The 112,142-nt window shown below is 71.6% G+C and carries 103 protein-coding genes and 1 riboswitch (1 of these 104 running past the window's edge); of the genes, 52 read left to right on the forward strand and 51 right to left on the reverse strand.

The features are described 5' to 3' along the window. Positions 1 to 317 precede the first annotated feature (317 nt). A complete protein-coding gene (locus ACIBAF_RS14880; protein WP_399463604.1) occupies positions 318 to 1,520 on the reverse strand; it encodes an MFS transporter in 1,203 nt (400 codons plus the stop codon). Positions 1,521 to 1,715: 195 nt separating this feature from the next. Here ACIBAF_RS14880 and ACIBAF_RS14885 point away from each other — a divergent pair, with 195 nt between their 5' ends. After that, positions 1,716 to 3,182, forward strand: a complete 1,467-nt coding sequence (locus tag ACIBAF_RS14885) for an acyltransferase (RefSeq protein WP_399463605.1) — start codon at positions 1,716 to 1,718, stop codon at positions 3,180 to 3,182. A gap of 254 nt (positions 3,183 to 3,436) precedes the next feature. On the opposite strand, the gene ACIBAF_RS14890 is transcribed toward ACIBAF_RS14885, so the two are convergent. Further along, complete coding sequence (locus ACIBAF_RS14890) at positions 3,437 to 4,537, reverse strand: Ku protein (protein WP_399463606.1); 1,101 nt, start codon at positions 4,535 to 4,537, stop codon at positions 3,437 to 3,439. Positions 4,538 to 4,583: 46 nt separating this feature from the next. Between ACIBAF_RS14890 and ligD the strand changes: the two genes are divergently transcribed. Next, positions 4,584 to 5,471, forward strand: a complete 888-nt coding sequence (gene ligD / locus ACIBAF_RS14895) for a non-homologous end-joining DNA ligase (protein ID WP_399463607.1) — start codon at positions 4,584 to 4,586, stop codon at positions 5,469 to 5,471. Between the two features lie 244 nt (positions 5,472 to 5,715). Here the strand turns inward: ligD and ACIBAF_RS14900 are convergent, their stop codons facing one another. Next, positions 5,716 to 6,519: a nuclease-related domain-containing protein gene (locus ACIBAF_RS14900; protein WP_399463608.1), complete on the reverse strand. Its 804-nt coding sequence runs from the start codon at positions 6,517 to 6,519 to the stop codon at positions 5,716 to 5,718. Positions 6,520 to 6,631: 112 nt separating this feature from the next. Between ACIBAF_RS14900 and ACIBAF_RS14905 the strand changes: the two genes are divergently transcribed. The 7 genes from ACIBAF_RS14905 (at position 6,632) to ACIBAF_RS14935 (ending at position 14,058) form a co-directional block, all read left to right on the forward strand. Continuing rightward, positions 6,632 to 7,141, forward strand: coding sequence for a dual specificity protein phosphatase family protein (locus ACIBAF_RS14905; RefSeq protein WP_399463610.1), 510 nt, complete (start codon positions 6,632 to 6,634; stop codon positions 7,139 to 7,141). 252 nt (positions 7,142 to 7,393) lie between these two features. Further along, positions 7,394 to 8,200 carry a hypothetical protein gene (locus ACIBAF_RS14910; RefSeq protein WP_399463611.1) on the forward strand — a complete coding sequence of 269 codons (807 nt, stop codon included), beginning with the start codon at positions 7,394 to 7,396 and terminating at the stop codon, positions 8,198 to 8,200. Continuing rightward, a complete protein-coding gene (locus ACIBAF_RS14915; protein ID WP_399463612.1) occupies positions 8,197 to 9,537 on the forward strand; it encodes an ATP-binding protein in 1,341 nt (446 codons plus the stop codon). Before ACIBAF_RS14910 ends, ACIBAF_RS14915 begins: the two co-directional genes overlap by 4 nt. 84 nt (positions 9,538 to 9,621) lie before the next feature. After that, positions 9,622 to 10,518 (forward strand): SH3 domain-containing protein, encoded by an 897-nt coding sequence (locus ACIBAF_RS14920; protein ID WP_399463613.1) that lies wholly within the window; start codon positions 9,622 to 9,624, stop codon positions 10,516 to 10,518. Between the two features lie 94 nt (positions 10,519 to 10,612). Continuing rightward, positions 10,613 to 12,052 carry an FtsW/RodA/SpoVE family cell cycle protein gene (locus ACIBAF_RS14925; protein WP_399463614.1) on the forward strand — a complete coding sequence of 480 codons (1,440 nt, stop codon included), beginning with the start codon at positions 10,613 to 10,615 and terminating at the stop codon, positions 12,050 to 12,052. Continuing rightward, a complete protein-coding gene (locus ACIBAF_RS14930; protein WP_399463615.1) occupies positions 12,049 to 13,506 on the forward strand; it encodes a penicillin-binding transpeptidase domain-containing protein in 1,458 nt (485 codons plus the stop codon). Before ACIBAF_RS14925 ends, ACIBAF_RS14930 begins: the two co-directional genes overlap by 4 nt. A gap of 45 nt (positions 13,507 to 13,551) precedes the next feature. Next, positions 13,552 to 14,058, forward strand: coding sequence for a DUF3291 domain-containing protein (locus ACIBAF_RS14935; RefSeq protein WP_399463616.1), 507 nt, complete (start codon positions 13,552 to 13,554; stop codon positions 14,056 to 14,058). Positions 14,059 to 14,081: 23 nt separating this feature from the next. Here ACIBAF_RS14935 and ACIBAF_RS14940 read toward each other — a convergent pair whose 3' ends face one another. After that, positions 14,082 to 14,684 (reverse strand): Uma2 family endonuclease, encoded by a 603-nt coding sequence (locus ACIBAF_RS14940; RefSeq protein ID WP_399463617.1) that lies wholly within the window; start codon positions 14,682 to 14,684, stop codon positions 14,082 to 14,084. Positions 14,685 to 14,815: 131 nt separating this feature from the next. Between ACIBAF_RS14940 and ACIBAF_RS14945 the strand changes: the two genes are divergently transcribed. From ACIBAF_RS14945 to ACIBAF_RS14960, 4 genes are all read left to right on the forward strand, one after another. After that, complete coding sequence (locus tag ACIBAF_RS14945) at positions 14,816 to 15,757, forward strand: diiron oxygenase (protein WP_399463618.1); 942 nt, start codon at positions 14,816 to 14,818, stop codon at positions 15,755 to 15,757. A 56-nt stretch (positions 15,758 to 15,813) separates the two neighbouring features. After that, a complete protein-coding gene (locus ACIBAF_RS14950) occupies positions 15,814 to 16,464 on the forward strand; it encodes a TetR/AcrR family transcriptional regulator (RefSeq protein WP_079659667.1) in 651 nt (216 codons plus the stop codon). A 14-nt stretch (positions 16,465 to 16,478) separates the two neighbouring features. Next, complete coding sequence (locus tag ACIBAF_RS14955) at positions 16,479 to 16,781, forward strand: hypothetical protein (protein WP_399463619.1); 303 nt, start codon at positions 16,479 to 16,481, stop codon at positions 16,779 to 16,781. Between the two features lie 1,339 nt (positions 16,782 to 18,120). After that, entirely contained in the window at positions 18,121 to 19,182 is a 1,062-nt protein-coding gene (locus ACIBAF_RS14960; protein WP_399463804.1) for an NlpC/P60 family protein, read from the forward strand. On the opposite strand, the gene ACIBAF_RS14965 is transcribed toward ACIBAF_RS14960, so the two are convergent. Genes ACIBAF_RS14965 through ACIBAF_RS14985 form a run of 5 tightly spaced genes read right to left on the reverse strand, consistent with a single transcriptional unit; the run spans position 19,155 to position 24,817 of the window. Next, positions 19,155 to 20,408: a styrene monooxygenase/indole monooxygenase family protein gene (locus ACIBAF_RS14965; RefSeq protein WP_399463620.1), complete on the reverse strand. Its 1,254-nt coding sequence runs from the start codon at positions 20,406 to 20,408 to the stop codon at positions 19,155 to 19,157. The genes ACIBAF_RS14960 and ACIBAF_RS14965 overlap by 28 nt on opposite strands. Before the next feature lie 24 nt (positions 20,409 to 20,432). After that, positions 20,433 to 21,077 carry a GTP-binding protein gene (locus ACIBAF_RS14970; RefSeq protein WP_399463621.1) on the reverse strand — a complete coding sequence of 215 codons (645 nt, stop codon included), beginning with the start codon at positions 21,075 to 21,077 and terminating at the stop codon, positions 20,433 to 20,435. Then, positions 21,058 to 21,528, reverse strand: a complete 471-nt coding sequence (locus ACIBAF_RS14975) for a DUF742 domain-containing protein (protein ID WP_399463623.1) — start codon at positions 21,526 to 21,528, stop codon at positions 21,058 to 21,060. The genes ACIBAF_RS14970 and ACIBAF_RS14975 overlap by 20 nt, the downstream gene beginning before the upstream one ends. After that, positions 21,525 to 22,028, reverse strand: a complete 504-nt coding sequence (locus ACIBAF_RS14980) for a roadblock/LC7 domain-containing protein (protein WP_399463624.1) — start codon at positions 22,026 to 22,028, stop codon at positions 21,525 to 21,527. The genes ACIBAF_RS14975 and ACIBAF_RS14980 overlap by 4 nt, the downstream gene beginning before the upstream one ends. Then, positions 22,025 to 24,817: a nitrate- and nitrite sensing domain-containing protein gene (locus ACIBAF_RS14985; RefSeq protein WP_399463625.1), complete on the reverse strand. Its 2,793-nt coding sequence runs from the start codon at positions 24,815 to 24,817 to the stop codon at positions 22,025 to 22,027. The genes ACIBAF_RS14980 and ACIBAF_RS14985 overlap by 4 nt, the downstream gene beginning before the upstream one ends. Before the next feature lie 368 nt (positions 24,818 to 25,185). On the opposite strand from ACIBAF_RS14985, the gene ACIBAF_RS14990 reads away from it, so the two are divergent. Then, positions 25,186 to 25,977, forward strand: a complete 792-nt coding sequence (locus ACIBAF_RS14990; RefSeq protein ID WP_399463626.1) for a hypothetical protein — start codon at positions 25,186 to 25,188, stop codon at positions 25,975 to 25,977. 106 nt (positions 25,978 to 26,083) lie between these two features. On the opposite strand, the gene ACIBAF_RS14995 is transcribed toward ACIBAF_RS14990, so the two are convergent. Both ACIBAF_RS14995 and lon read right to left on the reverse strand, forming a co-directional pair. After that, positions 26,084 to 26,524 (reverse strand): MarR family winged helix-turn-helix transcriptional regulator, encoded by a 441-nt coding sequence (locus ACIBAF_RS14995; RefSeq protein ID WP_399463806.1) that lies wholly within the window; start codon positions 26,522 to 26,524, stop codon positions 26,084 to 26,086. A 249-nt stretch (positions 26,525 to 26,773) separates the two neighbouring features. After that, positions 26,774 to 29,188, reverse strand: a complete 2,415-nt coding sequence (lon, locus tag ACIBAF_RS15000; protein ID WP_399463627.1) for an endopeptidase La — start codon at positions 29,186 to 29,188, stop codon at positions 26,774 to 26,776. Positions 29,189 to 29,367: 179 nt separating this feature from the next. Here lon and ACIBAF_RS15005 point away from each other — a divergent pair, with 179 nt between their 5' ends. Together ACIBAF_RS15005 and ACIBAF_RS15010 are read left to right on the forward strand one after the other, a co-directional pair. Continuing rightward, a complete protein-coding gene (locus tag ACIBAF_RS15005; RefSeq protein ID WP_399463628.1) occupies positions 29,368 to 30,033 on the forward strand; it encodes a GNAT family N-acetyltransferase in 666 nt (221 codons plus the stop codon). 131 nt (positions 30,034 to 30,164) lie between these two features. Next, positions 30,165 to 31,184, forward strand: coding sequence for a DUF5954 family protein (locus ACIBAF_RS15010; RefSeq protein ID WP_399463629.1), 1,020 nt, complete (start codon positions 30,165 to 30,167; stop codon positions 31,182 to 31,184). Between the two features lie 24 nt (positions 31,185 to 31,208). Here the strand turns inward: ACIBAF_RS15010 and ACIBAF_RS15015 are convergent, their stop codons facing one another. After that, on the reverse strand, positions 31,209 to 31,964 hold the full coding sequence (locus tag ACIBAF_RS15015; protein WP_399463630.1) for a rhomboid-like protein: 756 nt from the start codon (positions 31,962 to 31,964) through the stop codon (positions 31,209 to 31,211). 241 nt (positions 31,965 to 32,205) lie between these two features. Here ACIBAF_RS15015 and ACIBAF_RS15020 point away from each other — a divergent pair, with 241 nt between their 5' ends. The 4 genes from ACIBAF_RS15020 to ACIBAF_RS15035 all read left to right on the forward strand — a co-directional run bounded on the left by ACIBAF_RS15020 (position 32,206) and on the right by ACIBAF_RS15035 (position 38,973). After that, complete coding sequence (locus ACIBAF_RS15020) at positions 32,206 to 32,904, forward strand: spermidine synthase (protein ID WP_399463631.1); 699 nt, start codon at positions 32,206 to 32,208, stop codon at positions 32,902 to 32,904. A gap of 122 nt (positions 32,905 to 33,026) precedes the next feature. After that, positions 33,027 to 33,767, forward strand: coding sequence for a response regulator transcription factor (locus tag ACIBAF_RS15025; protein WP_399463632.1), 741 nt, complete (start codon positions 33,027 to 33,029; stop codon positions 33,765 to 33,767). Beyond that, a complete protein-coding gene (locus ACIBAF_RS15030; RefSeq protein ID WP_334577317.1) occupies positions 33,764 to 34,864 on the forward strand; it encodes an ATP-binding protein in 1,101 nt (366 codons plus the stop codon). The genes ACIBAF_RS15025 and ACIBAF_RS15030 overlap by 4 nt, the downstream gene beginning before the upstream one ends. A gap of 317 nt (positions 34,865 to 35,181) precedes the next feature. Then, positions 35,182 to 38,973: a multifunctional oxoglutarate decarboxylase/oxoglutarate dehydrogenase thiamine pyrophosphate-binding subunit/dihydrolipoyllysine-residue succinyltransferase subunit gene (locus ACIBAF_RS15035; protein WP_399463633.1), complete on the forward strand. Its 3,792-nt coding sequence runs from the start codon at positions 35,182 to 35,184 to the stop codon at positions 38,971 to 38,973. 100 nt (positions 38,974 to 39,073) lie between these two features. Here the strand turns inward: ACIBAF_RS15035 and fxsT are convergent, their stop codons facing one another. From fxsT to ACIBAF_RS15075, 8 genes are all read right to left on the reverse strand, one after another. Beyond that, positions 39,074 to 42,115, reverse strand: a complete 3,042-nt coding sequence (gene fxsT / locus ACIBAF_RS15040) for an FxSxx-COOH system tetratricopeptide repeat protein (protein WP_399463634.1) — start codon at positions 42,113 to 42,115, stop codon at positions 39,074 to 39,076. 130 nt (positions 42,116 to 42,245) lie between these two features. Further along, positions 42,246 to 43,772: an aKG-HExxH-type peptide beta-hydroxylase gene (locus ACIBAF_RS15045; protein WP_399463635.1), complete on the reverse strand. Its 1,527-nt coding sequence runs from the start codon at positions 43,770 to 43,772 to the stop codon at positions 42,246 to 42,248. After that, on the reverse strand, positions 43,769 to 44,884 hold the full coding sequence (locus tag ACIBAF_RS15050; RefSeq protein ID WP_399463807.1) for an FxsB family cyclophane-forming radical SAM/SPASM peptide maturase: 1,116 nt from the start codon (positions 44,882 to 44,884) through the stop codon (positions 43,769 to 43,771). Before ACIBAF_RS15050 ends, ACIBAF_RS15045 begins: the two co-directional genes overlap by 4 nt. 274 nt (positions 44,885 to 45,158) lie before the next feature. Further along, positions 45,159 to 45,365 (reverse strand): FxSxx-COOH cyclophane-containing RiPP peptide, encoded by a 207-nt coding sequence (gene fxsA / locus ACIBAF_RS15055; protein WP_399463636.1) that lies wholly within the window; start codon positions 45,363 to 45,365, stop codon positions 45,159 to 45,161. Positions 45,366 to 45,392: 27 nt separating this feature from the next. Then, positions 45,393 to 48,779 carry an SAV_2336 N-terminal domain-related protein gene (locus tag ACIBAF_RS15060; protein ID WP_399463637.1) on the reverse strand — a complete coding sequence of 1,129 codons (3,387 nt, stop codon included), beginning with the start codon at positions 48,777 to 48,779 and terminating at the stop codon, positions 45,393 to 45,395. Positions 48,780 to 48,786: 7 nt separating this feature from the next. Then, positions 48,787 to 49,809 (reverse strand): AAA family ATPase, encoded by a 1,023-nt coding sequence (locus tag ACIBAF_RS15065; protein ID WP_399463638.1) that lies wholly within the window; start codon positions 49,807 to 49,809, stop codon positions 48,787 to 48,789. Between the two features lie 109 nt (positions 49,810 to 49,918). Continuing rightward, positions 49,919 to 52,159 carry a trypsin-like peptidase domain-containing protein gene (locus ACIBAF_RS15070; protein WP_399463639.1) on the reverse strand — a complete coding sequence of 747 codons (2,241 nt, stop codon included), beginning with the start codon at positions 52,157 to 52,159 and terminating at the stop codon, positions 49,919 to 49,921. Continuing rightward, the gene (locus tag ACIBAF_RS15075; protein WP_399463640.1) at positions 52,156 to 52,698 is read right to left on the reverse strand and encodes a CU044_2847 family protein; all 543 of its coding nucleotides are present in this window, start codon (positions 52,696 to 52,698) and stop codon (positions 52,156 to 52,158) included. Before ACIBAF_RS15075 ends, ACIBAF_RS15070 begins: the two co-directional genes overlap by 4 nt. Before the next feature lie 514 nt (positions 52,699 to 53,212). On the opposite strand from ACIBAF_RS15075, the gene ACIBAF_RS15080 reads away from it, so the two are divergent. The 4 genes from ACIBAF_RS15080 to ACIBAF_RS15095 all read left to right on the forward strand — a co-directional run bounded on the left by ACIBAF_RS15080 (position 53,213) and on the right by ACIBAF_RS15095 (position 56,535). Continuing rightward, positions 53,213 to 53,998, forward strand: coding sequence for an RNA-guided endonuclease TnpB family protein (locus ACIBAF_RS15080; RefSeq protein ID WP_399463808.1), 786 nt, complete (start codon positions 53,213 to 53,215; stop codon positions 53,996 to 53,998). 104 nt (positions 53,999 to 54,102) lie between these two features. After that, a complete protein-coding gene (locus ACIBAF_RS15085) occupies positions 54,103 to 54,285 on the forward strand; it encodes a DUF6104 family protein (protein ID WP_019058231.1) in 183 nt (60 codons plus the stop codon). Positions 54,286 to 54,476: 191 nt separating this feature from the next. Further along, positions 54,477 to 55,373 (forward strand): DUF4097 family beta strand repeat-containing protein, encoded by an 897-nt coding sequence (locus ACIBAF_RS15090; protein ID WP_399463641.1) that lies wholly within the window; start codon positions 54,477 to 54,479, stop codon positions 55,371 to 55,373. Position 55,374: 1 nt separating this feature from the next. Next, positions 55,375 to 56,535, forward strand: a complete 1,161-nt coding sequence (locus ACIBAF_RS15095; protein ID WP_399463642.1) for a helix-turn-helix transcriptional regulator — start codon at positions 55,375 to 55,377, stop codon at positions 56,533 to 56,535. Between the two features lie 68 nt (positions 56,536 to 56,603). On the opposite strand, the gene ACIBAF_RS15100 is transcribed toward ACIBAF_RS15095, so the two are convergent. From ACIBAF_RS15100 to ACIBAF_RS15115, 4 genes are all read right to left on the reverse strand, one after another. Further along, the gene (locus ACIBAF_RS15100) at positions 56,604 to 57,197 is read right to left on the reverse strand and encodes a Clp protease N-terminal domain-containing protein (protein WP_399463643.1); all 594 of its coding nucleotides are present in this window, start codon (positions 57,195 to 57,197) and stop codon (positions 56,604 to 56,606) included. Continuing rightward, the gene (locus ACIBAF_RS15105; RefSeq protein ID WP_399463644.1) at positions 57,197 to 57,406 is read right to left on the reverse strand and encodes a helix-turn-helix domain-containing protein; all 210 of its coding nucleotides are present in this window, start codon (positions 57,404 to 57,406) and stop codon (positions 57,197 to 57,199) included. Before ACIBAF_RS15105 ends, ACIBAF_RS15100 begins: the two co-directional genes overlap by 1 nt. Before the next feature lie 122 nt (positions 57,407 to 57,528). Then, positions 57,529 to 58,494 (reverse strand): zinc-binding dehydrogenase, encoded by a 966-nt coding sequence (locus ACIBAF_RS15110; RefSeq protein WP_399463645.1) that lies wholly within the window; start codon positions 58,492 to 58,494, stop codon positions 57,529 to 57,531. 229 nt (positions 58,495 to 58,723) lie between these two features. After that, a complete protein-coding gene (locus ACIBAF_RS15115) occupies positions 58,724 to 59,953 on the reverse strand; it encodes an NADP-dependent malic enzyme (protein WP_399463646.1) in 1,230 nt (409 codons plus the stop codon). Positions 59,954 to 60,551: 598 nt separating this feature from the next. On the opposite strand from ACIBAF_RS15115, the gene ACIBAF_RS15120 reads away from it, so the two are divergent. The 3 genes from ACIBAF_RS15120 to ACIBAF_RS15130 are packed head-to-tail and all read left to right on the forward strand — an operon-like array spanning position 60,552 to position 63,274. Further along, on the forward strand, positions 60,552 to 61,514 hold the full coding sequence (locus ACIBAF_RS15120) for an ABC transporter substrate-binding protein (RefSeq protein ID WP_399463648.1): 963 nt from the start codon (positions 60,552 to 60,554) through the stop codon (positions 61,512 to 61,514). 39 nt (positions 61,515 to 61,553) lie between these two features. Further along, positions 61,554 to 62,516, forward strand: coding sequence for an amino acid ABC transporter permease (locus ACIBAF_RS15125; protein ID WP_399463649.1), 963 nt, complete (start codon positions 61,554 to 61,556; stop codon positions 62,514 to 62,516). Then, positions 62,513 to 63,274 carry an amino acid ABC transporter ATP-binding protein gene (locus ACIBAF_RS15130; RefSeq protein WP_399463650.1) on the forward strand — a complete coding sequence of 254 codons (762 nt, stop codon included), beginning with the start codon at positions 62,513 to 62,515 and terminating at the stop codon, positions 63,272 to 63,274. Before ACIBAF_RS15125 ends, ACIBAF_RS15130 begins: the two co-directional genes overlap by 4 nt. A 142-nt stretch (positions 63,275 to 63,416) precedes the next feature. Here the strand turns inward: ACIBAF_RS15130 and ACIBAF_RS15135 are convergent, their stop codons facing one another. Then, positions 63,417 to 64,187 (reverse strand): class I SAM-dependent methyltransferase, encoded by a 771-nt coding sequence (locus tag ACIBAF_RS15135; protein WP_399463651.1) that lies wholly within the window; start codon positions 64,185 to 64,187, stop codon positions 63,417 to 63,419. A gap of 98 nt (positions 64,188 to 64,285) precedes the next feature. Between ACIBAF_RS15135 and ACIBAF_RS15140 the strand changes: the two genes are divergently transcribed. Continuing rightward, positions 64,286 to 64,915 carry a CGNR zinc finger domain-containing protein gene (locus tag ACIBAF_RS15140; RefSeq protein WP_399463652.1) on the forward strand — a complete coding sequence of 210 codons (630 nt, stop codon included), beginning with the start codon at positions 64,286 to 64,288 and terminating at the stop codon, positions 64,913 to 64,915. Here ACIBAF_RS15140 and sodX read toward each other — a convergent pair. Then, the gene (gene sodX / locus ACIBAF_RS15145; protein WP_399463809.1) at positions 64,819 to 65,253 is read right to left on the reverse strand and encodes a nickel-type superoxide dismutase maturation protease; all 435 of its coding nucleotides are present in this window, start codon (positions 65,251 to 65,253) and stop codon (positions 64,819 to 64,821) included. The two genes, ACIBAF_RS15140 and sodX, sit on opposite strands and share 97 nt — an antisense overlap. A gap of 145 nt (positions 65,254 to 65,398) precedes the next feature. On the opposite strand from sodX, the gene sodN reads away from it, so the two are divergent. From sodN to ACIBAF_RS15165, 4 genes are all read left to right on the forward strand, one after another. Continuing rightward, positions 65,399 to 65,794, forward strand: coding sequence for a superoxide dismutase, Ni (gene sodN, locus ACIBAF_RS15150; protein ID WP_399463653.1), 396 nt, complete (start codon positions 65,399 to 65,401; stop codon positions 65,792 to 65,794). A 152-nt stretch (positions 65,795 to 65,946) separates the two neighbouring features. Continuing rightward, on the forward strand, positions 65,947 to 66,912 hold the full coding sequence (locus ACIBAF_RS15155) for a MerR family transcriptional regulator (protein WP_399463655.1): 966 nt from the start codon (positions 65,947 to 65,949) through the stop codon (positions 66,910 to 66,912). A gap of 227 nt (positions 66,913 to 67,139) precedes the next feature. Continuing rightward, positions 67,140 to 67,523: a DoxX family protein gene (locus ACIBAF_RS15160; RefSeq protein ID WP_399463656.1), complete on the forward strand. Its 384-nt coding sequence runs from the start codon at positions 67,140 to 67,142 to the stop codon at positions 67,521 to 67,523. Between the two features lie 44 nt (positions 67,524 to 67,567). After that, a complete protein-coding gene (locus ACIBAF_RS15165; protein WP_399463657.1) occupies positions 67,568 to 68,488 on the forward strand; it encodes an RNA polymerase sigma-70 factor in 921 nt (306 codons plus the stop codon). Between the two features lie 78 nt (positions 68,489 to 68,566). Here ACIBAF_RS15165 and ppk2 read toward each other — a convergent pair whose 3' ends face one another. Genes ppk2 through ACIBAF_RS15180 form a run of 3 tightly spaced genes read right to left on the reverse strand, consistent with a single transcriptional unit; the run spans position 68,567 to position 70,919 of the window. Next, positions 68,567 to 69,496 (reverse strand): polyphosphate kinase 2, encoded by a 930-nt coding sequence (gene ppk2 / locus ACIBAF_RS15170; protein WP_399463658.1) that lies wholly within the window; start codon positions 69,494 to 69,496, stop codon positions 68,567 to 68,569. A 17-nt stretch (positions 69,497 to 69,513) separates the two neighbouring features. Next, positions 69,514 to 69,747 (reverse strand): hypothetical protein, encoded by a 234-nt coding sequence (locus tag ACIBAF_RS15175; protein ID WP_399463659.1) that lies wholly within the window; start codon positions 69,745 to 69,747, stop codon positions 69,514 to 69,516. 17 nt (positions 69,748 to 69,764) lie between these two features. Further along, a complete protein-coding gene (locus tag ACIBAF_RS15180; protein WP_399463660.1) occupies positions 69,765 to 70,919 on the reverse strand; it encodes an anion permease in 1,155 nt (384 codons plus the stop codon). Between the two features lie 102 nt (positions 70,920 to 71,021). Here ACIBAF_RS15180 and ACIBAF_RS15185 point away from each other — a divergent pair, with 102 nt between their 5' ends. The 3 genes from ACIBAF_RS15185 to ACIBAF_RS15195 are packed head-to-tail and all read left to right on the forward strand — an operon-like array spanning position 71,022 to position 72,654. After that, entirely contained in the window at positions 71,022 to 71,414 is a 393-nt protein-coding gene (locus ACIBAF_RS15185) for a helix-turn-helix transcriptional regulator (protein ID WP_099937135.1), read from the forward strand. 35 nt (positions 71,415 to 71,449) lie between these two features. After that, positions 71,450 to 71,866 carry a VOC family protein gene (locus tag ACIBAF_RS15190; RefSeq protein WP_399463661.1) on the forward strand — a complete coding sequence of 139 codons (417 nt, stop codon included), beginning with the start codon at positions 71,450 to 71,452 and terminating at the stop codon, positions 71,864 to 71,866. Then, a complete protein-coding gene (locus ACIBAF_RS15195; protein WP_399463662.1) occupies positions 71,863 to 72,654 on the forward strand; it encodes a VOC family protein in 792 nt (263 codons plus the stop codon). The genes ACIBAF_RS15190 and ACIBAF_RS15195 overlap by 4 nt, the downstream gene beginning before the upstream one ends. On the opposite strand, the gene ACIBAF_RS15200 is transcribed toward ACIBAF_RS15195, so the two are convergent. From ACIBAF_RS15200 to ACIBAF_RS15210, 3 genes are read right to left on the reverse strand one after another with little or no spacing between them, the layout of a single operon-like run. After that, on the reverse strand, positions 72,651 to 72,983 hold the full coding sequence (locus ACIBAF_RS15200; RefSeq protein ID WP_399463663.1) for a hypothetical protein: 333 nt from the start codon (positions 72,981 to 72,983) through the stop codon (positions 72,651 to 72,653). The genes ACIBAF_RS15195 and ACIBAF_RS15200 overlap by 4 nt on opposite strands. Positions 72,984 to 73,034: 51 nt before the next feature. Further along, positions 73,035 to 73,289 (reverse strand): hypothetical protein, encoded by a 255-nt coding sequence (locus ACIBAF_RS15205; protein WP_399463664.1) that lies wholly within the window; start codon positions 73,287 to 73,289, stop codon positions 73,035 to 73,037. A gap of 46 nt (positions 73,290 to 73,335) precedes the next feature. Next, complete coding sequence (locus ACIBAF_RS15210; RefSeq protein ID WP_399463666.1) at positions 73,336 to 73,920, reverse strand: dihydrofolate reductase family protein; 585 nt, start codon at positions 73,918 to 73,920, stop codon at positions 73,336 to 73,338. A gap of 122 nt (positions 73,921 to 74,042) precedes the next feature. Between ACIBAF_RS15210 and ACIBAF_RS15215 the strand changes: the two genes are divergently transcribed. Then, complete coding sequence (locus tag ACIBAF_RS15215; RefSeq protein ID WP_399463667.1) at positions 74,043 to 74,648, forward strand: TetR/AcrR family transcriptional regulator; 606 nt, start codon at positions 74,043 to 74,045, stop codon at positions 74,646 to 74,648. Between the two features lie 159 nt (positions 74,649 to 74,807). On the opposite strand, the gene ACIBAF_RS15220 is transcribed toward ACIBAF_RS15215, so the two are convergent. After that, on the reverse strand, positions 74,808 to 75,875 hold the full coding sequence (locus ACIBAF_RS15220) for a family 2 encapsulin nanocompartment cargo protein polyprenyl transferase (RefSeq protein ID WP_399463810.1): 1,068 nt from the start codon (positions 75,873 to 75,875) through the stop codon (positions 74,808 to 74,810). A gap of 50 nt (positions 75,876 to 75,925) precedes the next feature. After that, positions 75,926 to 77,332, reverse strand: coding sequence for a family 2B encapsulin nanocompartment shell protein (locus ACIBAF_RS15225; RefSeq protein WP_399463668.1), 1,407 nt, complete (start codon positions 77,330 to 77,332; stop codon positions 75,926 to 75,928). 171 nt (positions 77,333 to 77,503) lie between these two features. On the opposite strand from ACIBAF_RS15225, the gene ACIBAF_RS15230 reads away from it, so the two are divergent. Further along, positions 77,504 to 78,397, forward strand: coding sequence for a 1-aminocyclopropane-1-carboxylate deaminase/D-cysteine desulfhydrase (locus ACIBAF_RS15230; RefSeq protein ID WP_399463669.1), 894 nt, complete (start codon positions 77,504 to 77,506; stop codon positions 78,395 to 78,397). 7 nt (positions 78,398 to 78,404) lie between these two features. On the opposite strand, the gene ACIBAF_RS15235 is transcribed toward ACIBAF_RS15230, so the two are convergent. Beyond that, positions 78,405 to 80,003, reverse strand: a complete 1,599-nt coding sequence (locus ACIBAF_RS15235; protein ID WP_399463670.1) for a Na+/H+ antiporter — start codon at positions 80,001 to 80,003, stop codon at positions 78,405 to 78,407. A gap of 60 nt (positions 80,004 to 80,063) precedes the next feature. Between ACIBAF_RS15235 and ACIBAF_RS15240 the strand changes: the two genes are divergently transcribed. The 3 genes from ACIBAF_RS15240 to ACIBAF_RS15250 all read left to right on the forward strand — a co-directional run bounded on the left by ACIBAF_RS15240 (position 80,064) and on the right by ACIBAF_RS15250 (position 82,160). After that, positions 80,064 to 80,324 carry a UBP-type zinc finger domain-containing protein gene (locus ACIBAF_RS15240; protein WP_399463671.1) on the forward strand — a complete coding sequence of 87 codons (261 nt, stop codon included), beginning with the start codon at positions 80,064 to 80,066 and terminating at the stop codon, positions 80,322 to 80,324. 292 nt (positions 80,325 to 80,616) lie between these two features. After that, a complete protein-coding gene (locus ACIBAF_RS15245) occupies positions 80,617 to 81,030 on the forward strand; it encodes an anti-sigma regulatory factor (RefSeq protein WP_004925829.1) in 414 nt (137 codons plus the stop codon). Next, on the forward strand, positions 81,027 to 82,160 hold the full coding sequence (locus tag ACIBAF_RS15250) for an RNA polymerase sigma factor SigF (RefSeq protein WP_399463672.1): 1,134 nt from the start codon (positions 81,027 to 81,029) through the stop codon (positions 82,158 to 82,160). The genes ACIBAF_RS15245 and ACIBAF_RS15250 overlap by 4 nt, the downstream gene beginning before the upstream one ends. A gap of 39 nt (positions 82,161 to 82,199) precedes the next feature. Here the strand turns inward: ACIBAF_RS15250 and ACIBAF_RS15255 are convergent, their stop codons facing one another. Next, positions 82,200 to 82,640: a hypothetical protein gene (locus ACIBAF_RS15255; protein WP_399463673.1), complete on the reverse strand. Its 441-nt coding sequence runs from the start codon at positions 82,638 to 82,640 to the stop codon at positions 82,200 to 82,202. Positions 82,641 to 82,786: 146 nt separating this feature from the next. Here ACIBAF_RS15255 and ACIBAF_RS15260 point away from each other — a divergent pair, with 146 nt between their 5' ends. Together ACIBAF_RS15260 and ACIBAF_RS15265 are read left to right on the forward strand one after the other, a co-directional pair. After that, on the forward strand, positions 82,787 to 83,755 hold the full coding sequence (locus tag ACIBAF_RS15260) for a diacylglycerol/lipid kinase family protein (RefSeq protein WP_399463674.1): 969 nt from the start codon (positions 82,787 to 82,789) through the stop codon (positions 83,753 to 83,755). A 319-nt stretch (positions 83,756 to 84,074) separates the two neighbouring features. Next, positions 84,075 to 84,332, forward strand: a complete 258-nt coding sequence (locus ACIBAF_RS15265; protein WP_006380970.1) for a WhiB family transcriptional regulator — start codon at positions 84,075 to 84,077, stop codon at positions 84,330 to 84,332. Positions 84,333 to 84,546: 214 nt separating this feature from the next. Here the strand turns inward: ACIBAF_RS15265 and ACIBAF_RS15270 are convergent, their stop codons facing one another. Together ACIBAF_RS15270 and ACIBAF_RS15275 are read right to left on the reverse strand one after the other, a co-directional pair. Continuing rightward, the gene (locus ACIBAF_RS15270; protein ID WP_399463811.1) at positions 84,547 to 86,013 is read right to left on the reverse strand and encodes a sensor histidine kinase; all 1,467 of its coding nucleotides are present in this window, start codon (positions 86,011 to 86,013) and stop codon (positions 84,547 to 84,549) included. Between the two features lie 337 nt (positions 86,014 to 86,350). Next, positions 86,351 to 86,992, reverse strand: a complete 642-nt coding sequence (locus ACIBAF_RS15275) for a TetR/AcrR family transcriptional regulator (protein WP_399463675.1) — start codon at positions 86,990 to 86,992, stop codon at positions 86,351 to 86,353. Between the two features lie 108 nt (positions 86,993 to 87,100). On the opposite strand from ACIBAF_RS15275, the gene nagB reads away from it, so the two are divergent. Beyond that, a complete protein-coding gene (gene nagB / locus ACIBAF_RS15280; RefSeq protein WP_399463676.1) occupies positions 87,101 to 87,886 on the forward strand; it encodes a glucosamine-6-phosphate deaminase in 786 nt (261 codons plus the stop codon). Positions 87,887 to 87,968: 82 nt separating this feature from the next. Here nagB and ACIBAF_RS15285 read toward each other — a convergent pair whose 3' ends face one another. From ACIBAF_RS15285 to ACIBAF_RS15300, 4 genes are all read right to left on the reverse strand, one after another. Continuing rightward, on the reverse strand, positions 87,969 to 89,492 hold the full coding sequence (locus tag ACIBAF_RS15285) for a glycoside hydrolase family 3 protein (protein ID WP_399463677.1): 1,524 nt from the start codon (positions 89,490 to 89,492) through the stop codon (positions 87,969 to 87,971). A gap of 8 nt (positions 89,493 to 89,500) precedes the next feature. Then, positions 89,501 to 90,337, reverse strand: coding sequence for a carbohydrate ABC transporter permease (locus ACIBAF_RS15290; protein ID WP_399463678.1), 837 nt, complete (start codon positions 90,335 to 90,337; stop codon positions 89,501 to 89,503). After that, the gene (locus tag ACIBAF_RS15295) at positions 90,334 to 91,332 is read right to left on the reverse strand and encodes a carbohydrate ABC transporter permease (protein WP_399463679.1); all 999 of its coding nucleotides are present in this window, start codon (positions 91,330 to 91,332) and stop codon (positions 90,334 to 90,336) included. The genes ACIBAF_RS15290 and ACIBAF_RS15295 overlap by 4 nt, the downstream gene beginning before the upstream one ends. A gap of 134 nt (positions 91,333 to 91,466) precedes the next feature. Then, positions 91,467 to 92,747, reverse strand: coding sequence for an extracellular solute-binding protein (locus ACIBAF_RS15300; protein WP_399463680.1), 1,281 nt, complete (start codon positions 92,745 to 92,747; stop codon positions 91,467 to 91,469). 356 nt (positions 92,748 to 93,103) lie between these two features. On the opposite strand from ACIBAF_RS15300, the gene ACIBAF_RS15305 reads away from it, so the two are divergent. The 4 genes from ACIBAF_RS15305 to ACIBAF_RS15320 all read left to right on the forward strand — a co-directional run bounded on the left by ACIBAF_RS15305 (position 93,104) and on the right by ACIBAF_RS15320 (position 96,707). Further along, positions 93,104 to 93,868, forward strand: a complete 765-nt coding sequence (locus ACIBAF_RS15305) for a GntR family transcriptional regulator (RefSeq protein WP_399463681.1) — start codon at positions 93,104 to 93,106, stop codon at positions 93,866 to 93,868. Between the two features lie 127 nt (positions 93,869 to 93,995). After that, the gene (locus ACIBAF_RS15310) at positions 93,996 to 94,256 is read left to right on the forward strand and encodes a DUF3311 domain-containing protein (RefSeq protein WP_399463682.1); all 261 of its coding nucleotides are present in this window, start codon (positions 93,996 to 93,998) and stop codon (positions 94,254 to 94,256) included. Further along, on the forward strand, positions 94,253 to 95,881 hold the full coding sequence (gene mctP, locus ACIBAF_RS15315) for a monocarboxylate uptake permease MctP (RefSeq protein WP_399463683.1): 1,629 nt from the start codon (positions 94,253 to 94,255) through the stop codon (positions 95,879 to 95,881). Before ACIBAF_RS15310 ends, mctP begins: the two co-directional genes overlap by 4 nt. A gap of 301 nt (positions 95,882 to 96,182) precedes the next feature. Then, on the forward strand, positions 96,183 to 96,707 hold the full coding sequence (locus ACIBAF_RS15320; protein WP_399463684.1) for a GNAT family N-acetyltransferase: 525 nt from the start codon (positions 96,183 to 96,185) through the stop codon (positions 96,705 to 96,707). Here ACIBAF_RS15320 and ACIBAF_RS15325 read toward each other — a convergent pair. After that, complete coding sequence (locus ACIBAF_RS15325) at positions 96,674 to 97,942, reverse strand: RNA-guided endonuclease InsQ/TnpB family protein (RefSeq protein WP_399463685.1); 1,269 nt, start codon at positions 97,940 to 97,942, stop codon at positions 96,674 to 96,676. The genes ACIBAF_RS15320 and ACIBAF_RS15325 overlap by 34 nt on opposite strands. Positions 97,943 to 98,220: 278 nt before the next feature. Beyond that, positions 98,221 to 98,378: riboswitch (cobalamin riboswitch) on the forward strand. A gap of 123 nt (positions 98,379 to 98,501) precedes the next feature. Between ACIBAF_RS15325 and ACIBAF_RS15330 the strand changes: the two genes are divergently transcribed. The 3 genes from ACIBAF_RS15330 to ACIBAF_RS15340 all read left to right on the forward strand — a co-directional run bounded on the left by ACIBAF_RS15330 (position 98,502) and on the right by ACIBAF_RS15340 (position 103,154). Beyond that, positions 98,502 to 100,886, forward strand: a complete 2,385-nt coding sequence (locus tag ACIBAF_RS15330; RefSeq protein WP_399463686.1) for a ribonucleoside-diphosphate reductase subunit alpha — start codon at positions 98,502 to 98,504, stop codon at positions 100,884 to 100,886. Between the two features lie 56 nt (positions 100,887 to 100,942). Next, positions 100,943 to 101,953 (forward strand): ribonucleotide-diphosphate reductase subunit beta, encoded by a 1,011-nt coding sequence (locus tag ACIBAF_RS15335; RefSeq protein WP_399463687.1) that lies wholly within the window; start codon positions 100,943 to 100,945, stop codon positions 101,951 to 101,953. A gap of 226 nt (positions 101,954 to 102,179) precedes the next feature. Then, complete coding sequence (locus ACIBAF_RS15340) at positions 102,180 to 103,154, forward strand: GlxA family transcriptional regulator (protein ID WP_399463688.1); 975 nt, start codon at positions 102,180 to 102,182, stop codon at positions 103,152 to 103,154. Here ACIBAF_RS15340 and def read toward each other — a convergent pair. From def to ACIBAF_RS15380, 8 genes are all read right to left on the reverse strand, one after another. Then, positions 103,130 to 103,780 (reverse strand): peptide deformylase, encoded by a 651-nt coding sequence (gene def, locus ACIBAF_RS15345; RefSeq protein ID WP_399463689.1) that lies wholly within the window; start codon positions 103,778 to 103,780, stop codon positions 103,130 to 103,132. The genes ACIBAF_RS15340 and def overlap by 25 nt on opposite strands. A gap of 152 nt (positions 103,781 to 103,932) precedes the next feature. Beyond that, positions 103,933 to 104,913, reverse strand: coding sequence for a tetratricopeptide repeat protein (locus ACIBAF_RS15350; protein WP_399463690.1), 981 nt, complete (start codon positions 104,911 to 104,913; stop codon positions 103,933 to 103,935). A 105-nt stretch (positions 104,914 to 105,018) separates the two neighbouring features. After that, positions 105,019 to 106,257, reverse strand: coding sequence for an HD-GYP domain-containing protein (locus ACIBAF_RS15355; RefSeq protein ID WP_399463691.1), 1,239 nt, complete (start codon positions 106,255 to 106,257; stop codon positions 105,019 to 105,021). Continuing rightward, positions 106,254 to 107,567, reverse strand: coding sequence for an HD-GYP domain-containing protein (locus tag ACIBAF_RS15360; RefSeq protein WP_399463692.1), 1,314 nt, complete (start codon positions 107,565 to 107,567; stop codon positions 106,254 to 106,256). The genes ACIBAF_RS15355 and ACIBAF_RS15360 overlap by 4 nt, the downstream gene beginning before the upstream one ends. Before the next feature lie 123 nt (positions 107,568 to 107,690). Next, the gene (gene rsrA, locus ACIBAF_RS15365) at positions 107,691 to 107,993 is read right to left on the reverse strand and encodes a mycothiol system anti-sigma-R factor (RefSeq protein ID WP_399463693.1); all 303 of its coding nucleotides are present in this window, start codon (positions 107,991 to 107,993) and stop codon (positions 107,691 to 107,693) included. Next, positions 107,990 to 108,685 (reverse strand): RNA polymerase sigma factor SigR, encoded by a 696-nt coding sequence (gene sigR, locus ACIBAF_RS15370; protein ID WP_399463812.1) that lies wholly within the window; start codon positions 108,683 to 108,685, stop codon positions 107,990 to 107,992. Before sigR ends, rsrA begins: the two co-directional genes overlap by 4 nt. A gap of 270 nt (positions 108,686 to 108,955) precedes the next feature. Further along, on the reverse strand, positions 108,956 to 109,585 hold the full coding sequence (locus ACIBAF_RS15375; RefSeq protein WP_399463694.1) for an alpha/beta family hydrolase: 630 nt from the start codon (positions 109,583 to 109,585) through the stop codon (positions 108,956 to 108,958). A 1-nt stretch (position 109,586) separates the two neighbouring features. Further along, the gene (locus ACIBAF_RS15380) at positions 109,587 to 110,402 is read right to left on the reverse strand and encodes an SOS response-associated peptidase (RefSeq protein WP_399463695.1); all 816 of its coding nucleotides are present in this window, start codon (positions 110,400 to 110,402) and stop codon (positions 109,587 to 109,589) included. 104 nt (positions 110,403 to 110,506) lie between these two features. Between ACIBAF_RS15380 and ACIBAF_RS15385 the strand changes: the two genes are divergently transcribed. Both ACIBAF_RS15385 and aroA read left to right on the forward strand, forming a co-directional pair. Beyond that, positions 110,507 to 111,229, forward strand: a complete 723-nt coding sequence (locus ACIBAF_RS15385) for a M50 family metallopeptidase (RefSeq protein WP_399463696.1) — start codon at positions 110,507 to 110,509, stop codon at positions 111,227 to 111,229. A 48-nt stretch (positions 111,230 to 111,277) separates the two neighbouring features. After that, a protein-coding gene (gene aroA / locus ACIBAF_RS15390) for a 3-phosphoshikimate 1-carboxyvinyltransferase (protein WP_399463697.1) crosses the window boundary here: on the forward strand, positions 111,278 to 112,142 show its 5' portion. Its footprint extends 485 nt past the window's final position; 865 of the gene's 1,350 nt are visible here — the first part of the coding sequence; it begins with the start codon at positions 111,278 to 111,280; the stop codon falls past the right edge of the window.

Raw genomic sequence — 112,142 nt, forward strand, 5'->3', positions numbered from 1 at the left:
GGTCGGAGGCAGGGGTTGGCTTGAGGCGGCGCGGCGGGTGGTGGGTGGGGTCGGGGGGGTGGGGGGGGGGGGGGGGGGGGGGGGGGGGGGGGGGGGGGGGGGGGGGGGGGGGGGGGGGGCGGGGGGGGGGGGGGGCGGGGGGCGGGGGGGCGGGGCGGGCCGGGGGGGCGCGCCGCCGCGCCCCCCCCCCCCGCCCCCCCCCCCCCCCCCCCCCCCCCCCCCCCCCCCCCCCCCCCCCCCCCCCCCCCCCCCCCCCCCCCCCCGCTCCCGGCCGTCGGCGGCCGCGGGTGCGTCGGGGTTCGCCTCCGGGGGGCTGCTCAGAGGGGTGTCTTGCGTGTTGCTCTGATCAGCCAGAGGGTGGCTGCCAGACAGGCGGCTGAGGCCGTGGCCAGCAGGATGGGGACGATTCTTACGCCGGACCACTCGATGGCCTTGCCCAGTGCCGGGCCCGCCGTGACGCCGCCCAGCATGGACGCGGCGATCACCAGGGCGCCGGCTCGGCGGGCGTGGGGGGTGGTCCGGTTGAGCCAGGGCAGGCCGGTGGGGAAGATCGGGGCGATGAAGAGGCCCACGCCGGCGTAGGCGTAGGGGGCCAGGTTCGGTACGGCGGCCAGCAGGAGGCAGGCGGTCATGCCGGCGCAGGAGACGGTGATGATGGCCTGCGGGGAGAAGCGGAGGGCGATCGGGGCGACCAGGAAGCGGCCGACGGTCATCATCAGCCAGTAGACGCTGGTGGCGGTGGCGGCCGTGCCCGCGGCGTAGCCGACGGTCTCCAGGTGGGTGGGTTCCCAGCCGCCCACGCCTGCCTCGATGCCTACGTGCAGGACGTAGAGGGTGACGAAGACCGCGAGGACGGTGGTGAGGCTGCGCTGGAGGGGGGCGCGGTGGGTCGTGGGGTGCGCGTCGTGGGGTGGAGGGGTGTGGGCGCGTATGCCTCTCAGGCAGAGGAGAAGGGGGAGGTTGGCGAGGGCGAAGGCCAGGAAGAGGGTGGGGTAGTGCTCGGCGCCGACCACGCCGATCAGGGCCGGGCCGAGGATCGCGCCGATGCCGAAGTGGGCGTTGAGGATGTTCAGCATCGCGGTGGAACGGTGGCCGAAGCCGATGGAGAAGAGCTGGTTGAGGCCGTAGTCGATGCCGCCGAAGCCCAGGCCCGCGAGGAGGGCCGCGGTGAGGGCGAGGGGCCAGTTCGGCGCGAGTGCGAAGCCTGCGGCGCCAGCCGCCATCAGGAGGTAGGAGGTGGCGAGGATCCGTCGGTTGCTCGTACGGCCGTAGCGGCGGTCGAAGAGGAGGACTCCGGCCACTCCGCCCACGAAGTGGGCGCTCAGGCCGAGGCCTGCTGCGGAGGGTGAGAGGCCGAACTCCTGGCGCAGGGCCGGGATCGCCGGGCCGTAGAGGGCCTGGAGTACGCCGATGAGGACGAAGCCGGCGCAGGAGGCTGCCACGGCCGGGGTGGTGAAGAGGGGGGTGGTGTCGGGTGGGGTCGCCGCCGGGGCGCGCTGTGCCGTGGGGTGGTCGCTCACGCGGACTCCAGAAGCGGACGGCCCACTGCGGTGTGGGTGCGGTGTGATGCTCCGACGGGCATCGATGTTACCGGTAACATTCGGCGCGTCAAGATGTTTCACAGCGGACTGGCCCGGTGTCGTCTCGGGCACGGCTTGGTTGCGGCAAGAGTTCTTCGACGTAAGGGAGTTGGGGGACACGGCAGCATGCGGCACATGGGGAGAGACCGGTACGTCGACTTTCTGCGGTCCTGGGCGATTCTGCTCGTGGTGCTCGGGCACTGGGTGATCACCGGGCTGGTCCGGCGTCCGGACGGTGAGATCGGTGCGCCGGAGTTGCTGGCGACGGTGCCGTGGACGCAGTGGCTGACCCTTGGTTTTCAGATCATGCCGTTGTTCTTCCTGGCCGGCGGGTACGCGGCCGGAGGCTCCTGGGCTCGGGCGCGGGCCGGTGGGGCGTCCGTCGCGGGGTGGGTGGGGCAGCGGGCCGTGCGGCTGCTGCTGCCTACGGCCGTGTACAGCGGGCTCGTGCTGCTCGCCGTCGGGGTGTGCGCCGGGCTCGGCGTGGATCCCGGCACCCTCGCGCTCGTGGGGTGGGCGCTGGCCATGCAGTTCTGGTTCCTGCCGGTGTATCTGCTGCTCAGCGCCCTGACACCGGCGCTGTACGCCCTTCACGAGCGGTGGGGGGTCCGGGTGCCGGTGGGAATGGGGCTCGTCGGGGTGGCAGTCAGTGCGCTTGTCGCGGCCGCCGGGGCTTCATCCCGCGCGGGGGTCGTGGAGGCAGTTGGCGCGCTCAACTATCTGCTGGTGTGGGGGGTGGTGTATCAGCTCGGGTTCTGCTGGCGGGACGGGGTGTGGGGCGGCGGGACGCCGGCGCGGACGCGGGCGCGGACGCCGACGCGGACGCCGACGCGGGCGCGGACGCGGACGCCGACGCGGGCGCGGGCGCGGACTGTGGCGGTCGCCATGGCGGTGGGGGGCGGGGGCGCGTTCGCCGCGCTGGTCGGGGTCGGGCCGTTTCCCGTCAGTCTGATCCTGGTGACCAGGCAGGAGCTGAGCAACACCAACCCGCCGTCGGCCGCGATGCTGGCGTGGGCCGTGGCTCAGGTCGGGGTGGCTCTGGTGGTCGCGCCCGCGGCGCGGCCGGTGTTGGAGCGGGCACGGGTGGCGGGGGCGGTGCGGGTGGTGGGGGCCGGCAGCATGGCGCTCTACCTGTGGCACATGGTGCCCGTGCTGATCGTCGCCGCCGCCTTCTACCTGACGGGCCTTGCTCCCGAACCCGGTTACGGGTCCGCCGGCTGGTGGGCGCTGCGGGTGCCGTGGGTGGTGGTGCTGGGCGTCGTGCTGGTGGGGGTACTGCGGGCTTTGCGGCCGTTGGAGCGAGGGGTGGCTGCCGTGGGGGGCCGGGTGCTGCCCGACGTGGGGCTTCGGGGGGCGGCGGCCTGGCGGATGTGGGTCGGTCTCGGGGTGAGCGTCTGGGCGCTGGCCTATGTCGCCGGGCACGGGTTCGCTTATGGCGGCGAGTTTCCCGTGTGGCCGGCGGTGGGGCTGGGGGTGGGCGTGGGCCTGGTGCTCGTGGGGCCGTCTCGGCGGGGCGGGGAAGGCGGGGGCCCGGATGACGGGGGTCGTCGGGCGGGGGCTGGGGTTCGCGGAACGGGCGGGGGGTTGCGGGAGGCTGCCTGACGTCTGGGGTCAGTCGTGGACCGGTGAGCCGGTGATCCGGGGAGCTGGTGATCCGGGGAGCGGGGGAGCTGGTGATCCGGGGAGCTGGTGATCCGGGGAGCGGGGGAGCTGGTGATCCGGGGAGCTGGTGATCCGGGGAGCGGGGGAGCTGGTGATCCGGGGATCCGGGGAGCGGGGAGCTGGTGATCCGGGGAGCTGGTGACGGTGGTGAGGGTGGTGACGATGGTGAGGGTGGTGAGGGGTGGGCTGGTCGGTCACGCTGTGCGTTTGCCGGACGTCGTCTTTTTCGTCGGCCTCTTGGTCGCCGGTGTCTCCTTCGCCGTTGTCTTGCGTGCCGTCGTCTTGTGTGCCGTCGTCTTCTTCGCTGCGGTCTTCTTGGCCGTGCTCTTCGACGCTGTCGTCTTCTTCGCTGTCGATTTCCTCGGCGCCGCTGTCGTCTTCTTCGCCGTCGACGTCGACTTCTTGCCGCCCGTCTGCTTGGGGGCCGTGCGGGTCGACTTGCGTTGCGGTAGGCGGCTCACCTCTGCTTCTTCTGCCTCGGTCGGCTCTTCCGCGGGGTGCGGTTCCTCGCCGCGCGATTCCTTCGCCGCTCTGACGCTCTTCTCCAGGGCGGCCATCAGGTCCAGCACCTTGCCGCTGGACGGCGCGGCCGGGGCCTCGCGGGGGGTCTCGCCGGCCGCCTTCGCCGCCACGACCTCCTCCACCGCCTCGCGGTACTCGTCGTGCAGGTCATCCAGGTCGACCTCGCCGAGGGTGTCCATGAGGGCGTCCGCGAGGTCGAGTTCCTTGTCGCGGACGGTGATGGAGGTCTCCGGGGCGACGCCCTCCGGCGCACGGACCTCGTCCGGCCAGAGCAGGCCGTGCATGGCGATCGCGTCGCCGACCACACGGAGCATCCCGAGACGCTCGCGGCCGCGCAGGGCGTACTTCGCGATCGCCACCTTGTTGCTGCGTTTCAGGGCCTCCCTGAGCAGCGCGTACGGCTTCGCGGCGGGAGCGCCGCCCGCCTGGAGGTAGTACGCGGCGTCCATCTGGAGCGGGTCGATCCGGTCGGCCGGGACGAAGGCCACGATCTCGATCGTCTTCGCGGTCGGGATCGGCAGGTGGGCCAGGTCGTCGTCGGTGATCGGGATGATCGTGCCGTCCGCGTCCTCGTACCCCTTGCCGATCTCCGTCGAGCTCACCTCGCGCTCGTCCAGTTCGCAGACCTTGCGGTAGCGGATGCGGCCGCCGTCCTCCAGATGGATCTGGCGGAAGGAGATCGAGTGGCTCTCGGTGGCGTTCACCAGCTTGATCGGGATGCTGACCAGGCCGAAGGAGATGGCGCCGTTCCATATGGATCTCACGTGCAGCATCCTCCCGAGAGAGCGTTATGTGCCGGTTTCATGTGATTCTCATGGTATGACGCCGATCACTGAGGTGGAGGGACGGCGGCTCGCGCTCAGCAATCTGGAGAAGGTGCTGTATCCGGCGACCGGCTTCACCAAGGGTGAGGTGCTGCACTACTACGCGACCGTCGCCGACGTCCTGCTCCCCCATCTGCGCGACCGGCCGCTGTCCTTCCTGCGCTACCCCGACGGGCCCGACGGGCAGGTCTTCTTCGCCAAGAACGTGCCGCCGGGGACGCCCGAGTGGGTCACCACCGCCGAGGTGCCGCGGTCGGAGGGGCCGGCCCGGATGGTCGTCGTGCAGGACCTGGCGAGTCTGGTGTGGGCGGCGAACCTCGTCACCGAGTTCCATACGCCTCAGTGGGTGATTCAGGAGCCGGCGGTCGCCGACCGGCTCGTCTTCGACCTCGACCCGGGGGCGCCCGCGACCGTCGTCGAGTGCTGCGAGGTCGCGGTGTGGCTGCGGGAGCGGTTGGCGGCGGACGGGATCGAGGCGCACGCGAAGACGTCCGGCGCGAAGGGGCTGCATCTGCTGGCGGCGGTGCGGGGGGCGTCGTCCGAACAGGTTTCGGAGTATGCGAAGCGGCTGGCCGTGGAGGCGGAGCGGGGGATGCCGCGGCTGGTTCTGCATCGGATGACGCGGAGTCTGCGGCCGGGGAAGGTGTTCGTGGACTGGAGTCAGAACGCGGCGCGGAAGACGACGGCTGCGCCGTACACGTTGCGGGCTCGGGCCGCGCCGACTGTTTCGGCGCCGGTCACGTGGGAGGAGGTGGAGGGGTGTGGGGCTGCGGAGACGCTCACGTTCCTCGCCTCGGATGTCGCTCCGCGGGTGCAGGACTACGGGGATCTGCTGGCGCCGCTGCTTGATGGGGGGCGGGCGGGGGTGGTGCCCGTGCAATGAGGGGGGCGGTCTTGGGGGGCGCGGTCTTGGGGGGCGCGGTCTTGGGGGGCGCGGTCTTGGGGGGCGGTCTTTTCGCCCCCGCCGCCCCTGCCCCTGCCCCTGTCCCTCCCCCGCTCTCGGCTTCGCTCCGTCCCTGGGGGCTGCCGCCCCCAGACCCCCGCTTTCGGCCCCTGAGGGCCTCGTCCTCAAGCGCCGGACGGGCTGGATGGGCTGGATGGGCTGGATGGGCGGGCTGGACGGGGCTTCATACCCTCGACCACGTTCCCCTGTCTCTCGCCATCGCGTGGAGGGCCTCCACGTCTGCCGGTTTGAGGATTCCGCCCAGGCGGGACAGGTCGGTGAGGGCCGTGTCGGTCAGGATGCGGACCTCGCGTGGGGGGAGGGGGACCGAGACGTCCGCGGGGGCCACGAGGGCCAGGATCGGGCGGACCTCGGCCGTCAGGGCGTAGGAGGCTCGGTCCGCGTCTGCGCGCAGGCGGCGGAGCAGGGGTTCCGGGGTCCGGCGGCCCAGGGCGACCATGGGGTCGGCGATGCGGACCCGCTGTTTGCGGGCGTACAGGGCGTGGATCGCGAACAGGCCGGCGGGGCCGATCGCCAGGTGGTGGACCCGGTCCCCGCCGGGCAGCGGGACGGAGTGCAGGGTGCGCCAGCCTGCGCCGTCGAGGCGGTCCAGGGCCACGCCGACGGTCTGTTCGGCCGCCAGGGCGTGGCGGCGCGGGTCGGTGCGGAGGCGGTGGGCGGGGCCCGGGTCGCGGTCCAGGGCGATGAGGAGGGCCTCGCCGGGGCGGTTGGGGGCCAGGTCGTCGTCGGGGTGGAGGGCCAGGCGGGCCAGTTCCGCGGGGGTCGGCACCGGGGGCGGGCCGACTGTGACGGGGCCCGTGATGAAGGGGCCCAGGGCCTCCAGGACGTCCTCTCGGCGGGCGTCGCCGAGCAGGTTGACGCGGCCCGCCTCACGGTCGTACCAGGCGATGTTCCTGCCGTCCGTGAGACAGACGTAGAGCCGCTCCTGGCCATGTCGCCAGGTCGGTATGACGCGCAGTCCGTTCATGCACCATCACCCCACCGACCATGGGAACAGGAGGGGTGCTCCCGGGGCAAGAAGGCGGTTACCTTCGAAGGGAGCTGGGCAGGCACTGGGCAGCGCGTTTGGGGAGGCGCCGTTGCGGACCCGCAGGAAGCAACCCGACGTACCGGTTCCGGACCGTCCGTGGAGCGAGATCGTGCCCGGCCTGTGGATGGGCGGACACGAGTTCCGGGGGTCCGGTGGTGAGCTGGAGCTCGCCGTGGTGCGGGGCGAGTTCGATCTCGTCCAGACGTTGACCCGGGCCCGGCAGGGGCACGGGCCCGATCCCGGTGTGCGGCACCATGTGTGGCCGATTCCGGACGGGCCGCTGGACGGTACCCAGCTCGCCGGGGTGATCCGGCTGGCGCAGGCCGCGGGCGACGCGATGGACGAGGGGCGTACGGTTCTCGTCCGCTGTTACAGCGGCTACAACCGCTCCGGGCTGGTCGTGGCGCACACACTGGTGCACCGGGGGCACTCGGCCGAGGAGGCGATCCGGCTGATACGGTCACGGCGCTCGCCGTGGGCCCTGCACAACGAGTTGTTCGTGGAGTACCTGCGGGCGGGGCTGCCGACGGCCAGACTTCTGGAGGAGCTGGCCGAGTAATCGTTTCAGCTGGTGCTTCAGCTGGTTCTTCAGCTGGTTCTTCAGCTGGTTCTTCACCCGTTGCATCACTCGATGCTTCACCTGACGCTTCACCTGGTCAGCATCTGCGGCCCGACCGGTACGCAAAACAGACTTCCTCATGAATAAGGTGTACGGGGCCTGACGTCGTCGTAGCCCAAGAGGAGTCACAGGAGTCCCGTGCCTCGCAGTCGCCCCGTCCGTCGCTCCCGTTCCGCAGGTTCCTCCGGTTCCATGCGCCCCGGTCGTACCGGGCGCGCCTACCGTGCCGGCCGTCCCGCGTTCGTCGGTCTCGCCGTCGTTCTGCTGGCCTCGGCCGCCGTGGGCTGCGGTGACGCCGGTGAGCTGAAGGGCGCGGGAGCGACGCCGACCGCGATCAGCCCGGACAAGCTCTGGCCGGATCTGACGCCCGCCGCGAGTCCGGCCTTCGACATCGGCGAGGTGGAGACCGAGGTGATCAAGGGCATCACGGTGCCCGGGGGCGACATCCGCAAGGTGGATCCGGTCGCCATCGTCCGCAGGGAGATCGCCGCGAGCCCGGGCGACTACAGCGAGGGGGCCTACGACGAGACGGCCCGCAGGATGGCCGACTGCGGCAAGAGCGGCGCGCAGGGTCGCAGATGTCCCGTCCTCAAGGCGTACTACCGCGATCTCACCGGCGACGGCCGTGCCGACATGACGCTGGGCTTCAGGCAGCTGCCCGGCAACCTGACGGCCGTCCGCGTCTACACCGTCCGCAAGGACCGGCTCGTGCAGGTCATGGGCTACGAGGACGCCGTCAGCGCGGTCGAGCTGGCCGGGCGATCCGTGATCATCCGGGCTCCTTCGGAGGTCGCCGGCTACGAGTACCGCCTGCAGTGGACCTGGGACCAGCAGCAGCAGGCGATGCTGCTCACCAACGACGAGATGCTGCGCACCGGCGGCGCCGACCACAAGCACTCCCCGCACGCCCCGCGCTCCGCACGGCCCTCCGTCTCCCCTTCCCCCACGACATCGGCCTCCCCCTCGGCCTCTTCCTCCGTCCCCGCGAGTGGCCGATGAGGCTCGCGCTGCCCTCGTGGGCCGGCACCCTCGCCGTCAAGGCCGCCGTCTTCATCACGGTGATGTGCTGCGCGCTGGCCGCCCTGCTCGGCGTCCTGGTGCACGTGTCGGTGACGAACCAGACGGTCGGCCAGTCCCGCGATCTCGCACTGTCCCGACTGAAGGACGCGACGACCGCGTTCGAGGCCGGGGACTCGCTCGGGCGGGGTGCGAGCCTCGATCCGCCGGGGCTGCCCACCTCGCTGCGGACGCTGGCGGTGGCCGGGGAGCGCGGCACGATGGTCACCGACTACCGGGGGCGCCCCACGATGTGGGCGGCGGGGCCCGCCGACGGCGAGCGGGCCCTCGCGGTCGCCGTCGACTACTCGCAGAGCGCCCACACCATCGAGGCGCTCGACACCGCGATCCTGTGGTCGTCGGTGCTGGCGATCGGAGCGACGCTGCTGGTCGGCGCCGTCGCGGTGACCCGGGTGACCCGGCGGCTGCACACCACCGCGCAGGTGGCGCGGCGGATCACCGCCGGCGACCTGGACGCCCGCGTGGACGACCCCCGCGCGAAGGACCCGGGCCGGCCGCAGGACGAGGTGGGCGCCGTCGCCGTCGCGCTGGACTCGATGGCGTCCTCGCTGCAGGGCAAGCTGCTGAGCGAGCAGCGGTTCACCGCCGACGTGGCGCACGAGCTGCGCACCCCGCTGACCGGACTGCACGCGGCGGCCGAACTGCTGCCGGCGGGGCGGCCGACGGAGCTGGTGCGCGACCGGGTGGCGGCGCTGCGCACACTGACCGAGGACCTGTTGGAGATCTCCCGGCTGGACACCGGGCGGGAGCGGCTGGAGCTGGACGCCGAGGAACTGGGCGCGCTGGCGATGCGGGTGGTGCGGACGGCGGAGGCTTCCGACGCCTTCGGGGGTTCGGCCGGCTTCGGGACGTCGGGGACCGGCGCCGAGGCCGCGGTCACTGTCACGGTCGTCATCGTCCGGGACGTGCGCGTGGAGACCGACCGGCGACGCCTCGAACGGGTGCTGGGGAATCTGCTGGCCAACGCGCACCGGCATGGGCGGGCCCCGGTGACGCTGACGGTGGACGGGCCCGTGGTCACCGTCCGGGACCACGGGGACGGCTATCCGGAGTACCTCGTCACGCACGGGCCCCAGCGGTTCCGCACCGAAGGCGGGGCGAAGGGGCACGGGCTCGGGCTGACGATCGCGGTCGGCCAGGCGGAGGTGCTGGGCGCCCGGCTGACGTTCGCCAACGCGCCGGACGGCGGCGCCGTGGCCACGCTGACGCTCCCTCAGACGCCTCCTGCCGGGGACGGCCTCCCCGATGGCGCAGTGTGACGGGCGACGCGCGCGAACCGCTCCTAATGTGGCGATAAGTCAGCTTCACCCTCTTCGCTTCACCCTCTTCATGGAGGTATCGCCATGTCCCTGCGCTCCGCCCTCACCCGTCTCGCCATAGTCACCGCAGCAGGCGCACTCGCCGCCACCGCGACCATCACCCCCGCCCTCGCCGGCGACGGGGACGACGACTGGGGCGACAACAGCAGCAGCTCCAGCGGCAACAACAACGGCAACGGCTTCGGCGGCCAGGAAAACGACCCACAGGACTGGCAGAACCAGGGAGGCGGAGGCGGCCAGGGCGGCGGAGGCGGGGGCAACAACCAAGGCGGCAACAACCAAGGCGGCGGGGGCGGAGGCAACAACCAAGGCGGCAACAACCAAGGCGGCGGGGGCGGAGGCAACAACCAAGGCGGCAACAACCAGGGCGGCGGGGGCGGAGGCAACAACCAAGGCGGCAACAACCAAGGCGGCGGGGGCGGAGGCAACAACCAAGGCGGCGGTCAGAACAACGGCCAGAACAACGGTCAGAACAATGGCCAGAACAACGGTGGGAACGGGAACTGGCAGTCCGGCGGTGGCAACAACTGGCAGTCGGGCGGCGGCGGTGACGGCGGCAACTGGCAGTCCGGCGGTGACGGCGGCGGGGGCGACGGCGGCAACTGGCAGTCCGGCGGTGGTGGAGGCGACGGCGGCGGCGACGGCGGCGACTGGCAGTCCGGGGACCCCGACAACGACAACGACTTCCGCCGCTTCCGCGGGCGCGTCACCGCCGACGAGCTGCTCCTGCGGAGCAAGCCGACCCGCGCCAGCGAGGTGATCCGGGTCGCCCACCGCGGGGAGATCGTCTCGATCTTCTGCAAGACGTCCGGCCAGGAGGTCCAGGGCAACCGCCTCTGGTACCTCCTCACGGACGGCACCTGGGCCTGGGGCACGGCGCGCTTCATCGTCACCATCGGGACGCCGCCGCGCTGGTGCTGACACGGCGCCCGCGCAGCGCGGGCACTGCGCCGACACGGGGCGACTCGAAAGCATCCAAGGCTCACAAGGAGCCCCATTTGGATAAGTTCCGGACATGACGAAAGCCGGAGTCGGAGCGGCGACCACCGTGGTGGCGGCGGCCGACGCACCCGCCCCCGCGGTCGGCCTCCCCCGGCGCCGTGGCGTCGAACTCGCCCTCATCGTCCTGGCCGTCCTGCTCTCCGTGTACGGCTACTGCGCCGTCGGCGTCGCGAAGAGCGGCACCGTCCCGCCCGGCGCCGCCGGTTACGGCGCCGGGCTCGGCGTGCTCGCGCTGCTGGCGCATCTCGCGGTGCGGTGGCGCGCGCCCTGCGCCGACCCGCTCCTGCTGCCCATCGCCGTGCTGCTCAACGGGATCGGCCTGGTGCTGATCTACCGGCTCGACCTGGAGACGCCGGGCGACCGGGCGGCGCCCACGCAACTGGTGTGGTCCACGCTCGGGGTGGCCCTGTTCATCGTGGTCGTGGTCGCGCTGCGCGACCACCGGGTGCTCCAGCGGTACGCGTACGTGTGCGTGGTCGGCGCGCTCGCCCTGCTCGCCCTGCCGATCCTCTTCCCGGCCGTGAACGGCGCCCGCATCTGGATCCGGATCGCCGGGTTCTCCATCCAGCCGGGCGAGTTCGCGAAGGTGCTGCTGGCGGTGTTCTTCGCCGCGTACCTGGCGGCCAACCGCACGGCACTGGCGTACGCGGGTCGGACGATCTGGCGTTTCCGGCGGATGCAACTGCCCACCGGGCGCGTCCTCGGACCGATCGTCGCGATCTGGCTGCTGAGCGTCGGCGTGCTGGTCCTGGAGCGGGACCTCGGCACGTCGCTGCTGTTCTTCGGGCTGTTCGTGGTGATGCTCTACGTCGCCACCGGCCGCACCGGCTGGATCGCGGTCGGGCTGCTGCTCGCCTCGCTCGGCGCGGTCGCCGTCGGCCGGCTGGAGCCGCACGTGCACAGCAGGGTCGAGGACTGGCTGCACCCGTTCGCGTCGATCGAGGCCGGTCAGGGCCCCAACCAGCTTGCGCAGTCGCTGTTCTCGTTCGCGGCCGGCGGGGTGCTCGGCACCGGGCTCGGGCTCGGCCACTCCATCCTCATCGGGTTCGCCGCGAAGTCGGACTTCATCCTGGCGACGGCCGGCGAGGAGCTGGGACTGGCGGGGCTGACGGCGCTCTTCCTGCTCTACGGCCTGCTGGTGGAGCGCGGCTACCGGGCGGGCCTGTCCCTGCGCGACCCGTTCGGCCGGCTGCTGGCGGCCGGCCTCGCCTCGATCGTGGCGCTCCAGGTGTTCGTGATCGCGGGCGGCGTGACCGGGCTGATCCCGCTGACCGGCATGGCGATGCCGTTCCTGGCGCAGGGCGGCTCGTCGGTCGTCACCAACTGGGCGATCGTGGCGCTGCTGATCCGCGTGAGCGACTCGGCGCGACGGCCGTACGCGCAACAGTTCGACGAGTCGGTCCACGAAGCCGTCGCCGAACCGGTCGACAAGAGCCCACGGAGGTCCGGGTGACCCGGCACATCCGGCGCGCCGCCGTCTTCTGCGCCCTGCTGCTGGTGGCGCTGCTGGTGAACGCCGCGCGCGTCCAGGTCGTCCGGTCCGGCGTCTACGACGACAACCCGGCCAACCGGCGCGGGTCCATCGCCCGTTACGCCCAGCCGCGCGGCGACATCCTGGTCGGCGGGACCCCCGTCACCGGCTCGCGCGACACCGGGGAGCAGTTGCGCTACGAGCGCACGTACCAGGACGGGCCGCTGTACGCGCCGGTGACCGGCTTCGCCTCGCAGGTGTACGGGACGACGTTCCTGGAGCACACCGGGGACGACGTCCTGTCCGGGTCGGATCCGCTGCTCTCGCCGTTCCCGCTGTGGAACGACGTCACGCGCGGCCGGCCCCCCGGCGGCAACGTGGTGACGACGCTGAACCGCCGTGCCCAGTGGGCCGCCTACGAGGGGCTGGACGGCCGCAAGGGCGCGGTGGCCGCGGTGGAGCCGGCGACGGGGCGGGTGCTGGCGCTGGTGTCGAGTCCGTCGTACGACCCGGGCGTGCTGTCCGGGAACGACGCCGGGGCGCAGCGGGCCTGGGCGCGGCTCAACGGCGACCCGGACAGGCCGATACTGAACCGGGCGGTGCGGCAGACGTATCCGCCGGGGTCGACGTTCAAGGTGGTCACCGCGGCGGCGGCGCTGGACGCGGGCGTGATCACGGACCTGGACGCGGCGACCGGCTCCCCCGACCCCTATCGGCTGCCCGGGACGACGACGGTGCTGACGAACGAGGGCGACGGCTGCGAGGACGCTCCGCTGCGGGACGCCTTCGAGTGGTCGTGCAACACGGTGTTCGCGAAGCTCGGCGTGGACACGGGACTGGCCCGGATGACCCGGACGGCGCAGGCGTTCGGCTTCAACGACGTGGACGTGCGGATCCCGTTCGCGGTCGCGCCGAGCACCTTCGACACCTCGCTCGACCGGGCGCAGCTGGCGCTGTCCTCGATCGGCCAGTACAACACGCGGGCGACCCCGCTGCAGATGGCGATGGTGGCGGCGGCGGTGGCCGACGGGGGGCAGGCGCACACGCCGTATCTGGTGGAGCGGACGACACGCAAGGGCGGGGCGACGGTGGCCACGGCCGGTTCGCGCCCGTCCCGTCAGGTGATGCTCCCCTCGACGGCGCGGCGGCTGCGGGAGTTGATGGAGGACGTGGTGCGGGAGGGCACCGGCACGAACGCCGCGATCCCCGGCGCGATCGTCGGCGGCAAGACCGGCACCGCCCAGCACGGCGTCGGCAACGCCGGGATTCCGTACGCCTGGTTCGTGTCGTGGGCGCAGGGCGAGCGGGACTTGGAGCCGAAGGTCGCGGTCGCGGTGGTGGTGGAGGACGGATCGGCGCGTCGCGGGGACATCACCGGGGGCGGAATGGCGGCGCCGATCGCGCGAGCCGTGATGGAGGCGGTGCTCAACTCGTGAGACGGGGGGTACCGAACGGCACACTCCCGACCTACCGTTCGGTCCATGACTGACGCAGCCGCCTTCGAACTCGCCCAGGTCAACATCGCCCGTCTCAAGTTCCCTTTGGACTCACCGGAGTTGAAGGACTTCGTCGATGCCCTCGACCCGGTCAACGCCGACGCCGACGCGGCCCACGGCTTCGTCTGGCGCCTCCAGTCGGAGGACGGCGACGCGACCGGCATCGAGGTCTTCGGCGACGCCTGGCTGATCGTCAACATGTCGGTGTGGCGGGACGCCGACGCCCTGACCGCGTACATGTACCAGGGCCGGCACCGCGAGATGCTCTCCCGTCGGCGGGACTGGTTCGAGCGGACTGCGGAGGCGATGGCGACCCTGTGGTGGGTGCCTGCCGGTCACCGGCCGACGGTCGCGGAGGCCGAGTCCCGTCTCCTCCACCTGCGCACGAACGGCCCGACCCCGTACGCCTTCACCCTGCGCACGTCGTTCCCGGCCCAGGGGGCGGAACCGATCGCCCTGTCGATCCCGGAGGACCTGGGCTGCTCGGTCTGAGGATCCTGGGGACCGAGGAGCGGTCACCGGCGGCGTCGGTCGGCCGCGGCGAGGTCGATGGTGAGGGGGAACGGTTCGGTCAACTTGAGCTGGCTGTGGTGGATGCCCATGAGCACGTATGTGCTGGTGGCGGGGTCGAGTTCGTAGACGTACACCACGGGCAGGCCGTCGTTCTCCTCGACGCGCCAGTAGTGACGGATGCCCGCAGCCGCGTACTTCAGAGGCTTGACCTGGCGGTCGCGGTCCTGCGAGTCCTCCGAGACGATCTCCGCCGCGAGGACGACGTCGTCGGGGTGGAGCCAGGTCTGCAGGGGTCCGGTGTCCGCGTCCGCGCGGACCACCAGGACGTCGGGCTCCGGGCGGTTGCGCCTGTCCAGCCTGACGGTGAACTCGCGGTAGACGTCGAGCTTGTCCGGCACCTGTTCCAGCAGGGTGTGCTCCAGCAGACGCAGGGTGCGCATGTGGAAACGGGTCTGCGGACTCACGAAGACGAGGCTCCCGTCGATCAGCTCCGTATGCGGAGGCAGGTTCGGGAGCCGATCCAGGTCCTCGGCCGCCCAACCGCCCTCTGGCGGGCGGGCCCACTCGTAGTCCTCATCCAGCCCGTACTCGCGTGCGGCGCCCATGATCACTCCCATGCGGTGGAGCCTGGCAGACACAGTCAGCGTACCCAGCGGATTACGGCGAACCGCCACCCCGAAGAGTGATCATGCCGCAGGGATTGACGCCCTTGCTGACAAGCAGTCTCATAAGAGCCATGACGACGAGCCTCACCGATGCCGATGCGCTGGACGGGCTGCGGGACGCGCTGGGCCTGCTCAAGGGGCGGGAGCAGGTGGCCGAGCGGCTGCTCGCGTCCTCCGCCAGGCACTCCTTCGACCCGGACAAGGAGCTGGACTGGGACGCCCCCTTCGAGGAGGGCAAGTGGTTCTGGCCGCCGGAGCTCGTGTCGCTGTACGACACGCCGATGTGGCGGCGGATGAGCGAGGAGCAGCGGATCCTGCTGTCGCAGCACGAGGCCGCCGCGCTCGCCTCGCTCGGCATCTGGTTCGAGATCATCCTCATGCAGCTGCTCGTCCGGCACATCTACGACAAGGCGGCGACGAGCGCGCACGTCCGGTACGCGCTGACCGAGATCGAGGACGAGTGCCGGCACTCGAAGATGTTCGCCCGGCTGATCTCGGCCGGCGGAACCCCCTGGTACCCGGTGAGCCGCGCCCACCAGAACCTGGGGCGGCTGTTCAAGACGATCTCCACCACCCCCGGCTCCTTCACCGCGACCCTGCTCGGCGAGGAGGTCCTGGACTGGATGCAGCGGCTGACCTTCCCGGACGAGCGGGTCCAGCCGCTGGTCAGGGGCGTCACCCGGATCCACGTCGTGGAGGAGGCCCGGCACGTGCGGTACGCCCGCGAGGAGCTGCGCCGCCAGATGACGACCGCGCCGAGGTGGTCGCAGGAGTTCACCAGGGTCACCTCGGGCGAGTTCGCCCGGGTGTTCTCCGTCGCCTTCGTGAACCCCGAGGTCTATACGAACGTCGGCCTGGACAAGCGTGCGGCGATGGCGCAGGTGCAGGCCAGCGGGCATCGCCGGGAGATCATGCAGACGGGAGCGAAGCGGCTGACGGACTTCCTGGACGACATCGGCGTGCTCCGGGGGGTCGGGCGGCGGCTGTGGAGGTCGTCGGGGCTGCTGGCGTGACCGGAGCGTGACGGACGGCGGGCGCGGGGCCCGGGCGGGCGATTACGCTGCACGTCATGACCCCCGCCGCCCCCGCCTACCGGCGTCTCAGCGTCGAGGAGCGCCGTAGTCAGCTGCTCGACGCCGCGCTCTCGCTCTTCGCGCACCGCGTCCCCGAGGACGTCTCGCTGGACGATGTGGCGGAGGCCGCCGGGGTGTCCCGGCCGCTCGTCTACCGGTACTTCCCGGGCGGAAAGCAGCAGCTCTACGAGGCCGCCCTGCGCTCCGCCGCCGAGGAACTGAACCACTGCTTCGACGAGCCCCGTCAGGGGCCCCTCCTCCCCCGCCTGGCCCGCGCCCTCGACCGCTACCTCACCTTCGTCGCCCGTCACGACGCTGGCTTCAGCGCCCTGCTGCAGGGCGGCAGCGTCGTCGAGACCTCCCGGACGACGGCCATCGTGGACGGCGTACGGCGGGCCGCCGCCGAGCACATCTACAGCCACCTGGGGGTCGCCGATCCCGGGCCGCGGCTCCGGATGACCGTACGGATGTGGATCACCGCGGTGGAGGCGGCCTCCCTCATCTGGCTCGACGAGGACAAGCAGCCGCCCGCCGACGAGCTGCGGGACTGGCTGGTGGACCAGTTCGTCGCCGTCCTCACGGTGACCGCGGCGCGGGACGCGCAGACCGCCGAGCTGATCCGGGGTGCGCTGGCCGCGGAGACCTGATCGACACTGGTGGCGTGAAGAGTGAAGACACCCCCTTCGAGGGCGGGCCCATGGACGGCCGGGTGCTGCCCGTGCTGCTGGGCCCGACCGGGCACCCGCCGAAGACGTACCGCATCCCCGTCCCCGACGCGGCCGGCGGCCCGCCCACCGTCCTGGTCTACCGGCGCGTGCCCCGCGGCCACAGCAAGAAGCTCGGGCTGCCGCAGGGCTGGAAGTACGAGTTCGACCCCGAGGGGAAGAAGAGCGGCCGACCACGGTGGCCCTGGTCCAAGCCCGACGCCACGCCGGACGGCCGACGGGACGACGCCGACGAGTGACGCCGTTGCGCCGAACCGCGCACGCTCGGCGCGCGGGCCGCGCACGCACGCCTGATGCTCGCCCTGCGGGATGGAGGGGCCACCCCGCAGCGGAGGTGATGACGTGTCAGGAAGGCTGCTGCGTCTGGCCTGTACGGTCTCCACGGCGACCCTCGCCGCCCAGACCGTCCTGGCCGCCGGGCTCCCGATGCCCGCATCGGAGCCCCCAAAGCCGAAAGGACTGACGCTGTCCACCCGAAGCCCCCTGAAACCGGGGGGACTGGCGGCGGCGGCCGCCCCGAGCACCCTCAAACCAGGGGGACTGGCGGCGGCCGCCCCGAGCACACTGAAACCGGGGAGACTGGCGGAGTCCGTCCCAAGCACCCTGAAACCGGGAGGACTGGCGGAGTCCGTCCCGAGCACCCTGAAACCGGGGAGACTGGCGGAGTCCGTCCCAAGCACCCTGAAACCGGGAGGACTGGCGGAGTCCGTCCCGAGCGCCCTGAAACCGGGGAGACTGGCGGAGTCCGTCCCGAGCATTTTGAAACCGGGGGGACTGGTGGTGGCCGCCCTGATGGCCCCGAGGCCGGAAGGACGGGCGCTGGCCGCCCGGGAGAGCGCGGAGCGGGCGGGCGGGGCGCCGGCCGCCGCGGGGCGCCCCCAGCCGGGCGGACGGACGAGGGTCGCCTCGGAGAACCTGGACGACGGCGAACCGTCGGCGACCGGAACCGGGACATCAAATGCCGGCAAGCCATCGATGGCCGGAGCCGGAAGACCGGACGCCGGCGAAACCTCAGAGGCCCGAGCCGGGACACCAGACGACGGCCGCCCCTCAGGAACCCGAGCGGGAACACCGGACGACGGCACACCCTCACGAAACCGAGCCGGGACACCAGACGACGGCAAACCCTCACGAAACCGAGCGGGAACACGGGACGACGGCACACCCTCACGAAACCGAGCCGGGACACCAGACGACGGCAAACCCTCACGAAACCGAGCGGGAACAGCGGACGACGGCACACCCTCACGAAACCGAGCCGGAGCACCGGACGACGGTGAAACCCCCGGGGACCGGGGCGGGGACCTCGATGCGGAGCAACCGTCGGGGACCGCAGCCGGGAGCGTCGACCTCGGCGTCGGCGACACCGCCGGGTCCGGTGTGGAGGCCGGGGCGGGGGTCGAAGCCGACGGTGCCGAAGGCGGAGGCGCGGAAGGCCGGGGCGCGGGAGGCGGCGGGGCCGAAGGCGGGGGCGTGGGAGACGGGGGTGCCGAAGGCGGGGGCGCGGGAGACGGCGGTGCCGAAGGCGGAGGCGCGGAAGGCCGGGGCGCGGGAGACGGCGGCGCCGAAAGCGGGGGCGTGGCAGGCGGCGGGGGTGTGGGAGACGGCGGCGCCGAAGGCGGGGGTGGGGAGCGGGCTGTTGGGGTGTTGTTGGGGGAGCTTCAGCGGTTGTATCGGGAGGTCGAGAGGGGCACCGAGGCCTTCAATGCCACTGAGGAGCAGCTCAGGCGGCGGCGGGCCGAGGTCGGGCGGCTGGACGCCGAGCTGGCCAGGGCCCGGCTCTCCCTGCACGACAGCCGAGGCGCGGCCGGACGGCTGGCCCGGCAGCAGTACCAGGGCAGCACCGGCATCTCCCCCTACGTACGGCTGTTGCTCGCCCGTGATCCGCAACACGCCCTCGATCAAGGGCATGTGATCGGCCGGCTGGCGCGCGAGCGGGCGGAGACGGTCGGGCGGCTGGCGAGCGGCGAACGCAAGGCCGACGGGCTGGCCCGCAAGGCCCGCGCCGCCCTCGACGACCAACTCACCCTCGCCGAGCGCGCGAAGAAGGAGCGCGACGACGTCCGCCGACGCCTCGACGACGTCGAGGAACTCCTCGCCTCCCTCACCGCCGAGCAGCTCGCCGCCCTCGCCGAGTTGGAGAAGAAGGGGGTCGCCCAGGCGCAGGAGAAGCTGGTGGCGTCCGGTGCACTCGGTGCGCCCGGGGAGGACCGTAAGCCGTCGAAGGAGGGTGAGCAGGCCGTGCGGTATGCCGTGCGGCAGATCGGCAAGCCGTACGAGTGGGGCGCCGAGGGCCCGAGGTCGTACGACTGCTCGGGCCTGACGTCCGAGGCCTGGGGGCACGCCGGGACGCCGATCCCGCGCACCAGCGAGGAGCAGTGGGCGCGGCTGACGAGGATCCCGTTGACGCGGCTGCGCCCCGGCGACCTGGTGATCTACTTCCCCGAGGCCACCCATGTGGCGATGTACCTGGGCGGGGGCAAGGTGGTCCAGGCGCCGAGGACGGGCGAGAAGGTCAAGGTGACCCCGATCGCGGCCCAGCCGGTGCTCGGAGCGGTACGGCCGGACCCGGAGGGGAAGCCGCTGGGCCGCTACGAGCCGCCGCCGGTTCGTCAGGCTCCGGCGACCGACGTCAGGTAGGCGGCCGTCTTGTCCGGCTCGTAGAAGAAGTGCTCGAAGTCGGCCGGGTCGTTGAAGGCGTTGGCGAAACGATCAGCCACGGGCGGCAGCTGCCCGGCCGCGCCCAGCAGGTTGACGATGTGCTCCGGCGGCGGGGCCAGCATCGCGTTGGTCCACTTGGTGACGTGCTGGGCCGTCTCCCAGTACCGGTCGAAGGTGGCCTGCATCCACTCCTCGTCGAACTCCTTCTCCCCCTGTTCGAGGATCGACGCGAGGTACGCGGCGGCGCACTTGGACGCCGAGTTGGAGCCCTGACCGGTGATCGGGTCGTTCGCGACGACGACGTCGGCGACGCCGAGCACCAGGCCGCCGCCGGGGAGCCGGCCGACGGGGTTGCGGACGGTGGGCGCGTAGCGGCCGGACAGCGTGCCGCCGGCGTCGGTCAGTTCGGCCTTGGTGGCTCGCGCGTGCTCCCAGGGCGTGAACTTCTCCATGAGCTCCAGGGTCAGGGAGAGGTGTTCCGCCGGGTCCTTGACGCCGTTGAAGACGTCCAGCGGGCCGCCGGGTATGCCCTCCCAGAAGAGGATGTCGGCGCGGCCGGAGGTGGTGAGCGTCGGCATGACGAAGAGCTCGCCGACGCCGGGGACGAGGTTGCAGCGGACCGCCTCCAGGTCCGGGTGCTCCGGGCGCGGGCCCAGCCCGTGGACGTAGGAGACGGCGAGGGCGCGCTGCGGCTCTCCGTAGGGGGAGCGCTGCGGGTCGCGGCCGAACATCTGGACGAGCTCGCCCTTGCCGGCCGAGACCAGGACGAGGTCGTAGGCGCGGGAGAAGTAGTCGAGGTCGGAGACCGCCGCGCCGTGGATGACGAGCTGGCCGCCGCGCTGGGCGAACGTCTCCATCCAGCCCGCCATCTTCACCCGCTGGTCGACGGACTGCGCGTACCCGTCGAGGTGTCCCACCCAGTCGATCGCGCGCTGCGTCGGGCCCGGGTCGTGCGAGCCGGGGGCGGCGACCGACACGCCGAGGCCTCCGATCTTCGGGGCCTGCTGCTCCCAGAAGTTCAGCTGGAGGTCGCGCTCGTGCTGCAGGGCGGTGTGGAACATGCACTGTGTCGACATGACCCGGCCGGAGCGGATCTCGTCCGCGGTCCGGTTCGACATCAGGGTGACCTCGTACCCGTGCGACTGGAGGCCGAGGGCGAGCTGGAGACCGGACTGGCCGGCTCCGACGACGAGTATCTTCCGCATGCGGGGAACTCTCCTTGAAGGGCCTTACTCGGGGGTTTCGTCGAGCGCGTGGCCCACCAGGGCCAGCAGAGTCTCGATCACCGAGATCCGGCGCCGCGCGTCCATGATCATGACAGGTATGTGCGCGGGGATCGTCAGCGCCTCCCGCACGTCGTCCGGCTCGAACAGCTCGCTGCCGTCGAAGTGGTTGACGGCGACGATGTACGGCAGTCCGCAGCTCTCGAAGTAGTCCAGTGCGGGGAAGCAGTCCTTCAGGCGGCGGGTGTCGGCCAGGACGACGGCGCCGATCGCGCCGCGCACCAGGTCGTCCCACATGAACCAGAACCGCTGCTGGCCCGGCGTGCCGAACAGGTAGAGCACCAGGTCGTCGTCGAGCGTGAGACGGCCGTAGTCCATGGCGACCGTGGTGGTGGTCTTCTCCGGGGTGCCGGTGAGGTCGTCGGTCTCCTCGCTGGCCTCGGTCATCAGCGCCTCCGTCTGGAGGGGCTCGATCTCCGAGACGGTGCCGACGAGGGTGGTCTTGCCGACGCCGAAGCCGCCCGCCACCACGATCTTGGTGGCTATGGGGGCTCGGGTGCGGTCCGTCTGCCAGGGTTGCAACGTCTCGTCGGGCTCGGGCTCGACGAACGGGGAGACGCCACGAGCGGCGTCAGAGACGACGGAGTCCACTCAGCACCCTTTCCAGCAGAGCGCGGTCGGGACGGCCCGTACCGTGAGCGGTACCGGTGCCGTACACACGGATCTTTCCCTGGTCCGCGAGGTCGCTGAGGAGCACCCGGACCACGCCGAGCGGCATCTTCAGCAGCGCGGCGATCTCGGCCACCGTGCGCATACGGCGGCACAGTTCGACGATGGCCCGCAGTTCCGGCATGACCGTCGACTTGAGGGAACCTCCCCCGCTGCCAATAGCGCGGGCGGTGCCCCCGGTCAGCTCCTTACGCTCCTCGGGCGCTTCGAGGGCCGCTGTGCTCGATACGAACGTCTCCACCAGCAGGACGTGTCCGAAGCGGGTGCGACCGCCGGTGAGCGAGTAGGGGCGCACGCGGGCCGGCTTGCGGTCGCCGCCGCGGACGGGGAGTCGCTGCCTGGCCGGCTGCGGCTGCTGCGGGGCGGCGCTCATCGGACGATCCCCGTCGTCGTGGACTCCAGGGACTGTCGTAGCTCGCTGCGGAGTTCCGGGGTCAGGACGTGGCCGGCGCGGCCCACGAAGAGCGCCATGTGGTACGCCACCACGCTCATGTCGCAGTCCGCGGATCCGTGCACGCCGAGCAGCGAGCCGTCGCTGATCGACATGACGAAGAGGCTGCCCTCGTCCATCGCCACCATGGTGTGCTTGACCCCGCCGAAGGCGATGAGCTTGGCGGCGCCGACGGTGAGGCTGCCGATGCCGGAGACGATGGTGGCGAGGTCGGCGGCGGAGCCGCGTGGGCCGGAGGGTTTGATCTCGCGGGACTGGCGTGCCTCGTCGTTGCGGCCTGGGTCCGAGGAGAGCAGGAGCAGGCCGTCGGAGGAGACGACGGCGACGGACTGGATGCCGGGCACTTCCTCCACGAGGTTGGTCAACAGCCAGTGCAGGTTTCGGGCTTCACTGCTCAGTCCGAAGGTACTGGGCGCGGTCAACTGCTTGCCTCCTCGACTGTGCCCCCCGTGTCTTCTTCGGCGTGTGCGTGTGCTTCTTGAGCTCTTTGCGGTGCGTGCGGCGCCGGAACTGTGTTCTGGCCCGTGCGTTCTGCCATTTCCGCTTCCACGTCGCGGTAGCCGGCCTCCGCACCCCTGCGGAAGCCGCCCAGACGGCGGCGGAGGGCGTCCGCGTCGACGGAGCCGGTCCGCTGACGCGGGGTGTGTGCGGGTGTCGTGATCTTGGGGGTGCGCTTGGGCAGGCCCTTGTCGGTGAGGACGTCCTCCGGGGGGCGCGTGTGTTCCGCCTCGGCTTCGCCATCGGCCGGCTGGTTCCCGCTCGCGCCACCCGTGCCGCTTTCGTTGTCGGGTGCGGGTGGCCCCTGTGGAAGGTCCTGTGGGGGGTCCTCGCCGTCGGCGGCCGCGGGTTCGGGGGCCGCACCGGTCTGCTCCCCCGCCGTTTCCCCCTGGGGGGACGGCAGCAGCAGTTCCATCGTCGTCTCGGCCGGGGTCTCGGCCGGGGCGTCGGCCGGGGCGTCGGCCGGGGTCTCCGACCTGCGTACCGCCTGTTCCGCCAGGGCGACCAGGGGATCCGGCTGCTTCGAACGGCCGGGCAGGACGTTGGAGTTGGCCTCCGCGTCCGCACCGGGAAGAGTGAACGCCTGGGCGGTGGCGGAGGCGGGGGCCGTCGACGGGATCGCGGCGGCGGGGGCGGTGGCGAGGAGCGGGGCCGGCAGGACGACGACGGCCGCCACCCCGCCCTGCTTCTGCTCGCGCAACCGCACCCGCACCCCGTGCCGGTGGGCGAGCCGGGCCACCACGTACAGACCGAGGCCGAGGCCGTCCTCGCCCTCCTGGTCGTACGGCGTCTCCGGGTCGAACTCGGCGAGGCGGGCGTTGAGACGCTCCAGGCGGTCACCCGTGATCCCGATGCCCTCGTCCTGGACGGAGAGCATGACGTCGCCGTTCTCCAGGAGCCAGCCGGAGACCTCGACGGGCAGGTCGGGCGGGGAGAACGAGGTGGCGTTCTCCATGAGTTCGGCCAGGAGGTGGGAGAGGTCGTCGGCGGCGAAGCCCGCCACGTGGGCGTGCGGGGGCAGCGCCGAGATGCGGACCCGCTCGTAGCGCTCGATCTCGCTGACCGCCGCGCGTACCACGTCCACCAGCGGGATCGCGCCCGCGTGCTGCTGGACGTGTTCGGTGCCGGCCAGGACCAGCAGGTTCTCGCTGTGGCGGCGCATGACCGTGGCGAAGTGGTCGAGCTTGAAGAGGGTGGCCAGGCGGTCGGGGTCCTGTTCGCGCTCCTCCAGGCCCTCGATGACGGCGAGTTGGCGCTCCACGAGGCCGAGCGTGCGCAGGGCGAGGTTGACGAAGGTGCCGCTGATGCTGTCGCGCAGGCCGTCCAGCTTGGCCGCGGAGTCGGCGAGTTCGGCGCGCAGTTCCTCGCGGGCGTCGGCCATCCGTTGGCGCTGGCCGACGAGGTGCTTGCGGTCGGACTCCAGGGTGGCGACGCGCTCGTGGACGGCCACGGCGTGCTCGTGCAGCGCGTTGACGGAGCGGACGACCTGGGCGAACTCGTCGTTGCGGCCGGTGAACGCGACGGGTTCCTCGGCCGCGGGGTTCTCGGCCTCGGCCAGCCGCGCCGATCCCCGGCGCAGCACGGACAGCGGGCGGGTGAGGCTGCGGGCCAGGCCCGTGGCGACGACGACCGCCAGCAGCATCAGGGCCCCGAGGAGGGTGACGCGCAGCTCCAGGTCGGTGACGTCGTCGTCCCGGAGCTGGGCGAGGTCCTCGGTGCGGTGGTTGTACAGGGCGGACTCGACGCCGCGCATCAGGTCGACGCGGGCGGAGAGCGCTGCGTCCAGCTTCTTGACGCTGGTGTCGAGTTCGTTGCCGCTCAGCGTCGGCTGGTCGGTGAGGGAGGCGAGGTAGGTCTCGGCCGTGTCGACGTCGCCGCCGGTGACGGTGGAGTCGTAGGAGGACACCGCCTCCTGGGGCGCGCCCTCCCGGAAGTCGGCGAGGGCCGCGTCGGAGCGCAGCCGGGCCTGCTGCGCGGCGGCGGTGAGGGCGTCGCGCTGCTTGGTGTCGGCCTCGGTGGAGACCTTCTCGGTGGTCGTCCGGCCGGTGACGGGGTCGTACTCGGTCTCGTCGGTGGTCGGCACGTTGAGTGCCGCGAGGAGCAGTCCCCGGGCCGCGGAGGCCTGCTGGACGGCCGTGTCGAGCTCGGCGAGGGCGTACGCGCCGGAGCCGGCTCGGGGCGGCATCTGCTCGGCCAGCCGGTCGACGAGGACGTGGAGCGCGGCGACGGCCTCGGAGTACGCCTGGTGCGCCTGCGGCGCCGTGCTCTTGCCGGTGAGGGCCGACTGCCGTACGGACGGGACGGCGGCGAGGGCCTTGCGCAGCGCTTCGGAGACGTCCGTCTCGGCGGTCAGCTCGCGGGCCTGCCGGTCGACGCGGGCGCTGCCCTGCGCGGAGGGCGCCTTGGACTTGGCGCGGCCGGCCGCGACATAGGCGGTGACCTCGTCGCGTTCGTCCGCCAGGGACTGGGCGAGGGCGATGGCGTCCTGGGTCTGTTCGGCGAGGGTGACCAGGTCCTGGGAGTCCTTCAGCTGCCCGGAGGCGGCGAGGATCGAGGGGGCGCCGGCCCCGGCGACGGCGGCGGCCACCACGGCCACCGCGACGATCAGCCGGTTGCGTACGTGGGTGGGGCGGCCCTTGCCGACAGGGGTGCGCTCCGCGCCCCCCTCGGAGGCCGTCTGCCTGCCTGTACGCCGAGGCCGCGTCTTCTGCACCGGTGCTCGCATTCCTGACTCGTGCTCCATGGGCCGGATGTGACGCCCCGTCAACTGGTGCGTACGTCCGGTACGGTTCCCGACCCTCCCAGTGCCGGTGGGCAGGGGTCGCGCATCGGTTGCCCCGCCACCCGAAGGAGTGAACATCGGAGGGGAGTTGGCGGGCAAGTTCCTCTGGCGCGTGCAGCGACCTTGCCCGGCAGGCCGGTTGGACGTGGGCGGCGGGCTTTGACAGTATTCGCCGCCACGCCTTCCCGGAGTGCTTCATTCCCGCCCAAAGCAGGCGTCTGACCTGCGGCGGTACGGCTGTTCGGCGTGCGATGCCAGCCTTTTGCGAAGGCTGTGAAGGGGTCGTGCAGACTGGCCGAATGCGTACGGAACTTGTGTCGGAGGCCGGCGATCGCGCCCGCCCCAACGAGGACTTCGCGAGTATCGGACTTTCCGCCTCCGGACAGGGCGGTTCGCTCGTCCTCCTGGACGGAGTGACGCCGCCGCCGGGCGGCGCGGGCTGTCTGCATTCGGTCCCCTGGTTCACCGCGCGATTGGGCGGCGCGCTGACCGAACTGACCGTTTCACTCCCGGATGTCCCGCTGGCCGAGGCGCTCGCCCTCGCCATCGCACGTACCGCTGGGGCCCATTCCGAAACCTGTGACCTTTCTCACCCACGCACCCCACAGGCCACAGTGGCCCTGGCGCGCTGGTCGCCGGAGACGGTCGAGTGCCTGGTCCTGTGTGACGCGACGCTGCTGCTGGCGTCCCCGGACGGCGCGGTGACCGCCGTCCAGGACGACCGGCTGGCGCGGCTGCCGCGCACGCTGCTGAGCAGCGCCGAGGTCGTCGACGGCACGCTGCGCAACAAGGAGGGCGGGTTCTTCACGGCCGCGGCCGATCCCTCGGTGGCCGCCCGCGCGGTGACCGTGGCCGTGCCGCGCGCCGAGGTGCACGCCCTGGCCGCGCTGTCGGACGGGGCTGCCCAGTGGACGGAGCTCTTCCACCAGGGCGACTGGCCGGAGCTGTTCGCCCTCGTCCGCAAGGAGGGGGCGGGGGCGCTGGTGGAGCGGGTCCGGGAGCTGGAGCGGGCGGACGACGGCGCCGGGCGGGCCTTCCTGGGCCGGGCGAAGACGCACGACGACGCGACGGTGGTGCGCGTGGACCTCTAAGGCGTGGGAGGCGTGGGAGGCGTGGGAGGCCTGGCAGGCGTGGGAGGCGTGGGAGGCGTGGGAGTTCTCGTGAGCCGTCTACGGCCGCCGGTTCACTTCCGCCGGTTCACTTCTCCATGCCCCGGTTCAGCTGGTTCAGCAGGCGGGCCAGTTCGCCGACCTCTCGGCGGTCCCAGTCGGAGAAGTGGCTGACGTACCGCTCGCGGCGGGCGTCGCGGACCCGCCGGACCCGGGTGCGGCCTTCCTCGGTGAGGTCGACCAGCCAGGCGCGGCCGTCCGCCGGGTCGGGCTCGCGGGCGATCAGGCCGAGCTGCTCCAGGGCGCGCAGCTGGCGGGACATGGTGGCCTTGCCGACGCCGATGTAGGCGGCGAGCTCCGTGGCGCGCTGGCGGCCGCACTCCTCCAGCCGGACGAGGAGCCCGTAGGCGGCGGACTCCAGGTCCGGGTGGACCTCGCGGGCCATCTCGCCCTGGTTGGATCGGGCGCGGCGCAGCAGCACCGTGAGCTCCCGCTCCAGGGACAGGAACTCGCGGTCGTCCCGCTCCACGCCGCGCGACGACGCGTCGCCGCCCGTATCCCCGTGGTCCTGGTGATTCCGGTGGTCCTGGTGATCCCCGTGGTCCTCGTGGTCCTCGTGCACGTCAGCACCCCTGATGTTCGCCGGTCGCTGCCTTCGGTGCAGCTCTTAAGTATTTCGCAGGCACAGGCCAGGGGCGGTTCCCAGGCCCGCTTCAGGCACGGCGAAGGCCCGGGTCTCCCTCACGGAACCCGGGCCTCGCCTTTCCCGCAGCGTCCGTCACGCCGCCACGGGAACCTCCGGCGTCGCGCCGTTCGTGGCGGGCGCGAGCGCCAGTTCCAGGACCTGTCGGACGTCCGTGACGGCGTGGACGTCGAGCTTGTCCAGCACCTCCGCGGGGACGTCGTCCAGGTCGGGCTCGTTGCGCTTGGGGATGATCACGGTGGTGACCCCGGCCCGGTGCGCGGCCAGCAGCTTCTGCTTCACGCCGCCGATGGGCAGGACCCGGCCGGTCAGGGAGACCTCGCCGGTCATCGCCACGTCGGTGCGCACGAGCCGGCCGGACAGCAGGGACGCGAGGGCCGTCGTCATGGTGACGCCGGCGCTCGGGCCGTCCTTCGGGACCGCGCCCGCCGGGAAGTGGATGTGCACGCCCCGGTCCTTCAGGTCGCCGACCGGCAGCTCCAGCTCTGCTCCGTGGCTGCGCAGGAAGCTGAGCGCGATCTGCGCCGACTCCTTCATCACGTCGCCGAGCTGACCGGTCAGGGTCAGGCCCGCCGCGCCCGTCTCCGGGTCGGCCAGCGAGGCCTCGACGTACAGGACGTCGCCGCCCGCGCCGGTGACCGCGAGGCCGGTGGCGACGCCGGGCACGGCGGTCCGGCGCTCGGCCGGGTCCTGGGCGGACTCGGGCACGTGGTGCGGCCGGCCGATCAGGGCGCGCAGCTCCTCGTCGGTGACGGTGAACGGCAGCTTCCGCTCGCCCAGTTCGTGCTGGGCCGCGACCTTGCGCAGCAGTCGGGCGATGGACCGCTCCAGGGTGCGCACGCCCGCCTCGCGGGTGTACTCGCCGGCGAGCTTGCGCAGCGCGCTCTCGTCGAGGGTGACCTCGTCCTTGTCCAGGCCCGCCCGCTCCAGCTGGCGCGGGAGCAGGTGGTCGCGGGCGATGACGACCTTCTCGTCCTCGGTGTAGCCGTCGAGGCGGACCAGCTCCATGCGGTCGAGCAAGGCCTCCGGGATGGCTTCGAGCACGTTGGCGGTGGCGAGGAAGACCACGTCGGACAGGTCGAGCTCGACCTCCAGGTAGTGGTCGCGGAAGGTGTGGTTCTGCGCCGGGTCGAGGACCTCCAGCAGGGCGGCCGCCGGGTCGCCCCGGAAGTCGGAGCCGACCTTGTCGATCTCGTCGAGGAGCACCACCGGGTTCATCGACCCGGCCTCCTTGATCGCCCGCACGATCCGGCCGGGCAGCGCGCCGACGTAGGTGCGGCGGTGGCCGCGGATCTCGGCCTCGTCGCGGACGCCGCCGAGGGCGACGCGGACGAACTTGCGACCCATGGCGTGCGCGACGCTCTCGCCCAAACTGGTCTTTCCGACACCTGGCGGCCCTACGAGCGCGAGCACGGCGCCGCCGCGGCGTCCGCCGACGACGCCGAGGCCGCGCTCGCCGCGCCGCTTGCGCACCGCCAGGTACTCGGTGATCCGCTCCTTCACGTCCTGAAGGCCGGCGTGTTCGGCGTCCAGGACCGACTGGGCGCCCTGGATGTCGTAGCGGTCCTCGGTCCGTTCGTTCCACGGGAGTTCGAGGACGGTGTCCAGCCAGGTGCGGATCCACGAGCCCTCGGGCGACTGGTCGCTGGAGCGCTCCAGCTTGTCGACCTCCTTGAGGGCGGCCTCGCGGACCTTCTCGGGCAGGTCGGCGGCCTCGACGCGGGCGCGGTAGTCGTCGGACTCCTCGCCCTCCTGCTCGCCGTTGAGCTCGCGCAGTTCCTTGCGGACGGCTTCGAGCTGGCGGCGGAGCAGGAACTCGCGCTGCTGCTTGTCGACGCCCTCCTGGACGTCCTTGGCGATCGTCTCGGCCACGTCCTGCTCGGCGAGGTGGTCGCGCAGTTGCGAGGTGGCGAGCTTCAGACGGGCCACCGGGTCGGCGGTCTCCAGGAGCTCGACCTTCTGTTCGGTGGTCAGGAACGGCGAGTAGCCGGAGTTGTCGGCGAGCGCGGAGACGTCGTCGATGGCCTGGACGCGGTCGACGACCTGCCAGGCGCCGCGCTTGCGCAGCCAGGCGGTGGCGAGCGCCTTGTACTCCTTGACGAGGTCGGCGACGTGGCCGGGCAGCGGGTCGGGGACGTTCTGGTCGACGCGGGCCCCCTCGACCCACAGGGCGGCGCCCGGTCCGGTGGTGCCGGCGCCGATCCGCACCCGCCCCCGGCCGCGGATCAGCGCGCCCGGGTCGCCGTCGGCCAGCCGGCCGACCTGCTCGATCGTGCCGAGCACACCCGTGCTCGCGTAGGTCCCCTCGATGCGCGGCACCAGGAGTACCTGAGGCTTGCCAGGCGTTGAACGGGCGGCGGCCTGGGCGGCCTCCACGGCGGCGCGCACGTCGGTGTCGTTGAGGTCCAGCGGAACCACCATGCCGGGGAGCACGACCTCGTCGTCGAGGGGCAGCACGGGCAGGGTGAGCGGTGTGGACGTCGAAGCCATGATCTCCCCTTAGGCAGTCAAGTTGAGCTATGCCGACTCAATGCACGGGCCGCTTCGAATGTTCCCCGGGATGTCGCCCGTTCGCTGTGGGCGATCACGACTGTCGGCGCGCGGGGCTGTGTGCCTATCGTCATCGAGTAATAGACGAAGGGCTTGAGCAGGCCTTACGGGAGGGCGTTGTGGAGCGGATCGTGCGGGCCTGGGTGGACGGCTGGGTCGTGTCACGGGGGGCCGCGCCGCCGGTGGACGAGCCGTGGGGCTGCACCGTCGACGTGGGCACGGGGACCCATCACGTCACCCGGCACGTCCTCGGCGCGACGAACGACGGCGTCGAGGAGGCGGACGTCCGCAAGGCGGCGGGCGCGGTGACCGGGGCCGGGGTGTGGCTGAAGGCGTTCGCGGACCCGGCGGTCGTCGGGGGCTGGGTGGGGCCGGGGTGGTGGGTCGATCCCGAGCCCGGCTTCCTGATGACGGCCGCGCTCGCGGACGTCCCGCCCGGCCCGGTCCCCGACGGACACCGGCAGCGCACCTGGTCGATCGGCGGGGTGACCCGCACCATGATCGCCGCCCCGGACGGTTCCCTGGCCGCGCGCGGTCAGATCGCCCCGACCGGTGCGACGGCGGTCTTCGACCAGATCGAGACGTCCCCCGCGCACCGCCGCCGCGGCCTCGGCGCCCTCGTCATGCGCACGCTCCAGCGCGCGGCGGTCGACCAGGGCGCCCGGACCGGCGTGCTGGGCGCGACACCGGAGGGGCGGGCGCTGTACGAGTCGCTGGGGTGGCGCGTCGAATCGCTGTTGACCAGCGCGAAGTTCACCGGGGACACGGGGGACGCACAGGGGTGACGTCCGGCGGCCACAGGGGCGCACCCTTCGACCCTGCACGACCGGGCACGCCCCTTACGCCCCCTCCCCGTACCCCGTCCACTTCCGGCATTCACCCCGAAGCATCCCTTCGCGCCGACCACAATGCGCTTATGACCGATGACTGGAAGCGACGTCTCGACGCCCTCCACGCGGAGCTGGTCCGCCGTGACGACCCCGTCGCCTGGGTGACGGAGGCGGACGCCGTCGAGGCCTCCCGGCGTTATCCGCACATCGCGCTGCGCGGGCCCGTCTTCGGCATCGCCGTGCAGGACCCGGCCGCCGCGGAGCCGGGCTGGCGGCTGCTGAAACCGGTGGTGGACAGCATGCCCCAGCAGGCCCGCGACGGGCTGAACTCGCACCTGTGGTTCAAGGCGAAGGACGGCGCCGACGATCCGGCCGTCCGACGCGAGCTGCTGGCGGCCGTGGCCCTGCTGGAACGGGCCCCGGCCGACGAGGTGGAGGCCCTGGGCGTGCGCTACCGGGTGGTGCGCGGCGACGAGTTCGCCCGGACCGGCGACGACGGCCTGGAGCCGCCCCGGCCCACCGACCTCGAACCCGCCGCGCCCTCCTGGGAGGACCAGGGCGCCGGCCCCTCGCCGGACGTGGGCTACGTCCTGGACCCCGGCCGGGACGAGGGCCCGATGGCGGGCGCGCTGCGGCTGGGCCTGCGCGACTTCACGTACACGGGCGCCCAGTTCCCCGCCGACGTGCGCGCGGACTCGGAGCGGGCGATCAGGACGCACCCGGACGTGGTCCGGCTGCCCGTCGGCTTCTCGGTCGCCGAACGCGACGACTCGGGCTGGACCCCGTGCGGCTCCCTGTCGGCGACCCCGCACGAGGCGCGCCGCACGCTGTACGAGGGGATGGCCCGCGTGTGGGCGATGCTCTACCGCTTCGACGAGCGGAAGAAGACCCTGTACGCGCGGGCCGCGGAGGCCTTCCGGGCCGCCGGCCGCGCCGACGAGGCACGCGTGGAGGGCCGTCTGTTCCGGATCTGCCGCGTCGAGCGGATGATCCGCCTGGGCCCGGACGGCCCCGAGCCGCCCCGCCCGTCGGACGCCGACGAGTACGGCCCCATGAAACTCCACCCGACCCTGCACGAGGACGGCACGGTCAAGTACGACGACTGACGACAGGGACGGGCGGCGGGCGGTTCACGCGGTTCGCACGGCCGCCACGGGCAGGTGCGGGCGGGTGGCCCAGCGGCGGACCCACGGCCATGTCCCCACCCCTATCGCCAGGGCGATCAGGTGGCCCCAGTTCGTCATCGGGTCGGTGAAGGCGATCAGGTCCTGCAGGAGCATCCCGCCGAACGCGGCGAGCAGGGGCCAGCGCAGCCAGGGCCTGAGCAGTCCCGCCAGCGCGCCGACGCTCGCGGCGACGCCGAAGCTGATGCCGTAGTCGAGGCGGTGCAGCGAGCTGTCGGGCAGCCGGCCCCCGAGCACGGCCAGGCCCACCGGGACCTCGGTGGCGAGGGTGGCCAGGACATGCCCGAGCAGGAAGACGACGGCCGTGCGCACACCCCCTATGCGCCGCTCCAGAGCGGTGAGGACGACCAGGAAGCCGAGCGTGAACGGCGAGGCGAAGCCGCCCGCCACCCACAGCGCGCTGGCCACCAGCACCAGCACCGGCGTCTGCCACAGGTGCGCCACATCGGTGCTGGAGCCCTGCTGCAGGGTGCTCACCAGGGAGGGGTCGGCGTGCGCGGCGAAGAACGAGGTGACGGCGAGGACGGCGGCGTACGCGAGGGTGAAGGGGACGGGGACCCGGAGCCGGGGGCGAGGACCGGGGCAGGGGCTCGCCTCGGTCGGCGGCGCGACGGTCCGGGGGGCGCGCTGGCCCGGGATGCCGTCCAGCAGCCCGGACACGTCGGGCAGGGACGGGCTCGTGACCGGTGCCGTGCTGTCCACCTGACGCGCTCCTTCCGTTTCAGCCCACCCTTCGCGGCGCCCCCGCCCGCTGTCTGTGACCGACGCCACGCCTGGGCCGATTCACAGAAACCTCTGAGGGTTCTCTCGGCTGTTTCTCATCCGCTCGCAGCCCGCACCGAACCTGCTCGGATCTTCTTTGGCCGAACTCTCGTACGTCAGCCCCACCCGGCACGCTCACCATTCCCTCAACAAACCGCCAGGAAGGTGCCAGGATGGGCCGATGCCCATCCCGTACGACATCCCCGACGCACCCGAAGTCCTGGACCGTCGCGAGGGCCCCTACGGCGAGGTCGTCCTGCGCAGGCACGGGGAGTTGCTCCAGATCATCGCCAACGGCTGCTTCCTGATGGACACATCGGACGGCCGCTCGGAGCGACTGCTGGTCGACGCCGCGCTGGCCGCGCTCAACCCCCGCCCCGACGACGGCCCTGCGCCCCGGCTGCTCCTCGGCGGCCTGGGCGTCGGCTTCTCCCTGGCGCACGCCGCCGCCGATCCGCGCTGGGGCGGCGTCACGGTCGTGGAGCGCGAACGCGCCGTCATCGACTGGCACCTCGACGGCCCGCTGGCCGCCGTCTCCGGGCCGGCGCTCGCCGATCCCCGGACGGAGATCGTCGAAACGGATCTGCTCGACTACGTCAATGAGACATGCGACACGTTCGACGCGGTATGTCTCGACATCGACAACGGGCCCGGCTGGACCGTCACCGAGGGCAACGACAGCCTGTACTCCGCGACCGGACTCGCAGGCTGCGCACGGGTGTTGAGACCTGGTGGAGTGCTCGCGGTGTGGTCCGCCCGACCCGATCCGGAATTCGAGGGAACCATGGGGAATGCCGGGTTCCAACAGGTGCGTACCGAAGAGATCCCGGTTGCCCGAGGCGTGCCGGACGTCGTGCATCTCGCCGTCCGGCCTGGATAGCAAAGGCGAGGTGACTCCGGGTACGTTGCATCCCTGACGCCGATCATTTACGCGTCAACCGCAGTCATGCGCAGAAAAGGGATCACCCCACTGGTCCCGGAAAGCACACTCAGGGGCGGGCGATGGAGCAGACACACACCTCGCACAACGGCACGACGACGGCGACTCCGGGAGCGCAGCGGCGCGTCCTGGTGGTCGAGGACGACCCGACGATCGTCGACGCCATCGCGGCCCGCCTGCGCGCCGAGGGATTCCTCGTGCAAACGGCGGGCGACGGCCCCGCGGCCGTCGACACGGCAGAGGCCTGGCAGCCCGACCTGCTGATCCTCGACATCATGCTGCCCGGCTTCGACGGTCTGGAAGTCTGCCGTCGTGTGCAGGCGTCCCGTCCGGTGCCGGTGATGATGCTCACCGCGCGCGACGACGAGACCGACATGCTGGTCGGGCTCGGCGTGGGCGCCGACGACTACATGACCAAGCCGTTCTCGATGCGGGAACTGGCGGCACGCGTGCACGTGCTGCTGCGCCGGGTGGAGCGCGCCGCGATCGCGGCGACGACGCCCCGCAGCGGGATCCTGCGGCTCGGCGAGCTGGAGATCGACCACGCGCAGCGCCGGGTGCGGGTCCGCTCGGAGGACGTGCACCTCACGCCCACCGAGTTCGACCTGCTGGTGTGCCTGGCGAACACCCCGCGCGCGGTGCTCTCCCGTGAGCAGCTCCTCGCCGAGGTCTGGGACTGGGCGGACGCCTCCGGCACCCGCACGGTCGACAGCCACATCAAGGCGCTGCGCCGGAAGATCGGCGCCGAGCGGATCCGCACGGTGCACGGCGTGGGCTACGCGTTGGAGACCCCGACGCCATGAGCTCCGGGCCGGACGGACCGAGAAGCCCCGCCCCCGGGTCGGGGGAGCCCTGGGGCGGCGTACGCCCGTTCTCGATCAAGACGAAGCTGGGTGCGCTGGTCGTCATCTCGGTGCTGATCACCACCGGGCTGTCGATGATCGCGGTGCACACCAAGACGGAGCTGCGCTTCATCACGGTCTTCTCGATGATCGCCACACTGTTGATCACGCAGTTCGTGGCGCATTCGCTCACCGCGCCGCTGGACGAGATGAACACGGTGGCCCGGTCGATCTCGCACGGCGACTACACCCGCCGGGTCCGCGAGAACCGCCGTGACGAGCTGGGCGACCTGGCTCAGACGATCAACGTCATGGCGGACGAGCTGGAGGCGCAGGACCGCCAGCGCAAGGAGCTGGTGGCGAACGTCTCGCACGAGCTGCGCACGCCCATCGCGGGCCTGCGCGCCGTTCTGGAGAACGTGGTCGACGGCATCGCCGAGGCCGACACCGAGACGATGCGCACGGCCCTGAAGCAGACGGAGCGGCTCGGGCGGCTGGTGGAGACCCTGCTGGACCTGTCCCGCCTCGACAACGGCGTCGTCCCGCTGCGCAAACGGCGCTTCGAGGTGTGGCCGTACCTGTCCGGGGTGCTGAAGGAGGCCAACATGGTCGCCTCGGCGCGCGCCACGATGGGCTCGGGCGGCAACCACACGCGCACGGACGTCCATCTGCACCTGGACGTCACCCCGCCGGAGCTGACCGCGCACGCCGACCCGGAGCGCATCCACCAGGTCGTCGCCAACCTGATCGACAACGCGGTCAAGCACAGCCCGCCGCACGGACGGGTGACGGTGAAGGCGCGGCGCGGCCCGCTGCCGGAGTCGCTGGAGCTGGAGGTCCTCGACGAGGGCCCCGGCATTCCGCGCTCCGAGTGGCGCCGCGTCTTCGAGCGGTTCAACCGCGGAGCCGTCCGCCGGCCGCACGGCCCGGGCAGCGACGGCGGTACGGGACTGGGGCTCGCGATCGCCCGCTGGGCGGTCGATCTCCACGGCGGCCGGATCGGAGTGGCCGAATCCGAGCGGGGTTGCCGGATTCTTGTCACTCTTCCGGGAGAGTAATCCGCCCCAAGTTGACGTAAAGTTCGAAGCGGAGCCACAAGATCCATCGGCGTTCGCGCAGTCGGACACGTGTGATCAGGCAGCGGACCGCCGCAGGTCGGCACAGGTCCCGCACGCTCGGCGTGCGCGACCGGCAGCAACACACCCATGTGACGCGCAACCGCGCTTGTTTCCCGCCATTTCCACCCCCGAAACACACTTTCCGATGTGACTTACACGACGATGGACCGGCCCGGCCTGACCTTCCCCCTCTCGGGGGCGTAGCCTTTATTCCCGCTGTCCATCACCTTGTGAAGCGGAAGAGGGCGGTTGCCGCCGTGTCGCCACAGTCCCCCAGTAACGCATCGAGCATCTCGACCGACGCAGACCAAGCGGGCAAGAATCCCGCGGCCGCGTTCGGACCGAACGAGTGGCTCGTCGACGAGATCTATCAGCAGTACCTCCAGGACCCGAATTCGGTAGACCGTGCCTGGTGGGACTTCTTCGCCGACTACAAGCCGGGGGCCGCCGCGCCCTCGGCTCCGGCGGGTACTGCGGCCGCGGGGGCCGCAGCGACCACCTCCACGCCCCCGGCGCCCGCCGCCCCGGCCGCTCCGGCTCCGGCGGCCCCCGCCGCTCCCGTGCCGGCCCCGGCCGCCGCCCCGAAGCCCGCGGCCGCCGCCCCGGCTCCGGCGAAGGCGGCCCCCGCTGCCAAGCCGGCCGCCGCCGTGAAGGCCGCGCCCGCGACCGAGGCGCCTGCGGGCCCGGAGTTCGTGACGCTGCGCGGCCCGTCCGCCGCGGTCGCCAAGAACATGAACGCCTCGCTGGAGCTGCCCACGGCCACGTCCGTGCGCGCGGTCCCGGTGAAGCTGCTGTTCGACAACCGCATCGTCATCAACAACCACCTCAAGCGCGCCCGGGGCGGGAAGATCTCCTTCACGCACCTGATCGGCTTCGCGATGGTGCAGGCCATCAAGGCCATGCCGTCGATGAACTGGCACTACGCGGAGAAGGACGGGAAGCCCACCCTCGTCAAGCCGCCGCACGTCAACTTCGGCCTGGCCATCGACCTGGTGAAGCCCAACGGCGACCGCCAGCTCGTCGTCGCCGGCATCAAGAAGGCCGAGACGCTGAACTTCTTCGAGTTCTGGCAGGCCTACGAGGACATCGTCCGCCGCGCCCGCGACGGCAAGCTGACGATGGACGACTTCACCGGCGTCACGGTCTCCCTGACCAACCCCGGCGGCCTCGGCACCGTCCACTCCGTGCCGCGTCTGATGCCCGGCCAGTCGGTCATCATGGGCGTCGGCTCCATGGACTACCCGGCGGAGTTCCAGGGCACCTCCCAGGACACCCTGAACAAGCTCGGCATCGCGAAGGTCATGACGCTCACGTCGACCTACGACCACCGGGTCATCCAGGGCGCCGCCTCCGGCGAGTTCCTGCGGATCGTCGCGAACTACCTGCTCGGCGAGAACGGCTTCTACGACGAGATCTTCGAGGCGCTGCGCATCCCCTACGAGCCGGTCCGCTGGCTCAAGGACATCGACGCCAGCCACGACGACGACGTCACCAAGGCCGCCCGGGTCTTCGAGCTGATCCACTCCTACCGGGTCCGCGGCCACGTCATGGCCGACACCGACCCGCTGGAGTACCGCCAGCGCAAGCACCCCGACCTGGACATCACCGAGCACGGCCTCACCCTGTGGGACCTGGAGCGCGAGTTCGCCGTCGGCGGCTTCTCCGGCAAGTCCCTGATGAAGCTGCGCGACATCCTCGGCGTGCTGCGCGACTCGTACTGCCGCACCACCGGCATCGAGTTCATGCACATCCAGGACCCGAAGCAGCGCCGCTGGATCCAGGACCGCATCGAGCGCCCGCACACCAAGCCGGAGCGCGAGGAGCAGCTGCGCATCCTGCGCCGCCTGAACGCCGCCGAGGCCTTCGAGACGTTCCTGCAGACCAAGTACGTCGGCCAGAAGCGCTTCTCCCTGGAGGGCGGCGAGTCCGTCATCCCGCTGCTGGACGCGGTGCTGGACAGCGCGGCCGAGTCGCGGCTCGACGAGGTCGTCATCGGCATGGCCCACCGCGGCCGCCTGAACGTGCTGGCGAACATCGTCGGCAAGTCGTACGCGCAGATCTTCCGCGAGTTCGAGGGCAACCTCGACCCGAAGTCGATGCACGGCTCCGGCGACGTGAAGTACCACCTGGGCGCCGAGGGGACCTTCACGGGCCTGGACGGCGAGCAGATCAAGGTGTCGCTGGCCGCGAACCCGTCCCACCTGGAGACGGTCGACCCGATCATCGAGGGCATCAGCCGCGCCAAGCAGGACATCATCAACAAGGGCGGCACGGACTTCACCGTCCTGCCGGTCGCCCTGCACGGCGACGCGGCCTTCGCGGGCCAGGGCGTGGTGGCCGAGACCCTGAACATGTCGCAGCTGCGCGGTTACCGCACCGGCGGCACGGTCCACATCGTCATCAACAACCAGGTCGGCTTCACCGCCGCCCCGGAGTCCTCGCGCTCGTCGATGTACGCCACGGACGTGGCCCGCATGATCGAGGCCCCGATCTTCCACGTGAACGGCGACGACCCGGAGGCCGTGGTCCGCGTCGCGCGGCTCGCCTTCGAGTTCCGCCAGGCGTTCAACAAGGACGTGGTGATCGACCTCATCTGCTACCGCCGCCGCGGTCACAACGAGTCGGACAACCCGGCCTTCACCCAGCCGCTGATGTACGACCTGATCGACAAGAAGCGCTCGGTGCGCAAGCTGTACACCGAGTCCCTCATCGGTCGCGGCGACATCACCCTGGAAGAGGCCGAGCAGGCGCTGCAGGACTACCAGGGCCAGCTGGAGAAGGTCTTCACGGAGGTCCGCGAGGCCACCGCGCAGCCCGCCGCCGGCGACGTCCACGAGCCGCAGGACAACTTCCCCGTCGCGGTGAACACCGCCGTCTCCGCGGAGGTCGTCAAGCGCATCGCCGAGTCCCAGGTCAACATCCCCGACTACTTCCACGTCCACCCGCGTCTGCTGCCGCAGCTGCAGCGCCGGGCGTCGATGGTCGAGGACGGCACGATCGACTGGGGCATGGGCGAGACCCTCGCGGTCGGCTCCCTCCTGCTGGAGGGCACCCCGGTCCGGCTCTCCGGCCAGGACTCCCAGCGCGGCACGTTCGGCCAGCGCCACGCGGTCCTCATCGACCGTGAGACGGGCGAGGAGCACACCCCGCTCCAGTACCTCAACGAGGACCAGGCCCGCTACAACGTCTACAACTCCCTGCTGTCCGAGTACGCGGTCATGGGCTTCGAGTACGGCTACTCGCTGGCCCGCCCCGACGCGCTCGTGATGTGGGAGGCGCAGTTCGGCGACTTCGTCAACGGCGCGCAGACGGTGGTCGACGAGTACATCTCGGCAGCCGAGCAGAAGTGGGGCCAGACGAGCGGCGTCACGCTCCTGCTCCCCCACGGCTACGAGGGCCAGGGCCCGGACCACTCCTCGGCCCGTGTCGAGCGGTTCCTGCAGCTCTGCGCCCAGAACAACATGACGGTGGCGATGCCCACGCTCCCGTCGAACTACTTCCACCTCCTGCGGTGGCAGGTGCACAACCCGCACCACAAGCCGCTGGTCGTCTTCACCCCGAAGTCGATGCTGCGTCTGAAGGCCGCCGCGTCGAAGGCGGAGGAGTTCACGAGCGGTCAGTTCCGCCCGGTCATCGGCGACACGACGGTCACCGACCCGGCGGCCGTGAAGAAGGTCGTCTTCTGCGCCGGCAAGGTCTACTACGACCTGGACGCCGAGCGTCAGAAGCGCGGCCTCACGGACACGGCGATCATCCGCCTCGAGCGGCTGTACCCGCTGCCCGGCGCGGAGGTCCAGGCGGAGGTCAACAAGTACCCGAACGCCGAGAAGTACCTGTGGACCCAGGAGGAGCCGGCCAACCAGGGCGCGTGGCCGTTCATCGCCCTGAACCTGATCGACCACCTGGACCTCGCGGTCGGCGCGGACGTGCCGCACGGCGAGCGCCTGCGCCGCATCTCGCGCCCGCACGGCTCGTCGCCGGCCGTGGGCTCGGCGAAGCGCCACCAGGCCGAGCAGGAGCAGCTGGTCCGTGAGGTGTTCGAGGCGTAGTCCTCATCCGCACGAGGCGAAGGGCCCGCCCCCGAGGTTTCGGGGGCGGGCCCTTCGGCTTGCCCGGCGTGCGGGGCGAGCGGCCGCTGCGCGCGGAGCCTCAGATCACCTGGGGCTCGAAGTCCCAGTAGGGGCGGTTGCGGGAGCGGGCCGAGACGGTGTGCGGGTGCTTGCTGCCCAGCGTGGAGTCGAAGTCGGAGAGGGCCTCCTGCTCGACCTTCTCCGCCTGCCGCCGGTCCCGCAGACCGCGCAGGTCCGCCGCGTACGCGACCCGCGCCGACAGGGTCAGCGGGTGGGTGCGGCCGAGCGCCTCGATGGCCCGGGTCACCGTCTCCCGGCTGAGGTCGGCGGCGCTCTCGGGGTCGCCGACGAGGTTGCGCAGGGCGGCGGCGTTCAGGGCGCAGCCCAGCGTCCAGGGGTGGTTCTCCCCCACCGCCTCGGTCATCGACGCCATCGCCTGCTCCAGCAGGACGTGACCGGCGTCCCGCTCGCCGACGTTGCGCAGGATCAGCGCCTGGTTGGCGCGGGCGCCGGCGACGAACGGGTGCGCCTCGTCGAGCATCACCTCGTAGCGCGCGACGACGGCCTCGCTGAGTTCGCGGGCCTGGTCGATGTCGCCGTGCTCGCGGGCGTAGCAGCTCTGGGCCGTCGCGAAGATCAGGGTCAGGGGATGCGTCTCGCCCAGGACCCGCTCGCCGCGCTCCAGCACGCTGGACAGCAGCTCGCCGGGCTCCTCGCGTTCCCCGGCGCGGTCGCGGCCGCGATCGCGTTCGCCGAGCCGGTAGCGGCACAGCGCCAGGTTGTGCTCGGCGCTGAGGGTCTGGGGGTTGTCGCGGCCCATGACGAGACGGCTCTCGCGCACGTTCTTCGCCTGCATCGACTCCGCCTCGGCGTAGCGGCCGAGGAGCCGCAGGTCGATGGCGTAGTAGATCTCGGAGCTGAGCGTCCACGGGTGGCGGGCCCGCAGCAGCACGCGCCGGGACTCCAGGGTCTGCCGGTCGATGTCCAGGGCTTCCTGGTAGCGGCCGAGCAGGCGCAGGGAGACGGCCAGGTTGTTCAGCGAGTTGAGGCTGCGCGAGTCCTGCTCGCCGAGCAGGTCCCGGTATCCCACCAGGACCCACTGGGAGAGTTCCAGCGCCTCGTCGTAGCGGCCGAGGCCGCGCAGGTCGGCGGCAAGGCCGGCCGCGGCCCGCAGGTGCTCCAGGTCCTGGGGGCCGCGCTCGGCCTTGAGGTGCTCGGAGGCGGCGCGGCTGAGGGACTCGGTCCTGGCGTAGTCGCCGACTGCGCGCAGCAGGTTGGTGTAGTGGTAGGTCAGCTCCCAGATCCTGGGGTGGGTCGGGCCGAGCAGCTCGCGCCAGGCCGCCATCGCGCGTTCGCCGAGCTTGATGCCGGCGTTGTACTCGCCGGAGAAGTACATGTAGCGCAGGCAGTTGAAGACCAGCCGCTGGACGCCCGGGTCCTCGGTCTGCAGCACGTCCGCGTACTTCAGGTGGGGCACGATCTGGGCGTATCCGGGCCACAGTTCGGGGTCGGTGGGCCGCCGTGGGTCGGCGGCGGCGAGGGCCTGCCGTACGACGTCGATGAACTCGTTGCGGTCCGCGTCCGGCATGTCCTTGCGGACGATCTGGTGCACCATGCGGTGCAGGTACAGCGACTCCCCGGAGGCCGCCGCCTCGTCGCCGACCGCTTCGTGGGACTCCAGGCGGACCACCGAGTACTGGCGGAGCTGGTTGATCGCCTTGTTCCACAGCAGCGGGTCGTTGAGGAGCCCGGCGAGCTGCTCGGGCAGTTCGTCGCTGGACATCTCGCGCAGCAGGCGGATGGGGATGAAGCCGGGGGCGAAGAAGGTGCACAGCCGTAGCAGGTCGACCGACTCGGGGACCGTCTCGCGGAGTTTGTTCAGCAGTATCGACCAGGCGGTCTGGAAGGCGAGCGGGAAGTCCGCGGACACCTTCACCACGTCGTTGTCGATGCCGCCGTCCAGCAGGGCGATGTACTGCCGGACCGACAGGTCGGAGTCGTTGAGCCAGCCGGCGGTCTGGTCGAGGAGCAGCGGCAGGTCCTCCAGCGCCTCCGCGAGCTGGTCGGCCTCCACCTCGGACAGCCGTGGCGCGCGGCGCCGGATGAACGCCACCGACTCGTCGCGGGCGTAGACGGGCACCTCCAGCAGTTTGCTGTTGTGCTCGGTCCATTCGGGGTTGCGGGAGGTGATGATGACGTGGCCGGGGCCGGTCGGCACGAGGTCCCAGATCTGGTCGGGTTCGTCCGCTCCGTCGAGGATCAGCAGCCATCGTCCGTACGGTTCGCCGCGCCGCAGCGAGTCGCGTACGGCACGCAGCCGTTCGCCGTACTCCTGGCCGGTCTGCAGGCCGAGTTTCGGGGCGAGTTCGGCCAGCAGCCGTCGGTAGGTGACGCGTTTCTCCGCGTTGACCCACCACACGACGTCGTACTCGGAGCCGAACCGGTACACGTACTCGGCGGCCATCTGGGTCTTGCCCACCCCGGACATGCCGTGGAACGTGACCACGCCCGCGCCGGGCTCCGCGCCGCGCAGCACGTGGTAGGCGTCGTTGAGCAGCGACTCGCGGCCGGTGAAGCGGGTGTTGCGGCGGGGCACCCCGCCCCAGACCTCGGGCATCGCCGAAGGGAACCGGGGGCCGCGGCGGGTGACGTCGGCGGTCTCGGGCAGCGGGTCGGTCGGCAGGTCGAGCCGGTCGAGCAGCCGGCGCTCGGCCTCCTCGGCGCCCATGTTGGTCAGGTCGACGGGTGCGAGGACCGCGGTCGCCGACGGCACGGAGGCGGAGGTGACCGAGACGGCGGCGAACCGGGCGGCGTCGGGGGCGACGACCTCGCGCAGCGCGGTGTTCCACTCCTCCTGGGTGCGGGGACCGAGTTGGAAGTACCACTCGCTGACGACGATGAGGATGCGGCCCTCGGCGAGTTCCAGGTCGCGCAGCAGATCCACGAGGGGGACCTCCGCGGGGGAGTCCCAGCGCAGGTAGACGACCCGCAGGCCGCGCCGTTCCAGTCGGTCTCCGATCCAGGCCGCCCAGGCTCGGTTGAAGCCGGCGAAGTGGATCGTGACCGTCTGCCTCGCGGCCCCTCTCCCGGTTGCCCCGACCGGCGTACGAGCTCCAGACATGCAACGGCCTCCAGCGCGTAGTACCAAAATCCTAGGACCTCGGCGCATCGTGCGTAAGTGTGCCGACCTGTCGGACGCGCGCCTCGGCTGGAAGATCTTCGCGCACCGGACCGCTCCGCGCAGGCCATCCTCATTCTTTCGGGCGTGGCAAGGCGGGAGCATGACGTTGCGTCCACAGAGCGCGCGCCGCCTTCACATATGCCTGCGCGCGCGCCGTGTGGGCGCGGGGAGCCGGATGCTCGGCCATGCGTTCGAAGGTGGCGGCCATCTCGTCGACGAACCGGCGTCCTCGTACGGTGAGGTCGGGCGATCCGACCAGCGCAGGGAGGGCGGCTCCGACCTGTGCGCGGTAGCGGGCGTGGCGGGACCAGGCGTACTCGCGGTCGGCCGCGGACGCGTTGAGCGCCCGCTGTTGGAAGTAGTGCGCCACGGCGAGGTGGGCGTAAGCCCCTTGCAGCAGAGCGTCGTACGGGCGGGGGTCCGTTTTCCAGGGGGCGAAGTACCGTGGCTCGGCGGTCGCGTGATGAAGCGTCACGAGACTTCCGAGCGAGGCGAGTTGAGCGTGGTGCAGTTCGTGCACGAGTGTCTCGGCCAGGGCCGGGGCGTCCTGCGGGGTGCTGGCCAGCAGGGCGCCGAAGGCCTCACGCCGGGTCGCGCTGCACGAGTCCCGCCCGTCGGCGCCCGCGCCGGGCGGCCGCTCCAGCGGAACCAGGCAGCGCAGCAGCGCCACCGCCTGGGCCACCCGGTGCTCGCCGCCGGTGCGCAGCGCGGCGGCCGTGCCCGACCAGGCCTGGAGCCACCGCTTGCGCTCCGCGTCGTCGAGCGTCGCCGGTCCGCAGAACGAGCGGTGCCGGGGGCCGGGCGGCGCACGGTAGGGGTCGAGGTCTTCCAGGGGCATGGGGGCGCCGGCGGGCGGCAGCCCGGGCAGCGCGTGCAGCGGCGTCCAGGCCAGCGCCCCGGACCAGGCCCCGACCCCGCTCTCCAACTGCACCACGACGTCCGGGGCGTCGGCCTGGCGCAGCGTCAGGCGGCCGTGGGCGTGCGTGACGTCGACGGGTGCATCGCCGGAGGCGGCGGTGTGCAGCGCGCCGAGCGAGGGCAGAGCCAGCAGCCCGGCGCGTGCGGTCAGCCGCACGGTGAAGGGAATCCCCGCACGGGCGGCGGCAGCGGCGGCCATCGCGCTGAAGTGGGCCAGGTCCTGCCGGAGCCCGCGCATCCCTCGCTCGTCCGGACGCCCGCCCCGGTCGTCGAGCCCCCGCAGACAGCCCAGGGCCAAGGGCCCGGTCAGCGGATGGAAGAGCAACGCCCTCGCCGGCGAGAGCACGGCGCCGGGTGGAGGGATGTCGGGGGAGGCCGGCGGCGGAGGGTGCGGGGCGGGGCCGTGTCCCGGTCCGGCGCAGGCGTACGCCCGGGTGGGTGCGGCCGGCCCGGGCGGGCGGTCGGCCGCTGCGAGCAGCGCCCAGTCCTCCTTCAGCCGGGTCTTCAGCTCCGGCGGGCACAGGGCGGGGTCGGCCGCGTCGGCCGCGTCGAGCACGGCGCGCAGCAGGAGCAGCCGTCGGGTGTCCTGGTCCCGGGTCAGGAGGGCCAGGGTGCCGGGACCGGCCTCGGTGCGGCCGAGTTCCACGAGGGCCCGGTCGGGGACCGTCTGCCGTGTCACGGCGCGTTCCCTTCCCGGCCGGCCGTCGCCGGGGCGGCCCCGTGCGCGGCGAGCCTCGCGGCGACGTGGCGGATCAGACGCTGGAGGTCGGCGCAGTACACGGAGGGGTTGCGGAAACCGTGACCCGCCCGGTAGCGGTGGGCGTACTGGCCGCCTCCGCAGACGGTCAGCAGGGGGCAGGCCCGGCACTGGTCGGAGAGGGCCGCGGCGCCCGCCTGCCGGGCCGCGACCGCCGGATGGCGCAGGGCCTCGTCGAAGGGGTGCCGCAGGACGTGCAGACCGGTCCGCGCGGCGCCGTCGTACGCGGACTTCAGTGAGTCCACCTGCTCGATCGATCCGTCGGTCTCCACCACGACGGCGTCGAAGGGGGCGAGCCCCAGGGACTCGGTGGCCGAGGGCAGGCCCAGCAGCAGCGCGACGCACTCCTCGAAGAGGCGCACCCGGGTCTCCCGTCGGCCGGCCGCCCACCAGCGGTCGAAGACGGCGCAGAGCCACTCTCCGTGCCGGCCGCCCGCCCAGTGGGGCGGCGGGGCGGACCAGTTGCCGTGCGGCAGCAGGAAGTCCAGCGCGGGCGGCCGCAGGGCGAGCAGGGACTCGTAGGTCTCGACCGGGTCCAGCGTGACGTCGACGACGGTGAGGACGCCGAGGTACGCCCGGGGGGCCTGTTCGGCCACCAGCAGGGCCCCGCGCGAGGCGGCGGGCCAGGACGGCCGGCCGGCGTGGTCGACGCGGCGCGCGTTGTGCGCGGCGAGGCCGCCGTCGAGGCTGACGCCGATGCGGATGCCGGCCTCGGCCAGGACGGCCAGCCGTCGCGGGTTCAGCAGGGTGGCGTTGGTCTGGACGACGGCGTGGACCGTGCAGTCGGCCGGCACACGTTCGCGGACCAGCGCGGTGAAGCGGGCCAGCGTTTCGGCGCCCGCGAGCAGGGGTTCTCCGCCGTGCAGGACGAGCGAGACGTCCGTGAGGCCGTGGGCGCGGGCGTGTTCGGCGATCCGGTTCGCGGTGCTGTCGAGGATCTCGGGGGCGACGGTCGCGGGACGGGAGCGCCAGGTGCGGTCGGGGCCCTCGTAGACGTAGCAGTAGGTGCAGGCGAGGTTGCAGCGGCTGTGCATCTTCACGATGAACTGCCGGAAGGCATGTCCAGACGTTCCAGACACTCCAGCACCCCCATGCCGTAGGGCCGCGCTCCTGCGCCCCTCGCGCAACGGCCCGTGCGTCGCACAGGGCGCATTCCCGGGGCTGGGCCGGCCACAAACCCCGCCAGACCGAACTTGTCCGAGTCCTGTGCGACAGACACCCGAATCCGTCCGGAATCCGCCCGGAACCCGGGCGGAATCGGCCGGGAATCGACTGAGAGCGGTCGAACGGCCGGTGACCGGGCGTCCGTCAGAGCGCGGAGGCGAACCCCCACAGCGGCTCGCTCGACTGGCCCGAGCGGTCCCGCAGCTCCGCCACCACCTCACGCAGCACGGGATGCCCGATCGTCGCCAGCTCCGTCAGATCCAGCTCCAGCAGGTCCGGCAACGGCTCCCCGACGGCGTCGGAGCCCCCCGGCGCCGCCGTCACCCCCGCGAACTCGTCCCGTACGGTCATGCCCCGCCCCTCTCGGCTCTGCCCCGTTCACGTCGCCCGCTCCAGCGCTGCCAGCCGCTCCGCCGTCTCGGCGGGCGTCGGCCCCTCGGCGACCAGGCTGCCGTCCGGCAGCCGCGACCACTCCGCGCGGGCGGCGCGGTAGGCGTCCCGGGCCGCGCGTGGCCGCGCGGCCGCCTCATAAGACCTACCCCGCCAGTGGTGCGCCTGCGCGCACAGCACCACGGCCTCCTGGCGTCGACGGTCGGTTTCGGCCAACCCCTCCGCCTCCCGGGCCGCCTCCGCCGCGTCCCGGAACGCGTCGACGGCGAGGTCGAGGCGGGCCGGACGGCGCAGGCTGCGGTAGGCCTCGAACTGGACCTGGCCGAGGTCGAGGCGGCAACGGGCGGCCAGCAGCGGATCGTCCGCCTCCGCCGCCGCGAGGCCGAACAGGTGCTCGGCCTCACGCAGGTCGACGCGGTCCCCGCGGGCCCGGTAGCGCAGCATCAGCGCGCGGCCGAGCAGCAGCAGCCGGTGGGCGACCTGGCGGCTGCCCGCCGGGGTCTCCATCCGGCAGTCCCGCAGGACGCGGATCGCCGGGGACAGCATGCTCTGGGCGCGCGCGTACGGAAGTCCGGCCAGCCGCAGCAGCGCCTCGCCCCACTCGGCGAGGACGTCGGCGTGCGCGGGCGCGTCGCGGGACATGCGCTGGGCGGCCAGCGCGAAGCGCTCCGCCGCCGTCTCCAGGTCCACCGGTTCGCCCGACTCGGCGTAGCGGGCCACGGCGATCCGGCCGGCCCGCACCAGCAACGCCGCCCGCTGGCCCTGTTCGCGGACCAGGGCGAGGGCCTCGTCGACCCGGTCCTGGGCGTCGTCCAGCGGGCCGCCCGCCTGGAGCAGCGCGTCGACCAGGTCGAGGAGGATGCGTACCCGCGCGCGGGCCGACTCGGCGGTGTACGGCTCGACGGCGGTGTCCAGGGCGTTGCGCAGCGACTGCGCGCCCTGCTCGGCGTAGAGGCGGGCCTGGACGGGGTCGACGGTGGCGCCGGAGAGGCGCAGCAGGATCCGGCCGTGTTCCAGGGGGAGTTCGGGCGGGCGCAGCCGCCGGTCGGGCCAGACGTCGGCGAAGGCCTCCAGCATGCCGACGGCGCCCTGGAGCAGCGCGCTGTCCCCGCCGAGCCGCCACTGCGCCTCCAGAGCGCGGACCCGCTCCAGGGTGAGTTTCAGCGCCTCGTTCTCGTCGAGGTCGGGGGCCGCGCAGGCCACGGCGTACTCGCGGTCGGCGCGACGCAGCAGGTCGAGGGCGCCGGTCCGGTCGCCGCGTCGCCTGCGGTCGGTCGCGGCGGCGTGCAGCACCCGGGCCAGGACGGCCCGTTCGTGCAGCCGGCGCGGGTGGGCGGCCGCCCGTTCCGCGGCCGCCTCGGCCTCCTGGAGCAGGTCGTCGCCGCCCTGTACCTCCCACAGGCGCAGGGTGCAGTGCGCGTACTCGGCCCACAGTTCGGGGTCCGCGCCGACCGGCCGCTCGTGTTCGGTGGCGCCGCGCAGCAGCTGCACCGCGTCGATGACGTCCTGGACCATGCCCTCGCTGTCGAAGCGCTCGATCAGCCGGCGGGCCCGGCGGACCGCCTGGTGCGTCGGCCGGTCCGCGGCCTGTCCCGCCTCCGGCTGCCCGTCGTACGTCGCGAACTGGTCGGGCAGCGGCATGAACCGGCGCAGGACGCGGGCCGCGACCTCGGCGAACGGCTGCGGCACGGAGGCATCGTCGCCGTGGCCGCCGTTGTCGCCGTGGTCCGCGGGGCGGGCGGTGGGGGCGTACGGGCGGCCCGCGCCGGCGTCGCCGAGCTGGGCCAGGGCGAGAGCCGGGAAGTTGGGGCCGCCCTTGCCGAAGCGCTGCTCGATGTACTCCGAGCAGTGCTTGAGCACCAGCATGGCCTCGTCGCGGCCGAGCCGGGACAGCAGGGCGTCACGGACGTCCGGCTCGATGCGGTACCACTGGGCGCCGTCGCCCGAGTACTCCTCCGAGGCGCGGGTGACGAGCCCGCCGACCAGCACCTCGGCGAGTTCGGAGGGACCCGAGTCGGGCAGCATGGTGCGCTGCACGAGCTGCATCACGGGCAGGCACAGGGGTGCGGCGGCCAGGTAGACGGCGAGGCGACCGGCGGCCGGGGAGGCGCTGGAGCTGAACCGGCTGACCCGCTCGAACGGCGTGCGCCGCCGGTCCGCGCGCGCGGCCGGGGCGGGCGGCTGGTCCGCGCGCACCCAGCCCACGGCGCCCGGCACCGGCCCGGCGCCGGCCCCGGACAGCAGCCTGGCCCAGGCGCCGAGGGCCACCGGCTCCGGCGGCAGCACCGGCACGGGCAGCGCTCCCCGCCGGGCCTCCGGGGGGACGCCGGCCGGGGTCCGCACGCGCAGGGCGGCGGCTCCGCCGAGTGACTCGCCGCGGCTCAACTCGCCGAAGACGACGGGGAGTCGGGTGCGGTGCCACAGGCGCTGCGGCAGCGGCTGGAGCACGGCGACGGGGCCCTGCCGGGAGAGGTGGTGCAGCAGCCGGTGCGCGTGACCGCTGTGCCACAGGGGGCCCGCGCAGTCGCTGACGACCAGGACGATCCGGCGACCGGTGGGATCGCTGAGCCGGTCCGTGGAGTGCAGCGGCGCCGCGTAGGCGTCGGCGCTGCGGCTGACGGCCGGCTCGCCGTCGGGGCCCTGGTGCAGATGGCTGACCTGGATGTCGGAGAAGGCGCCCAACTGGCAGAAAACCTGCTGCAGTTCGACGAAGAGCCGGTCCCACACGCGCATCGACGACGAGGCGTCCAGGACCAGTTGCAGCCGGGCGTCGGCCCGGGTGACGGCACGGTGGACGGGCAGGATCAGGCCGCCCGCCTGCGCGCTGCGCTCGGCCGTAGCCGTCTCGTCCAGCTCCGTGCGCAGCGGCGGGGCGGGGCTCCGGTAGCGCTGCAACCGCCGTAATGCGCGCTGGAGTTCGAGCGGGGAGGGCAGTGCGGGGGCGGCGGGTACGCCGACCGGCAGCGCGGCGGCCCGGCCCGTGCCACGGGCCCGCGGCACGCCGTCCTGCGGCACCGGGTACAGGCTCACCCGCCCGTCGGCCCCCACGTCCTGCGCCGGCCGCTCGGGCCGCTCGGGGCGGTCCTCGGGCGACCGTCCGTCCCCGTCCCGGTCGCGTCGGCCGTCGGGCCGGGGCTTGGGCCGCCCGTCGGTCCCGGTGGGCGGGTCCTCCTGGTCGGGGGTCTCCACGGGCCGGGTCCAGCGCGCCAGCCACAGCGCGTCGCACAGCTGCCGCACATCGGGATCGAGCCCGATCTCACGCAGCCGCGTGACGAGTTCGGCGAGCGGATCACCGCCGTGCGCCGTGGCGGACGGGGTGTCGGGACGGCGCCCGTCGGGCGGGACGGGGCCGTGACGGGCCGCTGCGTCGGGCATCAGGCCCTCACCTCGGGCGGTCGAGTCGCTGGATGAGCAGGTCGGCCAGGCGGTCACGGCTGGGCGGCGCGGCCGCGTCGGTGAGGTAGATCGCGTTCAACAGCTGGTCCGCCGCGAGGAGTTCACTGCGCGAGCGCTCCAGGAACCGGGTGATCAGATCGTCCCCCGCGCGCGCCGCCTCGTCACCGAGATGCGCGCGGACGAAGGTGGCGAGCCGGTTGTGGTCGGGGCGCCCCAGCTCCAGGTGGATGCACCGGCGCATCAGCGGAGCCGGGAAGTCCCGCTCGCCGTTGCTGGTGAGCACCACGAACGGGAAGGCACGGCAGCGTACCCGGCCGTCGCGGACCCGGACCTTCACCCCGTCGGCGGTCAGCACCTCCGCCTCGCCGTCCGGCAGCCGGTCGGCGATGCGCTCCAGCTCGGGGATCGCGAACTCGCCCTCCTCCAGGACGTTCAGCAGGTCGTTGGGCAGGTCGATGTCGCTCTTGTCCAGCTCGTCGATGAGCAGCACGCGCGGGGTGTCGGAGGGCAGCAGCGCGGTGCCGAGCGGGCCCAGCCGGATGTAGCTGCCGATGCCCTCGACCGCGCCCGGCGTGCCCGCCGCCGAGCCGAACCCGCCCTGTGCGGCGATCTGCACGTCCTGCAGTCTGGCGATGGCGTCGTAGTGGTAGAGCCCGTCCTGGAGCGCCGACCGGCTGACGATGGACCAGCGCAGCACGTTGCCGAGGCCGAGTTCGTACGCCACCGAGTGCGCGAGGGTGCTCTTGCCCGCGCCGGGGCTGCCCGTGACGAGCAGGGGGCGGCGCAGATAGAGCGCCGCGTTGATCATCTCCAGCTCCTCGGCGCCCGGCCGGTGCAGTTCCGCCAGGTGTCGGTGCGCGCCGAGCCTGCGGTCCTCGGAGCCGTCGCCGGACCCGGCCGCGTCACGGCTGGTGAAGTCCCGCCACGGGGGCGGGTCGGGCAGCCGCTCCAGGCCGTCGTGCGGTTCGCCGGCGCCTCGGTAGATGAGCCACTCACTGGATTCGGTCATGATCCGGTCCTCGTCACTCGTCCACCGCCGCGGCCGTCCGAACGTGCATCACGTTATCCATCCTGAGGGTGACTGGTAAGGGGCCGGCCGGCCCCGCGGGCGGGTGTGCTCAAGGGGCCTCCAGCAGGTCACCGGTTCCGGGGAGCGGCTGGTGGGGGTCGTCGTACAGCAGGGCCACGCCGTCCGCCCAGAAGGACTCCGTGCGGCCCGCGCGCAGCCGCATCCGCAGATCGTGCACGACCTCGGGGAGGTGCTGCACGCTGGGCGGTTCGGCGATCTCGTCGATCGTGCCGCGGTGGAACTCCCCGCAGACGGCGTCGGGTCGGCCGCGCCGCCTGCGCCACAGGGCCACGCCGTACCCGCCGAGCACGATCCGGGCGAGCGCCTCCGCGTCGTCCTCGTACCGGAGGTCGCCGTACCGGCAGAGCACCGGGACGGTGCCGTGCGCCAGGGCGCGCAACTGCTCCACGGTCGGCACCGGTTTGCGCAACCCCTCGTCGCAGTCCAGGACTTCGGCCCTGGCACGGTGCGCGTGCAGCCAGCGCCAGCGGGCCCGTCGCTCCTCGTCGACGTCGCCCTCGTCGTCGCTTTCCTCGGATTCGGCGTCGCCCTCGCCGATCCCGTAGCCGTCGCTGCCGGCCTCTCCGTACGCCTCGTCGGGCAGCCGGTCGCGGTCGGCACAGCGCACGACGACGGGCCGCTGTGCGCCCAACGGCTCCTCGTCGGGCGGGAGTTGCCAGGTGTCCACCTCCAGGCCGAGCAGCGCGTGCGGCAGCGCCACCTGCAGGAGCGCGGGCCTGCCGGGCTCGTCGCAGTGCCGGAACGCCTCCGCGAGCGGGCCGGCGACGTGCGCGGGCAGGTCGGCCAGCGGCGTGCGCTCGGCCTCGTGCAGCCGGACCACGGCGCCGCCGGGCGTGGACACCGAGACCGACCAGTCGCAGCGGTCCGGCTCCCAGCCGCGCCGCACCAGTTCGAGCAGGGCGGACGGACGGCCCGCACTGCCGACGGCTCGGGCACGCGCGCGTGCGTCGGCCCGCCGGTGATGCCCCCGCCGGCCGCCGGAGCCGCCCGGCTCACCGGAGATCGTGTCGGGGGCGTCGTGCCCCGGCCGACCGCCCGCCCGGCGCTCGGCCTCGTCCCGGCGGCGCAGCCGCTCGATCCGCTGCTCGGCGAGGCCCGACCGGTAGCGGGCGCTGAGCCGCTGCGCGGTCTGCCACACCCACACCCACAGCGCCTTCTCCGCGTCCGGGGTGCTGGGCACGACGAACGGGCGGGGAGCGGACATCGCCCGCATCGCGTAGTCGAGCACGAGCTCCAGCGCCCCGTCGTCACTCGCGCTCTCGTACAGCGCCCCGAGGCCGTCGCGCCAGCCGCGCGGCGCGGGCAGCGGGGTGGGGGCCTGGAAGTCGGGGAGGGAGTCGAGGATGTCCAGCAGGCCGCGGGTGCTCTCGGGCGGCGGGAGTTCGGCGAGCCGGCCCAGCAGCTGGATCCGCTCGTCCGGGCTGAGGGTGCGGCCGGGCCGCGCGCCGAGCCGGCCCTGCACGTCGGTCCAGGTCTGGCGCCGGGAGGCCGGGTGGCGCTGGCGGTCGCGGTGGTAGCGGTCGTGCGCGTGGCAGACCGCCTGGTACAGGTCGCTGTGCTCGGCGGGCACGGCCTCCGCCGGGACCCGCAGGGTCCGCAACTGCTCGATCCCGGTGGACGTGCCCCCGGGCCGGTGGTCCGAGCGCGCCTTCAGGACGCCGATCACCTCGCCGCGCACGGGGTCGATCACCGGGCCGCCCGAGACGCCGTACGGCAGGTCGTTGTCGCCGAGCCGCATCTGCACGTCCGACGACCAGCCGCCGATGGTGCCCTGCACGGTGAGCGTCCCGTCGAGGATCTGTAAGCGGCCCTCGTTCTCGGTCCAGCCGGCGTACAGCACCCGGCCCTCGCCGTAATAGGCGGCCGGGCGCTCGGAGACGTACACGCACTCGTGGTCGTCGACGGGCTCGGTCAGCTGCACCAGCGCGAGGTCCGGGGCCGGCCAGTTGCCGGCCGGCACGGCCCGCTCGGCACGGTCGGGGAGCGTCGCCACCACCCTGCCGGGTGCGGTCGACGTGCCCCGCCCGGGCGCCGTCTCATAGACCACCGCGACCTCGCCCCCCTCCCCGCCGCAGGCCACATGTGCGCAGGTCAGAACCCAGTTCGGGGCGATGAAGAAACCGCTCCCGAGGAACGTGTCGGGCTCCTCCAGGGCATACCCGACCACCGGGCGATGAATGCGCACGGTCGCCGCCACGACGAGTCCACGGAGTGCACGGCGGGCCGCATCGAACGCGTTTGATGCGCCCGGGGCGTGCCCGCCCGTCATGCCCCGCCCCCGCCGACGGCGCCCTCGCCGCCCCCGTGCATCGGCGCGCCGGGTGACGCGCCCGCGCGCGGGCCCCCGCCCGTGCCGGACGATGAGCCGCCACGCGCGCGTGGATCCGCGGCCAAGGGCGGAGGTGACGGAGGTGACGGGGGTGACGGGGGATCGTCGTCCGGTGGCGCGTCGAGGTCCGGCGGTCCGCTGTTCCAGGTGAGGGTGACCGTGATGCCGGCCTTGGCCTCGCCGTCGGCGAGCAGGCCCACGACCTTCCCCGCCCTGGCGGTCAGCTCGATGCCGAACTCGACGCTCACCTCGTCGGGCCGCACCGCGCGCAGCGGCTCCGCCAGCGACCGTGCGACCCCCGTGACGAGCGCGTGCAGGCTCTCCACGCTCGCCTCCACCCGCTCGGCGAAACCGGTGTCGCTGTACGACAGCCGACCGGACGGAGCGGACAGCTCCCCGGCCCCCGAGATCCTCGCCCACACGGGCGTCCCGTCCGGCAGCGCGATGCGCGCTACCCGCGTCACGTCCTCACCCGTCATGCCACTCCCCCCGCCGCTCACGACACTCCCCCGTTTTTCCCGGTCCCCCAGCGCCTATCCTTTTTCTGTCCCCTCCCTCGCAGGAACAAGGGTCCTTCCCCCGTGGGGGGGCTGAAAACTGCTGAGCAATCCTTCAGTGCGCCTCAGCTCCTCTCGACTTGTGTCGTGATGGCGTGAAGTTCCCCGACTGGGACTGTGCGTCATGGCGTGCCCTGCCTGGTAGGGGCCCGGGTCTTTGCCTGCCGGGACGGAAACGGGTGTTCCCTCATCGAATACGTGACCTTTGCGAGCGGTGCTCGTTGGGTGCGGTGAGGGGATCTTCGAAGCGGGGGGTGAGGCTGCCGAGTGAGCGGAAAGTTCCGGCCACGGCCAAGCTCCTGGCCCGCCTCCGGGCCGGAACGGCGCGCATCCTGTCCGCAACCGTCCGGCACGAGCGCGGCCGCTGGTTCGTCTCCTCCAGGTCGAGACCGCCCGGGAGATCACCCGCGTCGACCGGCCGGACAGTGCGGTCGGGATCGACTTGGGTGTGAAACACCTGGCGGTACTGGCCGACAGCTCCGGCGAGATCCGCTACGAGCCGAACCCGAAGCACCTGTACGGCGCCCTCAAACTGCTGCGGTTCCATTCCTGCCGAGCCTCCCGACGGCAGGGACCGGACCGCAGGACGGGCCAGAAGCCGTCGAGACGATGGGAGAAGGCCAACGCCGAGCGCAACAAGATCCACCACCGGGTGGCGAACCTGCGCACGGACGCCCTGCACAAACTCACCACCCGCGTACGCGCCGAGTACGGCACCGTGGTGGTCGAAGACCTCAACGTCGCCGGAATGCTCCGCAACAAACGGCTCGCCCGCCGAGTGGCCGATGCCGGATTCGGGGAGATTCGGCGTCAGCTCACCTACAAGGGCCGACGGATCGCCTGCCCCACCATCGTCGCCGACCGCTGGTACCCCTCCTCCAAGACCTGCTCGAACTGCGGCGCAACGAAAGCCAAGCTGCCGCTGCACGTCCGAGTCTTTGACTGCGACGAGTGCCCGCTTGTGATGGACCGGGACGAGAACGCAGCCCGCAACGTGGTCGCCCTCGCGGCGGCCTGCACCACTGGTACCGGAGTGGCCGGAGACCAGGGCACCGACACGGTGCCGAAGCCCCGTGGAGCCGACCGTGAGACCCGCCGCCAACGCCCCGACCGGAACACCGGCCGAGGCGGGCGGGCAGGTGGCGCAACCCTGCCGCACCAGCGGCAGAAGGAAACGGGAGACTGTCGTCAGGACACCGAAGCGCAACTCGCGCTCTGGTGACACCGCCACGGACCTTCTAGACAGAAATGCCTGGATTGCTGAGAGTCGCTGAGACTCTGAGCAACGGATGCCCATCCCTACGACCGACCCACGGAGCACGATCCATGTACTTCACCGATCGCGGAATCGAGGAACTCGAGAAGCGGCGCGGCGAGGAGGAGGTCACCTTCGAGTGGCTCGCCGAGCAGCTGCGGACGTTCGTCGACCTGAATCCGGACTTCGAGGTGCCGGTGGAGCGCCTGGCGACTTGGCTGGCCCGGCTGGACGACGACGAGGACGACGAGTAGGGCAGCAGACCGACAGACCGACAGACCGGCAGACCGGCAGACCGGACACAGGGGGCGTCCTCCGGGGCGCCCCTTCGGCATGTCCGATCACCGGAACGAGTGTCTTGACTTTCCCCTCCCGCGATATATCGTGTTTCACGGGAGACGCGATATGGCGTGTCGTGTCGTGTGCCGTTGAGGAGGTCCGCACCATGTCCGAGTGGTCCGTCGCCGAGCCGAGGAAGCTTTCCTTCGACGAGCCCGTGAGCGAACTGCACGTACGCATCGTCGACGGCACCGTGAACGTGGTGGGCGCCGAGGAGGGCCCCGCCCGTCTGGAGGTCTCCCGGATCGAGGGACCGCCCCTGGTGGTGAGCCATCGCGAGGGCACTTTGACGGTGGCGTACGAGGACCTGCCCTGGAAGGGCTTCCTCAAGTGGCTCGACCGCAAGGGCTGGCGGCGCAGCGCCGTCGTCTCGCTCGCCGTGCCGGCCGGCACCCGCGTGGAGGTGGGCGTGGTGAGCGCCGGGGCGGTGGTCTCCGGCATCGACGGCCGCGCCGAGGTGAGGGGGGTCAACGGGGACACGACCCTGGTGGGGCTCGCCGGCCCGGTCCGCGCGGACACCGTGTCGGGGAGCGTGGAGGCCCAGGCCCTCACCGGCGACCTGCGCTTCAACTCCGTCTCGGGCGACCTGACCGTGGTCGAGGCGGGCTCCTCCGTGAAGGCCGACTCGGTGAGCGGGTCGATGATCGTCGACCTCGACCCGACGAGCCGGCCCACGCACATCGACCTGACCAGCGTCTCGGGCGAGATCGCCATCCGGCTGCCCCACCCGGCGGACGCGCAGGTGGAGGCGAACACCGCCAGCGGCTCGGTCTCCAACGCCTTCGAGGACCTCCGGGTCAGCGGCCAGTGGGGCGCCAAGCGCATCACGGGCCGCCTGGGCGCCGGCAACGGCAGGCTCAAGGCGACGACGGTCTCCGGCTCGATCGCCCTGCTCCGGAGGCCGCCGGCGGACGACGAGGGGGACAATGCCGTTTCCGGCCCGGGCGGCGAGAGCTCCTCCGGCGGTCCGGCCGACAGCACGACCGAAAAGAAGGTGCTCTGACATGCCTCCCGTCTTCGCCCACGGCCGTCTCCGTCTCTACCTGCTGAAGCTCCTGGACGAAGCGCCGCGCCACGGCTACGAGGTGATCCGTCTCCTCGAAGAGCGCTTCCAGGGGCTCTACGCGCCGTCGGCGGGCACGGTGTACCCCCGCCTGGCCAAGCTGGAGGCCGAGGGCCTGGTCACCCACACCACCGAGGGCGGACGCAAGGTGTACGCCATCACCGACGCGGGCCGGGCCGAACTGGCCGACCGCAGCGGCGAACTGGCCGACCTGGAGCTGGAGATCCGCGAGTCCGTCGCCGAGCTGGCCGCGGAGATCCGGGCCGACGTGCGCGGCGCGGCCGGCGATCTGCGGCGCGAGATGCGGGCGGCGGCCTCGGAGACCCGCCAGGGCACTCGTCCCGGCACTCGTCCGGGCGCCGCGGAACACGGCGAGCACACCCAGCCCGGCGGGTACGGGGACTTCGGGGAGTACGGCGACAAGGAGGCGTGGCGCGCCGCCAAGGAGGAGATGCGTCGCGTCAAGCAGGAGTGGAAGGAGCAGGCGCGCCGGGCCAAGGACGAGAGCCGCCGCGCCCGCGAGGAGGCCCAGCGAGCCCGCCGCCAGGCCAAGGAGGCACAGGACCGGGCCCGGTCCCAGGCCCAGGAAGAGGTGCAGCGCATCGCGCGCCGAGTGCAGGAACAGGTCCAGGACCACTTCGCGCGGGGCGACTGGCCGACGGGCGTCCGCGAGGGCCTGACCGAACTCGCCAAGGAGTTCGGGGAGTTCGGCAAGGACTTCGGACGCGAGTACGGCAAGGACTTCGGCTTCGGCCACCCGGGCCCGACGACGACCACGACGACCACGGCGACCACGGCGACCACGGGCTCGGCGACCTCCGGGCAGTCCGCGGCGACCGAGCGTCCGGAGTACTCCGACACCCCGGAGTACTCCCACACCCCGGAGGACTTCCCCGCCGACTACGAACCGGCCTGGGCCCACGAGGACTCCAGCGGCGACCCGGCCCGCGACCTGGACCGTCTCCTCGACCGCTTCCGGGACGACATCCGTGACGCGGCCCGCGACCAGGGCGTCACCGGCGAGCAGCTCCGCGAGGCCCGCCGCCACCTGTCGACGGCGGCGGCCCACATCGGGGTGATACTCCGAGCCCCGAAACTCTGACCACCGGCCACCGGCCACCGGCCACCCCCGCCCAGCTCACGGGCCTCCGGCCGCCCGGCCCCGGCTCCTCAGCCGGCCTTGGCCTCGGGCTCCGTCGGGCCGGGGCCGGCAGCTCCGTCCAGCACCCGCGTGACGGAGCTGTAGGTGACGCCGTGGTCGGCGAGGATCTCCGACGGGGCGCCGCGGCGGGCGGTCAGGGCGAGCAGGAGGTGCTCGTCGCCGATGGACCGTTCGCGGCGGCCCACGGCGATGCGCAGCGTGTCGGTGAGCAGGTCCTTGGCCCCGCGGTCGAAGGGCCGTCGATTCAGGAACCGTCCACCCGGGCCTCCGCCGCCCTCGGCGGCCAGCGCCCCCTCCCCGTGCGTCTCCTCGACCCGCGAGACGATCTCCGAGACGTCGATGCCCAGCCCCGAGAGGGCGTCCGCGTCGGCGCGGGAGAGTCCGCCCCGGCGGCGGACCTCGACCAGATCCCGTACGACGCCCTCACGCCCGCCCGCCGGCAGCCCGAGCGAGGCCAGCGCGAACGAGCCGCGGCTGCCCTCACGGTCGAGCAGCGCGAGCAGCACATGCGCCTCCTCGACCCGCTCCGCCCCTGCCCGCTCGGCATGCGTCACCGCCGCCTCCACCACGGCCCGGGCGTCCTTCGTGAACCGCTCGAACATCACTGCCTCCCGTACTTCTTGTGCACGGCCTGCCTGCTGACCCCGAGTTCCGCGGCGATCTCCTGCCAGGACCAGCCCTGGTTGCGCGCACTGCGCACCTGCACCCCTTCCAGCTGCTCCAGCAGCCGGCGCAGTGCGGCGACGGCACGCAGGCCGACCCGTGGATCGCGGTCGCCGGCCCGCTCGGCGAGATCCGTTGCTTCGGTCATGATGTCAACTTACGTTGACATGAGGGGCGCGTCAACCGCAGTTGACGAGAGCGGCACGCGAAAGGCGGGCCCGGATGCCCGGGCCCGCCTCGGAGCGGACAGAGCGGCAGACGGCGAAGCCGTCAGCCGTGGGTGAGCACGATCTTGCCGAAGTGGTCGCCGGACGCGAGCCGTTCGAAGCCCTCGCGCGCCCGGTCGAGCGGCAGCACCTCGTCGATGACGGGGCGGACACCGGTCGCGGCGCAGAAGGCGAGCAGGTCCTCCAGCTCGTCCTTGGCGCCCATGGTGGAGCCGACGATCTTCAGCTCCAGGAAGAAGATCCGGGTGAGCTCGGCGTGCGAGGGCCGGTCACCGCTGGTGGCGCCGGAGATGACGAGCGTGCCGCCGGGCCGCAGCGACTTCACCGAGTGGGACCAGGTGGCCGCCCCGACGGTCTCGATGACGGCGTCCACCCGCTGGGGCAGCCGCGCACCGGGCTCCACCGCCTCGACGGCGCCGAGTTCCAGCGCCCGCTTCCGCTTGGCCTCGTCCCTGCTGGTGGCGAAGACCCGCAGCCCGGCGGCCTTGCCGAGGACGATCGCCGCGGTGGCGACACCGCCGCCGGCGCCCTGGACGAGCACGGAGTCACCGGGGCGCACCCCCGCGTTGGTGAACAGCATCCGGTACGCCGTCAGCCAGGCCGTGGGCAGACAGGCGGCCTCCTCGAAGGAGAGCTCCTTGGGCTTGGGCAGGATGTTCCAGGTCGGCACGGCGACCTGCTCGGCGAAGGTGCCCTGGTAGCGCTCGGTGAGGATGGACCGGGGTTCCTTCGGCCCGACCCCGTGCCCGGTCTGCCCGATCACGGAGTGCAGGACGACCTCGTTGCCGTCCTCGTCGATCCCGGCGGCGTCACAGCCGAGGATCATCGGCAGCCGGTCCTCCGGGAGGCCGACGCCCCGAAGCGACCAGAGATCGTGGTGGTTGAGGGAGGCGGCCCGGACCTGGACGGTGCTCCAGCCCGGCCGGGACTCGGGGGCCGGGAGCTCCCCCAACTCCAGTCCGGAAAGCGGCTGATCGCGGTCGATGCGGGCGGCGTAGGCGGCGAACATGCAGCCGACGATAGGCCGCGGGCGGGGTGGGCGAAACCGGGGGCCGCTGTGAGACACGCCCTCTTGCAAAAGTCGGCCGGTGCGGCGTTCGAGGACGAGGCCCGTTCAGGGCCGGAGCGGGGGCGGGCGGCAGCCCCCGGGCACGGCGCCCTGTCATCACCCGGGCGGGCGGGTCGGTGGGCGAGAGGGGTGGCTCCGCCCGGAGGGACGTGGCCACCCCCAGCTCACGTCAGCGCCGGGCCACCCCTTCGGCACGAGCGGCGGCGGCGACCGCCGCGGTCACCGCGGGAGCGACCCGCTCGTCGAACGGCGACGGAATCACGTAGTCCGCCGCGAGATCGTCCCCGACGACCCCGGCCAGCGCCTCCGCCGCCGCGAGCTTCATGCCCTCGGTGATCCGCGACGCCCGCACCTGCAGCGCCCCGGCGAAGATCCCCGGGAACGCCAGCACGTTGTTGATCTGGTTGGGGAAGTCCGACCGCCCGGTGGCGACGACCGCCGCGTACTTGTGGGCGACGTCCGGATGCACCTCGGGGTTCGGGTTGGCCATCGCGAAGACGAACGCGCCCTCCGCCATCGAGGCCACCGCCTCCTCCGGGACCGTGCCGCCGGAGACGCCGATGAAGACGTCGGCGCCGGCCAGCGCGTCCTCCAGCGATCCGCTCAGCCCGGCCTTGTTGGTGAAGGAGGCCAGCTCGCGCTTGACGTCGGTGAGGTCCTCCCGGTCCGCCGAGACGAGGCCCTTGCGGTCGGCGACCGCGACGTCCCCGATACCGGCCTCGACCAGCATCCTGGCGATGGCGACACCGGCCGCGCCGGCGCCCGAGATGACGGCCCGCAGCTCACCGATGCCCCGACCGCTCAGCCGCGCGGCGTTGCGCAGCGCGGCCAGCGTCACGATCGCCGTGCCGTGCTGGTCGTCGTGGAAGACCGGGATGTCGAGCGCGTCCTGGAGCCGACGCTCGATCTCGAAGCACCGCGGCGCCGAGATGTCCTCCAGGTTGACTCCGCCGAACGAGGGAGCGAGCCGCACCACGGTCTCGATGATCTCGTCGACGTCCGTGCAGGCGAGCGCGATCGGAACCGCGTCCACCCCGCCGAACTGCTTGAAGAGGATGGCCTTGCCCTCCATGACCGGAAGGGAGGCCTCCGGGCCGATGTCCCCGAGCCCGAGGACGGCCGTGCCGTCGGTCACGACGGCGACGACGGACGACTTCCAGGTGTAGTCGTTCACCAGCTCCGGCTGCTCCGCGATCGCGGTGCACACGCGCGCGACGCCGGGCGTGTAAGCGAGGGACAGGTCGTCCTTGTCGCGGAGCGGGACGGTGGCCTGCACGGCCATCTTCCCGCCACGGTGCAGCGCGAAGACCGGGTCGAACGGGTCGAGGGGCTCCGCACCACCCTCCTGGCCCGCTCGGTCGGCGCTTTCGCTGCGAGGATTGACGATCTCCGCTGCCACTGTGTCTTACCCCTTAGGTGTTCATGGTTTTTGAGGGTGGCCACTCCTGATTGAGAAGTGGGCGGGCATCGCACAGGGCCCACGAGGTGATACGTACGGGCGCCTGCGCGTCGGGCGCGCCGCACACGCGCCCTGAGCCCCGGATGAGGGGTGTAAAAAACCTTCTTACCGGACGGAGACCACGGCCGACGAGTCCATTCCGTGCAAGGTCACATCCCTCGCTCTGTCGACCTTCGACAGTGGTCGCCACGAGTGACATGGTGAGCGACACGGCGATCGGCACGCGTGTGACATGACTCATGCCACAGGGGACACACCCAAACGATCACATGATGTGAGGAACCGAAGATCTTTCGGCCGGAACGGGAGATTCCCGCAGATGGTCCGGCTCCGTCCGGTCGTGATGTACCGGAGTGATGCGGTTCGGGGGTCGCCCGTTATCCGATTTTGACATGGGTGGCCCCCTGATTGCCGCAGTCCGAATGGCAAGATGCCGTAATCACACGAGGTCGCGACACCCAAAGGTGTGTGTTCTCGTCGACCCATCGGCATTTGTCGACCCATCGGCATCTCCATCCATCCGCCGGAGGAACCCACCATGACCGCAAGCTCCACCCGTCGCACGACCGCCGCGCGCACCCGCCTGGCAGCGGTCGGATCCCTCGCGGTCGCGGGCGCCTTGCTGCTCACCGCCTGCGGCGACCAGACCGACAGCGGCGGCAGCAGCACCTCGGAGTCGAGCAGCAGCGGCGCGGCCCCCCTGTTCTCGAAGCTCCCGGCCGACATCCAGAAGGCGGGTGTCATCAAGGTCGGCACCAACGCCGAGTACGCCCCGATGGAGTCCGTCGAGGCCGGCAAGATCGTGGGCGTCGACCCCGACATCGCCGAGGCGCTCAGCAAGCAGCTGGGCGTCAAGTTCACGTTCACCTCGGGCGCCTTCGACGGCCTGATCACGGCCGTCAACACCGGCCGCTACGACATCGCCATGTCGTCGATCACGGACAACAAGCAGCGCCAGGAAGGCCTGGACGACAAGGGCAAGAAGCTGGGCGAGGGCGTCGACTTCGTCGACTACTTCACCGCCGGCACCGCCATCTACGTCAAGAAGGGGAACCCGAAGGGCATCAAGTCCATCGAGGACCTCTGCGGCCAGACGGTGGCCGTGCAGCGGGGCACCACGTACGAGGAGGCCCTGCAGGCGCAGTCCAAGACCTGCACGGGCGGCGGCAAGGCGGCCCTCAAGATCGAGTCCTTCGACAACGACACCGAGGCGCAGACCCGCGTGAAGTCCGGCGGCGCCGTGGCCGGCGTCAACGACTACCCGGTCGCGGTGGACCTGGCCCGCAAGGCCGACGGCGGCAACAGCTTCGAGGTCGTCGGCGAGCAGTACGAGGCCGCCCCGTTCGGCATCGTCGTCGACAAGAAGAACACCCAGCTGCGCGACGCTCTCAAGGAGGCCGTCGACGCGATCATCAAGGACGGCTCGTACCAGAAGGTGCTGGAGAAGTGGGGCGCCCAGAGCGGCGCGATCAAGGCTGCCGCCGTCAACGGCGGCAAGTGATCCACCCGCACCTCTTGAAGCCTTTGAAGGGCAGTCCCCATGACTGACAAGCTCCAGAAGTCCTCCGAGGGCGCACCACCCGAGGACACCCCGCCGGTCTCGAAGGAGTCTGCGTTCTCCGGCCCGCCGGAGGCCATCAAGGCCATCCCGGTGCGCCACTACGGCCGCTGGGTCAGCGCCGTGATCGTCGTCGCGCTCCTCGCGCTGCTCGTCAACGCGTTCGCGAACGGCGACATCCAGTGGCACGCAGTGTCCGACAGTCTGTTCGACTCCACGGTCATCGCGGGCGCCGGCCGCACCCTGCTGATCAGCATCCTGGCCATGCTGCTCGGCGTGGTCCTGGGCGTCGTCCTCGCCGTGATGCGCCTGTCGAAGAACCCGGTGACCAGCACCATCGCGTGGCTGTACATCTGGTTCTTCCGCGGCACGCCGGTGTACGTGCAGCTGCTGATGTGGTTCAACCTGGCGCTGATCTTCCCCGTGCTGAATCTCGGTCCGATCTACAAGGACGAGATGGTGGACGTCATGACGCCGTTCATGGCCGCCCTGCTGGGCCTCGGCCTGAACGAGGCCGCCTACATGGCCGAGATCTGCCGGGCCGGCCTGCTGGCCGTGGACGAAGGTCAGACGGAGGCCGCGCACGCGCTCGGCATGAGCCACGGCAAGACGCTGCGCCGGATCGTCATCCCGCAGGCGATGCGGGTGATCGTGCCGCCGACCGGCAACGAGTTCATCAACATGCTGAAGACCTCGTCGCTGGTGTACGTGGTGACGTACAACGAGTTGCTGCGCTCGACCTCGGTGATCGGCTCCTCGTCGTACGCCGTGATGGAGCTCCTCTTCGTCGCCTCGATCTGGTACCTGGTCATGACCAGCATCTTCAGCGTCTTCCAGTACTACCTGGAGCGCTACTACGCCCGCGGTTCCAGCCGCAGCCTCCCGCCCACGGTCTTCCAGAAGATCAGGGCGAACCTGTTCGGATCCTCGAGGAGGACGGCATGACCGCGATGGTGAAGGCGGAGGGCGTCCACAAGTCCTTCGGCCTGGTCGAGGTCCTCAAGGGCATCGACCTGGAGGTCAAGAACGGCGAGGTGTTCTGCCTCATCGGCCCGTCCGGCTCCGGCAAGAGCACGTTCCTCAGGTGCATCAACCACCTGGAGAAGATCAACGCCGGCCGTCTGTACGTCGACGGGGACCTGGTGGGCTACCGCCAGAAGGGCGACAAGCTGTACGAGCTCAAGGACAGCGAGGTCGCGCTGAAGCGCCGGGACATCGGCATGGTGTTCCAGCGGTTCAACCTGTTCCCGCACATGACGGCGGCGGAGAACGTCATCGAGGCCCCCATCCAGGTCAAGGGCGTCAGCAAGGCCCAGGCCAAGGAGCGGGCGCGGGAGCTCCTGGACCGCGTCGGCCTCGCCGACAAGGCCGGGAACTACCCCTCGCAGCTCTCCGGCGGCCAGCAGCAGCGCGTGGCCATCGCCCGGGCGCTGGCCATGGACCCGAAGCTGATGCTGTTCGACGAGCCGACCTCGGCCCTCGACCCGGAGCTGGTCGGCGACGTCCTCGACGTCATGCGCGACCTCGCCGAGTCCGGCATGACGATGGTGGTCGTCACCCACGAGATGGGCTTCGCCCGCGAGGTCGGCGACAGCCTGGTCTTCATGGACGGCGGCGTGGTCGTCGAGTCCGGCAACCCGCGCGAGGTCCTGACCAACCCGCAGCACGAGCGGACGCAGGCGTTCCTGTCCAAGGTGCTGTAGCGCGCACGACGGCGAAAGGGGCGGTACGGGATTCCCGTACCGCCCCTTTCAGCTCCGGACGCCTGACGGGGGCCTGGGGCCGTCTGGCGGGGGCCTGGGGGACGCCTGGCGGGGCCTGGGGGCGGCGGCCCGCAGAGGCCGGTCACTTCAACGCGAGCAACAGCGTGTCCGACGGCGAGCACCACACCGGCCGGGCCTCCCCGAAGCCCTGCGCGAGCAGCACGCGCGCGTGCCATGCCGCCGAGGGCATGTCCCCGTCGGCGTGCTCGCCGTAGATCTCGAAGCGGCGGGCGGTCGGCGCGGCGAGGACCGGGTCCTGGGCGGCGAGCTGCCACCATTCGGCCCAGTCCGGGACCCCGCCCGCTTTGGCCTGATCCATACGGGCGTGACGCTGGGCGCGCTCCGCCGCGTTGATCCGGGGCGTCGTGTCGTCGATCATGTGGTCCGCGTTCATGAAGACACCGCCGTCGCGGACGAGTTCCGCGACCTGACCGTAGAGGGCCGCGAGGGGTTCGCTGTGCAGCCAGTGCAGGGCCGTGGCGGTCAGGACGGCGTCGTAGGAGTCGTAGGGCAGCCGGGCCGGCCAGTCCGGGTCCTTGAGGTCGGCCGTCACGAAGGTGACGCGGTCGTCCTTCGCGAAGGTGCCCTCGGCGATGGTGAGGAGCGCCGGGTCGAGGTCGACGCCGGTGCTGGTGGCCCCGGGGAGGCGGGCGAGCAGCCGGGCCGTGACGGTGCCGGTGCCGCAGGCGAGGTCGAGGACGCGCGGGGCGGGTCCGACGAGCGCCTCGACCATGTCGAGCATGATCCGGAAGCGTTCCTCTCGGTCGGGCATGTACCACTCCTGCTGGCGGTCCCAGCTCCGCTGCCAGGCAGTCCAGTCGGTCCCGGTCGTGGTCGTCCGCGCGTCCGTCATCGCAACCCTCCGCCGTATGTCACGTAATACCCTGGAAGCACGAACGGCCGTTACTCCGCCCGCATCCCGACCATAGAGCGCCACCGTAAGGACTACAAGTGGAACTGGCCTATTACTCGGACTACGCCGTGCGCCTCGTCAACAGCGAGGAGCCGGCCCGGGGCAAGGACTCCCTGACCTCGGTCGAGGCCGTCCGCGCCCTCTTCGGCGGCAACCAGTCCGCGGCCCGCCGGGCCACCGACGCCGACGTCACCCGGTTCCGCTCGGTCCGGGGCCGGCTGCGCGCGGTCTTCGAGGCGGCCGACGGCGGCGACGAGACCCTCGCGGTGGACCTGCTGAACTCCCTCCTCCTGGAGTTCCCGGTGAGCCCGCAGATCTCCGGCCACGACTTCCGCGACGACGACGGCAGGCCGCTGTGGCACATGCACCTGGCCGACCACCCGTCGAACGCGACGGCGGGCTACGCGGCCATCGCGGCGATGGGCCTGGCGTTCCACCTCACGGAGTACGGCGTCGACCGTCTGGGCCTGTGCGAGGCGGCCCCCTGCCGCAACGCCTACCTCGACACCTCGACCAACCGCTCCCGGCGCTACTGCTCCGACCGCTGCGCGACCCGCGCCAACGTGGCCGCCTACCGCGCCCGCAAGCGCCTGGAGGCGGACCGGACGGCCGTCACGGGCCTCGCCGCGGACAGCGCCCAGCGCACCAGCGCCAGCGGCGAGCGCTGACCCGGCTTCAGCGGGCGGTATCGCAGCCGCACCTTGCCGAGGATCAGCTCGTCGGGCACGGTCCCGTAGTCGGTGCTGTCCCCTCCGGCGTACGCGTTGTCCCCGAGCACCCACCACCCGCCGTCCCGTCGCTCGACGGCCCGCTTGACCACCAGCAGGTCCTGCTGGAAGGGATGCCGCAGCACGACGACGTCACCGGTGCGCACCCTGGCCCCGTACTGCACCAGCAGCTGGTCCCCGTGGTAGAGCGTGGGCACCATGGACGGCCCGGTCACCTCGGCCACCCCGAAGGACGCGGCCGCCCTCCCCTGTTCGGTCTCCTGCGACAGCTCCGGCATCGCCGGCACCTCCCCGGTCCGTTCCTCCACCAGTCTCAGTCTGACCCCCGACTTTTGTCCTAAGCCCATGGGGGCACCCGCCAAAAGCCGTCTCTCAGGGAGTAATGTCCCACCTGAGAAGACGATCACGAGGAAGGAATGCTCCATGCTTTCCCGCCTGTTTGCCCCCAAGGTCAAGGTCAGCGCACACTGCGACCTGCCCTGCGGTGTGTACGACCCGGCCCAGGCCCGCATCGAGGCGGAGTCGGTGAAGGCCGTCCAGGAAAAGATGGCCGCCAACGACGACCCGCACTTCCAGGCGCGCGCCACCGTCATCAAGGAGCAGCGAGCCGAGCTCGCGAAGCACCACGTCTCCGTGCTGTGGAGCGACTACTTCAAGCCCCCGCACTTCGAGAAGTACCCCCAGCTGCACGAGCTCGTCAACGACACCCTGAAGGCCCTGTCGGCCGCCAAGGGCTCCACGGACCCGAAGACCGGCGAGAAGGCCCTGGAGCTCATCGCCGAGATCGACAGGATCTTCTGGGAGACCAAGAAGGCCTGAGGCACACTCCTTCGCCCCGATCCGCGGCCGGTGCACCACCGCGGACGGGGAAAGCCTCCGCAAGGGGCCGGTCCGGAACACGACCGGCCCCTTTCGGCGTTGGTGGCCGCCGCGCTTGAGTCTCCCCCGGGGGGAGGGTCGAGGATGAGGGCATGGACGGCGACGGCGACGGCGACGGCGACGGCGGCACTCTCTGCTCGATCGGCGAACTGGCGCGGCGCACCGGGCTGACGGTCAAGACCGTCCGGTTCTACTCCGATCGCGGCATCGTGACGCCGGCCGAGCGCACGCCCGCCGGCTACCGCCGCTACGGCCCGGACGCCGTCGCCCGGCTGGCGCTGGTGCGGACGCTGCGTGAGCTGGGGCTCGGTCTCGACGTGATACGGCAGGTCGTCGACCAGGAGCTGACGCTCGGCGACGTCGCCGCGCAGCACGCCGCCGCGCTGGACGTGCAGATCGGCGTCCTGCGGCTGCAGCGGGCGGTGCTGGCGGCCGTGGCCAGGCGCGGACACACCCCCGAGGAGATGGCACGCATGCACCGACTGGCCCGGCTCACCGAAGACGAACGTCGGCGGTTGACCGACGACTTCCTCACCGGCGTCTTCACGGATCTCGACGGCGGTGACGTCTACGCCGGGCCCCGACGCTCCTTGACGCCCGAGCTCCCCGACGACCCGACCGACGAACAGGTTCAGGCGTGGGTGGAGTTGGCCGAACTGATCCTCGACCCGGGCTTTCGCGCGAGTCTTCGGCGCGCGATCGAGGACCACGCGGGCCACCTGTCCGACCGCGGCTGCGGGGTCCCGCGCCCGGACGTCGTCGCGCTCGCCCGCGACCACGCGACGGCGGCCCTCGCGTCCGGGACGGCCCCGGAGTCACCCCGGGCCGACCAGGTCGTCGCGGCGCTCACCGCGGACTGCGCGCGCGTCCTCGGCCGACCCGACGACGGCGACCTGCGCCGACTGCTGCGGCAGCGTCTGGCGAACGCCAACGATCCGCGCCGGGACCGGTACGTCCACCTGCTCGCCCTGATCAACGGCTGGCCGCCCCCGGAACCCCTGGCACCAGCGCTCGACTGGTCGGTCACGGCGCTGAGCCTGCGCACATCAAGGGCATGATCGCCGTACGTCTGCAGACACGCCCCGCGCTGGTCACGTGGTCCTCATGCGGGGCGTGCCCGGCTCTCCGGCTCTTCGGTGTGTCGATGCGGGTGGCGGCCCCCCTCTCCCACCAGTCGTCGTACGGCTGAGCCCGCCCGTCCCGTGCCGGGTGTGCGGGGATGTCACAGGCGGGGGTGGCTGTCTCGTCGTACGGGGTGCAGGCAACCCCGATCAAGGAGTGGACGATGAACCTCGCGCTGTGGATCGCTGCCGGGCTGCTGGCCGCGGTGGCCCTGGCCGGTGGCGTCACCAAGGCCTTCGTGCCCAAGGAGAAGCTGGCCGCGGCCCACGGCGGCGGCTGGACCGGGGCGGTGGGCGTCGGCTTCGTCAAGGGGCTCGGCGTCCTCGAACTCCTGGCCGCGGCCGGCCTGATCCTGCCCGCCACGCTCGGCGTCGCACCGGTTCTGGTGCCGGTGACCGCCGTCTGCTGGGTCCTGCTGATGGTCGGTGCGATGATCACCCACGGCCGGCTCGGCGAAACCGGCTTGGTTGCGCTGAACCTGGTCTACCTCGCGATCGCGGCATTCGTCGCGTGGGGTCGCTTCGGCCCCGATTCCTTCATCGGCTGAGCGCGGGCGGCACGTTGTCCCTGGACACGAGGAGTGAGCGGATCATGACCAGGACCGAGGAGTTCCAGGAGCTGCGGCCGCTGCTGTTCTCCATCGCCTACCGGATCCTCGGCAGTGTGAGCGAGGCCGAGGACGCCGTCCAGGACACCTGGCTGCGCTACGAGGCCTCCCCGACCGAGCCCAGGTCGGTCAGGGCCTTCCTCTCGACGGCGGTGACCCGGGTCTCGATCGACGTGCTGCGCTCGGCCCGCGTCCGACGGGAGGCGTACGTCGGGCCGTGGTTCCCGGAGCCGCTACTCGCCGACCCTTACGAGGACCCGGCGCGGTCGGCCGAGCTGGCCGACTCGGTGTCGACGGCGGCCCTGTTGCTGCTCGAACGGCTCAGCCCGCTGGAGCGGGCGGTGTTCGTGCTGCGGGAGGTGTTCGCGTTCGGCTTCCCGGAGGTCGCGGCGGCGGTGGGACGCTCGGAGGCCGCGTGCCGCCAGCTCGCGGTGCGGGCGCGGCGGCACATGGAAGCGGGCCGCCCCCGCTTCGAGGCGGACCGGAGGGAGCGGGAGGAACTGGCCTCGCGGTTCTTCGAGGCCCTCCGTGAAGGCGACGTCATCGGGCTGCAGGACCTGCTCGCCGCCGACGCGTCGGTGGTCGGCGACGGCGGCGGCAAGGCCCCGCAGCTGGCCAGGGCCGTCAGGGGCGCGCAGAACGTGGCCCGGCTGTTCGCGTCCGTCTTCCCCCGGATGGCCCGCGTCGACGTGACCTTCGAGCAGCACGAGGTCAACGGACAGCCGGGCGCGATCTTCCGAGACCGGGACGGCAAGGTGCTCCAGGCCCTGACGCTCGACGTGCTCGACGGGCGGATCCAGGCGATCCGTGTGGTGATCAACCCCGACAAGCTCGGGCACATGGGCCCGGTGGGGGACGCCTGGGCCGTCGCCCGCGACGTGAAACAGGCCGCCCGGCCGACCTGACCCGTGCAGGCCGGCGGGCCCCGTCCCAGGTCGCCCGGGCGGGCGCTCAGTGGGTCAGTGGGTCAGTGGGTCAGTGGGTCAGCTGACGGCAACGGTGCCGGTGGCGGCGCCGTCGGCCGTGTCGTCCTCGCCCGCCTCCAGCAGGCCCGCCGCCGCGCCCACGACGCGCGGGTCGGCGGCGCCGACGACCTCCTCGTCCTTGTCGGCGTAGTCGAACCGGGCGAGCACGCTGCGCATGGCCTCGACCCGGGCCCGTTTCTTGTCGTTGCTCTTGACCACCGTCCAGGGCGCGTACGCCGTGTCCGTCTCGCGGAACATGGCGACCTTGGCCGCTGTGTAGTCGTCCCAGCGGTCCAGCGAGGCGAGGTCCATCGGGCTGAGTTTCCACTGCCGTACGGGGTCTATCTGACGGATCGTGAACCGGGTGCGCTGCTCGCCCTGCGACACCGAGAACCAGAACTTGATCAGGTCCACGCCGTCGTCGACGAGCATCCGCTCGAACAGCGGCGCCTGACGCATGAAGCGCTGGTACTCGTCGTCGCTGCAGAAGCCCATGACCCGCTCGACGCCGGCCCGGTTGTACCAGGACCGGTCGAAGAGGACGATCTCGCCGGCGGTCGGCAGCTGTTCGACGTACCGCTGGAAGTACCACTGTCCGAGCTCGCGCTCGGTGGGCTTCTCCAGCGCCACGACCCGGGCGCCGCGGGGGTTGAGATGCTCCGTGAACCGCTTGATGGTGCCGCCCTTGCCGGCCGCGTCCCGCCCCTCGAAGACGATGACGAGCCGGCGTCCCGTCTCCTTGATCCAGCTCTGCAGCTTCAGCAGTTCGATCTGCTGCAGCCGCTTGTGCAGGTCGTACTCGTTGCGCTCCATGCGCTGCCCGTACGGGTAGTTCTCCCGCCAGGTGTCGACCGGGCTGCCGTCCGGCCGGACGAGCACGGGGTCGTCGTGGTCGCTGTAGTCGACTCTCAGGTCGGCCAGCTCGGACAGCAGGGGCGGCGTCGCCATCCCGTTCTCCTTCCGGTTCAGTGGAACTGCGGCACGATCAGATAGATCCCGTACGCGACCACGGCCGCGCACGCGAGGAAGCACAGCCCGGCCTGGGCCATGCCGAGCGACGACGTGCCGCCGCCCTGCTCGCGCGCGCCCTCCAGACGGGCGACGCCGAGCACGCCGAAGGCGAAGACGACGACCACGGCGACGGTGACGCCGATGCTCACCGCGGTGACCTGGCCGAGTGCGTTCCAGTCCAGATGCATCGAGACTCTCCCCTGCCTCAGGCGGCCGTGCCGACGCCGGCCGGCGGCGCGGTGCGGACGTTGACCTCGTGGGCGTCATTGACGTTGTTCGCGTGCACCGGGTTGCGGCGGGACAGCAGGACGATGCCCGCGGCCACGGCGGCGCCCGCCAGCGCGACGACGACCGTCCCGAAGTTGCCGCCGTGCTTGACCACGCTCGCAGAGACGCCGCCCACCAGCGCGGCGGCGGGCAGCGTGATCAGCCAGGCGGCGACCATCCGGCCCGCGACGCCCCAGCGGACCTCCGCGAGGCGCCGGCCGAGGCCCGCGCCGAGGATGCTGCCGGAGGCGACCTGGGTCGTCGACAGGGCGAAGCCGAGGTGGGCGGAGGTGAGGATGACGGTCGTGGAGGCCGTCTCGGCGGCGAAGCCCTGCGGGGACTGGATCTCGGTGAGGCCCTTGCCCATGGTGCGGATGATCCGCCAGCCGCCCAGGTAGGTGCCGAGGCCGATGGCGAGACCGGCCGAGGCGATCACCCACACCGGCGGGCCGGCGTCGTGGCCGAGCGCGCCCGCCGAGATCAGGGTCAGGGTGATGACGCCCATGGTCTTCTGCGCGTCGTTCGTGCCGTGCGCGAGCGACACCAGCGAGGCCGAGGCGATCTGACCGAGCCGGAAGCCCTTGGTGACGGAGTCCTTGCGGGCGCGGGCGGTGAGCTTGTACGCGAAGTAGGTGGCGATCAGGGCGGCGACACCCGCGACGAGCGGCGAGGCCACGGCGGGGATCAGTACCTTCTCGACAACCTTGTCGAAGTGCACGCCGTGCGAGCCCGCACCGACCCACACCGCGCCGATCAGCCCGCCGAAGAGGGCGTGCGACGAGCTGGACGGCAGCCCGACCAGCCACGTCAGCAGGTTCCAGAGGATCGCCCCGACCAACCCCGCGAAGATCATCCCCGGGGAGACGAGGGTATCGTCCACGATGCCGCCGGAGATCGTCTTGGCGACCTCGGTGGACAGGAAGGCTCCGACGATGTTCAGGGCTCCGCTGATCAGCACGGCGGTTTTCGGCTTGAGCGCGCCGGTGGCGATGGAGGTCGCCATCGCGTTCGCCGTGTCGTGAAATCCGTTGGTGAAGTCGAAGGCCAGAGCCGTGACGATGACGACCGCCACGAGGAACGTGATGTGGTCCATTCCCTCATGGGAACAAGCGCTTTCATACGGGAGGCGAACTGAAGGCAAAGCCTGTTCCAGGTCCCCGCGCCCACCAGGTGAGGATCGTGCGATGCTGGCGTGGTGACCCTCGAGGACCTGGTACGACTGCGGCAGGCCCGCGACCGGATGGACCGTGAGTACGCCGAGCCCCTCGACGTCCCCGCTCTCGCGCGCACCGCGCTGATGTCGCCGGGCCACTTCCAGCGGAGCTTCCGCGAGGCCTACGGCGAGACGCCCTACGGCTATCTGATGACCCGCCGGGTCGAGCGCGCCAAGGCCCTGCTGCGCCGCGGCGACCTGACCGTGACGGAGGTCTGCATGGCGGTCGGCTGCACCTCGCTCGGCTCGTTCAGCTCCCGCTTCACCGAACTGGTGGGCGAGACGCCGAGCTCCTACCGGGCCCGCTCGCACGAGGAGAGCGCGGAGATCCCGCCCTGCGTGGCGCGGGCGTACACACGCCCGAGACGGACGTGACGACGGAACGCCCCGATCGACCTTAGGTTGGCCCCATGGACCTGAGACTGCACACCTGTTTCATCGCCGTCGACGACCACGACAAGGCCGTCACCTTCTACTGCGACGTCCTGGGCCTGGAGATCCGCAACGACGTCAAGTACGAGGGGATGCGGTGGGTGACCGTCGGGTCGCCGCTGCAACCGGACGTGTCGATCGTCCTGGAGCCGCCCGCGGCGAACCCCGACCTCTCCCCGGCCGACCGGGAGGCGATGGAGCAACTGCTCGCCAAGGGCGTGCTGCGCGGGGTCAACTTCACCACCGAGGACTGCGACGCTCTCTTCGCCCGCGTCCGGGAATCCGGCGCCGAGGTGATCCAGGAACCGATGGACATGCCGTACGGGGTCCGCGACTGCGCGTTCCGGGATCCGGCGGGGAACATGCTGCGGTTCATGGAGTCGAAGCCCCGGTGAGCGAACCGATCAACGGGTCGACGAGCGGAGCGGTCCGGTGGATCTACGCGTTCGTCGACCGGCCGGCCGCGCGCTTCGAGCGGGCCTGCGCGTTCTGGACCGCCGTCACGGACACCGCGCTGTCCGAACTCCGAGGTGAGGACGGGGAGTTCGTGACGCTGCTCGCCGAGGGCGCCGACGCCTGCGTCAAGGTCCAGGGGGTGGCGGACGGCGACGGCGGCGCGCATCTCGACTTCGCCGTCGAGGACGTGCCCGGGTTCGTCGAGAAGGCGCTGAAGCTGGGCGCCGAGCCGGCCGCAGCGCACGAGGGATGGGCCGTACTGCGCTCCCCCGCGGGGCAGTTGTTCTGCGCGGTGCCGTGGCACGGGGAGACCGTCCGACCGCCCGTGGTGGCCGGCAGCCGGCTGGACCAGGTGTGCGTCGACGTACCGCCGACGGCGTACGAGGCCGAAGTCGCCTTCTGGAGTGGCCTGTTGCCCGACTGGTCGTCCCGGGCGGGCTCCCGGCCCGAGTTCCATGTGGTCGAGCCCCGGCCCGGCCTGCCGATCCGCATCCTGCTCCAGCGGCTCGACGAGGAGCGGCCCGGGGGCGGGGGTTCGGCCTCCGCCCATCTCGACCTGGCCTGCGGCCCGGACGTCGACGCCGTGCGCGTCCGGCACGAGCGGCTCGGCGCGACCCTCGTCGCCCGCCACCTCCACTGGACGGTCCTGCGCGACCCGGCCGGCGGCCTGTACTGCCTGACCGCACGCGACGCGAAGACCGGCGGGCCGCCGCGGGCGGGCGCCTAACCGTTCGTCGGCCACGCGCAGACGACGATCCGGCGATCGTTCGCCGCCTCGTCGTCCGGCGCCTCCTCGCCCCCGCCGTCGCCCTCGCCGTCGTTCTCGGCCTTGGTCTTGGCTTTGTCGCACAGGTCGTCGTCGTCCACGTCCATGTGGAGCAGCGGCGCGGCGGACTCCTGGGGGGCGTGTCGGCCGTACGGCTGGCCGGCCGGGGGCTCGGTGGAGTCCTGCAGCCACAACGTCACTCCGCCGCCGACGGCCACGACGGCCACCCACACCCCGACGGCCCATCGCCACACCCGGCGACGGCCCCCGTCTCCCCCGTCATGCGTCATGAGGGTCACGGTAGCGGCAGGGCAGGTGCGACCGGAGGCCGCCGGGTCCTGTCACGAGGTCCGGGCGGTGGGCGCTCCGGGCTCCTGGTCGGGCTCGGCGGCGTCGGGCCTGGGGGCATCGGCCCTGGAGGCGTCGGGCTCATGGGCGTCGGGCCGGGCGCCCGGCTCCACGTACGCCTCGCAGTCCGGGTTGTGGCACGGGCCCGGCACCCAGCGCGGGACCCACGCGCCCAGCGTCTTGTGCCGCCGGACGACGGACTGCACGGGCTGTCCACAGGCGGGGCAGACGCGTTGTTCCCTGTCCATGCCCTCAGAGTAGGGCGGCCCACACCCGAGCGCCCCCCGCCGTACGTCAGCGTTCTCTGTCGTACGTCCGCACGACCGCGCCGTTGCCGAAGGAGCGCATGCCGCGGAAGGTGAAGCGAGCGAGGTCGCACGCGGCGCCGAACATCGGCATGCCGACGCCGTAGACGAGCGGGTAGGTCTTGATCACCAGTTCGTCGATCTCGTCGAACAGCTCGCCCGCGAGGCGGGAGCCGCCGCACAGGTAGATGTCGAGGTCGCTGTCCTCCGCCTTGAGCGCGCGGACCTTGTCGAGCAGGCCGTCGGCGATGATCTCGACGTCCGGGTCGGGCGACTCGGCGAGGGTGCGGGAGGCGACGTACTGGCGCAGATGAGCGTAGGGGCTGGTGACGCCCTCCTTCAGCGCGAGGTCGTAGCTGACCCGGCCCTGGATGATCGTGTCGAACCGCCTGTTGGGCAGGTCGTCGATGCCGAGCGGCCTGCGGCCGGGGGTGGGAAGCGTCTCCGGGTACTCCGTCTTGAGGAAGTCGAAGAACTCCTCGTCGACGAAGGAGACCATCGCCGAGCCGTCACCGGTCGCGTCGCCGATGAAGCCGTCGACGGAGCAGGCGATGAAGTACGTGAGCTTTCGCAAGTGGGGGCTCTTTCCGTAGGCTGACCCGTGAACCACAACAGTTGTAGTACTTCACCTGTAGTGGATGCAAGGGAGTTTCCCGGGTTTCGGGAAACGGAGCCAAGTGAGAGAGAGGGTTCCGCATGGCCGGTAATCCGGAGCGCCGGGCGGCCCTGGTCGACGCCGGGGTCGAGGTGCTCGCGCGGGAGGGGGCGCGGGGGTTGACCTTCCGCGCGGTGGACGCGGCGGCCGGGGTGCCGGTGGGCACCGCCTCCAACTACTTCACCGGGCGCGACGACCTGCTGCGGCAGATCGACGCCCGGTTGCACGTCCGGCTGGCCCCCGACCCGGAGGTGTTCGGCAAGCTGATGGCGGGCCCCCGGGACCGCTCTCTGGTCACGGCGTTCATGCACGACCTGATGGCCCGCGCGACCCGCGACCGCAGCGGCTATCTCGCCCTGCTGGAGATGCGCATGGAGGCGACCCGGCGTCCCGAACTGCGCGCCTCCTTCACCACGTCGGTGCGCGGCGACCTCCAGGACGGCATGGACTTCCACCGCGAGACGGGCCTGCCCGGCGGCGACGAGACCGTGGTCGTCCTGTACCTGGCGATGCTCGGGCTGATCCTGGAGCACCTGACCCTGCCGGGCGTCCTGGACGGCGTCCTGCCCGGCGTGGGGGTCCCGGAGGGCCTGGTGGAGAGGATCGTGACGACAGTGGTGCCGGACGGGGGCGGGAAACCCGCGTAGGCGGCACGACGGCGAGCCCCGCCCCCGACGGGGATGCGCGGGACCCGCCGGACGCAGCCCCCGGCAACCACCCGAAGTCAGGAACCCCGCGAACCCAGGGACCACGCGAACCCAGGGACCACGCGGCGCCGGGGACGCCGCCCCCACCGCGTCGTCGCCCTAGTTGCTGCGGCGCGTCACGAACTCCGCCAGGGAGAGCAGGCCGCCCGCAGACTCCGGGTTCGGGATCGCCCGGGACAGTTCGTGCATCGCGCGGGACATGCGGTCGGCCGCCTGGTCCTGGGCCCACGCGCGGCCGCCGGCCCGCTCGACGGCGAGCGTCGTGCGGTCCAGGTCGGCCGGCTCGTAGGGCGCCGCGTACAGCTCGGCCAGTTCGCCGGCCGCCGGGGTGCCGGAGGTCAGCGCGGCGACCACCGGCAGGGACTTCTTGCGGGCGGCGAGGTCCGCGCCGGCCGGCTTGCCCGTGTGCCGCGGGTCGCCCCATATGCCGATGACGTCGTCGATGAGCTGGAAGGCGAGCCCGGCCTCACGGCCGAACGCGTCCAGCGCCTCGACGTCCTCGTCGGCCGCTCCCGCGTACAGCGCGCCCACGGCGCAGGCGCAGCCGAGGAGCGCGCCCGTCTTGGCCTCGGCCATGACGAGCACCTCGTCGAGGGTGATCTCGGCGGGCCCGCGCCTCTCCATGGCCGTGTCCGCCTGCTGGCCTGCACAGAGTTCGACCACGCAGGCCGCGACCCGGGCGACGGCCGCCGAGGACGCGGGGTGCGGATCCCCCGCGAGCAGCCCGAGCGCGAGGGCCTGCAGGGCGTCCCCGGCGAGGATCGCGTCGGCGTCGCCGAACACCGTCCAGGCGGTGGGGCGGTGCCGGCGGGTGGTGTCGCGGTCCATCACGTCGTCGTGCAGCAGCGTGAAGTTGTGGACCAGTTCGACCGCGGCGGCCGCCCGGACCGCCGCCGCGCGGGCCGTCGGCCCGCCGAGGGCGGATGCCGCGGCGAGCACGAGGGCCGGGCGGATCGCCTTGCCCGCGTTGTCCGCGGCCGGGGTGCCGTCCGCGTGCTCCCAGCCGAAGTGGTAGAGCGCGATCCGGCGCATCGAGCCGGGCAACGAGTCGATCGCCGCCCGCAGTTCGGGGTCGACGGCGGCCCGCGACCGCTCCAGGAGCGTCGCCGCCTCGTGCCCGTCGGCCGGTCCCGGACCGCCGCCGCTCTGACTCCCGATGGACCCGATGGACCTCTGCCTTTCGCGCGCCTCACGCCGGTACCGCCTGGTGGCGGACGTCACCGCCAGCGGCCGATCTCGACGTTCTCCAGAACGCCCAGCGCGTCCGGTACGAGGACCGCGGCCGAGTAGTAGGCCGTGACCAGGTACTTGATGATGGCCTGTTCGTTGATGCCCATGAACCGCACGGACAGGCTCGGCTCGATCTCGTCCGGGATGCCGGACTGGCGCAGGCCGATGACACCCTGGTCCTGCTCGCCCAGACGCAACGCGATGATCGAGCTGGTGCGGGCCTCGGTCACCGGGATCTTGTTGCACGGGTAGATCGGCACCCCGCGCCAGGTGGGGATCCGGTTGCCGCCGACGTCGATCGACTCGGGGACGAGCCCGCGCTTGTTCAGCTCGCGGCCGATCGCGGAGATCGCGCGCGGGTGGGCGAGCAGCATCTTGGTGCCGCGCCGCCTGCTGAGCAGTTCGTCCAGGTCGTCCGGGCTGGGCACGCCGTCGTGCGGCTGGAGCCGCTGGTCGTACTCACAGTTGTGGAGCAGGCCGAACTCCCGGTTGTTGACGAGCTCGTGCTCCTGGCGCTCCTTGAGCGCCTCGACCGTCAGCCGCAACTGCTGCTCGGTCTGGTTCATGGGCTGGTTGTACAGGTCGGCCACGCGCGAGTGGATGCGCAGGACGGTCTGGGCGATGCTCAGTTCGTACTCGCGCGGCCGGGCGTCATAGTCGACGAACGTGTGCGGGATGTCCGGCTCGCCGGCGTGGCCCGCGGCCAGGTCGACGACCTTCTCGCCGTACTTGTTAGTGCGCTGCTCGGGGATCGCGCGCAGCCGCTGGAGGTGCTCGCGCAGGGTGTCGGCGCGCTCCGCGACCTGCTCGACGTCCTGCCGGGCCAGGATCAGCACGGTGCAGGCGGTGTCCGCGCGGGCCGTGTACTCCCAGATGGCGTCGGCGTCGAGCAGCGCCTGGTCGCCGAAGTACGCGCCGTCGGCGAGGACTCCGAGCACCTGGTCGTCGCCGTAGGGGCCGGTGCCGACCTTCTCGACACGGCCGTGGGCGAGGAGGTAGACCTCGTCGGTCTGGCTGCCGAAGGAGGCGATGAGCTCGCCGGGGCCGAACTCCCGCTGTCGGCAGCGCTGGGCGAGCTCGCCGAGCACCTCCTCGTCCTCGTAGGAGCGCAGCGCGGGCAGTTCGCCCAGCTCGGCGGGGATGACCTCGACGCGGTCGCCGGTCTTCACGAACGTGATGCGTCCGTCGCCGACCGCGTACGTCAGGCGCCTGTTGACCCGGTAAGTACCACCCTGCACGTCCACCCAGGGCAGGTTCCGCAGCAGCCAGCGGGAGCTGATCTCCTGCATCTGCGGTGCGGACTTGGTCGTGGTGGCCAGGTTCCGCGCGGCCGCCGTGCCGAGACTCTGCTGCGGCTTGCCCGACTCCGCGCGGACCTCTTCGCCTACCGACATGAGAAATACCCTCCCAATTCATGCACGGGTGCCGAACTGCACCGGTGCACTGGTCACGCGAGCAAGCCTTCCTCACGGATCGTGGCGGTGCTATTACCCGAAAGAGCGGGAATGGATCATCGCGGGCAGGGAAGAGACACGTTTCACCGAACGGCGTTCGACAATGAGCGGGTGACCGACCTGCGCCCCCGCCTGCCCTCGCCGCTCCAGGACGTGGCCGACGACCGGTTCGAGCGGCACGGCGTACAGCTGCTGCTGAAGCGGGACGACCTGATCCATCCGGAGCTGATCGGCAACAAGTGGCGCAAGCTGGCGCCCAATCTGGAGCGGGCGGCGGGGCGGACGATCCTCACCTTCGGCGGCGCCTACTCCAACCATCTGCGGGCCACGGCCGCCGCGGGACGGCTGCTGGGCCTGCCCACGGTGGGTGTGGTGCGCGGCGACGAACTGGCCGGCAGGCCGCTGAACCCGTCCCTGGCCCGGTGCGCGGCCGACGGCATGCGGCTGCACTTCGTGGACCGCTCGACGTATCGGCGCAAGACCGAGCCGGAGGTGCTGGAAAGGCTTCTGGAGGCGGCCGGCGCCGAGGACGCGTACGTCGTCCCGGAGGGCGGCAGCAACGCGGCGGCGGTCCGCGGCTGCCGGGCGCTCGGCGAGGAGCTGCGCGACCACGGCGGCGTCGACGTTGCCGCCCTCGCCTGCGGCACCGGCGGCACGCTCGCGGGCCTGGCCGCCGGCCTCGGCCCCGGTCGGCGGGCCCTGGGCATACCGGTCCTCAAGGGCGGCTTCCTGGGCGAGGAGATACGGGCGCTGCAGGAGGAGGCCTTCGGTGGCCGGCGGGGCGAGTGGCTGCTGGACGAGCGCTTCCACTTCGGCGGCTACGCGCGCGTGCCGCCGGAGCTCGACGCCTTCGCCGAGGACTTCGAGCGACGACACGGTGTGCCCGTGGAACGTCTCTATGTCGCCAAGTCGTTGTACGCCCTTGTCGTCCTGGCCGACGAGGGCGCCTTCCCGCGCGGGACACGGCTCGCGGCGGTCGTGACGGGCTCGCCGTTCACCGCGTGAGGCCCGTTCACTCCGCCTCCCGGAACGCCGCCGCCTCCTCGAGGTCCAGTCGGCGCAGCAGCGTCCGCAGCATCTCGTCGTCGATGTGGCGGGCGTCGCGCAGCCGGACGAATATCTCGCGCTCGGCGCTGATCATCTCCCGTGAGAGGCGCCGGTAGGTGTCGTCGACGGTCTCGCCGGTGACCGGGTTGACCTGGCCGAGGCGCTCCCAGACGGCGTTGCGGCGGCGCTCCAGGACGCTGCGCAGGCGGTCGGCGAGGGGCGGGGGCAGGGAGTTGCGCTCGTCGGACAGCAGGGCGTCCAGGCGCTCCTCGGCGACCCGGGAGGCCTGTGCCTGGGCGTTGGCCTCGGCGAGCGTGGCGGCCTGTGGGTCGGGCTCGGGGAACCTCAGCAGGCGGATCAGCGGCGGCAGGGTCAGGCCCTGCACCACCAGGGTGCCGATGACCGTCGTGAAGGTCAGGAAGAGGATGAGGTTGCGGTGCGGGAAGGGCTCGTCGCCGTCGTTCACGGTGAGCGGGACGGAGAAGGCGATGGCGAGCGAGACCACGCCCCGCATGCCGGCCCAGCCGATGACGATCGGTCCCCGCCAGGTCGGGTCGTCCTCCCGCGCGCGAATGCGCGCCGACACCAGTCGGGGCAGGAAGGTCGCCGGATACACCCACAGGAAGCGGGCCGCGACGACCACGAGGAAGAGGGCGACGGCGTACCAGGCGGCGTCCAGGCCCTCGTAGGCGCCGAGGCCCTTCAGGACGACCGGGAGCTGCAGACCGATCAGCGCGAAGACCGCCGACTCCAGGACGAAGGCGACCATCTTCCACACGGCCTCCTCCTGGAGGCGGGTGGCGAAGTCGACCTCCCACGCGCGGTGGCCGAGGTAGAGGGCGACGACGACCACGGCGATGACACCGGAGGCGTGGAACTGCTCGGCGGCCGCGTAGGCGACGAACGGGATCAGCAGGGAGAGCGTGTTCTGGAGCAGGGGCTCCTTGAGGTGGGTGCGCAGCCAGTGCAGCGGGGCCATCAGGATCAGGCCGACGGCGGTGCCGCCGACCGACGCCACCAGGAACTCCTCGATGCCGCCGCCCCAGGACGCGCCCTCGCCGACCACGACCGCGAGGGCCACCTTGTAGGCGGTGATCGCGGTGGCGTCGTTCAGCAGGGACTCGCCCTGGAGGATCGTGGTGATCCGTGACGGCAGGCCGACCCGGCGGGCCACCGCGGTGGCCGCGACCGCGTCCGGCGGCGCGACCACCGCGCCCAGCACCAGCGCCGCGGTCAGCGGCAGCCCGGGCACGAGCAGGTAGGCGGCCCAGCCGACGGCGAACGTCGCGAAGAGCACGTATCCGACCGACAGCAGGGCCACCGGCCGCAGCTGCGCGCGCAGGTCGAGGTAGGAGCTCTCGGTGGCCGACGTGTACAGCAGCGGCGGCAGCAGGAGCGGCAGGACGACGTCCGGGTCGAGGGTGTAGTCCGGGACGCCGGGCACGTACGACACCACCAGGCCGACCGCGACCAGCAGCAGCGGCGCCGGCACCGGAGTGCGCCTGGCCGCCGCCGCGATCGCCGCACTGCCGGCCACCAGCAACAGCAGTGGCATCACGTCCATGTCTCGCCCGCTCTCGTTTTTCCGCGCGGTCGTCCGCACAGCCGTCGTAATCTGGCCATCATGAAACAGTGCACGCACGCCGACGCGCTGCCCGACCCCGAACCCGTCCCGCTCGGCGAGACGTGTCCGGAGTGCCTGCGGGACGGTACCCACCCGGTTCAGCTGCGGCTGTGCCTGACGTGCGGCCATGTCGGCTGCTGCGACTCCTCGCCGAGCCGGCACGCCACCGAGCACCACAAGGCGTCCGGCCACCCGATCATGCGGACCTTCGAACCCGGTGAGAGCTGGCGGTGGTGCTTCGTCGATCACGTCCTGGTGTGAATGTCTCGGACGCTTCGGTCGTTGTACTCATGAGACGTCCCGGCCGTCCGGCGGGTACGGTTCGACCGTCTGACGTCTGGGTACGTCAACCCGGCGCGCCTTCTTCCCATTTGGGCCCGCAGACCCCTAGACACGGAGCGTGTTCACAGCTTTACTGTGAGTGACGCCAGGGGGTTGGGGTCCCGGGGACAGGAAACTTGAGAGCGCGATAGCGTCACCGCTGCACCACCCACGCGTTACCCCGGGGGGCGACCCTCGGCCCCGAAAAGCTTGTACCACCTTGGAGGTGAGGGTGTCCCAGATCGCAGGCGAGCCCGCGACCCAGGACTTCGTGGAAGTCCGGCTGCCGGCTGCGGGTGCCTACCTGTCGGTGCTGCGGACGGCCACGGCCGGCCTCGCGGCCCGTTTGGACTTCACCCTGGACGAGATCGAGGACCTGCGCATCGCGGTGGACGAGGCCTGCGCGATCCTGCTCCAGCAGGCCGTGCCCGGCTCGGTACTGAGTTGCGTGTTCCGACTCGTCGACGACTCGCTCGAAGTCACCGTCTCGGCGCCGACCACGGACGGCCACGCGCCCTCGCGTGACACCTTCGCCTGGACCGTCCTGTCCGCCCTCGCGGGCAAGGTGTCCTCCGCCGTCGACGAGGACAAGACCGTGTCGATCAGCCTCTACAAACAGCGCGGCGCGGGACCCGGGCCGGCGTGAGGAACGGGGACGGGCCGGTGCGGGACGAAGAGCGCGGCACACGGGAGCTGCCGGCCGAGAGCGCCGAGATTCCAGTCTCTCCGGACGGTTCCCGACGCATGGCCGACGGCATCGACGGCATCCCCGAGCAGGCCCGGCCGCATCCGGAGGACCTCTCGGCCTCCGCGCAGGCGGGTCTGCCGGAAGGGGCCGTGCAGGGCTCGCCTCGGGAGGGGCGGACCGGGGGCTCGCCTCCAGGCCGAGCAGAGGCGAGGGCTCGACAGAGGGCGACGGGCGGGACAATGAGCGAGCACGAGCGAGACGGCGAACAGAGCGTGTCCGGCACGCAGCACGAACCGGCACCACCACCCCCTGCGCCGGCGCCGGCACCGGCGCCGGGGGACCGCAGCGGGGCACGGGCGATGTTCGTCGAGCTGCGCAAGCTGCAGGACGGCAGCCCCGAGTACGCGGAGATGCGCAACCAGCTGGTCCGCATGCACCTGCCGCTCGTCGAGCACCTGGCGCGGCGCTTCCGCAACCGCGGCGAGCCGCTGGACGACCTCACCCAGGTCGCCACCATCGGTCTGATCAAGTCGGTGGACCGCTTCGACCCGGACCGCGGCGTGGAGTTCTCCACGTACGCGACCCCGACGGTCGTCGGCGAGATCAAGCGGCACTTCCGCGACAAGGGCTGGGCGGTGCGGGTGCCGCGCAGGCTCCAGGAACTGCGTCTGTCACTGACGACGGCGACGGCCGAGCTGTCGCAGCAGCACGGCCGCTCCCCCACGGTCCACGAGCTCGCCGAGAAGCTGGCGATCTCGGAGGAGGAGGTCCTGGAGGGCCTGGAGTCCGCGAACGCGTACTCCACCCTGTCCCTGGACGTCCCGGACACCGACGACGAGTCCCCGGCGGTCGCGGACACCCTCGGCGCGGAGGACGAGGCGCTGGAGGGCGTCGAGTACCGGGAGTCGCTCAAGCCGCTCCTGGAGGACCTCCCGCCGCGCGAGAAGCGGATCCTGCTGCTGCGGTTCTTCGGCAACATGACCCAGTCGCAGATCGCGCAGGAGGTCGGCATCTCGCAGATGCACGTCTCCCGCCTGCTGGCGCGCACGCTGGCCCAGCTGCGGGAGAAGCTCCTCGTCGAGGAGTAGTGACGTCGAGGAGGAGCGGCGGCGAGGAGCGGGCAGCCGCTACTCCGAGGTTCGGCCGGGCCCCCGGATCCCGAGGGCCCGCGTCGTCTCGCCGTTGACGAGCAGGACGAGCGACGCGACGGCGACGGCCGCGAGCGCGATGCCCGCCGGAATCGCCATGCTGTCGGCCTGGAGCAGGTTGTAGGCCACCGGCAGCGCCATGATCTGTGTGATGACGGCCGGCCCCCGGCTCCAGCTGCGCAGGCCCAGCAGCCCACGGGCGGCGAGCAGCGGCAGCAGCGCGAGCACGATCAGCGTGACTCCGCCGGTGACGGCGGACTGACGGTCGTCCGGGTCGCCGGTGATTCCCAGGACGAGCATCCACACCCCGCCGACGACCAGTGCCAGCCCCTCCAGGGCGGCGAGCGCGGCGGCGTACGTCAGCCGGCGCGGGCGGGGTGCTGCGGTTTCCGGGGCGACGGAGGTCTGCTCACTGCTCACCCCTGAAGGGTAGCCCGCGCCGTTCGCCGGGGATCGGGCCGCCCACGCGCGCGTGCGGCGCTCGTGTCCAGGCTCACTGCGTGATCTCTTACCTGATCCCCACCTCGGCCTGTGGTCGGTTCGACCCAGTAGGTACGCTGCAACTCATGCGTGCACTTCTCGTGGTCAATCCGGCGGCAACCACTACCAGTGCACGGACGCGCGACGTTCTCATCCACGCGCTCGCGAGCGAGATGAAGCTCGAGGCGGTCACCACCGAGTACCGCGGGCACGCGCGTGACCTGGGCCGACAGGCGGCGGAGAGCGGAAACGTCGACCTGGTGGTGGCCCTCGGCGGTGACGGCACGGTCAACGAGGTCGTCAACGGCCTGCTGCACGCCGGCCCCGATCCGGACAACCTGCCCGGCCTCGCGGTGGTCCCCGGCGGCTCCACCAACGTCTTCGCCCGCGCCCTGGGTCTGCCCAACGACCCCGTGGAGGCGACCGGCGCCGTGCTGGACGCCTTGCGTGAGAACAGCGTGCGGACGGTCGGTCTCGGCCTGGCCGCGGGCACGCCCGGCACGGAGGACGAGGCGGTGCCGTCGCGCTGGTTCACCTTCAACGCCGGGCTCGGTTTCGACGCCGGCGTGGTGGGCCGGGTGGAGCAGCAGCGCGAGCGGGGCAGGAAATCCACCCACGCTCTTTACATCCGCCAGGCGGTGCGCCAGCTGTTGGGTGAGTCACAGCGCCGGCACGGGTCGATCACCCTGGAGCGGCCCGGCGCGGACCCGGTGACCGATTTGGTCCTGTCCATAGTCTGCAACACGGCTCCGTGGACCTATCTGGGCAATCGCCCGGTGTACGCGTCGCCTAAGGCCTCGTTCGATACAGGGCTCGACGTACTCGGTCTCAGCCGTCTGTCCAGCGTCGCGGTTGCCCGATATGGCACCCAGTTGCTCACTTCGTCCCCCGACAAGGGACCGCACGGCAAGCATGCCGTCTCACTGCACGACCTGGACCAGTTCACCTTGCATTCGAAGGTCCCCCTGCCCCTCCAGATGGACGGTGACCACCTGGGGCTGCGCACCAGTGTGACGTTCACAGGCGTACGCCGTGCACTGCGTGTGATTGTGTGAGCAGAAAGGGCTGAAGTCCTTTCACTCGAACGTTTAGGCCAGGGTCCACCCCATGGAAGTACGGCTGTGACCTAGTCGACACCGAGGAATCAAAAAAAACTTTCCGGTAGGGGTTGTATCCGCCGCCGAGGTTTGCGAGTCTCTACGTGGCGATCGGGACGGCCCGCAACACCAGCCTCCACTGATCACCGGAACCCCTCTTCAATCAACAGGACCCCGTCGGCGAACCTGGCGGGCGGCCCTTCACTTGTTGAGGGATTCGTGAAAGCGTTCACATTCACAAGCAACCTGCACGTAATACCAAGGAGAGGTAGCAGCCATGGACTGGCGTCACAACGCCGTTTGCCGCGAGGAAGACCCCGAGCTCTTCTTCCCCATCGGCAACACCGGTCCTGCGCTGCTGCAGATCGAGGAAGCCAAGGCCGTCTGCCGTCGCTGCCCGGTTATGGAGCAGTGTCTGCAGTGGGCGCTCGAGTCCGGCCAGGACTCCGGCGTCTGGGGTGGTCTCAGCGAGGACGAGCGCCGTGCCATGAAGCGTCGCGCCGCCCGCAACCGGGCCCGTCAGGCAACCGCCTGACAACACCCGCCCCACAAGCCTGAGCTTGGCGGCGCGTACAGCTAGTGCGCTTCTCCCGCCCCCGAGCCGCAGCGCGCAGTACCCCCGATGCGCAGCACACGCTGACAACGAGCATTCGAGCCCCGGACCCCTGAACGGTCCGGGGCTTCTTGCTGTGCCCCGGACCCCTTGAAGATCTCTTACCTTCTGCAGCCCTCTTGCTTCTGCAGTTCCCCTACTTCTGTGCCCGCACCGGGATGTCGAGGATCACCTGTGTGCCGTGTTCCGGGGCCGGGACCATGTCGAAGGTTCCGCCCAACTCGCCTTCCACCAGCGTCCGTACGATCTGCAGGCCGAGGTTGCCGGAGGTGTGCGGGTCGAAGCCCTCGGGCAGGCCGACGCCGTCGTCCTGGACGGTGACCAGGAGGCGGGCCTCCTTCGTGGTGCCGCCGCGGACCGCGGAGACCTCGACCGTGCCGGTGTCGCCCTCGCGGAAGCCGTGTTCCAGGGCGTTCTGGAGGATCTCGGTGAGGACCATGGACAGCGGGGTGGCGACCTCGGCGTCCAGGATGCCGAAGCGTCCGCTGCGCCGGCCGGCGACCTTGCCCGGCGAGATCTCGGCGACCATCGCCAGCACGCGGTCGGCGATCTCGTCGAACTCCACGCGCTCGTCCAGGTTCTGGGAGAGCGTCTCGTGCACGATGGCGATGGAGCCGACCCGGCGCACGGCCTCTTCGAGGGCCTCCCGGCCGCGCTCGGACTCGATGCGGCGGGCCTGGAGGCGCAACAGGGCCGCGACCGTCTGGAGGTTGTTCTTCACCCGGTGGTGGATCTCCCGGATGGTCGCGTCCTTGGTGATCAACTCACGTTCGCGGCGGCGCAGTTCGGTGACGTCACGGAGCAGCACGAGCGCGCCGATCCGGGTGCCCTTGGGCTTGAGCGGGATCGCCCGGAACTGGATGACCCCGTCGTTGGCCTCGATCTCGAACTCTCGGGGCGCCCAGCCGCTGGCCACCTTGGCGAGCGCCTCGTCCACCGGGCCCCGGGTCGGGGCGAGTTCGGCGGTGGTCAGACCGAGGTGCTGGCCGACCAGGTCGGAGGCGAGGCCCATGCGGTGGTAGGCGGACAGCGCGTTCGGGGAGGCGTACTGGACGAGGCCGTCGCCGTCGACGCGGATCAGGCCGTCGCCGACGCGTGGGGCCGCGTCCATGTCCATCAGCTGGTTGGGGAACGGGAAGGAGCCGGCCGCGATCATCTGCGCGAGGTCGGAGGCGCTCTGGAGGTAGGTGAGCTCCAGGCGGCTGGGGGTGCGCACGGTCAGCAGGTTGGTGTTGCGGGCGATGACGCCGAGCACACGGCCCTCACGCCGTACGGGGATCGACTCGACCCGGACGGGGACCTCCTCGCGCCACTCCGGGTCGCCCTCGCGCACGATCCGGCCCTCGTCCAGGGCCGCGTCGAGGAGGGGGCGGCGGCCTCGGGGGACGAGGTGGCCGACCATGTCGTCCTGGTAGGAGGTGGGGCCGGTGTTGGGGCGCATCTGGGCGACGGAGACATAGCGGGTGCCGTCGCGGGTGGGGACCCACAGGACCAGGTCGGCGAAGGAGAGGTCGGAGAGCAGCTGCCACTCCGAGACCAGCAGGTGGAGCCACTCGAGGTCGGAGTCGTCGAGTGCGGTGTGCTGGCGTACGAGTTCGTTCATGGAGGGCACGTCTGTGAGCGTACCTGGGGGTATGTGCGGGGCCTAAAACACCCGCGGGCCGCGGCGCCTGAGAGGGACCCTCAACCCTCCCGGCACCGCAGCCCGGAGCAATATCGGCCGCGGGGTGTGCGGTCCCGTCGACCGAAGGTGAGGATCCGGGGCAGTCAGGGCAGAGAGCGCCGGTTCCTCGGTCCGCCTTCCTGTGCGGGGAAGACGGAAGTTCCTGGTGTTGCCGTGGTTCTCCCCGCCATTGTGGACTAGACCACTAGGTGTGTCCATGCGTGAGAGCTTGTTCGTTGTTGTGAGTATTCGGACGCCCTATCATCCACAACGCAGCCTAGCCTGTGGGGGTTCCTGTGCGGGGCCAGACGGAGAGGGCAATTTCCGCGACCGCCTCCAGTTGCTCCCGGCTCGCCCCGTCGCGCGCCTGGTGCGACATGCCCTGGAAGACCGCGCCCACCGTGCGGGCGAGTGCGCCGGTGTCGGTGTCCTGCGGCAGCTCGCCGGCGGCGACGCCGGCCGCGACGCGGCTCTCGATGGCGGCCAGGGTCGCCGCCCGCCGTCCGCGCAGGGCGTCCTCGACCTCGGGGGTGGTGCAGTTGGTGGCCGCGTGGATCACCAGGCAGCCGTACGGGTGGCGGGGGTGGGTGAACGCGACGGCGGCCTCGCGCAGCAGGCGCTCGACGGCGGCACGGGCGGTCGGCTCCTCGGTCAGGGCGCGCCCCGCGAAGGAACCGTACGTGTCGGAGTAGACGTTCACGACCTCCTCGAACAGCGCGCGCTTGTCGCCGAAGGCCGCGTAGAGGCTGGGGGCGCCGATGCCCATGATCCGGGTGAGGTCGGAGACGGAGGTCGCCTCGTAGCCGTGCCTCCAGAACGCCAGGACCGCCTTCTCCAGCGCGGCTGCGCGGTCGAAGGAGCGGGGGCGGCCGCGGGGCCGGGCTGCGGGCTCGGCCCGGGTCTGCTCACTGCTCACCATGAGTTCATTTTATAACGGACATTAGAGAAACGTCGGCGGCACCCGATTCTGTTAGATTGGCTCCATAGATTGGTCTAAACCACACGGACACGAGAACGGCAGGCCAGCGTGGAAGTTGTCATCGTTCCGGACGCCCGGTCGGGCGGCGAACTCATCGCCGAGGCCATGGCGCAGCTCCTGCGGCGCAAGCCGGACGCGCTGCTCGGCGTGGCCACCGGCTCCACCCCGCTGCCCATCTACCAGGCGCTGGCGGCCAAGGTGCGCTCCGGCGCCGTGGACACCGGGCGGGCGCGGATCGCCCAGCTCGACGAATACGTCGGGCTGGCCGCCGACCACCCCGAGTCCTACCGCTCGGTGCTGCGGCGGGAGGTGCTCGAGCCGCTCGGCATCGGCATGGAGGCGTTCCTCGGCCCGGACGGCGCCGCCGCCGACGTCCAGGCGGCCTGCGAGGCGTACGACCGCGCGCTGGCCGCGGCCGGCGGCGTGGACCTCCAACTGCTCGGGATCGGCACCGACGGACACATCGGGTTCAACGAGCCCTGCTCCTCGCTGGCCTCGCGCACCCGGATCAAGACGTTGACCGAGCAGACGCGGGTGGACAACGCGAGGTTCTTCGACGGGGACATCGAGCAGGTTCCGCACCACGTCATCACCCAGGGCATCGGGACGATCCTGGAGGCGCGGCATCTGGTGCTGCTGGCCACCGGGGAGGGCAAGGCGGACGCGGTCGCGGCGACGGTGGAAGGGCCGGTGGCCGCGGTGTGCCCGGCCTCGGCGCTGCAGCTGCACCCGCATGCGACGGTCGTCGTCGACGAGGGCGCCGCGTCCAAGCTGAAGCTTGCGGACTACTTCCGGCACACGTATGCCAACAAGCCTGCATGGCAGGGGATTTAAGGCGCGCAGTTCCCCGCGCCCCTGAAGGACGCGAGAGGCGCCGGTCCCCGACAAGGGGCCGGCGCCTGTCGCGTCGTCATGACTACGCTCCCGCGATGACCTCGGCCGCCGCGCGGCCGCAGACTCGGGCGGCGCCGTGGGTGGCTATGTGGAGGGCGCCTCGGGGCGGGGCCTGGGGGACGCCCATTTCCACGACGACCGTGTCCGGGCGGGCCGTGAGGAGGGTGTCGAGGGCCGCCGCCATCCAGGGGTGACGGTGCTCGTCGCGGACCACGGCGACGATCCGCCGCTCCCCCGCCGCGACCAGCGCCGCGTGTCCCGCGTCCGGGCCGGCGAAGCTGCCCGTCTCCGTCCCCGGCAACAGCCGGACCAGCTCCGCCGCCACGCCCCACGGGGTCTCGGCGCCGACGGCGATGTTCGCGACGGGGGTGAAAGCGGCGACGTACGGCGGTTCGGTGAGGGGGCTGAAGACCTCCCCGCCGGTGATCCGGAGGGCACGGCGGGCGGCGATCAGACCGACGTCGGCACGCACGCCGCCGCCGGCGTCATCGTCGTCGTACGCGCCCGTGGGCTTGGGCTCCGTCGCGGTCCAACGCGCCAGCTCCCGGACGCGTTCCGCGGCGTCCGCGAGGCGTTCCTCGGCGAGTTCGCCGGTGCGGACGGCGGTGACCAGGGCGTCGCGCAGACGCCGTACCGTTTCGTCGTCCGCGAGGCCTCCGCCCACGCAGATGGCGTCGGCGCCGGCCGCGATCGCGAGGACGCTGCCGCGTTCGATGCCGTACGTCGCGGCGACGGCCTGCATCTCCATGCCGTCGGTGACGATCAGGCCGTCGTAGCCGAGTTCGTCGCGCAGGAGGGCGGTGAGGATGCGAGGGGACAGGGTGGCCGGGCGGGTCGGGTCCAGGGCGGGGACCAGGATGTGGGCGCTCATGACGGCGCGGGTCCCGGCGGCTATGGCCGCGCGGAACGGGGTCAGTTCGCGGTCCCCGAGCACGGGCGTCTCGACGTCGATGCGCGGGAGCGCGTGGTGGGAGTCGACGGCCGTGTCGCCATGGCCCGGGAAGTGCTTGGTGCAGGCGGCCACGCCGGCGGACTGCAGGCCCGTGACGTAGGCGGCGGTGTGGCGGGCGACCAGTGCCGGGTCGGCGCCGAAGGAGCGGACGCCGATCACCGGGTTGGCGGGGTTGGAGTTGACGTCCGCGGACGGGGCCCAGTTGAGGTTCACCCCGCAGGCGGCGAGCCGGCGGCCCAGTTCCGCGGCTACCTCCTGGGTGAGGGCGGCGTCGTCCACCGCGCCCAGCGCGTGGTTGCCGGGGAAGCTGGAGCCGGTGCGCACCTCCAGGCGCGTGACGTCTCCGCCCTCCTCGTCGATCGCGACCAGGACGTCCTCCCGCTCCGCGCGCAACTGGGCCGTCAACGCCGCGAGTTGCTCGGGTGAGGTGATGTTCCTGCCGAACAGGCCCACCGACGCCAGGCCCTCGCCGAGCCGGCGCAGCAGCCAGTCGGGGGCGGTGGCGCCGGGGAAGCCGGGTTGCAGGACCGTCAGGGCGTCGCGGGTGAGCCTGTCCTTGTCGAACGCGGTGGTGCCGCTGGCGAGTGTCGTCATCGGGGGCGTTATCCCTTCACGGCGCCCGCGGTCAGCCCCGCGGCCATCTTGCGCTGGACGAGGAGGAACAGGGCGACGATCGGTATGGCCATCAAGGTGGCGCCGGCCATCATCGGGGCGTACTCGGTGCCGTGCTTGGTGGAGAAGTTGCTGAGCCACACCGTCGCCGTCTGGTTCTTCTGGCTGAGCAGCATCAGGGCGTACAGGTACTCGTTCCAGGCCTGGATGAAGCCGTAGACCGAGGTGGCGACCATGCCGGGGGCGAGGAGGGGGAAGACGACGCGGATGAAGGCGCTCGTCCGCGTGCAGCCGTCGACCATGGCCGCCTCCTCCAGCTCCTTCGGGATGTTGACGATGAAGCCGCGCAGCGTCCACACCGTGAAGGGGAGGATGAAGGTCAGGTACGTGATGATCAGGCCGGAAAGCTTGTCGTACTGGTCCAGGTCGTTCAGGAGCAGGAAGACCGGGATGATCATGGCGACGAGCGGGACCATCTGGACGGCCAGGATGCCGACGATCACGATCTTGCGGCCCCGGAAGGCGAACCGGGAGATGGCGAGCGCGGCCAGCATGCCGACGACGACGCCGATCGCGACGACCGCGAGGGAGACGATCAGGCTGCGGCCCACCGGGCCCCAGAAGTCGGCGATGTCCAGGGCGCGGCGGAAGTTGGAGAGCGTGAAGCCGGTCGGCAGCAGGCTCGGGTCCGGGTCGATCGCGTCCTTCGCGGGCTTGACGGCCGTGTTCAGCATCCAGTAGGCGGGGAAGCCGGCGACGGCGAAGACGAGGAGTCCGAGGAGGTTCCAGCCGAGGCGCGAGGACCGCCGGGGTGCGAGGGTGCTCATTCGACCTCTCCGATCTTCAGCATCTGACGCATGTAGACGGCGACCACCCCGAGCAGCAGCAGCACGGTGATCAGGGCGATCGCCGAGCCCTGTCCGTAGTCGTTGACGACGAACGCGCGGTCGTAGGAGTACGTCGTCAGGAGCTGGAACTCGGCCTCCGGATGCCCGTTGCGCATGACGAAGACCTGCGGGAAGACGCCCATGTCCCAGATGACCGACAGGGTCGTGAGCATCACGATGATCGGCTTGAGGATGGGCAGCGTGACGTACCGGAAGACGCCCCAGGCGGCCGCGCCGTCGAGGCGGGCGGCCTCCTCCAGTTCGGCGGGGACCTGGGTGAGGCCGGCGCTGAGCGTGATGACCACGAAGGGGACCGCGCCCCAGACCACCAGGAGCATGATCACCGCGAGCCCCTGCGGTCCGCTCGCGAACCAGTTGTGGCCGATCAGCTCGACGCCCGGCAGCCTGCTCAGGACGGCGTTGAGGATGCCGTAGTCGGCGTCGAACAGCCACTTGAACACGGTGGTGGCGACGATGACGGGCATGCCCCAGCTCGCCACGAGCGCGATGTTGACGAGGGTCTTCACCCAGCCGGAGACCCGCTGGAGCAGCAGTGCGATCAGCATGCCGGCGACCATCGTGAAGATCACGCAGCCCGCCGCGAAGACGATCGTGCGGACCACGACCTGCCAGAACTCGCCGTCGCCCAGCACGCCCGTGAAGTTGTCGAACCCGACCGACTTCGCCGGCTGGAAGCCCCAGAGCTGGGACTGCCCGAACTTCTGGAAGGAGAGGGTGACCAGCCGGACCAGCGGATAGCCCATCACCAGGGCGAGGACCAGCAGACAGGGGGCGAGCAGCAGCCAGGGGGTGGCGGCCCCGCCGGAACGCCGGCCGCGCCTTGGTCCCTTGGGTCCTGGCTCGCCCACGGGCGGTGGTGGTGGCGACTGCCGCGTCGGCGGCACTTCGGCAGTGGTCGTGTCTGCGGCACTCATCCGCGCGCTCCTCAGCGGTCCCTCAGGTCGAACGGGTCGTACGGGTCGTACGGGTCGTACGGGTCGTACGGGTACAGGTCGTACGGGTCGTACGGGGAGCAGGGCCCTGCTCGCCGCAGGGCCCTGTCCTCAGGTCACTTGGTGTTGATGACCTTGTCGATCGCGGCGTCCGCCTCCTTCGCGGCGGCCTCGACCGTCTTCTTGCCGGTGCCGATGCTCTGCAGCATGGTCTGCAGGACCTGGGCCTTCTCGACCTGACCCCAGCCCGGGGCCATGGGGACGAACCAGTTGGACTCGGCGGCGGTGGCCGGGACGGCCGTCTTCGGGTCGCTCTTGAGGGTCGCGAGGTCGGTCTTGTTGTTGGGCAGGTTGCCCTTGGCCATCAGGCCCTTCTGACCGGAGGGCCCGGTGAACGCGTTGATCCACTCGGCGGCGAGGGCCTGCGCGTCCGACTTCACCGGGACGGCGAGGTCGGAGCCGCCCAGGAAGACGGGGAGGTTCTTGCCGGACGGGCCGGGCATCACGAAGTTCTCGAGGTTGCCCTTGAGCTTGCCGGTCTTGTCGTTCTTCGGGTCCTCGGAGGTCGCGCCCTCCCAGGCGGCGCCGAAGATCATGCCGGACTTGCCCTGGCCGTAGACGATGTAACGGTCGGACTCGTCCTTGGTCTTGTCGCCGTGCATGTACTTGTCGACGACGTTCTTGAAGTCGGTGAGGCCCTTGATCGACTCGGGCGAGGAGAGGTTGGCCTTCCACTGGCCGCCGTCCTCCTTGGCGATGGAGCCGCCGGCGTCGTAGACGAAGGACATGGCCGCATACCAGTCGCGGGTGGGCTGGTACCAGGCGGAGAACTGGTCGCCCTCCTTCTTCTGGACCTTGTCCAGGGCGGCGGTCAGCTCCGCGTACGTCTTCGGCGTGGACGTGACGCCCACCGAGGCGAAGAGGTCCTTGCGCCAGTTCCCGACGCGACCGCCGGCGTAGTACGGAACGCCGTAGGTCTTGCCGTCGTACGTCACGGAGGCCTTGAGGCCGTCGAGCCAGGCGGAGGAGTTGTCGAACTTGGCGGTGTCCAGGGGGGCGAAGGCGCCCTTGACCATGTAGCCGAGCATCTCGGTGTTGCCCATCTCGACGACGTCGGGGGCCTTGTCGGTGGCGAGGACCGCGTCGAGCTTGGCGTTCTTGTCCGGCCAGCCGTAGTACTCGTGATTGATCTTGACGCCCGGGTGCGCCTTCTGCACCGCCGCGTCGGCGGCCTTCACCAGGTCGGGCCAGTTGTTCTGCGCGTCGACGGTGAGCCAGACGGTCAGCTCCTTGGCGTCGGCGCCCTTCGAGTCCCCGCTCCCGCTGTCGTCCCCGCACGCCGCGAGGGAGACCACCATGCCCGCGATACCGATCGCGGCTATCAGCTTGCGCTTCACGCCATCCTCCTCAGGGATGCCACACCCCCCGCCCACGGGTCGGGACCTGAACCCAACCTGGACCTGGACCAATGGTGTAGACCAGTGCGCAGAGCTTGGCTCAGGCCAATAGGTCTGTCAATGGTGGTCGAACCCCCTCCGACCAGCCGTTATGGGACCTACATATGCAGGAACCTTTAAGTAAGAAACTGTCGAAAAGATGGATCCCGAAGGGTGCCGGGCCGGTAGACCATTTGCCCTGGTGGACTAGACCAGCCAAGGTTGCGGCGGTATACAGAGGGGATCACGGAACGGCGCGGCAGCATCGCCGCGTCCGTGCCACGATGTGACCCCATCCGTAGCCGGGAAGGCAGGCCATGAGCACCGACGTCAGCAGTGCGGAGAACGAGGGTGGGGCGACCGTCCGTACCGCGCGCGTGCCCAAGTACTACCGCCTGAAGAAGCACCTGCTCGACATCACGGAGACACAGTCCCCGGGCACCCCGGTCCCGCCGGAGCGCACCCTGGCGGCCGAGTTCGACACCTCGCGCACGACCGTCCGCCAGGCCCTGCAGGAACTCGTCGTCGAGGGCCGGCTCGAACGCATCCAGGGCAAGGGCACCTTCGTCGCCAAGCCGAAGGTGTCCCAGGCGCTCCAGCTCACCTCGTACACCGAGGACATGCGCGCGCAGGGTCTCGAACCGACCTCGCAGCTCCTGGACGTCGGGTACATCACCGCCGACGACCGTCTCGCCGGCCTGCTCGACATCACGGCCGGCGGGCGCGTGCTGCGCATCGAGCGGCTGCGCATGGCCAACGGCGAGCCGATGGCGATCGAGACGACCCACCTGAGCGCGAAGCGCTTCCCGGCGCTGCGCCGGTCGCTGGTCAAGTACACGTCCCTCTACACGGCGTTGGCCGAGGTCTACGGCGTCCATCTCGCCGAGGCCGAGGAGACCATCGAGACCTCCCTGGCCACTCCGCGCGAGGCGGGCCTCCTCGGCACCGACGTGGGTCTGCCGATGCTGATGCTCTCCCGCCACTCGCTGGACAAGGAGGGGCAGCCGGTGGAGTGGGTGCGGTCGGTCTACCGCGGCGACCGGTACAAGTTCGTGGCACGGCTGAAGCGGCCTGCCGAGTAGCGGGTCCGGCACGGGCTCCGGAGTAGAGGCTCTGTGGAGGGTCTTCCGCTGGGCTTATCCGTCACTTACATTGCCTGCGCATTACATCTGTGATCAAGGCGATCAGAGTGAGGGGACGGAGCCGCCGATGTCCGACGAAGAAACGAGGGAGCCGGTGGTGACGCCTGTGCGCGTCGTCATCGCCCTCTGTCTGATCGCGCCCTTCGTGGCGATGCTGTGGGTGGGGTCGTACGCGAAGGTGGATCCGGCGTTCATAGGGATCCCCTTCTTCTACTGGTACCAGATGCTCTGGGTGCTGATCTCCACGGCGCTCACGATGATCGCGTACAAGCTGTGGCAGCGGGACCAGCGCGGCCGCAAGACCCAGGGCGGGGGTGCGTCGAAGTGAACGACGGCGTGAACGGCGTGGCACTCGCCGTCTTCATCTTCTTCTTCCTGGCCGTCACGGCCATGGGCTTCCTGGCCGCGCGCTGGCGCAAGGCCGAGAACGAGCACAGCCTCGACGAGTGGGGCCTGGGCGGCCGGTCGTTCGGCACCTGGGTCACCTGGTTCCTGCTCGGCGGCGACCTGTACACGGCGTACACGTTCGTCGCCGTGCCCGCGGCGATCTACGCGGCGGGCGCGGCCGGCTTCTTCGCCGTGCCCTACACGATCCTCGTCTATCCGCTGATCTTCACCTTCCTGCCCCGCCTGTGGTCGGTCTCGCACAAGCACGGCTATGTCACGACCTCGGACTTCGTGCGGGGGCGCTGGGGCTCGAAGGGCCTGTCGCTGGCGGTCGCCGTCACCGGCATCCTGGCGACGATGCCGTACATCGCGCTCCAACTGGTCGGCATCCAGGCCGTGCTCGACGTGATGGGCGTCGGCGGCGGCGAGGACACCAACTGGTTCGTGAAGGACCTGCCGCTGCTGATCGCGTTCGGCGTGCTGGCGGCGTACACCTACTCGTCCGGTCTTCGGGCCCCCGCGCTGATCGCGTTCGTGAAGGACACGCTGATCTACATCGTCATCGCGGTGGCGATCATCTACATCCCGATCAAGCTGGGCGGCTTCGACGACATCTTCGCCAAGGCGGGCGAGGCGTTCAGCCAGACCAACCCGGCCACGGGCAAGCCGCGCGGCGCGCTGGCCCCCGCGGAACCGGGCCAGTGGACGTACGCGACGCTGGCGTTGGGCTCGGCTCTGGCGCTGTTCATGTACCCCCACTCGATCACCGCGACGCTGTCCTCGCGCAGCCGGAACGTGATCCGCCGCAACACCACGATCCTTCCGCTGTACTCCCTGATGCTGGGCCTGCTGGCGCTGCTGGGCTTCATGGCGATCGCAGCCGGCGTCAAGGTCACCAACGGGCAGCTGGCGATCCCGCAGCTGTTCGAGGACATGTTCCCGGACTGGTTCGCGGGGGTGGCGTTCGCGGCGATCGGCATCGGCGCGCTCGTGCCGGCGGCCATCATGTCGATCGCGGCCGCGAATCTCTTCACCCGCAACATCTACAAGGACTTCATCAAGCCGGACGCGACGCCCGCGCAGGAGACGAAGGTCTCCAAGCTGGTCTCGCTGCTGGTGAAGGTGGGAGCCCTGGTGTTCGTCCTCACCATGGACAAGACGGTCGCCATCAACTTCCAGCTGCTGGGCGGCATCTGGATCCTGCAGACCTTCCCGGCCCTGGTCGGCGGCCTCTTCACCCGCTGGTTCCACCGCTGGGCGCTGCTCGCCGGCTGGGCGGTCGGCATGGTCTACGGCACCTTCGCCGCGTACGGCGTCGCCTCCCCGACCCAGAAGCACTTCGGCGGCTCGGCCAAGGAGATCCCGGGCATCGGCGAGATCGGCTACATCGGCCTGACGGCGTTCGTCCTCAACGTCGTCGTCACCGTGGTCCTCACCTTCGTCCTGAAGGCGGCCAAGGCCCCGGAGGGCGTCGACGAGACAAGTCCGGAGGACTACGCGGGGGACGCGGGGGACGCGGGGGTCCAGGTCGAGCTGCCTCCGGCGACGGCGGGCAGCGCCCACTAGTACGCGCCTAGGTCAGCAGGGCCCGTTGCTGCCGGCAGAACGGCTCGTGGATCTCTCCCCGGGGCTCGGCGCCCCGGGGAGAGATCCGCGAGCCGGGCGCCGAGCCCCGGCGAGGTCAAGGGCAGAGCTGGAACTTGCGGTGGGGCAGACAGGTCGAGCCCGGCGCGGGCGGGGTGGACGTGCCTACGTCGGCGGCGAGACGTCGGGCGCGCGGATCGAGTCTGTTCCAGCCCGCCAAGGGCGGAATCCACAGACTGTGGCCATAAGCCCCCGGGCGCGGGCGTCCGGCAGACTCGGGCCCATGGACATCGTGATACGGCGGGTGGAGAGCGGCGAGTTCGAGGCGCTCGGCGAGCTGACCGCCCGCGCCTATCTGGACGACGGACTCCTCGACTTCGGGGAGAGCGACCCGTACCTCCACAAGCTCAGGAACGTCGCGGAGCGGGCGTCGGCCGCCGAGGTCCTGGTGGCCGTCGAGGGCGGCGTCCTCCTCGGCGGAGTCACCTTCGTCCCGGGCCCGGGCAACCTCATGACGGACATCGCGGGCCCTGGCGAGGCCGAGATACGGATGCTCGCGGTCGACCGCGCCGCCCGTGGCCGGGGTACGGGCGAGGCTCTGGTGCGGGGCTGCATCGAGCGCGCGCGAGCCGTGGAGGGCTGCACCACCGTCGTCCTGTCGACCCAGGGCGCCATGCACGCCGCCCACCGCATCTACGAACGTCTCGGCTTCGTCCGTACGCCCGAGCGGGACTGGAGCCCCATCCCGGAGCTGAGCGACCTCACTCTCCTCACCTACAAGTTGACGCTGTCAACGACCCGGGACTGAAGTCCCGGGCTTGCACAGCGGGCACCACTGGCTGTGGCGCTGCGCTTGCGTCCGGTCCCGCCCTCGGGTGTCGGGGGCGGGTCTGGGGCGATTGACTGCGCCCCGCGTCGCCACAACTCTTCCGCGCGAGCGCGGATGTTGCGGGAGCCGTTCCGGTCTGCGTGATCAACGAATCCGCAGGACCGGCACGCGAACCACGCCTGGGAAACCCGGTTCGCCCTGTCGATGTGGCCGCACTCGGCGCAGGTGCGGGAGGTGTACGCCGCATCGACGTACACCACCGGCACCCCGGCCTTCTTGGCCTTGTACGCGATGAACGCCCCCAGCTGGGCGAAGGACCAGCTGGAGTGGGTGGCCCGTTGGGGCTTGCGAAGCCGTACCCGTTCGCGAATGCCCGTCAATTCTTCGAGGGCGATTCCACGACCGGTGCGTTCTGCCTCGGCCACCACATGTTTCGCGATCTTGTGGTTGACGTCCTTCGCCCGCCGCGCTTCCTTGCGCCGCCGCTTCTTCAACCGGCGTTTGGCGGACGGGGTGTTCTTCTTCTGCAGCTTGCTGCGCAGGGTGCGTTCACGCAGCCGTCCACGGTTCAGGGCGCGCCCGGCCATGATCTGGTCGTCCGAGGTGGTCGCGATGTTCACGATCCCCAGATCGATACCCAGGAACCCGTCCGGATCTGCGTTCGGCTCGGCCTCGGGGAGTTCGCAGGTGGCGTTCAGGAACCACATGCCGTCGCGGTACAGGAGGTCGGACTCGCCCTTGCGGTACAGGGCCAGGCGGGCCAGCTGCTGCGGGGAGGCGGTGAACGCCACCCCCTTCACCCGCCCCGACAGGGTCCAGATGGAGACGGTCCGCTCAGCGATCTGCCAGGACAGCATCCGGTCGTCGTAGGGCTGCGCGCCCTCGGGACGGAAGACGACCGGCTTCTCGGCGGCCCGCCGGTACCGCTTCGACCACGGCTTGCCCAGGTTCCCGGCCTTCAGGTTCGCCTTGAGGGCGGTATAGGCGTCACACGTCTTCTTGACGACGTGCTGGGCGGCCTGCGCGCCCAGTCCCCACCGCTGCCTGATCTCGGTGTAGGTGTGCTCGCGCAGCGCGAAGTTCCGCTTCACATCCCTGCCGAAGGCAACCTCGGACGCCCAGGTCGCCGCCTCGTTGCAGGCGTGCAAGGTCGCCTCAAGCGCCGCCGCCTGCACGGGCGTCGGCAACAGCTTGACCTGCACCACCAGCTTCATGACACCCGAACCTACACAGCCATCCCGCACGAACAGCCGACTTCCGCACACCCGTCCCACCAATCAGCGACCCACCGACCACACGTTCGACACTGCCCCCCTCCCTACCCCCGACTCCGCCGGACAGCCCACCGGGCGCTCCGCGCCCGAACTCCCGGACCCTGCAACGCTCCGAATCGCCACCACACGATGCGATTCCTCCCAGGCATGAACGTCTGCGGTTCCTCGGAAGAATCTTGCTGAAACCACCCCGACACAACATCTGGGGGTGGCGTGACAGGCGAGCACAAGATGTATGCTCGTGCTCGCTGTCGCCGCAGGGGAATCCGGTGCGAATCCGGAACTGTCCCGCAACGGTGTACTTGTGCGCATCTGTATTCAAAGCAGCCGCGCACGAGCGTCAGTCCGAGGACCTGCCGACAGCGTGCCCGGCCCATCAGGTCCGGGCGCCCTGACGTCCGGGCCTCGTGGAGTGGGCCGGTGGACGCGACGCCCCGTGCGCTCGTGTGCTGCCCCCTGCCCTCCGCCAGGCCCACCGCCGAGCGAGGGAGAGCCTCACGTGACCATCGCGCCAGCCGAACCGGCTTCAGTCACCGAGCTGGAGACCGACGGTCCCGGTACCGCGTTGCTGCGTACCCTGACCGAGCTGACCGCCGACCTGCCCGACGCCGACCCCGGCCGGGTCGCCGCCGCGGCCCTGCGCGGCCGGTCTGCACGGGCTGCCTCCGAGATCACTGCGGAGCTGCGCGAGCTGGCCACGGAGGCGGCCGCCGGCCTGATCTCCGAGGACCCCGCCTACTCGAAGCTGGCCGCCCGGCTGCTGACGATCGGCATCGCCGCGGAGGCCGCCTCGCAGGGCGTCACGTCGTTCACCACGTCGGTCGCCGTCGGCCACCGCGAGGGCCTGATCGCGGACCGCACCGCCGAGTTCGTGCGCGTCCACGCCGCCCGCCTCGACGCGCTGGTCGACACCGACGCCGACGACCGTTTCGGCTACTTCGGACTGCGCACCCTGCACAGCCGCTACCTGCTGCGGCACCCGATCACCCGCAAGGTCGTCGAGACGCCCCAGCACTTCCTGCTGCGCGTCGCCTCCGGCCTCGCCGAGGACACTGGGCTCGATTCAGCAGCGGGCGTCCGCTCCCTGGACGAGGTCGCCGCGCTCTACCGGCTGATGAGCCGGCTCGACTACCTGCCGTCCTCCCCCACCCTCTTCAACTCCGGTACGCGCCACCCCCAGATGTCGTCCTGCTACCTCCTCGACTCCCCGATCGACGAGCTGGACTCCATCTACGACCGCTACCACCAGGTGGCCCGGCTGTCGAAGCACGCCGGCGGCATCGGGCTGTCGTACAGCCGGATCCGCTCGCGCGGTTCCCTGATCCGCGGGACCAACGGGCACTCCAACGGCATCGTCCCGTTCCTGAAGACCCTGGACGCCTCCGTCGCCGCCGTGAACCAGGGCGGCCGGCGCAAGGGCGCGGCCGCGGTCTACCTGGAGACCTGGCACTCCGACATCGAGGAGTTCCTGGAGCTGCGGGACAACACCGGTGAGGACGCCCGCCGTACGCACAACCTGAACCTCGCGCACTGGATCCCGGACGAGTTCATGCGCCGGGTCAACGCCGACGCCGACTGGTCGCTGTTCTCCCCCTCCGACGTGCCCGAGCTGGTCGACCTGTGGGGCGACGAGTTCGACGCGGCGTACCGGTCGGCCGAGGCGAAGGGGCTGGCGAAGAAGACCATCCCGGCCCGTGACCTGTACGGCCGCATGATGCGCACCCTCGCGCAGACCGGCAACGGCTGGATGACCTTCAAGGACGCCGCCAACCGCACCGCCAACCAGACGGCCGAGCCGGGTCACGTCGTGCACTCCTCCAACCTGTGCACGGAGATCCTGGAGGTCACGGACGACGGCGAGACGGCCGTGTGCAACCTGGGCTCGGTGAACCTCGGCGCGTTCGTCGACGCGACGGCCGGCGACCTCGACTGGGAGCGGCTGGACGAGACCGTCCGCACCGCCGTCACCTTCCTCGACCGGGTCGTCGACATCAACTTCTACCCGACCGAGCAGGCGGGCCGCTCCAACGCCCGCTGGCGGCCGGTCGGCCTCGGCGCGATGGGTCTGCAGGACGTCTTCTTCAAGCTGCGGCTGCCCTTCGACTCGGCCGAGGCGAAGGCGCTGTCGACGCGGATCGCCGAGCGCATCATGCTCGCCGCGTACGAGGCCTCCGCCGATCTCGCCGAGCGCGGCGGCCCGCTGCCGGCCTGGGAGAAGACCCGGACCGCCCGGGGCGTGCTGCACCCCGACCACTACGGCGTCGAGTTCACCTGGCCGGAGCGCTGGGCGGCGCTGCGCGAGCGGATCGCGGCGACCGGCCTGCGCAACTCGCTGCTGCTCGCGATCGCGCCCACCGCCACCATCGCCTCCATCGCGGGCGTGTACGAGTGCATCGAGCCGCAGGTGTCCAACCTGTTCAAGCGCGAGACGCTGTCCGGCGAGTTCCTCCAGGTCAACTCGTACCTGGTGAACGACCTCAAGGAGCTCGGCGTCTGGGACGCCCGCACCCGTGAGGCGCTGCGCGACGCCAACGGCTCGGTGCAGGACTTCGCCTGGATCCCGGCCGAGGTCCGCGCCCTGTACCGCACGGCGTGGGAGATCCCGCAGCGCGGCCTGATCGACATGGCCGCCGCCCGCACCCCGTACCTGGACCAGGCGCAGTCCCTGAACCTGTTCCTGGAGACGCCGACCATCGGCAAGCTCTCCTCGATGTACGCGTACGCCTGGAAGTCGGGCCTGAAGACCACGTACTACCTGCGCTCGCGCCCGGCGACCCGCATCGCCCGCGCCGCCCAGGCCACCGTCCCCGTTCAGCAGCCGGCGCCCGAAGACGCCGTCGCCTGCTCCCTGGAAAACCCCGAGTCCTGCGAGGCCTGCCAGTAATTCCCGCCCGCCACCCGACCACCACCCCTGGAGGACGGCGCTTCGCGCCGACAGAAATGATTCGTAACACCAACCTGCTCGACCCGGGCTTCGAGCTGACTCTGCGTCCCATGCGCTACCCGGACTTCTACGAGCGCTACCGGGACGCCATCAAGAACACCTGGACCGTGGAGGAGGTCGACCTCCACTCGGACGTCGCCGATCTGGCGAAGCTGTCCGAGGGCGAGCAGCACATGATCGGCCGGCTGGTCGCGTTCTTCGCGACGGGCGACTCGATCGTGGCGAACAACCTGGTGCTGACGCTGTACAAGCACATCAACTCCCCCGAGGCGCGGCTGTACCTGTCACGGCAGCTGTTCGAGGAGGCTGTGCACGTCCAGTTCTATCTGACGCTCCTGGACACCTATCTCCCCGACCCGGCGGACCGCGCGGCCGCCTTCGACGCCGTGGAGAACATCCCCTCCATCCGCGAGAAGGCCGAGTTCTGCTTCAGGTGGATCAACGAGGTCGAGAAGCTGGACCGCCTGGAGACCCAGGCCGACCGCCGCCGCTTCCTCCTCAACCTGATCTGCTTCGCCGCGTGCATCGAGGGCCTGTTCTTCTACGGCGCCTTCGCGTACGTGTACTGGTTCCGCAGCCGGGGTCTGCTGCACGGCCTGGCCACCGGCACCAACTGGGTGTTCCGCGACGAGACGATGCACATGAGCTTCGCCTTCGACGTCGTCGACACGGTCCGCAAGGAGGAGCCGGAGCTCTTCGACGACCAGCTGCAGGAGCAGGTCACCGACATGCTCCGGGAGGCCGTCGAGGCCGAGCTGCAGTTCGCGCGCGACCTCTGCGGTGACGGCCTGCCGGGCATGAACACCGACTCGATGCGGCAGTACCTGGAGTGCGTCGCCGACCAGCGCCTGCAGCGGCTCGGCTTCGCCCCGGTGTACGGCTCGGAGAACCCGTTCTCCTTCATGGAGCTACAGGGGGTTCAGGAGCTGACCAACTTCTTCGAGCGCCGCCCGTCGGCGTACCAGGTCGCGGTGGAGGGCACCGTCGACCTGGACGAGGACTTCTGAGGCTGCGGCCGAGGGGTCTTCGCGGCCTTCAGCTGACGGTCGATCCGGCGCTCGTGGCGCAGTCCCACGAGCGCCGGAGCCGTGAGGAGGAGGAAGAGGGCCAGGACGGTCAGGTATCCGGTGAGTTCGTTCATGAGGTAATCGTCGTCCGCGCCGGACACTCCTGACAGTGGCAGGACTGCCGTACACCTTCAAATTACTGCCACTCCTGCGGCACACTGGCGGCATGCTGAAGAACGTGGTCGCGATCCTCCTGCACGGTGTGCACCCCTTCGAACTGGGCGTCGTCTGCGAGGTCTTCGGGATTGACCGCAGTGACGAAGGGCTGCCGGTCTACGACTTCGCCGTCGCCTCGGCGGAGGGGCCGACGTTGACCACCCACGCGGGCTTCACCATGACCACGGAGCACGGGCTGGAACGGCTGGAGAGCGCCGACCTGATCGCCGTCCCCGCCGGGGAGACGTACGGCAAGCGGGACTTCCCGCCGGAGCTGCTCGACGCGCTGCGCCGGGCCGCGGACCGGGGGACGCGCGTGCTCAGCGTCTGCTCCGGGGTGTTCGTGCTGGGCGCGGCCGGACTGCTGGACGGGCGCCGGTGCGCGGTGCACTGGCGGCACGCCGAGCAGCTGGCCCGGCGGTACCCGCACACCGCCGTCGAGCCGGACGTGCTCTACGTCGACGAGGACCCGGTGATCACCTCGGCCGGCACGGCCGCCGGCATCGACGCCTGTCTGCACCTGGTCCGCAAGGAACAGGGACCCGAGGTCGCCAACCGGATCGCCCGGCGGATGGTGGTGCCGCCGCACCGGGACGGCGGCCAGGCCCAGTACATCGAACGGCCGCTTCCCCGCTCGCGGTGCGACACCGTCGGCGACGTGCTCACGTGGATGGAGCAGCACCTCGACCAGGAGGTCACCGTCGAGCAGCTCGCCGAACGCGCCCACATGTCCCCGCGCACCTTCGCCCGCCGTTTCCAGCAGGAGACGGGCACCACGCCCTACCGCTGGCTGCTGCGTCAACGGGTGCTGCTGGCCCAGCAGTTGCTGGAGGCAACGGACGAGACGATGGACGCGATCGCCTGGCGGGCCGGCTTCGGCACGGCAGGCGCCCTGCGCCACCAGTTCGTGCAGGCGCTGGGGACCACCCCCAACGCCTACCGGCGCACGTTCCGCGGCCCTCAGTCGTTGGCGACCACGGGGTAGCGGGGCTCGTTCTCGGCCATCTGCCGCAGGGCGTCCTTGCGTTCGCGCTTGGACAGCCGGTCGATGTAGAGGTACCCGTACAGGTGGTCGGTCTCGTGCTGCAGACACCGGGCGAAGTACCCCGTGCCGCGCACCTTGATCGGGTTGCCCTGCTCGTCCTGCCCGGTCACCTCTGCGTAGTCGGGGCGGGCGAGCGGCGCGTACGCGGTCGGCACCGAGAGGCAGCCCTCGTTGCTGTCGTCCAGCCGGCGCCGGTCCGCGGGGAGTTCGACGAGCTTGGGGTTGCAGACGACGCCGGTGTGCCGGGCGCCCTCGTCGTCGGGGCAGTCGTAGACGAAGACCTTCAGGTCGACGCCGATCTGGTTGGCGGCCAGGCCCACGCCCTCGGCGGTGTGCTGCGAGGCGAACATGTCCGCGACCAGCTGCCGCAGCTCCTCGCCGAACTCGGTGACGTCCTTGCACTCCTTGTGCAGCACCGGGTTCCCGACGACGGTGATCGGCCGCGAGGTACCGGCCTCACGCCAGGCCAGCTCGCGCTCCCCCGTCTCCTCGGTGTCGATGACGAAGCCCTCGTCGTCCACGGGGAGCACGCCCGCGTGCTGCTGATCGGTGTCCTGCTGCGCCATGACCGACGATGCCTTCCTGAATGTAACGGGGTTCTGTTGCCGATACAGGGTACGGGGGATCCCGCCCGTAAGGGGCGCGGGGCGGCGTCTGACGTGCGGCTCCGCCGCGTGGGCGCGACCAGCCACAACGAACCCGCAGCGACAAGACGGCCCTAACAGACCTCTTCCAGATCCCGCCAGTCCCGAGAATCAGGACTGTCCGCAACCCACCCGTCCAACAACCCCCTCACCAGCGAAGCCGGCGCAGCCACCCCGCACTCCCGCTCCGGCATCCACAGCTGCCCGTCGGTCCGGTGACCGAGCGGGCCCGGGTGCCCGGGCTCACTGTGATCGTGCGGGTCCAGATGCTCGCCGTCCCCCTCGTCCGACGGCATCCGCGACTCCGAGCACATCCGGCACAGCAGCCGCACCGACGACGACCAGTCCTCCGCCGCGAACCCCGCGTCGGCGGCCAGCTGCTCCAGCGCGTCCCGGTCCGCCTCGCTGGCCGCCTCCAGGAGGACCACCCAGGTCGGCACGGGCGACGGCGCCCACAGCTCGATCTCGTCGAAGACCGGGTAGGAGTGCCCGGCGGACGTGGTCCGCTCCCCGTGGGGGACGCCGTCATGCAGCACGACCTCGCCCCAGCGCCGCCCGGAGGACGGCAGCGGGATCGACAGCACCTCCATGCGGGCGGGGTCCAGCCGCCGCCCCCACACCACCTCGGCCTCGCCCTCGGGCGACAGCCGCACGGCCGCGCTGCCCAGCTCCATGCCGACGGGCTCGCCCGCGCCGGTGGCGTCGCCGGGCACGTGCAGCCCGTAGGCCTGCCAGGCGCGGCGGGCCAGCGGCCAGTCCTGCAGGGCGGTCGCGGCGATGCCGACGTTCCACCAGTCGGGCGCTCCGGCCTCGCGGTCGAGCAGCGCGACGGCGCGCAGACCGGCGGTGCGGGCCTGCTCCCAGTCGTGCCGGAACTTGTGCAGCAGGGCGAGGTTGAACCAGGACTCGGACAGCCAGGGTTCCAGGTCGGCGGCACGTGTCAGCAGCGCGCCCGCGTCCTCGTACCGCCCGTCGCCGATCAGCGTGAACGCGCGGTCTGTGGCCTGCCGCCAGGAGGCGGAGGGCCGGTGCCGTCCCTTGCCGAAGATCCTCACGATTCCCGCCTGCCAGTTCCGTTCTGTGGGCTGGCCAGTGCCCCCGGACACTCTCTCCCTCGCATCCAACCACGTGTGGCCGGAGGGCCGCTCATTACCCATGGGTTACCCACCCTCAGGCAAGGTCAGACAGCTCCTCGACAGCACTCTGGCCAGCGCCTCCACCACGTCCGGCGCATACTCCCCGCCGGTGCCCAGGCGCAGCTCCTCCAGGGCGGCCAGGGGCCCGCCGGGACCGGTACCCAGCACCTTCTCGTCGTACGCGTTCACCACCCTGACTATGCGCGCGGCCACCGGTTGCTCCGGGTAGGGGTCGGCCTGCCGCTCGACGACCGCCGCGACCTGGGCGCCCGCCCCGGTCTGCCGGACGACGGCCCCGCCGAGCAGCGCGATCCGCCGTTGCTCGGCCGCGGGCAGGCCGGCCGTGGCCCCGGCCGGGACCGGGTCGACGAGGCTGAGCTGGCCGATGTCGTGCATGAGCGCCGCGTACTCCAGGACGGTCCGCTCGGCCTCCGGCAGCCCGAGGTCGTGGCCCACGGCCTGGCTGAGGGCGGCGACCCGGCGGGCGTGCCCGGCCGGGGTGTACCCGGCGATCTCGGTGGCGCGGGCCAGGGAGGCGATGGTCTGCCGATAGGTGGCCCGCACGGCCGCGTACCGGCGCAGAGACAGCTGGGTGAGCAGCAGCGGCACGGAGAACACGGGCAGCGCCCACAGCCCCACGACGGCCACCGCGAGCGCCATCACCGCGCCCGTCGCGCACACCGCCGACCCGATCCCGGGCACGGCCCGCAGCTCGTCGCGCAGCAGCGGGGCGAACGGCCAGCCGGTGCGGGAGTGGGCGAGCACCGCGGCGACCACGGCGTCGCACAGGACGGTCAGGACGAGCAGCGCGAGCAGCAGCAGCGCGTAGGCGGGGCCGCTCCAGCCGTCGAAGACCCCGCGGTTGTAGAGGGGCTGGAAGCAGACGGCGGCGAACCCGACGGCCAGGACCCGCCGGACCAGATGGTCGAGGACGGGACCCTGCCCGCGGGCCAGGTGCGGCACGCTGCCCAGCAGGGAGGCGGCGACCACGACCGACACGACCTGCGCGACCCCGTGGTGGGTGGGGTGCCCGGCGTGCTCCCCGACCAGCGCGTAGGCCAGCGACCCGGCGGCGCCCAGCGGTGCGGCCTCGCGCAGCCCGGGCCCGCTCCACCGGATCAGCTCGCCCGTGGCGACGAGGATCCCGAAGGCGAGCGCGACGACGCGTTCCTCGACGCAGGTCGTGAACGTGACGAGGAGGGAGACGGCGACGAGGAGGGCGGCGGCGGTGTAGAGGGCGACGAGCGAGCGGCAGAAGGTCATCGGCGTGCCTCGGACCGGTCGTCGGGCGCCGGGGCGGGCGAGGGCGCCACGGGCCGGGTCTCCTCGGCGGTCACGGCCGGACGCCAGCCGTCGCGCCCGACGACCCGGGTCAGCGCCGTGACCATCCGGGGGTCGAACTGGGTGCCCGCGCACCGCCGCAGCTCCTCCAGCGCCACCTCCACCGGCCGGGCCCTGCTGTACGACCGGGTCGACGTCATCGCGTCGAAGGCGTCCGCGACGGCGACCACGCGCGCGGACTCCGGGATCTGAGCGCCCACCAGGCCGTACGGGTAGCCGCTGCCGTCGATGCGTTCGTGATGGTGGAGGATCGCCGAGCGGGCCTCGCCGAGGAAGGAGATGCCCCGGGTGATCTCGTGCCCGTACTCGGGGTGCAGCTCGATCACCCGCCGCTCCTGGGGCGTCAGCGGCCCGTCCTTGCGCAACAGCCGGGTGGGGACGCCGAGTTTGCCGACGTCGTGCAGGATCCCGGCGAAGCGGAGCATCTCGATCCGGCTGTCGGCCATGCCCAGTTCTCGCCCGATCATCATCGAGGCCTGTCCGACGCGTTCGCTGTGCCCGCGCGTGTAGCCGTCCTTGATGTCGACGGCCTGCACCAGCGCGCGGATCGTCGCCTGGTGCGCGGCGCGCTCCCGGTGGTACTGCGCGAACACCCACCACGACACGGCCATCGGGAACAGCACGAGCAGCGCGGCGACGGGCCCGTACGGGCTGCGCCACAGCACGGCCATCATCAGCCCGGCGAGTCCGTGCACCGTGAGGGGCGCCAGGGAGCGCAGGAACAGCCCACGGCAGCACCGCCGCAGCGGCAGCCCTTCGGCGAGCGCGAGCATCCCGCCGTCGAGGAGGGCGAGCGCCGCGCAGAACACCAGCACGGCCGCGCCCGCCGGCAGCAGTGTGCACGGGAAGTCCGAGCCGGCCACGGCGTCCCGCCCGCCGAGCGCCCCGTGCACCCGGGCCGCGGCCCACACGGCGAGCGAGGACTGGGCGGCCCGCCAGAGGCGGCGCAGCAGAAAGGGGCGCTGCTCGACGTGCGAGAACAGCGCCCCGGGCAGGGGTACGAGGGCCGCCGCGGGCGGCGCGAGCAGGAAGGCCCCGGCGAGCAGCACGGGGTGGAGGGCGCCGGCGAACCTGCGGCGGGCGAACTGATCGCCCCCGGCGTACAGGGCGGCGAGCAGGGCGACGGCCCACCAAGGGGTCCGCACGGCGTGCAGCGGCGGAATCGTGCAGAGCAGGGCGCAGAGGGCGGCGCCGGCGACGTAACCGCGCGCCCACGCCGGAATCCCCTCCATGACGCCTCCCCAGCCGTGCCTGTCCGGGCTCAGGAGCCTAGGACGGCCGGGGGCGGGTCCGCGGGCGTATCACCCGCGGATTAGCACATTCGGGTGACGCCGACGCGATCACGAGTCCTGGGGTCAGGACTCCTGTGGCGTGGCGGTCACGTCGTGTTCGGGGACGGCCTGACCGGAGCGGATCAGGTCGAGCCGGCCCATGACCTTGGCGCGCAGGTCGCTCGGCACGTCGTCATGCCCGCAGCACCGCTTGACCAGCTTCTTCACGGCCTCCTCCAGCCCGTACTTCTCCAGGCAGGGGGAGCACTCCTCGAAGTGGTGCTGGAACTTGTCCCGGTCGAGAGGAGGCATCTCGCTGTCGAGATACTCGTACAGGTGGTCGAGGACCTCACTGCAGTCCGTCTCGTGCGGATCTCCGCAGCTCATGAGCCCGAACCTTTCGCTTCGTTCGACTCTCCGGCGCCGACCGGGACCAGTCCGCGCTCACGGGCGTAGTCCTCGAGCATGCCGCGCAGTTGACGACGGCCCCGGTGCAGCCGGGACATCACCGTGCCGATGGGTGTCCCCATGATGTCCGCGATCTCCTTGTACGCAAAGCCCTCGACATCGGCGAGATAGACGGCGATGCGGAACTCCTCGGGGATCGCCTGCAGTGCTTCCTTCACGTCCGAGTCGGGCAGGTGGTCCAGCGCCTGCGACTCGGCGGAGCGCAGACCTGTGGACATGTGCGACTCGGCGCGCGCCAGCTGCCAGTCCTCGATCTCCTCGGCCGCGGAGCGCTGGGGTTCGCGCTGCTTCTTGCGGTACGAGTTGATGAAGGTGTTGGTGAGGATCCGGTACAGCCAGGCCTTGAGGTTGGTGCCCTCACGGAACTGGTGGAAGGACGCGTACGCCTTCGCATACGTCTCCTGCACCAGGTCCTCGGCGTCCGCCGGGTTGCGCGTCATGCGCAGGGCGGCCGAGTACATCTGGTCGAGGAACTCGAGCGCGTCCCGCTCGAAGCGCGCACTGCGCTCGGCGGTGGACTCCCTGCCCGTGTCCCCGCTCACGCCCTGGCCCTCGGGCAGCTCCGCCTGGCCGTTGTCGGTCCCTGCGTCGGTACCGGTGACCGGACCCACCTCCTCAAGATCGCGGGCGGGACCGAAACCGATCCCACTCGAATCGGAGGATAGACGACTACCCGTGCCCGCCGCCGCTCGAATAGGAGCGGTCTTGGCCGCGTGCAGCACCGTCCAGTCCAGATCGGCGCGGCTGCTGGCGGTCGGGCAGATGGTCGAACCCATGCGGCGGACTTCCTCTCCCACTGACGTCGGTGCCGGATGTTCAGCACTTCTTGTCCGCCTCAACAGCGAGCCGCCCTTCCCCATTCCCCGGCCCTTACGCCTGGCCTAACCCAGTGACGCGATCCACTCGACGACCGAGGCGGTGACGACCTCCAGCGCCTGCTCCTGGGTGATCGAGGCCCGCTTGGGCACGGCGAACCCGTGATCGCCGTACGGCACTTCGACGAGTTCGTACGCGCCCTCGGGGAACTCCCCGGGCCTGCCGAAGGCGTCGTGTCCGCCCTGGACGACGAGGGTGGGGACCCCGGCGCCGAGCAGTTCGTCGGCGCGGGACTTCTCCGGCTTGCCCGGGGGGTGGAGCGGAAAGCCGAGCGCGAGCACGGCGTGGGCGCCGAGCTCGGTCGCGGTACGGCAGGCGACCCGCGCGCCCGCCGACCGACCGCCGGAGATCACCGGCAGGCCGGGCCGGGCGACGGCCGGCCAGATCCCGCGCCAGCCGACGTCGAGGGTCTTCGGCGCGGCGGCGACCTTCTTGCCGGCCACTCGCCAGGGCTGCTCCACGAGGGCGACGCTCACCCCGTGCCCTGGCAGCACCGCGGCGAGGGCCTGAAGGTCCCGGGCCTCGATGCCGCCGCCCGCGCCGTGGCTGACGGCGAGGACGAGCTCGGGCTGCTCGGCGGGGCGCCAGGTGATGCGGGCGTCCCCCGCGTCCGTGCCGATGATCTCAGTGGTCACGCTAGAAGAGTGTGCCCTCTTCCGGCCCCTCCAGCTCCTTCAGCAGCTCCGGGCCGTTGTTGCGGACGTTGCTGACGGCCGTGGACACCGGGTAGGCGCGCATCAGACCGGCCGGCGGGGGTTCGAGGAGCGAGCGCAGGTCCTCGACGTCGGTGCGCGCCGGGTCCAGCCAGGCGTCCCACCGGTCCGGGGTGAGCATCAGCGGCATCCGGGGGTGGATGTCGGCGAGGGCGTGCGGCCCGTCGGCGGGGGCCACGGCGAGCGGGGAGGTCTCCGCCTCGGTCGTGATCACCGAGCACGTCACCCACCAGGACCGCGGATGGTCGTCGGGCAGGGTGCGGTCGCGCCAGAACTCGTACAGCCCGGCCATCGCGAAGACCGAGCCGTCGGCCGGCAGCACGAAGTAGGGCTGCTTGCGCGCCCGCTTCTTCTTCCCCTCGACCTCCAGCTCCCGCTCGTCCTTGGCCGTGACCCACTCGTAGTAGCCGTCGGCGGGCAGGATGCAGCGCCGGGCGGCGAAGGCACGGCGGTAGGAGGGCTTCTCGTGGACGGTCTCGGCGCGCGCGTTGATCATCCGGGCGCCGCCCTCGGGAGTCTTCGCCCAGGAGGGCACAAGCCCCCACTTCAGCTTGCGCAGCTGGCGAACCGGGCGCTTGTCGTCGACGTCTTTCAACGGACGGTCGAGGACGGCGTAGACCTCCTTGGTCGGCGCCACGTTGTAGTCGGGCTCCAAGGTCTCCTCGGGCTCCCACTTGTCGATGTCAAAGACTCCTGCGAGATCCTCGGGCCTGCGACTCGCTGCATACCGTCCGCACATACGTGCCACACTGCCAGGCCCACCCGTCACCCGACCACCACCCCCCGACGACGGCGCTACGCGCCGACCCCTTTCGATCCGACCAGAGGGAGCCACAGCACAACATGGAGAGCACCGCCGCCCTCGCGCTGCCCGACCTGTGGGACCGGCTCGTCGGCACCCAGTCCGACCCCGACCTGTGGGTGGTGATCGCCACCGCGGTCGCGGCCCTCGCGGTCGTCGTCCCGCACAGCCTCTGGCGTCTCTCGCGCAACGCCATCACCATCGCCCACGAGGGCGGCCACGGCCTGGTGGCGCTGTTGACCGGCCGCCGGCTCACCGGAATACGCCTGCACTCCGACACCAGCGGCCTGACCGTCAGCCGCGGCAAGCCGCACGGCCTCGGCATGATCCTCACGGCGGCCGCCGGCTACACCGCTCCGCCGCTGCTCGGCCTGGGCGGCGCCGCCCTCCTCGGCGCCGGCCGCATCACCCTCCTGCTGTGGGTGGCGACGGCCCTCCTGGTGGTGATGCTGGTGATGATCCGCAACGCCTACGGCGCCCTGACGGTCCTCCTCACCGGCGGCACGTTCCTGCTGGTGTCCTGGCTGGCCGGCCCTCAGGTGCAGGCGGCCTTCGCGTACGCGGTGGTGTGGTTCCTGCTGCTCGGCGGAGTCCGCCCGGCCTTCGAACTCCAGGCGAAGCGCTCGCGCGGCGGAGCGGGCGACTCGGACGCCGACCAGTTGTCCCGCCTGACCCACGTACCGGCGGGCCTGTGGCTGTTCCTCTTCCACGCGGTGAGTCTGTGCGCGCTGATGGGCGGGGGCAGGTGGCTGCTGGCCCTGTGAGGTCGGCGGCGCCGCACTCGGATGTCGGCCGGAGACTAAAGTGGGCGCATGCCCGTGAACCCCGCACACACCGCCCTCTGGCCCGCCCCGCACGCGAGCGAGGCCGTCGACGCGACGGTCCACGTGCCGGGGTCGAAGTCCGTCACCAACCGCGCCCTCGTCCTCGCCGCGCTCGCCTCCGAGCCCGGCTGGCTGCGCCGCCCCCTGCGCTCCCGCGACACCCTGCTGATGGCGGCCGCCCTGCGCGAGATGGGCGTCGGCATCGAGGAGACCGTGTCGTCCAGCTCCTCCGGCGCGGGCAGCCCCGACGGCACCGGTGAGGCCTGGCGCATCCTCCCCGCGGGGCTGCGCGGACCGGCCACGGTGGACGTCGGCAACGCCGGCACGGTGATGCGGTTCCTGCCGCCGGTGGCGGCCCTCGCCGACGGCCCCGTCCGCTTCGACGGCGACCCGCGCTCCTACGAGCGCCCGCTGAACGGCGTCATCGACGCGCTGCGCGTCCTCGGCGCCCGGATCGACGACGACGACCGTGGCGCGCTGCCGCTGACCGTGCACGGCTCGGGCGCGCTGGACGGCGGGCCGGTGGAGATCGACGCGTCCTCGTCGTCCCAGTTCGTGTCGGCCCTGCTGCTGTCCGCCCCCCGCTTCAACCAGGGCGTCGAGGTCCGTCACATCGGCTCCTCGCTGCCCTCCATGCCGCACATCCGGATGACCGTGGACATGCTGCGCGCGGTCGGCGCCCAGGTGGACACCCCCGAGTCGGGCGGCGAGCCGAACGTCTGGCGGGTCACGCCGGGCGCCCTGCTCGGCCGGGACCTGACGATCGAGCCGGACCTGTCCAACGCCCAGCCGTTCCTGGCGGCGGCGCTGGTGACGGGCGGCCGGGTGCTGATCCCGGACTGGCCGGCCCGCA

Source organism: Streptomyces sp. NPDC051677 (assembly GCF_044453465.1).
Classification (GTDB): Bacteria; Actinomycetota; Actinomycetes; order Streptomycetales; family Streptomycetaceae; genus Streptomyces.

Bases quoted from the DNA above. Each gene is read 5' to 3' on its own strand.
- ACIBAF_RS14885 (WP_399463605.1), top strand. From the start codon at position 1,716: ATGGGGAGAGACCGGTACGTCGACTTTCTGCGGTCCTGGGCGATTCTG.
- ACIBAF_RS14890 (WP_399463606.1), bottom strand. From the start codon at position 4,537: ATGCTGCACGTGAGATCCATATGGAACGGCGCCATCTCCTTCGGCCTG.
- ligD (WP_399463607.1), top strand. From the start codon at position 4,584: ATGACGCCGATCACTGAGGTGGAGGGACGGCGGCTCGCGCTCAGCAAT.
- ACIBAF_RS14900 (WP_399463608.1), bottom strand. From the start codon at position 6,519: ATGAACGGACTGCGCGTCATACCGACCTGGCGACATGGCCAGGAGCGG.
- ACIBAF_RS14910 (WP_399463611.1), top strand. From the start codon at position 7,394: ATGCGCCCCGGTCGTACCGGGCGCGCCTACCGTGCCGGCCGTCCCGCG.
- ACIBAF_RS14915 (WP_399463612.1), top strand. From the start codon at position 8,197: ATGAGGCTCGCGCTGCCCTCGTGGGCCGGCACCCTCGCCGTCAAGGCC.
- ACIBAF_RS14920 (WP_399463613.1), top strand. From the start codon at position 9,622: ATGTCCCTGCGCTCCGCCCTCACCCGTCTCGCCATAGTCACCGCAGCA.
- ACIBAF_RS14925 (WP_399463614.1), top strand. From the start codon at position 10,613: ATGACGAAAGCCGGAGTCGGAGCGGCGACCACCGTGGTGGCGGCGGCC.
- ACIBAF_RS14935 (WP_399463616.1), top strand. From the start codon at position 13,552: ATGACTGACGCAGCCGCCTTCGAACTCGCCCAGGTCAACATCGCCCGT.
- ACIBAF_RS14940 (WP_399463617.1), bottom strand. From the start codon at position 14,684: ATGGGCGCCGCACGCGAGTACGGGCTGGATGAGGACTACGAGTGGGCC.
- ACIBAF_RS14945 (WP_399463618.1), top strand. From the start codon at position 14,816: ATGACGACGAGCCTCACCGATGCCGATGCGCTGGACGGGCTGCGGGAC.
- ACIBAF_RS14950 (WP_079659667.1), top strand. From the start codon at position 15,814: ATGACCCCCGCCGCCCCCGCCTACCGGCGTCTCAGCGTCGAGGAGCGC.
- ACIBAF_RS14965 (WP_399463620.1), bottom strand. From the start codon at position 20,408: ATGCGGAAGATACTCGTCGTCGGAGCCGGCCAGTCCGGTCTCCAGCTC.
- ACIBAF_RS14975 (WP_399463623.1), bottom strand. From the start codon at position 21,528: ATGAGCGCCGCCCCGCAGCAGCCGCAGCCGGCCAGGCAGCGACTCCCC.
- ACIBAF_RS14990 (WP_399463626.1), top strand. From the start codon at position 25,186: ATGCGTACGGAACTTGTGTCGGAGGCCGGCGATCGCGCCCGCCCCAAC.
- lon (WP_399463627.1), bottom strand. From the start codon at position 29,188: ATGGCTTCGACGTCCACACCGCTCACCCTGCCCGTGCTGCCCCTCGAC.
- ACIBAF_RS15010 (WP_399463629.1), top strand. From the start codon at position 30,165: ATGACCGATGACTGGAAGCGACGTCTCGACGCCCTCCACGCGGAGCTG.
- ACIBAF_RS15020 (WP_399463631.1), top strand. From the start codon at position 32,206: ATGCCCATCCCGTACGACATCCCCGACGCACCCGAAGTCCTGGACCGT.
- ACIBAF_RS15025 (WP_399463632.1), top strand. From the start codon at position 33,027: ATGGAGCAGACACACACCTCGCACAACGGCACGACGACGGCGACTCCG.
- ACIBAF_RS15030 (WP_334577317.1), top strand. From the start codon at position 33,764: ATGAGCTCCGGGCCGGACGGACCGAGAAGCCCCGCCCCCGGGTCGGGG.
- fxsT (WP_399463634.1), bottom strand. From the start codon at position 42,115: ATGTCTGGAGCTCGTACGCCGGTCGGGGCAACCGGGAGAGGGGCCGCG.
- ACIBAF_RS15050 (WP_399463807.1), bottom strand. From the start codon at position 44,884: ATGCACAGCCGCTGCAACCTCGCCTGCACCTACTGCTACGTCTACGAG.
- fxsA (WP_399463636.1), bottom strand. From the start codon at position 45,365: ATGACCGTACGGGACGAGTTCGCGGGGGTGACGGCGGCGCCGGGGGGC.
- ACIBAF_RS15060 (WP_399463637.1), bottom strand. From the start codon at position 48,779: ATGCCCGACGCAGCGGCCCGTCACGGCCCCGTCCCGCCCGACGGGCGC.
- ACIBAF_RS15065 (WP_399463638.1), bottom strand. From the start codon at position 49,809: ATGACCGAATCCAGTGAGTGGCTCATCTACCGAGGCGCCGGCGAACCG.
- ACIBAF_RS15070 (WP_399463639.1), bottom strand. From the start codon at position 52,159: ATGACGGGCGGGCACGCCCCGGGCGCATCAAACGCGTTCGATGCGGCC.
- ACIBAF_RS15075 (WP_399463640.1), bottom strand. From the start codon at position 52,698: ATGACGGGTGAGGACGTGACGCGGGTAGCGCGCATCGCGCTGCCGGAC.
- ACIBAF_RS15085 (WP_019058231.1), top strand. From the start codon at position 54,103: ATGTACTTCACCGATCGCGGAATCGAGGAACTCGAGAAGCGGCGCGGC.
- ACIBAF_RS15090 (WP_399463641.1), top strand. From the start codon at position 54,477: ATGTCCGAGTGGTCCGTCGCCGAGCCGAGGAAGCTTTCCTTCGACGAG.
- ACIBAF_RS15095 (WP_399463642.1), top strand. From the start codon at position 55,375: ATGCCTCCCGTCTTCGCCCACGGCCGTCTCCGTCTCTACCTGCTGAAG.
- ACIBAF_RS15100 (WP_399463643.1), bottom strand. From the start codon at position 57,197: ATGTTCGAGCGGTTCACGAAGGACGCCCGGGCCGTGGTGGAGGCGGCG.
- ACIBAF_RS15105 (WP_399463644.1), bottom strand. From the start codon at position 57,406: ATGACCGAAGCAACGGATCTCGCCGAGCGGGCCGGCGACCGCGATCCA.
- ACIBAF_RS15110 (WP_399463645.1), bottom strand. From the start codon at position 58,494: ATGTTCGCCGCCTACGCCGCCCGCATCGACCGCGATCAGCCGCTTTCC.
- ACIBAF_RS15120 (WP_399463648.1), top strand. From the start codon at position 60,552: ATGACCGCAAGCTCCACCCGTCGCACGACCGCCGCGCGCACCCGCCTG.
- ACIBAF_RS15125 (WP_399463649.1), top strand. From the start codon at position 61,554: ATGACTGACAAGCTCCAGAAGTCCTCCGAGGGCGCACCACCCGAGGAC.
- ACIBAF_RS15130 (WP_399463650.1), top strand. From the start codon at position 62,513: ATGACCGCGATGGTGAAGGCGGAGGGCGTCCACAAGTCCTTCGGCCTG.
- ACIBAF_RS15135 (WP_399463651.1), bottom strand. From the start codon at position 64,187: ATGACGGACGCGCGGACGACCACGACCGGGACCGACTGGACTGCCTGG.
- sodX (WP_399463809.1), bottom strand. From the start codon at position 65,253: ATGCCGGAGCTGTCGCAGGAGACCGAACAGGGGAGGGCGGCCGCGTCC.
- sodN (WP_399463653.1), top strand. From the start codon at position 65,399: ATGCTTTCCCGCCTGTTTGCCCCCAAGGTCAAGGTCAGCGCACACTGC.
- ACIBAF_RS15155 (WP_399463655.1), top strand. From the start codon at position 65,947: ATGGACGGCGACGGCGACGGCGACGGCGACGGCGGCACTCTCTGCTCG.
- ACIBAF_RS15160 (WP_399463656.1), top strand. From the start codon at position 67,140: ATGAACCTCGCGCTGTGGATCGCTGCCGGGCTGCTGGCCGCGGTGGCC.
- ACIBAF_RS15165 (WP_399463657.1), top strand. From the start codon at position 67,568: ATGACCAGGACCGAGGAGTTCCAGGAGCTGCGGCCGCTGCTGTTCTCC.
- ppk2 (WP_399463658.1), bottom strand. From the start codon at position 69,496: ATGGCGACGCCGCCCCTGCTGTCCGAGCTGGCCGACCTGAGAGTCGAC.
- ACIBAF_RS15175 (WP_399463659.1), bottom strand. From the start codon at position 69,747: ATGCATCTGGACTGGAACGCACTCGGCCAGGTCACCGCGGTGAGCATC.
- ACIBAF_RS15180 (WP_399463660.1), bottom strand. From the start codon at position 70,919: ATGGACCACATCACGTTCCTCGTGGCGGTCGTCATCGTCACGGCTCTG.
- ACIBAF_RS15190 (WP_399463661.1), top strand. From the start codon at position 71,450: ATGGACCTGAGACTGCACACCTGTTTCATCGCCGTCGACGACCACGAC.
- ACIBAF_RS15200 (WP_399463663.1), bottom strand. From the start codon at position 72,983: ATGACGCATGACGGGGGAGACGGGGGCCGTCGCCGGGTGTGGCGATGG.
- ACIBAF_RS15205 (WP_399463664.1), bottom strand. From the start codon at position 73,289: ATGGACAGGGAACAACGCGTCTGCCCCGCCTGTGGACAGCCCGTGCAG.
- ACIBAF_RS15215 (WP_399463667.1), top strand. From the start codon at position 74,043: ATGGCCGGTAATCCGGAGCGCCGGGCGGCCCTGGTCGACGCCGGGGTC.
- ACIBAF_RS15225 (WP_399463668.1), bottom strand. From the start codon at position 77,332: ATGTCGGTAGGCGAAGAGGTCCGCGCGGAGTCGGGCAAGCCGCAGCAG.
- ACIBAF_RS15235 (WP_399463670.1), bottom strand. From the start codon at position 80,003: ATGGACGTGATGCCACTGCTGTTGCTGGTGGCCGGCAGTGCGGCGATC.
- ACIBAF_RS15240 (WP_399463671.1), top strand. From the start codon at position 80,064: ATGAAACAGTGCACGCACGCCGACGCGCTGCCCGACCCCGAACCCGTC.
- ACIBAF_RS15260 (WP_399463674.1), top strand. From the start codon at position 82,787: ATGCGTGCACTTCTCGTGGTCAATCCGGCGGCAACCACTACCAGTGCA.
- ACIBAF_RS15265 (WP_006380970.1), top strand. From the start codon at position 84,075: ATGGACTGGCGTCACAACGCCGTTTGCCGCGAGGAAGACCCCGAGCTC.
- ACIBAF_RS15270 (WP_399463811.1), bottom strand. From the start codon at position 86,013: ATGAACGAACTCGTACGCCAGCACACCGCACTCGACGACTCCGACCTC.
- ACIBAF_RS15275 (WP_399463675.1), bottom strand. From the start codon at position 86,992: ATGGTGAGCAGTGAGCAGACCCGGGCCGAGCCCGCAGCCCGGCCCCGC.
- ACIBAF_RS15285 (WP_399463677.1), bottom strand. From the start codon at position 89,492: ATGACGACACTCGCCAGCGGCACCACCGCGTTCGACAAGGACAGGCTC.
- ACIBAF_RS15290 (WP_399463678.1), bottom strand. From the start codon at position 90,337: ATGAGCACCCTCGCACCCCGGCGGTCCTCGCGCCTCGGCTGGAACCTC.
- ACIBAF_RS15295 (WP_399463679.1), bottom strand. From the start codon at position 91,332: ATGAGTGCCGCAGACACGACCACTGCCGAAGTGCCGCCGACGCGGCAG.
- ACIBAF_RS15305 (WP_399463681.1), top strand. From the start codon at position 93,104: ATGAGCACCGACGTCAGCAGTGCGGAGAACGAGGGTGGGGCGACCGTC.
- ACIBAF_RS15310 (WP_399463682.1), top strand. From the start codon at position 93,996: ATGTCCGACGAAGAAACGAGGGAGCCGGTGGTGACGCCTGTGCGCGTC.
- ACIBAF_RS15320 (WP_399463684.1), top strand. From the start codon at position 96,183: ATGGACATCGTGATACGGCGGGTGGAGAGCGGCGAGTTCGAGGCGCTC.
- ACIBAF_RS15325 (WP_399463685.1), bottom strand. From the start codon at position 97,942: ATGAAGCTGGTGGTGCAGGTCAAGCTGTTGCCGACGCCCGTGCAGGCG.
- ACIBAF_RS15335 (WP_399463687.1), top strand. From the start codon at position 100,943: ATGATTCGTAACACCAACCTGCTCGACCCGGGCTTCGAGCTGACTCTG.
- ACIBAF_RS15340 (WP_399463688.1), top strand. From the start codon at position 102,180: ATGCTGAAGAACGTGGTCGCGATCCTCCTGCACGGTGTGCACCCCTTC.
- def (WP_399463689.1), bottom strand. From the start codon at position 103,780: ATGGCGCAGCAGGACACCGATCAGCAGCACGCGGGCGTGCTCCCCGTG.
- ACIBAF_RS15355 (WP_399463691.1), bottom strand. From the start codon at position 106,257: ATGACCTTCTGCCGCTCGCTCGTCGCCCTCTACACCGCCGCCGCCCTC.
- ACIBAF_RS15360 (WP_399463692.1), bottom strand. From the start codon at position 107,567: ATGGAGGGGATTCCGGCGTGGGCGCGCGGTTACGTCGCCGGCGCCGCC.
- rsrA (WP_399463693.1), bottom strand. From the start codon at position 107,993: ATGAGCTGCGGAGATCCGCACGAGACGGACTGCAGTGAGGTCCTCGAC.
- ACIBAF_RS15380 (WP_399463695.1), bottom strand. From the start codon at position 110,402: ATGTGCGGACGGTATGCAGCGAGTCGCAGGCCCGAGGATCTCGCAGGA.
- ACIBAF_RS15385 (WP_399463696.1), top strand. From the start codon at position 110,507: ATGGAGAGCACCGCCGCCCTCGCGCTGCCCGACCTGTGGGACCGGCTC.